This is a genomic window from Sporosarcina sp. Y838, from assembly GCF_056786515.1.
Genome location: NZ_JBXCJD010000001.1, coordinates 1 through 115343, shown reverse-complemented (window position 1 = coordinate 115343; position 115343 = coordinate 1). Strand labels below are relative to the sequence as shown.

111 protein-coding genes, 2 pseudogenes and 1 other annotated feature (1 of these 114 running past the window's edge) are annotated in these 115343 nt (G+C 42.3%); of the genes and pseudogenes, 34 read left to right on the top strand and 79 right to left on the bottom strand.

All coding sequences use genetic code 11. The annotated features are described in order from the left end of the window. The 12 genes from fliW to AC1TO4_RS00510 form a co-directional block, all read right to left on the bottom strand. Nucleotides 1-201, bottom strand: the 5' portion of a protein-coding gene (gene fliW, locus AC1TO4_RS00565; protein ID WP_482103720.1) for a flagellar assembly protein FliW. 243 nt of this gene lie to the left of the window's left edge; the window shows 201 of its 444 coding nt (coding positions 1-201); the start codon lies at nt 199-201; its stop codon lies beyond the left edge, outside the window. 53 nt (nt 202-254) lie between these two features. Beyond that, a complete protein-coding gene (locus tag AC1TO4_RS00560) occupies nt 255-809 on the bottom strand; it encodes a DUF6470 family protein (protein WP_482103719.1) in 555 nt (184 codons plus the stop codon). A 157-nt stretch (nt 810-966) separates the two neighbouring features. Then, nucleotides 967-1830 carry a flagellar hook-associated protein FlgL gene (flgL, locus tag AC1TO4_RS00555; protein ID WP_482103718.1) on the bottom strand — a complete coding sequence of 288 codons (864 nt, stop codon included), beginning with the start codon at nt 1828-1830 and terminating at the stop codon, nt 967-969. An 18-nt stretch (nt 1831-1848) separates the two neighbouring features. Continuing rightward, nucleotides 1849-3369, bottom strand: coding sequence for a flagellar hook-associated protein FlgK (gene flgK / locus AC1TO4_RS00550; protein WP_482103717.1), 1521 nt, complete (start codon nt 3367-3369; stop codon nt 1849-1851). 12 nt (nt 3370-3381) lie between these two features. Then, nucleotides 3382-3879 carry a flagellar protein FlgN gene (locus AC1TO4_RS00545; protein ID WP_482103716.1) on the bottom strand — a complete coding sequence of 166 codons (498 nt, stop codon included), beginning with the start codon at nt 3877-3879 and terminating at the stop codon, nt 3382-3384. A 30-nt stretch (nt 3880-3909) separates the two neighbouring features. Next, the gene (gene flgM, locus AC1TO4_RS00540; protein ID WP_482103715.1) at nt 3910-4173 is read right to left on the bottom strand and encodes a flagellar biosynthesis anti-sigma factor FlgM; all 264 of its coding nucleotides are present in this window, start codon (nt 4171-4173) and stop codon (nt 3910-3912) included. A gap of 133 nt (nt 4174-4306) precedes the next feature. Next, nucleotides 4307-4723 carry a TIGR03826 family flagellar region protein gene (locus AC1TO4_RS00535; RefSeq protein ID WP_482103714.1) on the bottom strand — a complete coding sequence of 139 codons (417 nt, stop codon included), beginning with the start codon at nt 4721-4723 and terminating at the stop codon, nt 4307-4309. Between the two features lie 20 nt (nt 4724-4743). Then, nucleotides 4744-5352 carry a ComF family protein gene (locus AC1TO4_RS00530; protein WP_482103713.1) on the bottom strand — a complete coding sequence of 203 codons (609 nt, stop codon included), beginning with the start codon at nt 5350-5352 and terminating at the stop codon, nt 4744-4746. Beyond that, nucleotides 5349-6728: an ATP-dependent helicase ComFA gene (locus AC1TO4_RS00525; protein WP_482103712.1), complete on the bottom strand. Its 1380-nt coding sequence runs from the start codon at nt 6726-6728 to the stop codon at nt 5349-5351. The genes AC1TO4_RS00530 and AC1TO4_RS00525 overlap by 4 nt, the downstream gene beginning before the upstream one ends. A gap of 67 nt (nt 6729-6795) precedes the next feature. After that, on the bottom strand, nt 6796-7644 hold the full coding sequence (locus AC1TO4_RS00520; protein ID WP_482103711.1) for a DegV family protein: 849 nt from the start codon (nt 7642-7644) through the stop codon (nt 6796-6798). A 647-nt stretch (nt 7645-8291) separates the two neighbouring features. Beyond that, a complete protein-coding gene (locus tag AC1TO4_RS00515) occupies nt 8292-9527 on the bottom strand; it encodes an EAL and HDOD domain-containing protein (protein WP_482103710.1) in 1236 nt (411 codons plus the stop codon). Between the two features lie 157 nt (nt 9528-9684). Beyond that, nucleotides 9685-11133, bottom strand: a complete 1449-nt coding sequence (locus AC1TO4_RS00510; protein ID WP_482103709.1) for an RNA-guided endonuclease InsQ/TnpB family protein — start codon at nt 11131-11133, stop codon at nt 9685-9687. A gap of 163 nt (nt 11134-11296) precedes the next feature. On the opposite strand from AC1TO4_RS00510, the gene AC1TO4_RS00505 reads away from it, so the two are divergent. Beyond that, nucleotides 11297-12073: an enoyl-CoA hydratase-related protein gene (locus tag AC1TO4_RS00505; protein WP_482103708.1), complete on the top strand. Its 777-nt coding sequence runs from the start codon at nt 11297-11299 to the stop codon at nt 12071-12073. A gap of 31 nt (nt 12074-12104) precedes the next feature. On the opposite strand, the gene AC1TO4_RS00500 is transcribed toward AC1TO4_RS00505, so the two are convergent. From AC1TO4_RS00500 to AC1TO4_RS00475, 6 genes are all read right to left on the bottom strand, one after another. Beyond that, nucleotides 12105-12518, bottom strand: coding sequence for a DUF1761 domain-containing protein (locus AC1TO4_RS00500; RefSeq protein ID WP_482103707.1), 414 nt, complete (start codon nt 12516-12518; stop codon nt 12105-12107). Between the two features lie 44 nt (nt 12519-12562). Continuing rightward, a complete protein-coding gene (locus AC1TO4_RS00495) occupies nt 12563-12907 on the bottom strand; it encodes a late competence development ComFB family protein (RefSeq protein ID WP_482103706.1) in 345 nt (114 codons plus the stop codon). A gap of 118 nt (nt 12908-13025) precedes the next feature. Next, nucleotides 13026-13157, bottom strand: a complete 132-nt coding sequence (locus AC1TO4_RS00490) for a hypothetical protein (RefSeq protein WP_482103705.1) — start codon at nt 13155-13157, stop codon at nt 13026-13028. Nucleotides 13158-13161: 4 nt separating this feature from the next. Then, nucleotides 13162-13722: a GNAT family N-acetyltransferase gene (locus AC1TO4_RS00485; protein WP_482103704.1), complete on the bottom strand. Its 561-nt coding sequence runs from the start codon at nt 13720-13722 to the stop codon at nt 13162-13164. 19 nt (nt 13723-13741) lie between these two features. Continuing rightward, nucleotides 13742-15718, bottom strand: coding sequence for a S9 family peptidase (locus AC1TO4_RS00480; protein ID WP_482103703.1), 1977 nt, complete (start codon nt 15716-15718; stop codon nt 13742-13744). 594 nt (nt 15719-16312) lie between these two features. Further along, on the bottom strand, nt 16313-17404 hold the full coding sequence (locus tag AC1TO4_RS00475) for a CotH kinase family protein (protein ID WP_482103702.1): 1092 nt from the start codon (nt 17402-17404) through the stop codon (nt 16313-16315). 163 nt (nt 17405-17567) lie between these two features. Between AC1TO4_RS00475 and AC1TO4_RS00470 the strand changes: the two are divergent. Further along, nucleotides 17568-17687, top strand: a pseudogene (locus tag AC1TO4_RS00470) (hypothetical protein); the annotation flags it as partial. A 7-nt stretch (nt 17688-17694) separates the two neighbouring features. Continuing rightward, complete coding sequence (locus AC1TO4_RS00465; protein WP_482104046.1) at nt 17695-17907, top strand: hypothetical protein; 213 nt, start codon at nt 17695-17697, stop codon at nt 17905-17907. An 810-nt stretch (nt 17908-18717) separates the two neighbouring features. Here AC1TO4_RS00465 and AC1TO4_RS00460 read toward each other — a convergent pair. Beyond that, on the bottom strand, nt 18718-19875 hold the full coding sequence (locus AC1TO4_RS00460; RefSeq protein ID WP_482103701.1) for a DHH family phosphoesterase: 1158 nt from the start codon (nt 19873-19875) through the stop codon (nt 18718-18720). Nucleotides 19876-20109: 234 nt separating this feature from the next. On the opposite strand from AC1TO4_RS00460, the gene AC1TO4_RS00455 reads away from it, so the two are divergent. Next, on the top strand, nt 20110-20307 hold the full coding sequence (locus tag AC1TO4_RS00455) for a hypothetical protein (RefSeq protein WP_482103700.1): 198 nt from the start codon (nt 20110-20112) through the stop codon (nt 20305-20307). A gap of 620 nt (nt 20308-20927) precedes the next feature. On the opposite strand, the gene AC1TO4_RS00450 is transcribed toward AC1TO4_RS00455, so the two are convergent. The 6 genes from AC1TO4_RS00450 to lplA all read right to left on the bottom strand — a co-directional run bounded on the left by AC1TO4_RS00450 (nt 20928) and on the right by lplA (nt 28509). Next, the gene (locus tag AC1TO4_RS00450) at nt 20928-22481 is read right to left on the bottom strand and encodes a fatty acid--CoA ligase family protein (RefSeq protein ID WP_482103699.1); all 1554 of its coding nucleotides are present in this window, start codon (nt 22479-22481) and stop codon (nt 20928-20930) included. Nucleotides 22482-22869: 388 nt separating this feature from the next. Further along, on the bottom strand, nt 22870-24807 hold the full coding sequence (locus AC1TO4_RS00445) for an FtsX-like permease family protein (RefSeq protein WP_482103698.1): 1938 nt from the start codon (nt 24805-24807) through the stop codon (nt 22870-22872). Continuing rightward, nucleotides 24779-25561, bottom strand: a complete 783-nt coding sequence (locus tag AC1TO4_RS00440; RefSeq protein ID WP_482103697.1) for an ABC transporter ATP-binding protein — start codon at nt 25559-25561, stop codon at nt 24779-24781. The genes AC1TO4_RS00445 and AC1TO4_RS00440 overlap by 29 nt, the downstream gene beginning before the upstream one ends. Next, complete coding sequence (locus AC1TO4_RS00435) at nt 25512-26564, bottom strand: sensor histidine kinase (RefSeq protein WP_482103696.1); 1053 nt, start codon at nt 26562-26564, stop codon at nt 25512-25514. Before AC1TO4_RS00435 ends, AC1TO4_RS00440 begins: the two co-directional genes overlap by 50 nt. After that, nucleotides 26561-27265 carry a winged helix-turn-helix domain-containing protein gene (locus AC1TO4_RS00430; protein WP_482102057.1) on the bottom strand — a complete coding sequence of 235 codons (705 nt, stop codon included), beginning with the start codon at nt 27263-27265 and terminating at the stop codon, nt 26561-26563. The genes AC1TO4_RS00435 and AC1TO4_RS00430 overlap by 4 nt, the downstream gene beginning before the upstream one ends. 251 nt (nt 27266-27516) lie before the next feature. Continuing rightward, nucleotides 27517-28509: a lipoate--protein ligase gene (gene lplA / locus AC1TO4_RS00425; protein WP_482102058.1), complete on the bottom strand. Its 993-nt coding sequence runs from the start codon at nt 28507-28509 to the stop codon at nt 27517-27519. Between the two features lie 176 nt (nt 28510-28685). Here lplA and yhfH (AC1TO4_RS00420) point away from each other — a divergent pair, with 176 nt between their 5' ends. The 3 genes from yhfH (AC1TO4_RS00420) (at nt 28686) to yhfH (AC1TO4_RS00410) (ending at nt 29222) form a co-directional block, all read left to right on the top strand. Further along, nucleotides 28686-28811 carry a protein YhfH gene (gene yhfH / locus AC1TO4_RS00420; protein ID WP_482103695.1) on the top strand — a complete coding sequence of 42 codons (126 nt, stop codon included), beginning with the start codon at nt 28686-28688 and terminating at the stop codon, nt 28809-28811. 81 nt (nt 28812-28892) lie between these two features. Then, nucleotides 28893-29018: a protein YhfH gene (gene yhfH / locus AC1TO4_RS00415; protein WP_482102060.1), complete on the top strand. Its 126-nt coding sequence runs from the start codon at nt 28893-28895 to the stop codon at nt 29016-29018. 78 nt (nt 29019-29096) lie between these two features. Further along, entirely contained in the window at nt 29097-29222 is a 126-nt protein-coding gene (gene yhfH, locus AC1TO4_RS00410; protein WP_482102191.1) for a protein YhfH, read from the top strand. 43 nt (nt 29223-29265) lie between these two features. On the opposite strand, the gene AC1TO4_RS00405 is transcribed toward yhfH (AC1TO4_RS00410), so the two are convergent. From AC1TO4_RS00405 to hemE, 4 genes are all read right to left on the bottom strand, one after another. Next, entirely contained in the window at nt 29266-30132 is an 867-nt protein-coding gene (locus AC1TO4_RS00405) for a glycerophosphodiester phosphodiesterase (protein ID WP_482103694.1), read from the bottom strand. Between the two features lie 87 nt (nt 30133-30219). Further along, entirely contained in the window at nt 30220-31647 is a 1428-nt protein-coding gene (hemY, locus tag AC1TO4_RS00400; RefSeq protein WP_482103693.1) for a protoporphyrinogen oxidase, read from the bottom strand. A 27-nt stretch (nt 31648-31674) separates the two neighbouring features. Beyond that, nucleotides 31675-32607 carry a ferrochelatase gene (hemH, locus tag AC1TO4_RS00395; RefSeq protein WP_482103692.1) on the bottom strand — a complete coding sequence of 311 codons (933 nt, stop codon included), beginning with the start codon at nt 32605-32607 and terminating at the stop codon, nt 31675-31677. A gap of 30 nt (nt 32608-32637) precedes the next feature. Then, nucleotides 32638-33678 (bottom strand): uroporphyrinogen decarboxylase, encoded by a 1041-nt coding sequence (gene hemE / locus AC1TO4_RS00390; RefSeq protein ID WP_482103691.1) that lies wholly within the window; start codon nt 33676-33678, stop codon nt 32638-32640. A gap of 216 nt (nt 33679-33894) precedes the next feature. Between hemE and AC1TO4_RS00385 the strand changes: the two genes are divergently transcribed. The 3 genes from AC1TO4_RS00385 to AC1TO4_RS00375 all read left to right on the top strand — a co-directional run bounded on the left by AC1TO4_RS00385 (nt 33895) and on the right by AC1TO4_RS00375 (nt 36642). Further along, a complete protein-coding gene (locus tag AC1TO4_RS00385; RefSeq protein ID WP_482103690.1) occupies nt 33895-34398 on the top strand; it encodes an antibiotic biosynthesis monooxygenase family protein in 504 nt (167 codons plus the stop codon). 123 nt (nt 34399-34521) lie between these two features. After that, nucleotides 34522-35685 carry a M20 family metallopeptidase gene (locus AC1TO4_RS00380; RefSeq protein ID WP_482103689.1) on the top strand — a complete coding sequence of 388 codons (1164 nt, stop codon included), beginning with the start codon at nt 34522-34524 and terminating at the stop codon, nt 35683-35685. A gap of 411 nt (nt 35686-36096) precedes the next feature. After that, nucleotides 36097-36642 carry a competence protein ComK gene (locus AC1TO4_RS00375; protein WP_482103688.1) on the top strand — a complete coding sequence of 182 codons (546 nt, stop codon included), beginning with the start codon at nt 36097-36099 and terminating at the stop codon, nt 36640-36642. Here the strand turns inward: AC1TO4_RS00375 and AC1TO4_RS00370 are convergent. The 4 genes from AC1TO4_RS00370 to AC1TO4_RS00355 all read right to left on the bottom strand — a co-directional run bounded on the left by AC1TO4_RS00370 (nt 36631) and on the right by AC1TO4_RS00355 (nt 39758). Beyond that, nucleotides 36631-36990, bottom strand: a complete 360-nt coding sequence (locus AC1TO4_RS00370; protein ID WP_482103687.1) for a YhjD family protein — start codon at nt 36988-36990, stop codon at nt 36631-36633. The genes AC1TO4_RS00375 and AC1TO4_RS00370 overlap by 12 nt on opposite strands. 270 nt (nt 36991-37260) lie before the next feature. Further along, nucleotides 37261-37830 (bottom strand): DUF3225 domain-containing protein, encoded by a 570-nt coding sequence (locus tag AC1TO4_RS00365; protein WP_482103686.1) that lies wholly within the window; start codon nt 37828-37830, stop codon nt 37261-37263. 74 nt (nt 37831-37904) lie between these two features. Next, nucleotides 37905-38579, bottom strand: a complete 675-nt coding sequence (locus tag AC1TO4_RS00360; RefSeq protein WP_482102072.1) for a response regulator — start codon at nt 38577-38579, stop codon at nt 37905-37907. Between the two features lie 21 nt (nt 38580-38600). Then, nucleotides 38601-39758, bottom strand: coding sequence for a sensor histidine kinase (locus tag AC1TO4_RS00355; protein ID WP_482103685.1), 1158 nt, complete (start codon nt 39756-39758; stop codon nt 38601-38603). 152 nt (nt 39759-39910) lie between these two features. Between AC1TO4_RS00355 and AC1TO4_RS00350 the strand changes: the two genes are divergently transcribed. After that, complete coding sequence (locus AC1TO4_RS00350) at nt 39911-40543, top strand: YigZ family protein (RefSeq protein ID WP_482103684.1); 633 nt, start codon at nt 39911-39913, stop codon at nt 40541-40543. Nucleotides 40544-40715: 172 nt separating this feature from the next. Then, nucleotides 40716-41771: an LCP family protein gene (locus AC1TO4_RS00345; RefSeq protein WP_482103683.1), complete on the top strand. Its 1056-nt coding sequence runs from the start codon at nt 40716-40718 to the stop codon at nt 41769-41771. A 196-nt stretch (nt 41772-41967) separates the two neighbouring features. On the opposite strand, the gene AC1TO4_RS00340 is transcribed toward AC1TO4_RS00345, so the two are convergent. Beyond that, a complete protein-coding gene (locus AC1TO4_RS00340) occupies nt 41968-43011 on the bottom strand; it encodes a glycosyltransferase family 4 protein (protein WP_482102076.1) in 1044 nt (347 codons plus the stop codon). A 261-nt stretch (nt 43012-43272) separates the two neighbouring features. On the opposite strand from AC1TO4_RS00340, the gene secA2 reads away from it, so the two are divergent. Beyond that, nucleotides 43273-45633 (top strand): accessory Sec system translocase SecA2, encoded by a 2361-nt coding sequence (gene secA2, locus AC1TO4_RS00335; RefSeq protein WP_482103682.1) that lies wholly within the window; start codon nt 43273-43275, stop codon nt 45631-45633. Then, a complete protein-coding gene (locus AC1TO4_RS00330) occupies nt 45630-46532 on the top strand; it encodes an accessory Sec system S-layer assembly protein (protein ID WP_482103681.1) in 903 nt (300 codons plus the stop codon). Before secA2 ends, AC1TO4_RS00330 begins: the two co-directional genes overlap by 4 nt. A gap of 719 nt (nt 46533-47251) precedes the next feature. Here the strand turns inward: AC1TO4_RS00330 and AC1TO4_RS00325 are convergent. Next, nucleotides 47252-47743 (bottom strand): C40 family peptidase, encoded by a 492-nt coding sequence (locus AC1TO4_RS00325; RefSeq protein WP_482103680.1) that lies wholly within the window; start codon nt 47741-47743, stop codon nt 47252-47254. 212 nt (nt 47744-47955) lie between these two features. Here AC1TO4_RS00325 and AC1TO4_RS00320 point away from each other — a divergent pair, with 212 nt between their 5' ends. Beyond that, nucleotides 47956-48309, top strand: coding sequence for a hypothetical protein (locus AC1TO4_RS00320; protein WP_482103679.1), 354 nt, complete (start codon nt 47956-47958; stop codon nt 48307-48309). A gap of 72 nt (nt 48310-48381) precedes the next feature. On the opposite strand, the gene AC1TO4_RS00315 is transcribed toward AC1TO4_RS00320, so the two are convergent. Continuing rightward, a complete protein-coding gene (locus tag AC1TO4_RS00315; protein WP_482103678.1) occupies nt 48382-49083 on the bottom strand; it encodes a glucosamine-6-phosphate deaminase in 702 nt (233 codons plus the stop codon). Between the two features lie 324 nt (nt 49084-49407). Here AC1TO4_RS00315 and AC1TO4_RS00310 point away from each other — a divergent pair, with 324 nt between their 5' ends. From AC1TO4_RS00310 to AC1TO4_RS00280, 7 genes are all read left to right on the top strand, one after another. Beyond that, nucleotides 49408-49536, top strand: coding sequence for a cytochrome c oxidase subunit 2A (locus tag AC1TO4_RS00310; protein ID WP_482102082.1), 129 nt, complete (start codon nt 49408-49410; stop codon nt 49534-49536). A gap of 24 nt (nt 49537-49560) precedes the next feature. Next, nucleotides 49561-50064: a cytochrome c oxidase subunit II gene (locus tag AC1TO4_RS00305; protein WP_482102083.1), complete on the top strand. Its 504-nt coding sequence runs from the start codon at nt 49561-49563 to the stop codon at nt 50062-50064. After that, the gene (locus tag AC1TO4_RS00300) at nt 50064-51722 is read left to right on the top strand and encodes a b(o/a)3-type cytochrome-c oxidase subunit 1 (RefSeq protein WP_482103677.1); all 1659 of its coding nucleotides are present in this window, start codon (nt 50064-50066) and stop codon (nt 51720-51722) included. The genes AC1TO4_RS00305 and AC1TO4_RS00300 overlap by 1 nt, the downstream gene beginning before the upstream one ends. Nucleotides 51723-51955: 233 nt before the next feature. Continuing rightward, the gene (gene brnQ, locus AC1TO4_RS00295) at nt 51956-53266 is read left to right on the top strand and encodes a branched-chain amino acid transport system II carrier protein (RefSeq protein WP_482103676.1); all 1311 of its coding nucleotides are present in this window, start codon (nt 51956-51958) and stop codon (nt 53264-53266) included. A 93-nt stretch (nt 53267-53359) separates the two neighbouring features. Further along, nucleotides 53360-53581: a hypothetical protein gene (locus AC1TO4_RS00290; RefSeq protein ID WP_482103675.1), complete on the top strand. Its 222-nt coding sequence runs from the start codon at nt 53360-53362 to the stop codon at nt 53579-53581. After that, nucleotides 53562-53687, top strand: a complete 126-nt coding sequence (locus tag AC1TO4_RS00285) for an NlpC/P60 family protein (RefSeq protein WP_482102192.1) — start codon at nt 53562-53564, stop codon at nt 53685-53687. Before AC1TO4_RS00290 ends, AC1TO4_RS00285 begins: the two co-directional genes overlap by 20 nt. Nucleotides 53688-54815: 1128 nt before the next feature. Beyond that, nucleotides 54816-56402, top strand: a complete 1587-nt coding sequence (locus AC1TO4_RS00280; RefSeq protein WP_482103674.1) for a SulP family inorganic anion transporter — start codon at nt 54816-54818, stop codon at nt 56400-56402. A 240-nt stretch (nt 56403-56642) separates the two neighbouring features. Here AC1TO4_RS00280 and AC1TO4_RS00275 read toward each other — a convergent pair whose 3' ends face one another. Both AC1TO4_RS00275 and AC1TO4_RS00270 read right to left on the bottom strand, forming a co-directional pair. After that, nucleotides 56643-56837, bottom strand: coding sequence for a hypothetical protein (locus AC1TO4_RS00275; RefSeq protein ID WP_482103673.1), 195 nt, complete (start codon nt 56835-56837; stop codon nt 56643-56645). A gap of 25 nt (nt 56838-56862) precedes the next feature. Next, a complete protein-coding gene (locus AC1TO4_RS00270) occupies nt 56863-57966 on the bottom strand; it encodes a glycosyltransferase (protein WP_482103672.1) in 1104 nt (367 codons plus the stop codon). A 221-nt stretch (nt 57967-58187) separates the two neighbouring features. Here AC1TO4_RS00270 and AC1TO4_RS00265 point away from each other — a divergent pair, with 221 nt between their 5' ends. The 3 genes from AC1TO4_RS00265 to AC1TO4_RS00255 all read left to right on the top strand — a co-directional run bounded on the left by AC1TO4_RS00265 (nt 58188) and on the right by AC1TO4_RS00255 (nt 58851). Beyond that, the gene (locus AC1TO4_RS00265) at nt 58188-58331 is read left to right on the top strand and encodes a hypothetical protein (protein ID WP_482103671.1); all 144 of its coding nucleotides are present in this window, start codon (nt 58188-58190) and stop codon (nt 58329-58331) included. Nucleotides 58332-58474: 143 nt separating this feature from the next. Continuing rightward, the gene (locus AC1TO4_RS00260; protein ID WP_482103670.1) at nt 58475-58681 is read left to right on the top strand and encodes a hypothetical protein; all 207 of its coding nucleotides are present in this window, start codon (nt 58475-58477) and stop codon (nt 58679-58681) included. After that, the gene (locus AC1TO4_RS00255) at nt 58678-58851 is read left to right on the top strand and encodes a hypothetical protein (RefSeq protein ID WP_482103669.1); all 174 of its coding nucleotides are present in this window, start codon (nt 58678-58680) and stop codon (nt 58849-58851) included. The genes AC1TO4_RS00260 and AC1TO4_RS00255 overlap by 4 nt, the downstream gene beginning before the upstream one ends. On the opposite strand, the gene AC1TO4_RS00250 is transcribed toward AC1TO4_RS00255, so the two are convergent. The 8 genes from AC1TO4_RS00250 to AC1TO4_RS00215 all read right to left on the bottom strand — a co-directional run bounded on the left by AC1TO4_RS00250 (nt 58823) and on the right by AC1TO4_RS00215 (nt 65951). Continuing rightward, complete coding sequence (locus AC1TO4_RS00250) at nt 58823-58990, bottom strand: hypothetical protein (RefSeq protein ID WP_482103668.1); 168 nt, start codon at nt 58988-58990, stop codon at nt 58823-58825. The two genes, AC1TO4_RS00255 and AC1TO4_RS00250, sit on opposite strands and share 29 nt — an antisense overlap. 48 nt (nt 58991-59038) lie before the next feature. Continuing rightward, nucleotides 59039-59200: a hypothetical protein gene (locus AC1TO4_RS00245; RefSeq protein WP_482102090.1), complete on the bottom strand. Its 162-nt coding sequence runs from the start codon at nt 59198-59200 to the stop codon at nt 59039-59041. 259 nt (nt 59201-59459) lie between these two features. Further along, the gene (locus AC1TO4_RS00240; RefSeq protein WP_482102091.1) at nt 59460-59642 is read right to left on the bottom strand and encodes a hypothetical protein; all 183 of its coding nucleotides are present in this window, start codon (nt 59640-59642) and stop codon (nt 59460-59462) included. 183 nt (nt 59643-59825) lie between these two features. Then, nucleotides 59826-61514, bottom strand: a complete 1689-nt coding sequence (locus AC1TO4_RS00235) for a methyl-accepting chemotaxis protein (protein WP_482103667.1) — start codon at nt 61512-61514, stop codon at nt 59826-59828. 184 nt (nt 61515-61698) lie between these two features. Continuing rightward, nucleotides 61699-63060, bottom strand: coding sequence for an ABC transporter substrate-binding protein (locus AC1TO4_RS00230; protein ID WP_482104030.1), 1362 nt, complete (start codon nt 63058-63060; stop codon nt 61699-61701). A 43-nt stretch (nt 63061-63103) separates the two neighbouring features. Then, on the bottom strand, nt 63104-63922 hold the full coding sequence (locus tag AC1TO4_RS00225; RefSeq protein ID WP_482103666.1) for a carbohydrate ABC transporter permease: 819 nt from the start codon (nt 63920-63922) through the stop codon (nt 63104-63106). Beyond that, the gene (locus AC1TO4_RS00220; RefSeq protein ID WP_482103665.1) at nt 63919-64821 is read right to left on the bottom strand and encodes a carbohydrate ABC transporter permease; all 903 of its coding nucleotides are present in this window, start codon (nt 64819-64821) and stop codon (nt 63919-63921) included. Before AC1TO4_RS00220 ends, AC1TO4_RS00225 begins: the two co-directional genes overlap by 4 nt. After that, nucleotides 64818-65951 (bottom strand): ABC transporter ATP-binding protein, encoded by a 1134-nt coding sequence (locus tag AC1TO4_RS00215; RefSeq protein WP_482103664.1) that lies wholly within the window; start codon nt 65949-65951, stop codon nt 64818-64820. The genes AC1TO4_RS00220 and AC1TO4_RS00215 overlap by 4 nt, the downstream gene beginning before the upstream one ends. Nucleotides 65952-66103: 152 nt before the next feature. Between AC1TO4_RS00215 and AC1TO4_RS00210 the strand changes: the two genes are divergently transcribed. Beyond that, nucleotides 66104-66982, top strand: coding sequence for a glycerophosphodiester phosphodiesterase family protein (locus tag AC1TO4_RS00210; RefSeq protein WP_482103663.1), 879 nt, complete (start codon nt 66104-66106; stop codon nt 66980-66982). Nucleotides 66983-67129: 147 nt separating this feature from the next. Here AC1TO4_RS00210 and AC1TO4_RS00205 read toward each other — a convergent pair whose 3' ends face one another. The 4 genes from AC1TO4_RS00205 to aceA all read right to left on the bottom strand — a co-directional run bounded on the left by AC1TO4_RS00205 (nt 67130) and on the right by aceA (nt 71544). Further along, the gene (locus tag AC1TO4_RS00205; protein ID WP_482103662.1) at nt 67130-68296 is read right to left on the bottom strand and encodes a pyridoxal-phosphate-dependent aminotransferase family protein; all 1167 of its coding nucleotides are present in this window, start codon (nt 68294-68296) and stop codon (nt 67130-67132) included. Between the two features lie 154 nt (nt 68297-68450). Next, a complete protein-coding gene (locus tag AC1TO4_RS00200; protein WP_482102098.1) occupies nt 68451-68579 on the bottom strand; it encodes a protein YhfH in 129 nt (42 codons plus the stop codon). Nucleotides 68580-68623: 44 nt separating this feature from the next. Further along, on the bottom strand, nt 68624-70234 hold the full coding sequence (gene aceB / locus AC1TO4_RS00195) for a malate synthase A (protein ID WP_482103661.1): 1611 nt from the start codon (nt 70232-70234) through the stop codon (nt 68624-68626). A 23-nt stretch (nt 70235-70257) separates the two neighbouring features. Further along, a complete protein-coding gene (aceA, locus tag AC1TO4_RS00190; RefSeq protein ID WP_482103660.1) occupies nt 70258-71544 on the bottom strand; it encodes an isocitrate lyase in 1287 nt (428 codons plus the stop codon). 227 nt (nt 71545-71771) lie between these two features. Between aceA and AC1TO4_RS00185 the strand changes: the two genes are divergently transcribed. Continuing rightward, nucleotides 71772-72443, top strand: a complete 672-nt coding sequence (locus AC1TO4_RS00185) for a LytTR family DNA-binding domain-containing protein (protein ID WP_482103659.1) — start codon at nt 71772-71774, stop codon at nt 72441-72443. A gap of 811 nt (nt 72444-73254) precedes the next feature. After that, complete coding sequence (locus tag AC1TO4_RS00180) at nt 73255-74709, top strand: carbon starvation CstA family protein (RefSeq protein WP_482103658.1); 1455 nt, start codon at nt 73255-73257, stop codon at nt 74707-74709. Nucleotides 74710-74821: 112 nt separating this feature from the next. Here the strand turns inward: AC1TO4_RS00180 and ilvA are convergent, their stop codons facing one another. From ilvA to AC1TO4_RS00065, 23 genes and pseudogenes are all read right to left on the bottom strand, one after another. Then, nucleotides 74822-75814: a threonine ammonia-lyase gene (gene ilvA / locus AC1TO4_RS00175; protein WP_482103657.1), complete on the bottom strand. Its 993-nt coding sequence runs from the start codon at nt 75812-75814 to the stop codon at nt 74822-74824. Between the two features lie 24 nt (nt 75815-75838). Continuing rightward, the gene (gene leuD, locus AC1TO4_RS00170; RefSeq protein WP_482102106.1) at nt 75839-76429 is read right to left on the bottom strand and encodes a 3-isopropylmalate dehydratase small subunit; all 591 of its coding nucleotides are present in this window, start codon (nt 76427-76429) and stop codon (nt 75839-75841) included. A 19-nt stretch (nt 76430-76448) separates the two neighbouring features. Further along, the gene (leuC, locus tag AC1TO4_RS00165) at nt 76449-77858 is read right to left on the bottom strand and encodes a 3-isopropylmalate dehydratase large subunit (protein ID WP_482103656.1); all 1410 of its coding nucleotides are present in this window, start codon (nt 77856-77858) and stop codon (nt 76449-76451) included. 170 nt (nt 77859-78028) lie between these two features. Beyond that, nucleotides 78029-79129: a 3-isopropylmalate dehydrogenase gene (gene leuB, locus AC1TO4_RS00160; protein ID WP_482103655.1), complete on the bottom strand. Its 1101-nt coding sequence runs from the start codon at nt 79127-79129 to the stop codon at nt 78029-78031. Between the two features lie 120 nt (nt 79130-79249). After that, complete coding sequence (locus tag AC1TO4_RS00155) at nt 79250-80797, bottom strand: 2-isopropylmalate synthase (protein ID WP_482102109.1); 1548 nt, start codon at nt 80795-80797, stop codon at nt 79250-79252. Then, a complete protein-coding gene (ilvC, locus tag AC1TO4_RS00150; RefSeq protein ID WP_482102110.1) occupies nt 80784-81818 on the bottom strand; it encodes a ketol-acid reductoisomerase in 1035 nt (344 codons plus the stop codon). Before ilvC ends, AC1TO4_RS00155 begins: the two co-directional genes overlap by 14 nt. Before the next feature lie 78 nt (nt 81819-81896). Continuing rightward, complete coding sequence (ilvN, locus tag AC1TO4_RS00145) at nt 81897-82412, bottom strand: acetolactate synthase small subunit (protein ID WP_482102111.1); 516 nt, start codon at nt 82410-82412, stop codon at nt 81897-81899. Further along, the gene (ilvB, locus tag AC1TO4_RS00140) at nt 82409-84175 is read right to left on the bottom strand and encodes an acetolactate synthase large subunit (RefSeq protein WP_482103654.1); all 1767 of its coding nucleotides are present in this window, start codon (nt 84173-84175) and stop codon (nt 82409-82411) included. Before ilvB ends, ilvN begins: the two co-directional genes overlap by 4 nt. A 135-nt stretch (nt 84176-84310) precedes the next feature. Next, nucleotides 84311-84553: a binding site (T-box leader), on the bottom strand. 4 nt (nt 84554-84557) lie between these two features. Continuing rightward, nucleotides 84558-86225 (bottom strand): dihydroxy-acid dehydratase, encoded by a 1668-nt coding sequence (gene ilvD, locus AC1TO4_RS00135; protein ID WP_482102195.1) that lies wholly within the window; start codon nt 86223-86225, stop codon nt 84558-84560. A 1226-nt stretch (nt 86226-87451) separates the two neighbouring features. Next, a pseudogene (locus AC1TO4_RS00130) lies at nt 87452-87955 on the bottom strand (ABC transporter ATP-binding protein); the annotation flags it as partial. A 139-nt stretch (nt 87956-88094) separates the two neighbouring features. Then, on the bottom strand, nt 88095-89027 hold the full coding sequence (locus AC1TO4_RS00125; RefSeq protein ID WP_482103653.1) for an N-acetylglucosamine kinase: 933 nt from the start codon (nt 89025-89027) through the stop codon (nt 88095-88097). Next, on the bottom strand, nt 89027-90544 hold the full coding sequence (argH, locus tag AC1TO4_RS00120; protein ID WP_482103652.1) for an argininosuccinate lyase: 1518 nt from the start codon (nt 90542-90544) through the stop codon (nt 89027-89029). The genes AC1TO4_RS00125 and argH overlap by 1 nt, the downstream gene beginning before the upstream one ends. 59 nt (nt 90545-90603) lie before the next feature. After that, on the bottom strand, nt 90604-92325 hold the full coding sequence (locus tag AC1TO4_RS00115; RefSeq protein ID WP_482103651.1) for an ABC transporter permease: 1722 nt from the start codon (nt 92323-92325) through the stop codon (nt 90604-90606). A 12-nt stretch (nt 92326-92337) separates the two neighbouring features. Beyond that, nucleotides 92338-93408 carry an ABC transporter ATP-binding protein gene (locus AC1TO4_RS00110; protein WP_482103650.1) on the bottom strand — a complete coding sequence of 357 codons (1071 nt, stop codon included), beginning with the start codon at nt 93406-93408 and terminating at the stop codon, nt 92338-92340. 96 nt (nt 93409-93504) lie between these two features. Further along, nucleotides 93505-94581, bottom strand: a complete 1077-nt coding sequence (locus tag AC1TO4_RS00105; RefSeq protein WP_482103649.1) for an extracellular solute-binding protein — start codon at nt 94579-94581, stop codon at nt 93505-93507. An 871-nt stretch (nt 94582-95452) separates the two neighbouring features. Beyond that, nucleotides 95453-96526, bottom strand: a complete 1074-nt coding sequence (locus AC1TO4_RS00100) for a sulfate/molybdate ABC transporter ATP-binding protein (RefSeq protein WP_482103648.1) — start codon at nt 96524-96526, stop codon at nt 95453-95455. Between the two features lie 16 nt (nt 96527-96542). Further along, nucleotides 96543-97406 carry a sulfate ABC transporter permease subunit CysW gene (gene cysW / locus AC1TO4_RS00095; protein ID WP_482103647.1) on the bottom strand — a complete coding sequence of 288 codons (864 nt, stop codon included), beginning with the start codon at nt 97404-97406 and terminating at the stop codon, nt 96543-96545. A gap of 11 nt (nt 97407-97417) precedes the next feature. Further along, complete coding sequence (cysT, locus tag AC1TO4_RS00090) at nt 97418-98251, bottom strand: sulfate ABC transporter permease subunit CysT (RefSeq protein WP_482103646.1); 834 nt, start codon at nt 98249-98251, stop codon at nt 97418-97420. Nucleotides 98252-98327: 76 nt separating this feature from the next. Next, nucleotides 98328-99377, bottom strand: coding sequence for a sulfate ABC transporter substrate-binding protein (locus AC1TO4_RS00085; protein ID WP_482103645.1), 1050 nt, complete (start codon nt 99375-99377; stop codon nt 98328-98330). Between the two features lie 980 nt (nt 99378-100357). Continuing rightward, nucleotides 100358-101356, bottom strand: a complete 999-nt coding sequence (locus AC1TO4_RS00080; protein WP_482104029.1) for a DmpA family aminopeptidase — start codon at nt 101354-101356, stop codon at nt 100358-100360. A gap of 685 nt (nt 101357-102041) precedes the next feature. Next, complete coding sequence (locus AC1TO4_RS00075; protein WP_482103644.1) at nt 102042-102593, bottom strand: DL-endopeptidase inhibitor IseA family protein; 552 nt, start codon at nt 102591-102593, stop codon at nt 102042-102044. Between the two features lie 251 nt (nt 102594-102844). Then, the gene (locus AC1TO4_RS00070; protein ID WP_482103643.1) at nt 102845-103273 is read right to left on the bottom strand and encodes a VOC family protein; all 429 of its coding nucleotides are present in this window, start codon (nt 103271-103273) and stop codon (nt 102845-102847) included. 294 nt (nt 103274-103567) lie between these two features. After that, nucleotides 103568-103732: a hypothetical protein gene (locus AC1TO4_RS00065; RefSeq protein ID WP_482103642.1), complete on the bottom strand. Its 165-nt coding sequence runs from the start codon at nt 103730-103732 to the stop codon at nt 103568-103570. 354 nt (nt 103733-104086) lie between these two features. Here AC1TO4_RS00065 and AC1TO4_RS00060 point away from each other — a divergent pair, with 354 nt between their 5' ends. Both AC1TO4_RS00060 and AC1TO4_RS00055 read left to right on the top strand, forming a co-directional pair. After that, nucleotides 104087-105382 carry a tetratricopeptide repeat protein gene (locus AC1TO4_RS00060; RefSeq protein ID WP_482103641.1) on the top strand — a complete coding sequence of 432 codons (1296 nt, stop codon included), beginning with the start codon at nt 104087-104089 and terminating at the stop codon, nt 105380-105382. Beyond that, nucleotides 105382-105516, top strand: a complete 135-nt coding sequence (locus AC1TO4_RS00055; protein WP_482103640.1) for a hypothetical protein — start codon at nt 105382-105384, stop codon at nt 105514-105516. The genes AC1TO4_RS00060 and AC1TO4_RS00055 overlap by 1 nt, the downstream gene beginning before the upstream one ends. 52 nt (nt 105517-105568) lie before the next feature. On the opposite strand, the gene AC1TO4_RS00050 is transcribed toward AC1TO4_RS00055, so the two are convergent. Continuing rightward, entirely contained in the window at nt 105569-106342 is a 774-nt protein-coding gene (locus AC1TO4_RS00050) for a hypothetical protein (protein WP_482103639.1), read from the bottom strand. Nucleotides 106343-106821: 479 nt separating this feature from the next. Here AC1TO4_RS00050 and sda point away from each other — a divergent pair, with 479 nt between their 5' ends. The 3 genes from sda to AC1TO4_RS00035 all read left to right on the top strand — a co-directional run bounded on the left by sda (nt 106822) and on the right by AC1TO4_RS00035 (nt 109798). Then, nucleotides 106822-106944, top strand: a complete 123-nt coding sequence (gene sda, locus AC1TO4_RS00045) for a sporulation histidine kinase inhibitor Sda (protein WP_482103638.1) — start codon at nt 106822-106824, stop codon at nt 106942-106944. A 283-nt stretch (nt 106945-107227) separates the two neighbouring features. Beyond that, on the top strand, nt 107228-108220 hold the full coding sequence (locus AC1TO4_RS00040) for a dipeptidase (RefSeq protein ID WP_482103637.1): 993 nt from the start codon (nt 107228-107230) through the stop codon (nt 108218-108220). 522 nt (nt 108221-108742) lie between these two features. Then, entirely contained in the window at nt 108743-109798 is a 1056-nt protein-coding gene (locus AC1TO4_RS00035; protein ID WP_482103636.1) for an acyltransferase family protein, read from the top strand. A 161-nt stretch (nt 109799-109959) separates the two neighbouring features. Here the strand turns inward: AC1TO4_RS00035 and AC1TO4_RS00030 are convergent, their stop codons facing one another. Together AC1TO4_RS00030 and AC1TO4_RS00025 are read right to left on the bottom strand one after the other, a co-directional pair. After that, on the bottom strand, nt 109960-110832 hold the full coding sequence (locus tag AC1TO4_RS00030) for a hypothetical protein (RefSeq protein WP_482103635.1): 873 nt from the start codon (nt 110830-110832) through the stop codon (nt 109960-109962). Nucleotides 110833-110962: 130 nt separating this feature from the next. Next, nucleotides 110963-111310 (bottom strand): VOC family protein, encoded by a 348-nt coding sequence (locus AC1TO4_RS00025; protein ID WP_482103634.1) that lies wholly within the window; start codon nt 111308-111310, stop codon nt 110963-110965. Nucleotides 111311-111602: 292 nt separating this feature from the next. Here AC1TO4_RS00025 and AC1TO4_RS00020 point away from each other — a divergent pair, with 292 nt between their 5' ends. Continuing rightward, nucleotides 111603-112247 carry a hypothetical protein gene (locus tag AC1TO4_RS00020; protein ID WP_482103633.1) on the top strand — a complete coding sequence of 215 codons (645 nt, stop codon included), beginning with the start codon at nt 111603-111605 and terminating at the stop codon, nt 112245-112247. Nucleotides 112248-112347: 100 nt separating this feature from the next. Here the strand turns inward: AC1TO4_RS00020 and AC1TO4_RS00015 are convergent, their stop codons facing one another. The 3 genes from AC1TO4_RS00015 to AC1TO4_RS00005 form a co-directional block, all read right to left on the bottom strand. Next, nucleotides 112348-113067 carry an SGNH/GDSL hydrolase family protein gene (locus AC1TO4_RS00015; protein WP_482103632.1) on the bottom strand — a complete coding sequence of 240 codons (720 nt, stop codon included), beginning with the start codon at nt 113065-113067 and terminating at the stop codon, nt 112348-112350. A gap of 260 nt (nt 113068-113327) precedes the next feature. Then, on the bottom strand, nt 113328-114053 hold the full coding sequence (locus tag AC1TO4_RS00010) for a 3D domain-containing protein (protein WP_482103631.1): 726 nt from the start codon (nt 114051-114053) through the stop codon (nt 113328-113330). Nucleotides 114054-114673: 620 nt separating this feature from the next. Further along, on the bottom strand, nt 114674-115343 hold a 670-nt coding region (locus tag AC1TO4_RS00005; RefSeq protein ID WP_482103630.1), incomplete at its 5' end, for an IS3 family transposase.

Genomic DNA, 115343 nt, shown 5'->3' with positions numbered 1-115343 from the left:
TGTGAATAAGTAGGGATTTGCTGTTACGAAACCTACTTCTTTGGAATTGATCGACTGGAGGATTTGATAGACTTCATTTCCTTCTATAGAAAGTAGTATAAATTTTTTTTCATTTTCGAAGCCTGGTAAGCCGTTTTCGAATGTAAGGATTTCGGATTCGGATGCTTCAACTTGTCCTAGGATTGTGGATTGGATTTTCATAGTTATTTCTCCTTTGTGGGGTGGCAGAGACTGGCACCCAGATATGCTGGCAGTTAAACCTTCCATTCAATTTGAATGGATGGTTTTTGGAGTAACTCTGTTGTTACTTTTCCTGGTGAGTATGTATGGATGGGTTTATTCGCTGTACTATTATTGATCACTTTTTGTGGTTCCACTCGAATATCCACGCTGCCGGGTTCGAACGAAACTTTGACACTGCCATAGGACGGGATGAACTTGACGTTTAAACTGCTATAGGGTTGTCTGAGTGCTCTTTCGGCAAATGTCTGAATTGGGTTTCCGCCGTTTTCAATTCTCATCAATTCATTGCCGTCTTGAGCGCGGCGAGCGATTCCATTGGAGACTTCTGAACGGGCGTACTGCGCGACTTCTTCTGTTCGGCGAGCGGCACTTTTTAAGTCCATGTCGGCGCGGGCTTGTGTGGTATCAATGGATAGTCTCGACTTTGTTTTGTTGATTGTCAATTCGGCTTTTGGTTGTCGAATGTCCAAGGTTGCTTTTGGTTGTTCAATTTGTTGTGTTGGTTTTTGGGTGGTCAAGCCTAGTTGTCCTTTTGTTGTTGTTACTTGCAGTTGTGGGATGTTCAATAAGTCACCTTCTAAAGAAAGCGTTTGGAGAGTGTCCAAACGCTTTCAGGGATTTGTATTGGGTGCCAGGCGCTGCCACAATTCGCTGTAGGGCGCGAATGAATGTCAGCGTCTGGCACCCGGTGTGACTCTCACATGGAAAGATCGTTTTTCTATTTTATCGTAAAAAGTCTACAAGTGATGGCTGGATAATACGTGAACCAACTGAAAGTGCTGCTCGATGGATTGATTCTAGTGTTAGCATTTCAGTGATTGCTTTTTCATAGTCAATGTCTTCGTTTTCGCTCATTTGTTTTTTTGCAGCGGCTTCTTGAGAATCTAGACGATTGCTCATCATTTCGACACGATTTTGGCGTGCACCGATGTCGGCGCGTGTGGTTAGTACTTTGTCCATGTTGGCATCGACATCTGCAAGTGCTGCGCTGAAGTCTGGGTCTCCTTTAAATCCTTCGAATATAGCATTTATTCCTTGAAAAAGAGTTACTACATTTGCATTTACATTCATGGTGACACCGTCAAAAACTTCTACATCGACACTTTTTTCAAAAGCTGTTGTGTCATCAGGGAATCCAGTTCCTTGTTTATCATAGAGAGGATTAGCAGTCTTTGTACCACTAAAAATATACTTATCCCCGACTTTTGTATTTGCCATGTCTTGAATATGCATTTGTAGCTGTTCTAGTTCACTTTGCACCTTCGCTTTATCTTCTGTTGTCATTGTTCCGTTCGCTGCACTTGTAACGAGTTCCCTTGCACGATGCATGGCTTGTCCGACTTTATCGAGTGCATCGTCCGAGCTGTCGAGGTAATTGTGCACTTCCCCTAAGTTACGTTGAAATTGGGCAACTTTGTCGACTTGCATACGGTAGCCCATTCCTTTCATGGCGACGACGGGGTCATCTGATGGACGGTTTACTTTTTTGCCCGTATTAATTTGTTCTTGTATCTTGCCCATATTATTGTAGCTCGTGGAGAGATTCCGGAGCATATTATTGGATAGCATTGATTGTGTTACGCGCATTTAGGTGTTGCTCCTTTCTTACATTCCTACTCGGCCCATGCCGTTGATGATTTTGTCGAGGGTTTCATCGACAACAGTAATCATGCGGGCGGATGCGTTGTAGGCTTGTTGGAATCTGATCATGTCTGTCATTTCTTCGTCGAGTGAGACGGAGCTGATGGATGCACGACGGTGTTCGACTGCGCCAAGCAATGTTGTCGTATTGAACGTCATTCGTTCAGCTTGTTGGCCGTCTACGCCGAGTTGCCCGATAACGCCTTGGAAGTAGGTTTGGATGGTTGAGTTATCAAGGGTATCCAATTTCTCAAAAAGAACATCGCCAAGATTCTTCGCGTTCTTTCCGTTACCTTCTTCAGTTCCTGTAGAATCTGATGCTGCGAGCTTGCTAGGATCTTTCGCGAGAGCATCAGACACAAAAATATTTCCAGCAGTAAATGGTCCAGGACCTTTTGTATCAAAGAAATTTCCACCATTGTTGCCATTGATGTCTGTTCCGCCTGTATGGATGATGTTCATTTGATTTCCAAAGGCTGCCGCCATTTTGTTTAACTCAGCAATCATTTCCGGGTACATGCCTTTGCTGTCATCTGTTCCATATGAATTCATCAACGATTTCATATTTCCTAGATTTAGTAATTTTGCATGTCCAACTAGCTCTTCATTTCCATCAATCTTCGTGATTTTCATTCCAATAATCGGCAGATTACTCTTGGTAGTATCCTCAATTAGTGGTTTTGGGTTCGTTTCTACAGTTGCAAAATTGTCACCTTTAACAAGCTCAACAGATACCCCGTTAACTTTCATGGAAACAGTCACTGAACCTTCAGCTATCGCCAAAGCACGTCCACCTGATTCCTCGTATTTCGTTTCAATCGGGAAGTAGCTTGATAATTCATCCAAAAGTGCATCTCGTGCATCGTATAAGTCATTTGGTAAATAGCCGTTCGGTTCGACTTGCTTAATTTGCGTATTTAGCTCTGATACTTGTTTAAGGATGGAGTTGACTTGGCCTGTTGACACACTGATATCATTTCCTAGGTTTGTCTGGATTTCTGTCAATGATTTGTGCATGTGGTTGAATGAGTCTGCAACTGCTTCACCACGCTGTACGACGACTGCACGTGCTCCGCCGTTTTCAGGGTTTACGGCGAGGTCTTGCAGGGATTGCCAGAATTCACTGAGTGATTTCTGGAGTCCGTATGCGGAAGGTTCGTTCATGACGTCTTCCATTTGAGAAATCGCTTTTGTTTGGGAATCCCAATAGCCTAGCTTGTTGGATTCCTGTCTGAATTGATCGTCGACGAAGCCGTCACGAATACGTTGAATAGAACCTGCTTGAACGCCTGTTCCAAGGAAACCAGGCATCGCGCCTGCGCTTAGACCGACGCCTGGGAATCCGCCTGTTGCTTCCATATTGACGCGTTGACGTGAGTAACCAGGTGTGTTGGCGTTACTGATGTTGTGTCCTGTTGTATAGAGCGCGGATTGCTGTGTGAACAAGCCGCGTTTACTTGTCTCAAGTCCCATAAATGTAGACATTCATTTACCTCCTCAGGCATTTGTATCGAAAGTTGGTTGTTCTTTCGATACTTTTCTTCCGTTAATTTCGGGTTTTGAGTAGTTGACCGCTCCTAGGCGCGGCCGGACCATGTCCAGCGACAGATTCACGAACTGAAGTGATTGGTACGTCAACTTCTGGTTAAGGTCGTTTTGCCATTTCAAGTCATGAATCGCATGCAGGAGACGTTCCCTCGCCTCCTCAAGGCTTTTCTTGTCCGCTTCCGGTGCAGCGTCGAGTAAATCGGCAACCGTCGGATTTTGCGGCACTGATCGTCCTTGATCAGTTAGGTATTTTACAACATTCAGTTGCCTCTGATTGTCCATTTGAACAATGGCAGCTAAGTGGGCTTGCTCGTCTTTTAACAATTGGTCGAGCTTATCCATGTCCCCGTTCTTGATATGAACAGTTTTGTCGTATGCAAGCCTTAGCAGACTTCTATGAAGTTTTTCCAGGCTGTCAAGTGACGCCAAAATTAGTGTGATAGACATGTATGTTCCTGCTTTCATTTACATAGTTTTTTACGGTTTGAAGTATTTCACCAGATTAGTCGCAAGCTGTTCGGGTTTAACTTCGTACGTTCCCGCTTGGACTTGAGCTTTTAGTTGCTGCACGCGTTCGTTACGTCCGGTGGTGAATGAAGAAACTTCCGACAGTTGTTTTGCTTCAGATGAAATTTCGAGTTTATCCGTTTTCATCTTCGCTTTCTGCTCGGTTTGTTCCGCTTTTAACTGGTTTGTTTTGTACGGATTAATGACAGGTGGCGTGAACTTTTGAATTTTCATCGGCTATCGTCCCTTTCGTTTAGTTTTTATATCGTGTATGGAACTCTTCTCTCTTTATTTCGGCATAAATTTGTGAACGTTTAGGGTCATTCGTATGAAAAATCCGGTCAGTTCAAAACTGCCGGACTTTTACCTATTTCCGATCACGGTTTATATGGTACGTTGCATCGTCATTTGCTTCGACGGCTTCTCTGAATTCAACCGCAGCATCGAACGTTTTTAGGTCATTTTTAAGGTCTGCTGTACAGCTCGCGCATAATTTCCCTGCGCTTGTCAGCTTGCCGCAATTATCGCATGGATACCCGAGATTCGGAAATAATGCGGGTTGGAGTCGGCCTTTTCGTACCCATTGGTGAAGCAAAGTTTCCGTCACGCCAGTCACTTCGACGATGCGCTCGATGGTTGCCGCCCGGTTTTCACGTCTTCTTAAAAAGCGGTATACTTCCTCATACATTTTCTCTTCGCTCGCGGCGCACTTGGCGCAAACGTCACGTAGGCCCGTATAGTTGAAAAAGCCGCCGCATTTAGGACAATCTCGTAGTTCTGCCATATAGTCTATCTCCTATCTTTTCATCGTTCAGCACGGATGAGTGTTAACGCTTCGACACGCGTTGCACCTGCCTCTTTTAAGACGGTTGCCGCATGATGGAGCGTTGTGCCGGTCGTATAAATATCATCCACTACTATATACATACCTGGTTGAACTGTAATTTCAGGTCTTAGTTTGAATAAAGGGTCCATCGCAAGGCGCTGTTCTTTCGATTTCTTTCCCATTGCCTCTGTATTCGTTTTTTCTAAAAGATGCGTAAACGGAATGCGTGCGCTTTTTAGCAGTTCATCGACATGAGCGAATGTCCGTTGAATCTTTTTTTCGGGATGCATCGGGATTGGAACGACTGTTGCTACACCTTTTAAATGGGTGCGCAGTTCATTCGCAAAGACGGTTGATAGTGCAATGTCTTGAAGGAATTTGTATTGGTGCAGGTATTCTCGCATCGCTTCGTTATAGGTATAGAGCGATGTGATTTGACTTAGTAAATTGTCTACTTCCTTTATGTCGGCACGTTTGAACTTTTTTGAACAGTTTTGGCAGATATCTGATTGTTTTTGCAGTCCGACAAGCGCTTTCCAGGATGGTGCTATCGCAATTGGTGTTTGACAGAGAAGGCATTCGTTCACGTGCGGACCTCTCCTTTATTGAGCAAGTTAATTTCATTTTTCGCTTCGTCCATTGCGTACGTAACGCCGTGGTGAAATAATACAAAATCGCCTGATGGATGATTTACGGAACGTCCGACGCGACCACCGATTTGAATCAGCGCGCCTTTGTTGAAGATCAGCTGTTCTGCCCCGACGACTGCGACTTGGACGTTTGGAATGGTAATGCCCCGTTCAAGAATCGTTGTTGTGAGAAGTCCCGGAGCTTTTTTATCGCGCAGTGCTTGGACATGCTCCTTCCGATCGGGATGCGACGCGTGGACCGCATGAATGCGTGCATCCAGCATTTGGAATAAAGGCTCCGCCTCTTCCATGAGTCCGATGTGATGAAAGAAAATGAGAAAGGGTTCATTCTTACGAAGTCGCTCTTCTGTCCAGTTTGAGAGTTTCTTCGGCAAGTTCCCTTTTTGAATGTGTTTTGTGTAATTCCACAGGGAGTCATACCGTGGCGTGGGTAGCGGATGTCCGTGGTATCTTCGGTTGATGGTTGAAACAGCCCCGGTTCGTTTGATGTCCGCAAGCAATTTATCGGACGGTGTCGCTGTGACGAAATGAACGGGTGCATCTGGTTTCGCCGCTTTTCGAACGGCTCGTCGTAAGGTTTCTTCAGCTGTATAGGGAAAGGCATCGGCTTCATCGACGAAAATGGCATCGAAGGCATGACGGAATCGATATAGCTGATGGGTTGTCGCAAGGATCAGTTGTGCGGAATCGGTCTTTGCTTCAGCGCCGCCATATAATGCTTCGATTGCGGTACGTGGAAAGGCTGTGCGCAAACGCGGTTCGAGTTCCAATATGACGTCGACGCGCGGTGCTGCGATGCATACTCGTTTGCCTTCTGTAAGCAGTTTGTGAATTGGTTCAAAGAGAATTTCAGTTTTTCCTGATCCGCAGACGGCATGGATGAGATGCGGAATTCGTTCTGTTGTGCTTTTTGTTAGTTCTAGGGAGGCTTTCTGTTGTGGGGGTGTTAAAGTTCCAAGCCATGCGAGCGTATGGTTTGTCGGATAAATCGGTGGTTCTGCGTTCCAGACAACGAGTTCTGTGCATGTTGAAACACGTCCCATTTTCAGACAGTGCCTGCAATACGTGCACGGACCAACGCATTTGGCGCAGTCAAATGTTGTGAAGCGAGATTGAGTGGTATTTTCGCAGCGATTGCAGAAGTGATGCGTAAAATGCTTGTATGTCTTGGTGGTTTTGATGCCTTGGATGGTTTTAAGATGCCCTGATTTGATGTGTGCGTCAATTAATTCAATAGAAAAAGGAGTGTGCAAACGGAGCCAAATACGGCCAGCTAGGAAATCCCTAACTGACGAATCGAATGTATTTGTCATCCGCAACACCTCCCTTATTTTGGACTATCTTTTTGCTTCGGCACTTTTAGATGTGCCTGAATCAAGCTTAACTCGTTCGTCGTTTGACCCATCCGAGTCCCATGGATGCTTCCCCTAAATGTGTCCCGATCACAGGTCCAAAATGACTGATTGTGAACTCAACATTCGGTAACCGCTGCGAAAGTTCAGCTAGCCACATTTCAGCGTCTTCTGGACGATTGGCATGGATGATTGCCGCCTCGAGTGGCATAATTGCCGCGTCTTCCGCTAGAATATCAACAATACGTTTCATCGCTTTTTTACGAGTACGTATTTTCTCAAATGGAACAATCACATTTTCTTGGAAATGAAGCAGTGGTTTTACTTGAAGAAGTCCGCCAATCAATGCTTGCGCAGCAGACAATCTGCCCCCGCGTTGCAGATGCGTTAGGTCGTCCACCATGAAATAAGCGCGCATTGTCTGTTTCATGTCATTGAGCTCGGAGATGATGTCTTCCGGTGATGCACCATCTTGCGCAAGTTCCGCGGCGCGAATAACGTAGAACCCTTGCATGTAGGTCGAAATTTCCGAGTCGAATGTATATATATCTATGCCTTCCACCATGTCACCGGCTTGTCCCGCACCTGCGTATGTTCCGCTAATTCCGCTGGATAAATGGATGGAAATAACCGCGTCATGTGTGTCTTTTAGCGATTCGAATAGTTCTACGAATTTGCCGATGGGCGGCTGTGATGTCTTTGGCAGCGGCCCATCCCCGCGCACTTTATCGTAAAAATCGGTTGAGCTGATGTCGATTTCTTCATCGAACACAGTACCGCCCAGTGTGACTGTCAGCGGGATCATCCGAATGTCCAGTTCTTCCATTAAACTTGCAGGTAAATATGCCGTACTATCTGTAACAATTGCTGTTTTCAAATTCCGCTCAACTCCTGCTTCTATTCTACCTAAATTGAGGTGAAATGGGAATGAGTATATGGAGAAAGCTAGAATAATTGAGGGTGAGGTTTCCATGGAGGCCGCTTGCGTTGGGGTGTTCATTATTGAGAGAGTTTTAAGTTCAGAGTGTACATATATCGCTTGGCGCTTTGGGGATGCCTCTGGCCATGAGCCTGGATTAACGCTTACGCATCCAGTCTCAGGGCTTCGGCTACCCCTTTGCCGCGCCTGCGCTGGGGTTCCCCATTATTGATAGTGATTTGGAATTGTATGGACTGAGATTATAATGTTATTCCTATTTGATATTAATCTCATTCAAGAAAGATGCATTACAGATTGCAGGTATAACCCCTGAATGAAATGCGATTTCTAAAATAGATTCTCCAGCGCAGGCGCGACTTAGTGGTAGCCGGAGCGATAAGACCAAAAGTGGTCTTATCGCGGGAGGCATCCGCAAAGCGCAGAAGCGGTATTAGTAGGATTTCTGATTCATTCTATATATAGTGATTGTCGTTAAAAACATTCACTCGATTTCCATATGTATTGATAAGATCAAAATATACAGCTAGATTCTAGGAGTAACAAATAACGTCATCTCCTTTTTTATTAAAGAAAGCGAACCTGTTTCATTCGATTTGTTGTACCCAGCGATGTGCCTCTAGAGTGATTCTGCTCAATTCCGTTTGCGAAATCTTCATGTTCTTCGACAAATATTCAATTGTGTCCCAGTCGAACTTTTCAACCGCGATGGTTAGTTCAAGATAAGGTGTAATTTCCGTTGGTTCTCCCCTTAAAGTAGACACTACTTTGTCGGACAGTGGAATGAGTTGGAAGATTGCGTCCCAGCTCCGTTTCAAAATGACATCAATTAAGGAAAACATGCCTGTCAGGAAATACTGTTCAGGGTTTTTCTGCCCATTCTGTTTAGCTAGAAGTTCGGCCATTTTAGCCCGTGTCAGTGAGTATTCAGCAAGTGCTTTTGCTCTGCCATTCCCTTCACCTTCCCCTATCTCACGCATAGCAAGAACTTGTATCCATCTATTTGTTTCACGAAGACCTATCAGAACAATGGCTTGTTTGATAGAAGCAATCTGTTTTGGGACGCCAAATGCGTATGTATTAATTATCCTTAGCAGTTTGTAGGAAAGTGAAATATCATGCATGATCAGTTCAGTTATTTCATTCACGTCAGGGGTTTGCTGATAAAGGCGCTCCATAATTTGAAAATGCAATGTAGCGTTTGACGGGATTTCAACACCTGTAATAATTTCAGGTTTGGCGAAGAAATAGCCTTGAAAAAGCGCATAGCCTGTCGCTTTTGCAGTTGCAAACTGTTCTTCGGTTTCAATTTTTTCGGCAATCAGCACGATTTCAGGATATTTTAAGATGAAATCCGCTATTTCCTTCCTTTCAATTAGGGTTGTTGCCAAGTAATCCACTTTGATGAAATCAACTATCTTGAATAGATCACGATGTACGCGATATTGAGGTTGTAATATAAAGTCGTCCAGGGCAATCTTAAAACCATCCTCTTTCAACGATCGAAGTCTAGATAAAAGTGATGGAGTAATTGCTACGTTTTCCAAGACTTCGATAACGACATTGTCCGGATTTAAAGATAAAAAAATATCCTGGGCGAGTAATTCACCCGTAAAATTGATAAATGACAAACTATTCTCCGAAACTTTTTTGACACCGATTGTCAGGAATGTATTGACGAGTAATCCAATTGTCGCTTTTTTAGGATCTACATCAGGATAAAAATTATTATAGCTGTTTCGATATAGCAGTTCATATGCATAAATATCCCCATTTCGATCCAATATTGGTTGTCTGCCAACAAATACATTCGAGCCTGTCATTTTACCCACCCCTTTTGCACTAGTATAGCAAAATTCCATAATCATACCAATACATTTACTAATTAGTGAATTTTATTCACATTCGCCACACCTTATGGATAATGGTATATTCTAGTTATGAACCTCCCACGACTGATCATGGGTTTCAGGGTTGATGCTATCGCACATTGACCACTTGAGGCTGGGAACACACAGCCGCTATACCGTTAGCGAATGCTTTCGGCACTACTTTTCTTAAGATGTTCGCTGCACCATTCACATCTGCATTTATTAATGTTTTATTTTTTGTACAATAAAGACCACGTTTTATACGTTTTCCACTGAAAATGTGATATGTGTTATTCCCCAATTTGTAGGTCGGAATAACATCTTCATCTAGAAAACTAGCTTGTGATGTGTAACTTTCTTCAGTTACGATAACTGTAATACCCTTGGCATTCGCTTTGTAAGTGATTAATTCTATTAGCAATGAGTGTGGCACTTGAACAAAGTTTTGATTATTTCTTTTCCCTAATTCTATTTTTTGTTTCCAACCCACATTCTTGCCAATAACAATTGTATCAATGTTTCTTTCCACGGCTGCTTTCACGATATTGAAACTAACTTTATGGAAAAAGTCTTTGATTTGTCTGTGCCTTATGGAATCTAACTTCATCAATTTCTTCGAATGAAAATGACCTTCTTTTGACTTTTTTCCATTGCGAAGAGCCGCATAGTAGTAAGCACGCATTTTGTTGTACCACTGATTGATAGATTTAATTTTACCGCCTTTAAAAAGGACTGGGACGTGCTCTGTACTAAAAACTAGTGCTGCAACGTTATCAAGTCCTAAATCAATGCTCATGCATCGTTCCATTTTGGGGGATACTTGTTTTTTCGTCTCGATTAAAAACACTAATTCAACAGTAAAACAATTGTGCTTGGGTATGATTCTCACTTGTTGAAACTTACCATTGAAATTTGCTAACTTACCGATATTTATTTTTCTTTTGATTTTTGGAAAGCTCAGATATTTACCTTCTTTAATTTTGCAAGTTTGATTCGAAAGAGTTGATTCTTTCCTGCCTCCTTTAGGTAGGTAACCAGGAATAGAAGGTCTTCCTGTATATTTTCCTGGATTCTTTTTGAAGTCTTTCAAACTTGCGAAAAAACTAGTCCAATTTTGCACGACATTTTTAAGAACTTGTTGATTTATCTGACCTGGCAACGAATAATAGTCTTTTTGTTTAATTGTCTTAAAAAGACAATCAAGAAAATTGTAACCTAAGAAGGGCTTTTCTTTTGAAGGTAACTCAAATAGAATTTCCTTTATTTCTTTTTGTTCGTCTTTTGGTTTCATTTGTTCTTTTTCTAATTTCTTGCTATATGCTCTTTGTTGATTTGCATTCATTTTATCTATATTGTCACGAATTGTGTTCATTACTTCTATTTGTAGAGGTTGTAACACACCTTCATTGTTTGAAGCAGTATATACTTGCCTGATAATGAAATTTGTTGTGTTATACAGGTTATTACTATTTAGACAAAGTTCATCGAAATAAGAATATATTCTATGTCCTTTTTTAATGTTGATTTGATACGTTCGGTAATCTTTTTTCAGTTCCATATTTTCTCACCACCCTTAGTAAGAATATTATACCAAATAGAACGTCAGTTCTTCACGCGATATCACTTTATAACGAAAAAAGGAAAGCCAATTCATCCCACGACTGAAGTCACGGGTGTTCTCGGCTTAATCATAGAATGTTAAAGTCAAAGGGGATATTTATATGGAAGCAATCCGTTATGAGCAAAAAGGTAATCTTGCTTTTGTGACGCTCGATCGTCCAGGCGAGTTGAATGCATTTAATTACGACATGCTAATTGAACTTGGTCAAGTTACAGAATCGATTCGCATTAATCCGGACATCCGCGTTGTTGTATTTACGGGTGCGGGCGACCGTTCTTTCAGTGTGGGGGCTGATTTGAAGGAGAGAAAAACACTTCCAGATCTGCATGTAAAACGTAACCTCTACAAAATTGGCGAGGTATTTTCGGCAATTGAAAACTTGCCGCAACCTACCATTGCGATGATGAACGGCTTTGCATTTGGAGGCGGAATGGAACTTGCGCTTGCCTGTGATTTCCGAATTGCAGCTGATACTGCGCTTATGGGGCTGACGGAAACGAGTCTAGCGATTATTCCTGGTGCAGGTGGAACGCAGCGTCTGCCAAGGTTAATAGGTGAATCAAAAGCGCTCGAACTTATTTTAACGGCTCGAAGACTAACGGCTGGAGAAGCTCTTGGTTATGGAATGCTTACTCGCATTACAACACCGGAAAATCTTGTCCAAGAAACCGCTGACTTTGCAGATTCAATTCTAGCAAATGGTCCGATTGCGTTGCAACAAGCCAAATTCGCGGTGAAGAACGGCATGAATGTGGATTTACAGACCGGACTTGCTCTTGAGCGCAAGGCGTATGAACTTACGATTCCAACAGAAGATCGGGTTGAAGCGCTGAATGCATTTGGGGAGAAACGAAAACCTCAATTTAAAGGTAAATGAAAAAGGAGAAGGCAAACACGCCTTCTCCTTTTTATTTCATAAAAAGCGCGATTATCATGCCCATCACTGTTAACGATACAATATGATAACCTGCACTAATGAGAAAGAGTGTATACTTTCTTCCTTCAAAGAATGTAGGTGACAATTCTCGTGCACTTGCGATTCCAGCTCCCGCTAAAAATCCAATTAAAGCTCCTCCGCCAACTGTAACCGTCTCAAGCATCGAGATGAAAAGAGATAGGATGATTGCAGTAATAATGCCGGCAAGTGTGGTCAGTCCGTATCCGATATTTGGGTTACTCGCTGATAATTCCTCACGCGTTTTCCCAAGCGTCTTCAACCATATATTTGAAAAGAGTAATGGTGAATACCATAAAGCCCCGATTATCATATTTGCCACGACAGCAAGTATGATTGCTAGAATACTAATTTGTGAAATGTCCATTCGCCTTCCCCTCCAATCGACGATGTGTAATATAGACTATCCCATTAAGCGATAGTCGGTGGAATAACGGGTTTCATCGTCGGACAGCGCGGATCTTTTGACACTTGTGCAGCCGCTTTGGTGACAATGAGTATAATATTTGTAGCCCCTTGGCGATCTGCAACATGCTCAGCTCTGACGTAGGGCCCATAATCCCCGTTTGCAATATAGCGCGGCGGCAATTCGTTAAGCGCGATTGCCATAATATCATCCAAGCACCGTTCGCACTGACATACCAGTTGCAGTTGGTCTTTATACTGCATCAGCACATCGTGTACGACTTGTTCCATAACATTATATAAAGCCATTTTTTCACGCTCCAGTAGCAGATTAATATGTTTCGCCAACATACTTTTGCCCACTATTTTCCATCAATCATACCATTCCTTTGCTTTCTTATCGCCTGCTAAACGACCTACAATTGAAACTCCCTTTTACTTCTTAGGTGCCGACGCGAGCGCTCGTATATCACGGTTGACCGCCCGTTAACCCTTCCAAACCGACCAATAAACTACGACGACCGACCATTAACCCTCCCACACTGCTCAACAAAACAGCCACCCCGCAACTACGGAATGGCTGTTTTAACACTATAATCATTATTTCACTCGTCACTAACCACCGATAATCTCCGAGTCTCCCATTCTTCACGGAGAATGCCCATCCGAATGGAATCATAATACGTACCATTCCAATAACGAACTTTCCGTATACGTGCTTCCATCATCATGCCGAGTTTCGCGCCGACTTGAATCATCCGTACGTTGCCTGACCACGTTGTATATCCCACACGAACCAGCGGCATTTCATGGAATAAATGCTCAATCCAAAGCGTTAGTGCTGTCGTGCCATAGCCCCCGCTCCAATATTTTGGTTCGTAGATGAGGATTCCCATCTCTAGCCAAAGGGAAGGCTTATGCTCCCAGTAATAGCTAACCATGCCGATTAATTCGCCATTAACTTCGATGCCCCAGCAATCATCCTGGTCCACAATTTCGTCGCTACCTTTCAGAAATGCCTCATATGTCATAGTCTTATGTTCGTAATAAGGCGCGTCCCACTTTTTCCATTCGGGGTTTTCCTCTTTAAAACTGAGTTTCCACATGCGCTGTAAATCTTGTTTTTTCATGGGTCGTATTGTAACTCCATCTTTTGTGTAACTCAAACAGATTCCTCCGGCTCTATTATAAATATTTCGCGAACCAGCCTTTGATTTCATCCAACCTCGCAATGCGCAAGTTCGGTGTGCCGGTGCGCGATAAGTTATGATCAGCATCTGGGAAACGGACGAATTCCGTTTCTTTCCCCATGCTTTTCAATGTAATGTATAGCTGCTCCGCCTGTTCAATTGGGCAACGGAAATCTTTTTCAGAATGTAGGATTAACAATGGTGTCTCAATGTTTTTAGCATATTTCAGCGGCGAATGCTCCCACAGTTTTTCAACTTTAGTCATATCTGCGCCAATTTGCCAATCACACAAGTAGTAACCGACATCGGAGACGCCGAAGAAACTGATCCAGTTCGAAATCGAGCGTTGTGTAACCGCCGCCTTGAATCGATCTGAATGACCAACAATCCAGTTTGTCATGAAGCCGCCGTAGCTGCCGCCTGTTACGCCAAGTCTGTCTGTATCAATCCATTGATTCTCCTGAATGGCATAATCGACTCCAGCCATAATATCCTCGTAATCTCCGCCTCCATAATCACCACGTACCGCGTCCACAAACTCTTGGTTGTAGCCATGACTGCCGCGCGGATTTACGTATAGGACGCCGTACCCCTGTGCTGCTAACAGTTGCATCTCATGGAAAAACGTATTCCCAAACATTACGTGCGGACCGCCATGAATTTCAACGATGAGAGGATATTTTTCACCTTCGACGTAGCCCGCCGGTTTCATGAGCCAGCCATGCACATCCCAATTTGTCACGCTATTGTAGACGATTGCCTCAGGTTCAACAAGTTCAACTTCCTTCAAATACGCACTGTTAAATGAAGTGAGTTCTTCACGTTCACCTGATACAATCGTCTGCTTGTACAGTTCTCCCGGATTGATGGCATTACTGACAGCAACGAGCGCAAACTCACCGTCTGCCGATAAATCATAGCCGTAAATATGTTCATTTTCAGTTGTTGCTGGATACAATTCCCCTTCAAGCGTTGCAAAATACAAACGGACATCGCCCATCGTCGACAATTGGAAATACAGCTGGTTGTGTTTCGTCCAAACTACCGCCGGTGCGCCAGTGCCTTGCTGATGATCCGCAGCTACAGCATCTCCGATTGGTGCGTCAAGACTCTCCGTGTAATTCATTCGCGTGCCATCTTCCGTGTCATAAATGAAAAGATCTGAATGGGTCGCATTATAGAATTTGTTATCCGCGCCTATGAATGCGATATAACGGTCGTCGTGTGAAAACGCCGCCCCGCCAAAAAAGCCTTCTTCATCCACCAGAACCGTTTCTTCTTTCGTTTCAACATCGACAAGTAATAGAGGTTGTCGGAAATCAAAATCCTGATTCTCTGTTCGATTGACACCGATGACGAGTTTCTTGCCGTCATGCGATACGGCTTGGAGGCCATACTGATGATTGCCTTCCGTGAACTGAGTCACTTCTTGCGTCTCGATATCGACGACGCCGATTTGCTTGAACGAATCCTGCGGCAGAAGACCTGCTCCGTCCATCTGGTATTTCATCTTCGTGACACGGTATGGTTCTGGCCTTTTCTTTTCGGCCTTCTCTTCTTTATCCGTAAATGACTTGCCCTCTTTAACAGCTGCATTGACCCATATTTTTTTCCCACAAGGCGACCATAGGAAACTAGAAACCCCATTTTCAAAAGACGTCAGTTTCTGCGCTTCCCCGCCTCGTGCCTGTAGAATAAACACTTGGTTCTTCTCTTCGCGGTCCGATAAAAAAGCAATTTGTTTTCCATCGGCAGACCATTCTGGCGATGAAATACTTTCTTTTCCGTGCGTCCACTTCGTTACTTCATTTGAAGTAAGATTGACGTGAAATAAATTCGATATATATTTATTATCCGCGACGTCAATATGCGTTTTCACGAATACCGCTTCCTTACCATCCGGCGCGATCCGCGGATTCGTGACAGAGTGCAATTTGAACAAATCATCCACTTGTAATCTACGTTTCTCCATTGCAATTCCCCCTTATGTAATCTATAACTACTTATTTCGACATCCGTAACAGGTTTCCTTTTATTCGGCAGATTAAATCTAGACAAATAGGCGAATTCCCGTTAGAAATTAAACGGAAACTCGCCTTTTGTGATAAATGCAGGAGGCCAACAAGTGATTGAATTGGAAATCCCGTTAATACCGCTTCGACGCTTTGTGGATGCCTCCCGCGATAAGCCGGAAAGGAGATCACTTTCAGTCTTATCGCTCCGGCTACCACTAAGTCGCGCCTTCGCTGGAGAATCTACTTTTGAAAGCGCATTTCATTATTAGGGGTTATACCTGCAATCTGTAATGCATCTTTCTAGAATGAGATCAGTATCAAATAGTAATCACATTATAATCTCAGCAAATACATCTCAAAGTCACACTTCTATCGATAATGAATATTCCAGCGCAGGCGCGGCAATGGGGTAGCCGAAGCCCTGAGACTGGATGCGAAGCGTTAATCCAGGCTCAGGGCGAAAGGCATCCCCAAAGCGCCAAGCGATCTACAATCCACACTCCGAATTTACAACTCTCCCTCAATAATGTGCAGCGTAAAACACTACCTGCCTACTTGAATCCCGCCAATTGACCCTTAATATATGCTGCCCGTGCTTCTATAAAATCGATGATATACGCAGGCTCCTTATCAAAAATAGCGATACTGTCTTTCTTATATGGATCCTTCAATAGATACGGCCTAATTAAAGCATGCATACTTTCTATTTTCGGCTTCAAGTTTTCCACAGTAAACTGGTTGCTCAAAATCTCTTCCAATTTCTCTTTATAGCGATTTCGAAATGTTTTCACATCGAGAATCCGCGCGGTTAGTGTATTGAATCCTTCTATTCTTAAATAATCTTCCTCCATCACTTCCCCGTTAACATCCCTGCCCCATGTTGCATCGTAATCCCAAGGAATGACTTCAAATAACCCTGTTTCTCCGTTTTGATAAAGTGCATAGTTATGAACAAAACCATCAAAGTTTTGGGTAAATACGACGCCAGCTAACCAGCAAAGGTACTTCTCAACATTCACATAGTTAACTATTTCACTTTCAAATTCTTCCCTCGGAATCGTATTAATCTTCAATATCATATCGTGTATTGTTTGTTCATCCTGCGCTGTTCCCCATTTTAATTCATAACCAAACGCAAGTGATTTTTTCACTTCTTTATCAAGATCACTCATTAATGAAAAATTGGCATCCCCATTCACTGCATAAAAAATAGGCCCTAAAGGTAATTTCCGATTCGAGAGGAAGTGTTCATCCACGGACTCTAATTCCAGATAGAGCCCTTCGTTTTTACCATTTATCTTCAAAAACACAAATTGAGACTTTGGAGAGAGACAACCAATTTCATTGAAAAAATCAAAAGACAATTTATTTCTTAGCAGTGATGGATCCTTATATTCTGCGTTTAAATGAATGGTCTTTGTATTTCGATACAGAACCGGTTTATAAAAAGTGACTTGATATGATTTTTTGGGAAATCCACGAATATGGGATCCACGGTATGCAATATCAATATCTAACTTTTTCTCGTTAATCGTGAGCTTTGCTTGAACTGGATCATCTATCCAAATGTCTTTACGAATTTCACTTAATTCGAGAGGGTGAATAAAAAGCCTGTATTCAGGTAGTTTCATATCCTTCTTCATGCGAATCCTTTCCCTTCATCGTTACCCTATTCCTATGAAGGGATATCAAAGATGTTTCCTATGTAATAAATAATTATTTTAACATTATACGCACTTGACTCTATCCCTTTCGATTCACCGACGTACCTTGAGGGGAGAGGAAGGAAATTACTACAAATCCGAAATGTTTCAATCAAAGGCCATTTCGCTTCCCTTTCTCAAAACAAAGAAGAAGGGAGGTATAGATATGTCAATATTTTATTCGAATGAAATAGAAAGAGCGGTTGAAAAAGCTGATCGCTTGGGGTTAGATGATTTCATGTATCAAGATCCTCGTAGCAACAAACATCGAACTGTCAGAGACACGCGCGATACTAGGAAACAACGGCGAACTAGCAGAAAACGATGCACGTCTCGCAGGCGAACTGTCAGAGGCACGCGCGATACTAGGAACCAAAACCGTACTAGCAGAAAACGATGCACATCTCGCAGACGAACTGTCAGAGGCACGCGCGATAAAATGAACCAAAACCGCACTAGCAGAAAACGATGCACATCTCGCAGACGAACTGTCAGAGGCACGCACGATAAAATGAACCAAAACCGTACTAGCAGAAAACGATGCACATCTCGCAGACGAACTGTCAGAGGCACGCGCGATAAAATGAACCAAAACCGTACTAGCAGAAAACGATGCACATCTCGCAGGCAAACTGTCAGAGGCACGCGCGATACTAGGAAACAAAATCGTACTGGCAGAAAACGGTGCACGTCTCGCAGGCGAACCGTCAGAGGCACGCGCGATACTAGGAACCAAAATCGTACTAGCAGAAAACGATGCACGTCTCGCAGACGAACTGTCAGAGGCACGCGCGATACTAGGAACCAAAATCGCACTAGCAGAAAACGGTGCACGTCTCGCAGACGCACTGTCAGAGGCACGCGCGATACTAGGAACCAAAATCGCACTAGCAGAAAACGGTGCACGTCTCGCAGACGCACTGTCAGAAACATGCGTACTTTTGCAGATGAAAAGATCTTGGCTGCACAAAGAGGCAAACGTATGAACCAACGATTTACTGGTCGAAGACGATGTACTTCTAGAAATCAAGGACTTACTGATAGAAAACGACGCACTTCTAGGAATCAAGGACTGACTGGTAGAAGACGACACACTTCTAGGAATCAGGGACTGACTGGTAGAAGAAAACGTAATTGCTGCAATTAAGGAATCGCAAGTAGGAAACACTTATTAACTTAGTTATGAAGTGATCCACCGAATACGTACAAACGTAAAACCCTTTCCATTTGCGGAAAGGGTTTAATGTTGGATTTCATTTTCCTGCTCGTTCCATTAGATAGCTGACGAACACATCATCTTGAACAAGCCAAGCTTCTTGGTTCCTTTTCAAGTAACTTTCTCCTTCATCAAAACTAGAAAAAGTTGTCTCTTCAATCGCCCAATCTGTCTCATTGATTGGATACAGAAGAAAGAGTTCTTTCTGCCTATTTTGATAAAGTGAGCCGTACGATGACCTCTTCAGGTTATGGCGATTCCCTTTCGAATCCTCACGTAATCTTTCCAAGTGAAATGTTTCTGCTACAAAAAGTTGATAAGCTTCTTTGGTTAAAGAGCAGCCGGATGCTTTTGCGTGCCCGCCGCCTCCAAAAGAACCTGCTACCTCAGACACGTCAACATGGTTATGGATTGTTCGGAAACTTACTCGTTTTCCGCCAACATTTAATATCGCGATATAATCCAGATGCGGATATTCTTTGCCTAGTTCATTGCCAAGCTCAGAGTGATACGATTCCGCGTAAACGATGCCTGCATAAAGGCCATCCGTTTGCGTCTGAACGAGTTCTCGGCGTTTTCGACGGATGTATCGTTCTATTTTATTGTCTTCCATATCCAATAATTTAGTTTCAAACGCGTCAAACTGGAATTGTTCACTAGTTGTTAGCCGTTCTATCATTTTCTCTTCAAATTCCTCAATCGTTATTAGATAGAAAAGAGCATTCAGTCGCTGCGCTTGATGGTTTTCATTTTTCTCCCATTCCCACGTATCGTACTGCCTAACGAGCTCAACAAATTCAGCGATGACGTTTGTGGGATCTAATAGTTGTTGCGTCACCAGGTAATCGTAATACAAAGATGTCGCAGATGTTAATTTTCCATCCGCATCCTCAACAATCACTCGTCCCCACTCATACTCGTTAAAAGACAGAGCCGTTTTGTGGTGGTCTAACAGGAGTACTTTCCCGCCATTTTTGTAAAAGACATCTAGCTTTTTTTCATTTTCTTCGTTAACGGATAAATCCGTAATGAACAAACCCATTTCTAAATCATTGTTTTCAAGAAACCCCTCAACTTCACGATCGAGCCCAGAAACGGAATTGTAGCGAACTTTTACTTGCTTACCAAAAGCAAGCTTTGCTAAAATACCGCATCCGACGCCATCTAGGTCATTATGTGTTAACAATTTATACATCTTCTTCACCTCTTCATTCAGTATTGTAATTGATAATAATTTTCATTGCCAATTAAGAGCACGTTCGAACAACAATCCAAAATAATATTTACTTTAAAAGTATACGCATTCGTCTCTACTCATGTTGGTACAACCACGTACTGTAAGAAGAGAGGAGAACGCAAGAAGTTTAAGGTGCAAATTGACCATTGCCTCTATCTCCTTTCACTCAATAAGCATGAAAGGAGGGTGGACATGTCACTATTTTTTGAAGATGAAATACAAAAAGTGAAGCGTAAAATAGATCGCGTGGGGTTAGATAACTTAATGGCGCAGGATCCTCGTGATAAACAAAGAAACGTAGACAAATATCGCCGGAATTCACGCTATCAAACCACTTCTAGCAAGGATACCAGAAACCGCAGGAATTATAGGAGCAAGAACAAACACTAAGAACAGTGTAGTGAGACTTAGCTGGTTACTTATAAGACTCCGATTTAATACAAATCCGTTTACTCTCTCCACGCATAAGTATTTTTTGAGTGTACGCATTTGTCTCCTCCCCCTTTGGTACAACAGCGTACGTTAAGGTAAGAGAAGGATTTTGCAATAAGCCATAATCGATTAAACCTCCTTTCTCTACTACCCAGAAAGGAGGTTTACTCATGTCACATTTTCATGAAGAGGATGACAACTCTATGTATCAACAGGCGTATCGCGACAGAAAGCGCAAGTTGAATAACCGACGCCCTGCCTGCGGTCGACAACGTCTGGGCGATACCCGCACGGATTCAAAACAGAACCGTTCAGGGCGAAATCGCTGTAAATCATGTAATGAGCGAAGCGATGACAGAAGCAACTACTGAAAAAGTCTTGATACATGGAATGAATAAGATTTCCTGCTAATAGCACTTCAGCGCTTTATGGTCTATTTAAGAAGGCGTATTATCAAACTTCTACAAGAAAGAAAGCGACGACATTTCGTTCAAAATCGAACGCAATGTCGTCGCTTTAATTTAGGTAAATGTACGTTTTTAAGTGGCTCCCATGTAACCTTGAGAAGGCTCCAGCATTTACAGTCTCACTTGGTCTTTCAGTGATCGTCTTAGTATTTTACCTGTTGTGTTTTTCGGCAGTTCATCTAAAAATTCAATTTGTTTCGGTATTTTATACTTCGCTAGACGGGCCGCGCAGAATGCAATTAGCGATGCTTGGTCAGGTTTGACGCCTTCTTTTAATACAACAAACGCATGAACTGCTTCGCCGAAATCTGGATCTGGCAAGCCAATCACTGCCGCCTCTACGATATCACGGTGAGTGAATAATACTTCTTCGACTTCACGTGGATAGACGTTGTATCCGCCTACGATAACGAGGTCCTTCTTACGGTCAACGATGTAGAAGTAGCCATTGGCATCACGTTTAGCCATATCGCCTGTATATAACCAGCCGTCGCGAATAGCAGACTCTGTTTCTTCGGGCATTTTATAATAGCCTTTCATAACGTTTGGTCCGCGCACAATTAGTTCGCCGACTTCGCCATCCGGGACTTCATTGCCTAGCTCATCGACCACTTTGTTTTCAACGTTGACGATATTTGTCCCAATTGAGCCTGGAATACGCTCGCGGTCATGCGGGTTAAAACATGTCACGGGTGATGCTTCAGATAATCCGTATCCTTCTGAAATCCTCACATTGAATTTCTCTTCAAAATTGTGAAGCAATGCAACCGGCAACGCGGAACCACCGGAAATTGTCGTCCGTACGGTCTCGAAATCGGACGGATTGCCTTCCGGATACTGATAAAGGAAATTGTACATTGTCGGTACAGCCGCAAAGATTGTAGCTTTTTGTTCCTTCACGATATTGAAGATTTCCGCTGGATTGAAGCGCGGAACTAGCAAAATTGTAGCACCCTTCACAAGTGGCGCATTGACGACAACTGTCAGTGCAAACACGTGGAATACCGGAAGCGTAGCGACAACGCGGTCGTTTTCCGAGAAATCGAGGTAATCCGCAACGTCGCGTGCGTTCGAGTACAAGTTTCCATGTGTCAGCATCGCGCCTTTCGGGTGACCTGTTGTACCTGATGTATATAGGATGATAGCGGTTTCATTTTCATCGAAAGAAACGGGCTCAAGGTTTGGTGTCCCTGTTGCAATGAGCTGTGAGAATGAACGAACTTTAGACTTCACCTCTTCCAGCAATAATGCAATTTTCGCTGGTGTTTCCGGAACCGTTTCACAGATTACATAATGCTCAACATTCGGGAATGCACCAGCCGCCTGCTCAACAAGTGGAAGCAGAAGGTCAAGCGCGATAACCGCTTTGGCGTCACTATTGTGTAAGATATAAGAAATTTCGTCTGGCGTGTAAATCGGATTGATGGGAATCGCCGTAGCACCGATTCGCATTGTTGCGTAGAGCGAAATTAGGAAATGTGGTGTATTGCCTAGAAGAAATGCAACATGATCCCCTTTTTCGATGCCAAGTCCTTGAAGCGCAGATGCGAACATGGACACGGATTGATCGAATTCTGCATATGAAGTATCTTTCCCCATGAAGTGATATGCCGCTTTTTCAGGCTGTGTCATTGCAGTTTCGCGCACACGTGTAACTAAATTCATACTTTCATCCCCTTTTAATTAAATGAATGACCATTCATTCCCCTGTCATAATCATTATATAAGAAAAGTTCAGACAAATCAATACACGAAAAGCGGAAGCGGCCGTTTAGATGCGACAGGTAGGAGGGATGTAGTTCAATCCCTCCCTGCTGGAGGGCTTGAAGAGAATGGCGCTCTTTGCCATTCACTTCAAGACCGAAGCGACCCGAGCATCTGGCCGCTGAAGCTAGACACGAAAAGCGGAAGCAGCCGAATAAAGGAATGCAGCCTAAGTACGCCGCGTCCTGCGGCAATAAAGAGGGATGAAATTCAATCCCTCTCCGCTGCATGACCTGCATAAGACAGGCTGGTGAAGCTAGACAAAACAATACATCAATAAAACTCAATTTCATCCCTGTGCTTTTATATGTGCCAAGTAGCGCCAGCGAATTAAATAGAAATAGGTCAGTTGCATTAGTGTGAAGCCTACCAGAACGAGAACCAATTCTTTTACAATGGAAATTTCGGCAAGCGCATCCCAGATCACCTGTAGGGTTAGAAATGCGAACGAACTATGGACCAACGCGACACCCCATGGGAAGAAAAACTGTGGGATTAATTGTCGGTTGACGATTTTCTTAATTTCGCGATCTGTGATTCCCATGCGCCGCAGCACGTCGAATTGTTTACGATCACGTTCAAGTGAAGTATACAGCCTGAAATAAATGAAGCTTCCGGCGGCCAGGAAGAAAACGGCTGCAAGCAATAATCCGATGAACAGCAGCAGTGAAAATGTCGTGCGAATCCCCGAATAGTTCAAGCCAGGATTTTCAAATGAATACAACAAGTCCGAATCCCCCAACAGGAATGATTCCGTAACTTTCGCATTAATTGATAACCCAATTTCCTTTGTATTTTGCCAATCAGGGACGTTAAAAGCGTAGTAAGAAAATGGCTCTAACCCCTTCATATATCCACTATCCGACACATATTCATAATCGGTGTCATTCAATATGATGGCATTCGTTGCAATGGAATAAGAGGAAAACAATTGATGTGGATATGCTCCGATAATTCTGACATCTACATTACTATTCTTGAGAAGGGTCTCTACTTTACGGTCTTTCAGCTGATCATAAGATGAAACGGAGGGTGGAAGGAAAACAGCCTCTCCTTCATCCAACTCAATCGCCGAATAACCGAACGAAGCGGCAAGCATATTGACATTGGATAACTTCAATATCGCAACGGTATTCTCCGTGAATGTCGACAACTGATGGATAACTTGGAAACGGATAAGCGAATAGTCGATTTGGTTCGTATTCAATTCGTCGACAAGTTGTTCAATATGCTTACTTTCAAGATCGTTCCCTTGCTGACTCTTATACACAAGCCCCAGTGGATGCATTTCCCGGTACTGAGAAGCAAACGAAGTGAGCGATGCAAGTGCGCCGACCGACATGAACGCTATCGTGGAAACCATTGTTACGATGAAAAACATGCGCGCATTTTCACGCAGCCGAACGACACCTTCTGAAATGGACAATAGCCAGTAATGATGCCAATATAGTTTTTTTCGATTGCGAAGCTTATGTAGCAATAATGGCAAAGAATCCGTGAAAAAGTAGAACGTTCCAATTGTCGCGAGTGGCGGCAGGAAAAAAATCAATCCAATTATAACAGAATTCGCTGTTGAGGCAGCCATTGCATATGACATCGCTAGAAACAGTAACCCCAAATAGCCACGAGTTTTCGAATAACCGTAAACGCTTTTATTTCCCGAAGTTGGAACTTCCTGTATAAGATCTGCAATTTCTCCAGCCCGGATGAAAACAGGTGCAACGTACGAAATGATAACAAATAGACTTAAGAAAGCACCAATCGTCAGTGCAAATGGCTCCCATGAGAAGTATAGAGGTAAAGCTGGCAAGAGAACGATTTCTCGTATAATCATAAAGAAAAATTTAGAAAACATATACCCAAGAATTGTTCCTGCCACAATGGAAGCAACACCAATGATCATCGTTTCAGTAAAAATCAGACGATGCAATTGCCGCTTTGCCATGCCTAAATGGAGCAGTATGCCGAACTCCTTTGACCTCGCTTGTAAAAATGCCCGCATCGAATAAAACAAGAAAAATACTGTAAAAATATACAATACAATTTCAGCTATACTCATCCCCATGACAGCGATTTCCTGCACAAATCGGTCCTCTATGGATGGATGAAACAACAGCATTGAGTACAAGAAAAAGACCATAACGGAAAATACACTTGCCATGAAAAATGCAGCGTAAATACGCCTATTCCGAACGACATTACGGTAAGCGAACTGACGAAAGGTCATGGACATTCCCTCCGAGAAGAGACAAGACGTTCAAGATTCGTTGGAAAAATGTTTGACGTCTTTCATCTTTATAGATTTCATTGAAAAATTCGCCGTCTTTGATGAATAGCACTCGATCACAAAAACTGGCGGCAATGGGATCATGCGTTACCATAATAACTGTCGTCTGTTCCATTTTATTGATATGACTCAGCAATTCGAGCACATCTTTCGCAGACTTCGAATCTAAATTCCCCGTAGGCTCATCTGCCAGAATGATTTTCGGCTTATGAATAAGCGCTCGGCCAATTGCCGTTCGCTGTGACTGTCCTCCCGACAACTCATCAGGTCTGCGGTTTAAGATGTCTTTCAAACCGAGCGATTCCGCAACTCCAGCGATGCGTCTTTCCATTTCTGAAACAGGTAAACCATCGAGCGTTAGCGGTAACACAAGGTTTTCTTCCACCGTCAACGTTTGGAGCAGATTGATATCCTGGAAGACAAACCCCAGATTGCGCCTTCTGAATAAAGCCAAGTCATTTTGCTTTAAAGCCTCTGGTTCGATTCCATTGATTATCAGACTTCCGTATGTCGGCAACGTAATTGTAGAAATCAAGTTCAACAACGTCGTTTTCCCACTTCCAGAAGGCCCCATCACTGCAACGAATTCCCCTTCTTCCACTTCAAAATCGAGACGGTTCAATGCCCGGTGCATTACTTTTCCTTCATAAATTTTCGTCACTTCCGCCATTTCCACGATTGCCTTCCGCTTCATCCGTCTCCCCCGCCTCTCCATTTTCAAATAACACCGTCACTGTTGTTCCGATTCCTTTCTCCGATTCGATGGACAGCGGATGACCAAGTCGATTGCAAACTTCCAACGCAATATAAAGCCCCATACCCGTCGATTCACCCGTCAGCCGCCCGTTTTCACCTGTGAAGAAAGCTTTCGTCACGCGGTTCAAGTCTGAAGAAGGGATTCCGATTCCTTCATCCCGGATTGTCAATTTCAGTCCATGGCCCGTACATGCTGCGGTAAAATGAACTTTCTTACCTTCATCAAATGTATATTTCACCGCATTGGTAATGAACTGACCAATAACGATTTTCATCCACTTCACATCTGTGGCGACCAGAAATTGATCATCTATTGAAATAACCGGAAATACACCGTTCGCAATGAACAACCGCTTATGTTCCGTTACGATTTCCTGCACTATTTTTTTCAAACCAACCCGTTCAATTTGCATATCTTGCTCAAATGTTTCAAGTCGTGCATTCACTAGAACTGAATCGAGTCCGCGTCGAATTTTCTCAACTTCTTCAGCAATGCTGTTTCGGTCTAGGTTATCCTTCTCCTCTAGTAGGAGACCCATGACCGATATCGGTGTTTTCATCTGATGCACCCATTGGTTCATAAAATGAAGTTGCCGATGTTGTGCCGCATATAGCTGTTGTACTTCGTTTTGATACAACTTGTACAATTCACGCGTGAATTCGGTTGTTTGCCTGTTTTCGGGTGCATGCGCATGACGGATTAGTGCGTCTTCCATTTTTGTCGGTTTCCGCGTGATTGCATCGTAAAAGGAACGTCTCATAATGAATTTGCTCAACAAATAACCGCTGGTCAATAACATACTCATGCTGATTGAATAGACTGCCGTGTTGAAATTGCGGAAGCCGTCAAGCCAATAAAGCAGCATAATGAACAGCATCAGAATCCCTTGAAAAATAAGGAACGATACATGTTCTTTCAGGAATAATTTCAGTTTCTTCATGATTCTTCAGGATCCAACAAGAAGCGATAGCCTGCTCCACGTACCGTTTCGATGGAGGATTTAACGCCATAATCCGCCAGTTTTTTCCGTACCCGCGTCATATTGACATTCAATGTGTTTTCATCGACAAAAGACTGGTCGTCCCATAATTCTTCGAGTAAATTTTCCCGTGACACTACTTTAGGAGAGGCATCTATCAGCATTTCGAGAATGACGCACTCTTTTTTCTGTAGCGGAACGACATTTTCTCGAACATGCAATTCCATCCGTTCAATATAAACTGTCAGCAATCCCGCTTTCACGGTACGCTCAGATTGATTCGGTGCATATTCGCCAAACGTTCTGCGCAGATGACTCCGTATTTTGGCAAGGACGATTTCATAATGGAAAGGTTTCGTGATGAAATCATCCCCGCCATTTTCCAATGCAAATACCTGATCCATGTCACCAGATCGCGCTGAAATGAATAGTATAGGACACGTAGTTTGTTGGCGAAGTTGGCGACACCAATAATAGCCGTCATAGGATGGCAGATTAATGTCAAGTAGAATAAGATGCGGCTCAAACGCTAGACTTTCTTCGGTGACTCGGTCGAAATCTTCGACAATTGCTACTTCGTATTGGTATTTCCTTAATGTATCTGCTAGTAGTTGCGAAATTTTCTTATCGTCTTCCACGATGAATATACGGTGTTTTTCCATCGACCCATCCCCTTTCATTGTTCCCTATATTATAGCGCAAAAATAGCTATGGTGGTTGGAAGGCTAATGGGAATTGGATATTTTTCGGTGGTTGGGGGTGTGGTTCGGGCGGTCACACGCGCGGATTGAGCGGTCAAGGACACGAGTCGGGCGGTCACCGGCGCAGGTCGGGCAGCCGCACGCGAGAGATCTGGTTATCAAGAATTTATCCCACAAAAAAAGCCTGACTGTGTGTCAGGCTTGTGAATGTATCAATAAATTAATTGGAGAAACTCTTCTTTCGTTATGCCCCCGAGGTATGTGGGAATGTCAATCGGCGCAAGTGCTTCGCTGATTGCTTGTCTTTCATACTGGACGCCTTTCAAGCTTTCTTCGATGACCTTCACTTCTCCGACACCGAAAAAGTCGCCGAAAATGTGGATGTCTTCCATGATACCTTTCTTCACTTGGATGCGGACATCGATGCCGCCTACCGGGAAACGGTGTGAATGCTGCATGTTGAACTTCGGTGATTTACCGTAGTTCCAATCCCAGTTCGCATAGCGTTCCTCAGAAAGTTTTCGAATGTTGTCCCAATCCTCGTCCGTTAGCTCCAAATACTGGATTTTTTCTTCGCCGCCGAAAATCGATTTTAGGATTTCCAGTCGGAACTGTTCAATCGTCATAGGTTCCTCGAGGAATTCAGAAATATTTGCGACACGGCTGCGAATTGATTTGATGCCTTTTGATTCGATTTTATCTTTTCGTACCTTCAGCGCTGAAACAACCCGCTCAATTTCTGTATCAAACATCAACGTTCCATGGCTGAACATACGGCCATTCGTTGAAAACTGTGCGTTACCGGAAACTTTACGCCCCTCCACAAGAATGTCATTGCGTCCGAGAAGTTCGGCTTTGACACCCATTTCTGCTAGTGCATGAACGATTGGTTCTGTAACTTTCTTAAAGTTGCGGAATGATTCCCCGTCGTCTTTTGTGAGGAAGCTATAATTCAAGTTGCCTAAATCATGGTAAACTGCGCCCCCGCCTGATAGACGGCGAACAACATGAATCCCATTTGCCTCCACGTATTCCGTGTCAATCTCTTCAACCGTATTCTGGTTTTTACCGACGATGATGGACGGCTCGTTGATATAGAACAGCAAAAATGAATCTTTTTCAATATCCATATTCTTAAGCACATACTCTTCTATTGCCAAGTTGATATGTGGATCTGTAATCCCTTTATTATCAATGAAATGCATAGTTATCGCTCCCTATAAATAGCTTCCTATCTATTTTATCATTTTCACGCCGAGATGACCTCATCTAGAACTTTTCAGAATTAAATAAAAAATGCCTTGACATTCTAACCACTGTTATAATACACTACTAATAACAGATTTAGTTCTAGTACAAATTTGGAAGGGAGAATGAAAATATGATTCAGAATGTAATCGAGTTTTTCAAAAATCTACCTGCTAAAGTTTGTACGACATGCGGGAATGAAATTGAAGAACAACACGAGTGCTACAGTAACCAATGCGACAATTGCAATATACTGTAACTTTTTTTTGCAACGCCTGTACTATCACACTTCAATTAATTAATTTCAAACTAATACAGTTAGAAATGGAGGAAATTAGCTATGATTGAAAATGTTATCGAGTTTTTCAAGAACCTACCTGCTAAAGTTTGTACATCTTGCGGAAATGAAATCGAAGAGCAGCACGAATGCTACGGCAACAAATGTGATTCTTGTAATATCCTTTAATTTTTTTATACAACCTGTACTATTACAAATATAAAAAATAAATTAGTACTAATACAATAGAGGGAGGAGAGAATCAATATGCTTGAAAATGTCATCGAATTTTTTAAAAACTTGCCTGCTAAGATTTGTACAACATGCGGAAATGAAATCGAAGAGCAACATGAATGCTACGGTAACAAATGTAATGATTGTAATATCCTTTAAAACGTGAAAACAGCCGTGGAGCTCAACCTCTATTGCTGTTTTTTTATTTTTCGAGTATGTCAGGACGATCTGTGTGAATTCCATTTGCACCGATTGCTTTCATTTTCAATGCGGTTTCAGCATCAATGATGGTGTATGCGTAAACGGCCAGTCCTTCGTCATGCATTTCTTTAATGAATGGCGCGCTTAACGCTTCATAAGTAATGCCTATCCCTGAAGCGTAGGACAGCAGTTTTTCCACTTCTTTTTTCGATAACTTTGCTTCTTCATCTTCATCAAACGAAATGAGTTGTAGGAGAGGAATGTCCTGATTTAGTTCATAAATTTGCTTTAATCCTTTTTCACTAAATGACTGAATCGCCACTTTCGTGCGCCCGTCTTCCCTAACCCCGACCATGTCATATTCTTTCAAGACATCGATTAGCTTTTGTTCAATTCCGGGATAGTCTTTCGGGTCTTTCAATTCAATAATGAAACCCATGTTTTCCCCGAATTGCCCAAACACTTCGCCGAGTGTTGGTACAGCGTATTCATCGGATGGACCATCTACAGCCCGCATCTTCTTATCATCGCGTCGGAAGTTCGCAGACAGCTCTTTTAGCTCTGCAAGCGTCAATTCAGCAACCTCACCGCTACCTTCTGTCGTTCCGGTAACGTCTGCGTCATGCATAACAGCTAGCTGGCCGTCTTGTGTCAGATGAATATCAAGTTCAATATAGTCTGCATCCAGGTCCTCCGCCAACTCATAAGATGCCAGTGTGTTTTCCGCTACGTAAGCCGAGGCCCCGCGATGCGCGATAATGAGGAAATCCCCATTTGACGTCAGACCCACTTCTGCTTTCCCTTTTCCACAACCACCCAACAACAGCACAGTAAGTATTAATCCTACTCCCCATGTACGTTTCTTCATTCTCTTTCCTACTTTCACTCGTTTTCTATGTACCTATTCCTATACCCTTTTTCCACAAAAAAAAGTCCACCCGAGGGCAGACTTTTTTTATGTAAACAAATCTTCGAGTACTTCTTTCATTGCAGCTTTTCCTTGATCAATACAGTCAGGCAGTCCAACGCCATCATAAGATGCGCCGGCTAGTTTGACTTGCGGGAATGTCGACTTTAGTTCAGCACGCGCTTTCGCAATTCGCTCTTTATGGCCAACCCGGTATTGCGGCCGGTCTTCTTTCCAGCGCGTAATAACGGTAAAGTCTGGTTTCCCTTTTATATTCATGATTTTACCGAGATCGGAAAGAACAATTTTTTCAATTTCAGCATCAGGCAAGTCAACAATCGCTTCATCGCCTACTCTGCCTACAAATGCACGGATCAATACTTTACCTTTAGGCGTTGTGGTCGGCCATTTCCGATGCGTCCATGTGCATGCTGTAATTGAATAATCGCTACTTCTAGAGACGAGGAAGCCCGTTCCTTCTTTGTCTTGAACGACAAGTTCTTCCGGAAAGGCCAAGGCAATTGTTGCAACGGATGTTGTCGGAATTTCTCTCAAATCCTGCAGCAAACCGTGAGGAGCGAATAAGCGGCCTGCCATTTCGTGTCCAGTTGTAAGGATAACTGCGTCCGCCTCGATTTTTCTGCCGTCATTCAGTGCAAGAGTCGTTCTTTCTCCGACCGTTTTCGGCTCTACAATTGCATCAATCCTGACGCCTTTCATGACGGTTCCTGGATTTAGCTGCTTCTCAATTGCTTCGACCACTGTTTCAAGACCATTGCGAAATGTATGGAAGACGCCCTCTTTTTTCGCGCCGTGTCCATCTTTCTGCGGAACTTGTTTCGGGGTTGTCTTTTTCATCCCAAGAATGAGGCTCCTATGTTTCTTTTCTACCGCGTAGAATTGTGGGAATGTCGATTCCAAACTCATATGATCGATATCGCCTGCGTAAACGCCTGACAACAACGGTTCAATGAGGTTTTCGACAACTTCTCCACCAAAACGCCTGCGGAAAAACGCGCCGAGTGACTGATCCCCTTGAATGCTGGAACGCGGGAGCACAAAGTCTCCGGCTGCACGCAGTTTTCCAGCCCAAGAAAACAAACCTGTTTTCATGAATGGACCGAGTTCCGTTGGGACGCCCATGACAGAGCCCCCCGGAATCGGATGCAATTCACCGCCTACGAGTACGTAAGCTTGTCCTGTCGCATTTTTTACAAGTTCCCCTTCAATTCCGAGATCTTCTGCAAGGATACCCATGCTCTTTTTTCGAATTAAGAATGAATCGGGACCACGCTCGATGATAAAACCGTTACGCCGGACTGTCCGAATTTTTCCACCCAGCCGATTGGATGCTTCGACTAAGATGACATCTAAAGGGAGTCCTTTTTCTCGCGCTACTTTCTGCATATAAAATGCCGCGGAGAGACCAGTAATTCCTCCACCGACAATGACGACTTTCTTGTTTTGTTCGCTCATGTCCATCATCACTTTCTTTCATTCGTATTAGACCATTTCCATTTTTCCGAATACCGCGTCCACCATTGCATCAATGAATAGTGGGTCAATATTCGGCATTTCCGGACGGTAATAAGAAGCTCCGATGTCATCACAAACAACTTTACACTCGTAATCGTTGTCAAACAGCACTTCTAGATGATCGGAAACGAAGCCTACCGGGGTATAGACAAACGTCTTATAGCCTTTTTCGTTATGCAAGTCGCGCGTCAAGTCTTGAACATCAGGGCCGAGCCATGGTTCAGGCGTTTGCCCTGCACTTTGCCAACCCAGTTCATAATTTTTTACGCCTGCAGCTGATGCGATCAAGTCTGCAGTCTCTTTCAATTGTTCTGGATACGGATCCCCGCTTGCGATGATTTTTTCAGGCAACGAATGCGCTGAAACAATCAAACAAGCTGAAGCTCTCTCTTCGTCGCTCATACTTTCAAATGTACCACGTACTTTATCGGTCCAGAATTCAATGAATTTCGGCTGTGTGTACCAGCTTTCCACTGACGTAATAGCGATTCCATGCTTGTCTGCCTCTTCTTTCGCACGTCCGTTATACGACTTGACGGAAAACGTCGAGAAGTGTGGCGCAAGTACGATTGAGACAGCTTCTGTAATGCCATCTTGATGCATTTTCTCTACTGCTTCTTCAATGAATGGTGTAATATGTTTTAATCCGATATAAACCTTGAATTCGATGTCGTTTTGCACTTCATTCAGACGATTGCAAAGTGCGTTTGCTTGGTCTTCCGTAATTTTGGCGAGTGGTGAAATTCCTCCAATTGCCTCGTAACGGTTTCGAAGGTCCTCCAATTGCTCAGGTGCGGGCGGACGACCACGACGGATATGTGTGTAATACGATTCAATATCTTCTTCTTTGTTCGGTGTTCCGTACGCCATTACTAATAATCCCATTTTTTTCCTTGTCATTATGTTCACCTCATCGTTCGGATTAGTACGTTATTTACGTAGCTGTGTACTGTATTCATGAACAAATTCTGTCAGTCTTTTCAATGTTGCAGGTTTCACATCTGGGAAAACACCATGTCCTAGATTAAATATGTGATTACCGTGTTCTACACCTTGCTCGATGATTACTTTTGCACGTTCTTCTATAATTGACCAGTCCGCCAACAGCAATGATGGGTCAAGATTACCTTGCACTGGTTTTGTCAGACCCCGTTCTCCTGCTTCTTTAATGGACAGGCGCCAGTCAAGACCAACAACATCTACAGGCAGATCGTGCCATTCGTTCGCTAAGTGACTTGCGCCAACTCCGAACGTGATTAGTGGAACATTCAATTTACGCAATTCCGTGAAAATCCGTGTCATAACGGGCTTAATGAAAATTCGGTAATCGGAAACGTTCAATGCGCCCACCCACGAATCAAAGATTTGGATTGCTTTCGCACCTGCATTTACTTGTGCAGTAATATAAGTAATCGTCATATCCGCAAGTTTGTCCATTAGCGCGAACCATGCTTCTGGCTCAGACACCATAAATGATTTTGTTAAGTTATAACTTTTCGAAGGACCGCCTTCAATCATATAACTTGCAAGCGTAAATGGCGCACCTGCAAAACCGATAAGCGGAACATTCAATTGCTCCTTCGTTAATATTTTAATCGTTTCAAGAACGAAAGGAATGTCTTCCTCCGGTGATAAATCGCCAAGATTATGGACATCTTGTACGGTACGAATCGGATTTGAAATAACTGGACCAATACCTGGTTTGATTTTCACGTCAATACCAATACCTGGCAGTGGCGTAACGATATCTTTGTAAAGGATTGCTCCGTCGACATTGTACTGATCGACTGGAAGCTTGGTAACGTATGCACATAGTTCCGGTTGCTGTGTAATTTCTTCTAGGGAATATTTTTCTTTAATTTTCATATATTCAGGTTGTGAACGTCCCGCTTGCCTCATGTACCAAGCCGGTGTGTGGTCAATCTTTTCGCCTCTTGCAGCACGTAAAAGTGTATCGTTGAATTTAGTCATTTGGCTTCATCCCACTTTCTTTTATGAATCATTTATTTGTTTCATATAGGTCTCAATATAGATGTTTTTCCTTGCAAAGTATAGTGTTTAGCCCCTTTTGTCATCAATTTGTGCGTCATTTCATGTTTTTTCGCCATCATTTCGTCATTGTTTGTTTTAAGTACGGAATTAGGGGAAAATAGAGGTATAGGAACTACTTTGAGGAGGTTTTTAATAATGAATATCTTTATGACATCCGGCACACCGGAATTCATGGAAGACTTAAAAGAAAAACACGCGGATAAAGGATTGATTGCCATGCATGGGCAAGGTAACTCTTTATTGTTGCATGAAACGACAGGTAAAACAATATTTCAAACACCACGCCGTTACGAAGTGATTGGTTCTTCCGGCACACTTCAAGAAAAAGGCTATTTCGTCTTCAACAATATTCCGGTCACAGATGAAGGGCGCCCCATTTTCGAACTTCGGTTTAAAGACCGCGCAGGTAACATCGAATCAGAACTTGGATTCATCGCTTTTCGTTTACTTCGTCCACTTGATTCTGATACATACATTGTCATGACGGAATGGACGGATAATACTTATTATGCAAGATGGAAAAACTCATCTTCATTCGCACAAGCTCATTCGAAAGATCGTGCAGAAGCGGGCTCTGATAAAACACTTCATATCTTCTCGAGCGCCCCTTACATTACGGAGTATGCCACAAAAAAATAATTTCTTACACGCGACCTCATTCCGGTCGCGTTTTTTGTACGCCCTTTATAGTTTCATATGGAATGTTTGCTATAATGGAGACAGTAACATTCAAACTAGTGTAATTTTGGGAGGGGTAGTCCATTGAAAGAACAACTGTTAGAAAAACTTGATTGTGCTTATGAAGATATGGTCGCTATACGTCGCTACCTTCACATGAATCCCGAGTTGTCCTTTAAGGAAGAGAAAACCGCGCAATATATAGCTGACTTTTATGCTAATCTTGGGGTTGAAGTGCGTAAAGATGTAGGCGGCAATGGCGTTGTTGCACGTGTCAAAGGGGCAAGACCCGGAAAGACAGTTGCACTACGTGCCGACTTTGATGCACTTCCGATTCAGGATGAAAAGGATGTACCCTACAAATCAACGGTCCCCGGCGTCATGCATGCTTGCGGACACGATGGACATACCGCTACACTGCTTCAGCTTGCGAAAGCGATACATGAATTACGGGAAGACCTTGTTGGTGAATATGTCTTCATCCATCAACACGCGGAAGAATTTGCTCCTGGTGGTGCAATTTCGATGATTGAAGACGGTTGCCTTGATGGAGTTGACGTTATTTTCGGAACGCATCTGTGGTCGTTGACACCTTTCGGCACAGTCGAATATTTAACGGGTCCTGTTATGGCGGCAGCTGATCGTTTTGATATTACGATTCAAGGAGCCGGCGGGCATGGTGCAGCTCCCCATCAAACGAAAGATGCCATCGTCATTGGCGCGCAGCTTGTCATGAATTTACAACAACTTGTCTCCCGTCGCGTCAATCCGGTTGAATCGGCTGTACTCTCCATAGGCTCATTCGTTTCGCAAAATGCATTTAATGTCATTGCAGACTCCGCAAAACTGGGTGGGACGGTACGAACATTCAATCCAGACATTCGTGACTTGATGGAACTCGAGATGAAACGTGTCGTCGATGGAACTGCACTTGCAAACAACTGTACCATCGATTTCGAATTCGTAAGGGGCTATCCGGCCGTTGTGAATCATGCTAACGAAACGGAATTTTTGAAAACTGTGGCTGAAACGATTTCGGGCTTGGAAGTGGTTGAATCTACGCCGCAAATGGGTGGCGAAGATTTTGCTTATTACCTAGAAAAAGTACCAGGTACATTTTTCTTCACGGGTGCTAAACCTGAGATTCCATTTCCGCATCACCATCCAAAATTCGACATCGATGAAAATGCGATGCTTCTTGCGGCGAAGACACTTGGTGCCGCCGCTGTTGAATATCAAAATTCGTAATAGGAAGACTTTCTAACCATTAGTAATATTTCATGATTTGATAATTAGTGAGCCTTCCTTCGAATTTTATGAGGAAGGCTCACTGTTTTTACATGGAGCTTAAAAAGTTCAATACATAGGGGATGAACCTGAAATCCTGCTAATACCGCTTTGGTGCTTTGTGGATGCCTCCCGCGATAAGCCGGAAAGAATGGCGTTATTCCGTTCAACATCATACGGAATAACGCTTTCTTTTTCACTTTTCTCCTTTTGTCCCAATAACGTCTGTTTCCCCAAGAGAAACCGTCGTTATCTCCTAGAGAAACAGCCTGTTTCTCTCTTCCAAAAGAACAGAATGCCCAATTGCGTTTGGAATTCCTGGATTTATAATCTACTTATAATACAAATATGAATTATGAGGAGTGCATTAATTTGAAAAATAAGAAACGTAGTGCGCAATACATTATTTCCTTTGACACATTCATGTTACGTCCGATGATTCAAGACAATAAAATTTTTACCCATGTTAATGAGCGCAACGGTGATTTAAGCGTTCCCAGACGCCCTATCCATATCGTCAGGAATTCCTGTGACTATTATGGCAATTCTCTTCACAACTCGACTAATTCAGCAAAAATGGTACTTGGTAAACGCCATAAAACGCCGATTATCCTGGCTCATGATTTTGGAATACCATACATTTTCCTGCCTACTATGTCACCATCTTCCGAACAGAATGTCTGGATTTCCTATAATGCGATTGAAAAAATAGAAGAAGACAATTTGGGTTCTATAATTACACTAGAAAATAGCCGATCCTTCAAGTTAAATGTTTCCCCTACAACATTGTATCGTCAATATGCGTTCGCCACTCTTTTAGAGAAGAACTTTTTGAAAAACCAGAGACAACTGAACAGGCCTTCTACTTTTAACTTTTTTGACGATGATGACAACGATGATGATGATTCAGCTCTCTGACATCGCAATGTATTTGGCCAATAGTTCTTCAGTTCGATTACGCAGGCGGACATTCAAATAGCGTCTATGATCTTCATAACCTCCGTGCATGAATACATACTCGGTGAATTTGCTATCCGTTTTGTTACGTATCACCTTCATATTGCGCCGCCGCAAGTAGATTGTCGTTTCCTTTAGTTCTGCACGTGCAATTTTCGTCGCCTCGTCGACGAGTTTAACGTAAGGTCCTTTCAATTTGAAAGGACCTTTTTCGAATGATTCCCGATCTCTCTCCAAGATAATTAGGAGCATCGGTAAGTAAATCATATTCTCAAAATAAGGTAATGCCTCCGGGGGTATTAAAGGCACTACAATCACTCCTTCCGTTCAAATGAGAACAATTGTTCGTACTTATATTGTATGCCCATACCCTCGGAAAATCAACCTACAAATCATTGGAATTCTTAAGCAAATCTGGAGACACACGGAATGCTGAAGTTTATCGATAATACGACACTTCATAATTTCTTTCCCCACAAAGAATACCCAACGGCGAATCAAGTCGAGATACCATACACTCTGGTTAACCGTAAAAAAAACTTCCAGCCATAATCGCTGAAAGTCTTGCATATCTTACACTTATTTTTTCTCTATATCACCGATATAATGAACCGAAGCCACTTTCCAATCCCCATCACTTTTTTTAAGGACGGTTACTTGTCTACCACTCGGACTTGTTTCAAGACCCGTCTCTAATTGCTTGAAAGATGTCTTTAGGTTTGAAAATACCTGGGCTTCCTCTTCTGAATACTTCACAATCGTTACATTCGAAACTTCACGACTTAATTCATACTCACTAAAAAGATCTTTCGTAATAGAACGTTCCTCTTCAAGGTCATAATCCTTCGCTGACAATGTATCTAAATAGCCATCGATATCTTGTTTGTTTAGCGTTTCCAAATTTAGGTTGTATACGTCAAGAATCTGTTCTTTTTCGTCTGCTGGGACGCCAGAAGCTTCTTCTACAGTGTCTCCTGTCAAGCTAAATCCCACTTTACTTTCATCCACTCCATGATCAATTGTGCCATATTCATTCGTTGCTTCGCCGTCATCGACGGAACCATTCTCAACAGGCTCTTCCTTGTCACCACTACAAGCTCCTAGCAGTAAAATGAAAGACAGACTAAAAAGCACGACTACTTTTTTCATTTTTTCCCTCCTGAACAGGTAAAAGGGCTCCTCCAAAAGCAGAAAGCCCTTTTCCTTTTATTCAATACATCAAATTACTTTACTTCAACCCAACCATTTTTAATCGCTGTTACGACCGCTTGAGTGCGATCATTTACTGCCATTTTTTGTAGAATACTAGACACGTGGTTTTTGACGGTCTTCTCGGAGATGAAAAGCGTCTCCCCGATTGTCCGGTTACTTTGTCCATCCGTCAACAGTTGTAATACTTCACACTCACGTTTAGTAAGTAAATGGAACGGGCGACGGATATCATTTTGCTGGAAGGATCCCTTATGCTCACGTTCGCTCAATCTTCGATATTCTGTAACAAGGTTATGCGTCACTTTTGGATGAAGGTACGAACCACCTAGCGCAACGACTTTAATCGCTTGGATGATTGCATCCGCATCCATCTCTTTTAACATATAACCGAGTGCACCTGTTTTAAGTGCATGTGATACATATGATTCATCGTCGTGAATTGACAACATAATTACTTTCGCTTTGGGATATTCTTTGATGAGGTTTTCAGTTGCATCGACACCATTCATATGAGGCATGTTAATGTCCATAAGAACCACGTCCGGTTCGCACTGTTGATAAAGCTCATTCACTTCGCTACCATCGCCGCCCTCAGCCACAACTTCAAAAGAATCTTCAAAATCAAGGATTCTCTTTACCCCTTCACGGAATAGTTGGTGATCATCTACAATTAATATTTTCGTCATAGTCATTTCCTCCCCTAACATCTAGTCGTCGATTATTTCACTCTGGAGTGGAATCTGGATATAAATTATCGTACCATTTCCAGGCGTTGAGGTGATTGTTATATCCCCTTTTAACAAATCAATTCGTTCACGCATTCCTATTAAACCGAATGACTTATCTCTTACTTCATTTTGATTGAATCCTTGTCCATCATCTTTTATGATAATATTCATTATATCGCGATGCCATTCAGTTTTCACCCAAACGTCCTTCGCCTTTGCATGTTTTAAGGCATTTGAAACGGATTCTTGCACTAGCCGAAAGACTGATACTTCAAAATCCGTTTTAAAACGTTGCTCGTTTCCACTATTTTGAAAGTGAATGGTGGTCCCCTTTTCATACTCTCCTATTGTCGACAAGTACTTTTTCAATGTTGGAATTAAACCCAAATCGTCAAGTGCCATAGGACGCAAATTATATATGATACGGCGAACTTCATAAAGTGCATTTCTTACCATCTCTTTAAGATCTTTAAGTTCATTAAATGCAGGTACAGGGCCTTGTTCTTCATATACCTTCTCAATCAACCCAGAACGGATTAACACATTTGCTAGCATTTGTGCTGGTCCATCGTGGATATCACGGGAAAGCCTTTTTCGCTCCTCTTCCTGTGCCTGGATAATTCTGATGCCAAACCCCTGTTTGTGTCTGGCCGTTTCCAGCGCTTCGCCTACGTTTTTTAAATCAGATGTCAAATAATTAATAACGGTTGCGACTTGATTGACAAGATGATCGGCTCTTTCAATGGTATCAAGCAGCGCAAGAAGACGTCGATCCAAATCGTCCCGACGAGCACGCAGCTGTTTCTCCTCCATCCGGTTGACCGATAGCCGAACGAGTAAATCATTCGCAACTTCGTAAGATTCCTTCACCTGCTCTTCTGAAAACTTCATGAAGTCCTTCGACACATCAGCAAGACGCCGGCGTGAATGGCGGGTCATACCTTCCAAATAATCACCTTCAGTTATTACCCGGGAAATATCACTCTTGACCGCTGTGAGCTCACTTTGCATATCTTCAAAGCTTTGACGGCTTTGTTCACTTATAATGAAGATATCATTCTTTGAGTGATCCATTGCACGCACCATATTATCAAAAATAGCTTCGAGCGTTTTGATATCGATTATATTCTCCTTCAAAAAGTTCCCTCCCGCTTTCAGCTTAGAAAATTACATATATACTAAAGTGGAGTGTTGTAGAATTGATATTTCCCAAACATCTCTCACTTATTATAGCATCATAAGACCCAGTGAATATTAAGATTGTATTACAAGTGATGGAGGTGCCGCAAATGCGAGCAGATTATTACACAGTTAAAAACTACGGAGAGAGTGAATTATTGATTCAAAAGTCAAAGTTTATTACCTATGTGAAACGTGTGGAAACAGAGGATGAGGCCTTAGACTTCATTCAAGAAATTAAACGTACACATCATAATGCCTCCCATAATTGTTCAGCGTATATGATTGGTGAACACAATAATGTACAAAAGGCGAATGACGACGGCGAACCGTCTGGAACAGCGGGAGTACCCATTCTTGAAGTGTTGAAAAAGCAAGGTCTTCAAGATACCGTTATTGTCGTGACACGCTATTTCGGGGGTATCAAGTTAGGTGGAGGTGGATTGATACGCGCTTATGGCCGCGCAACAACAGAAGGCATTACAGCAACAGGTACGGTCGAAAGGAAACTCCATTCTGTCATGAAAGTTACAATCGATTATACCTGGCTAGGAAAAGTTGAGCATGAAGTAAGGCAATCGACATATCCCTTAAATGAAGTTTCTTACGATGAATCTGTGAATCTCTTCATACACGTTCCAGCTATGGAAACGGAGACATTCACTTTCTGGATGACTGAATTGACGAACGGACAGGCAGAAATCGTGTCGACCTCTAGCGTTTTTGTAGAATTCGACATTTGATATAGTATACCTTTGGCAGAAAAGATAGTATAATAGGATGGATTGAAGTGATTTATATACTGAACTCTTTTATCCTGTCGTACCGTCTGTATCCATTGACAGCAATTCGTCACTTAAATGATCAGCTATGACGAAGGATATTTTCACATAGCCGATGCCGGAGGAACTTTGAATGAAAAGAAAAGACTATAAAAAACAGAAGAAATCGTCACGCAAAAGCCTTGCCTTAAAAGTTTCTCTCCTTCTTACACTTTCTATTTTCCTAGTTGTTGCAGCATATGCCGTTTCACTGCAAAAAAAGGCTGTTGACGCTGCGGATCGTGCATATGAAGTCATTCCTGACCGTCCCAAATCCGATATACGTGAAGCGAAAGTTGAACCAGCAACCGACAATGTTTCCGTTTTATTCATTGGAGTCGATGATAGTGAAGCTCGCGACCAAGGCGACAGCAACAGCCGTTCAGATGCTCTTCTGTTCGCTACGTTGAATCCAAAGAAAAAATCTATGAAACTCGTTAGTATACCACGAGATTCATACGTTTATATCCCTGAAGTCGGATACAGGGATAAAATCACTCATGCCCATGCATTTGGCGGAACTCGTGCAACGATTGAATCGGTTGAAGAACTGTTCGAAGCACCTGTCGATTACTACGTGAAAATGAATTTCAATGCATTCATTGATGTCGTTGATGCGATTGGCGGAATCGAAGCAGAAGTTCCCTATGACCGAATTGAAAAAGATGAAAACGATAATAATACGATTCAACTTGTCAAAGGACTTCAACACTTAGATGGCAAGCACGCCCTTGCACTTGCCCGGACACGTAAACTCGATTCTGATGTCGAACGTGGAAAACGGCAGCAAATGATTTTACAAGCCATTATGGAAAAAGCGACTTCTGTCAAATCAGTTACGAAGTACGGTGATGTGATTGACGCGGTAGGCGACAATATGAAAACGGACATGACCTTTGATGAAATGAAATCGTTCCTGGAATACGTTAAAGGCGGTATGCCACAAGTGGACACGCTCAGCTTAACAGGCTATGACGACATGTCGACAGGTATCTATTACTGGAAGCTTGATGAGATGGATTTATCAGATGTGAAAGGCATCTTACAATCACATCTTGGAATCATTCCAGACTCTTCCAACCTGACCGACGGCAGTTCTACCCTGACCGGCAAGAAAAATGAAGCATTAGGAGATACGCTTTCTAATTGATCGCAATCCAGACGCAAATCACTTACACAATTTCACAAGTTCCAAAGATACAAAAAGAGCTGGGCTGCAAATGCGCCCGGCTCTTTCTCATGTCTATACATAATTTATAAACAGAAGACCATACTACCCTAGTAAAAAAGGGGATGGCCTATTTACCTTTTGATTGTTTCGTTTTAACTGCCTAGATGTTTCGTCGTTACTTCCCAATCATCCGTACAAGATTCAACAATGGACGGTAATTTGAACCGGCAAGTCCGATAATTTCAACTAACAATTCAATCGCGATAAGCATAACGACGATGAGCATGATTGCTCCCCATACGGTTGCTTGCGAGAACAACACAGCAGCAACTCCGAAAAGAATCGCTAGTGCGTAAATAATCAACACTGTCTGCCTGTGTGAAAAACCTGAACGCAATAGGCAATGATGTAAATGTGATTTATCCGGGGCTGTAATCGACTGTTTCATTCGTATCCGTCTGACAATCGCAAAGAATGTATCAGAGATTGGAATGCCCAGTATAATAACTGGAATAATCAACGCAACAACAGCTACGTTTTTGAAACCTAGCAAGGCAAGAACCGAAATCATAAATCCTAGGAATAAAGATCCGGTGTCTCCCATAAATATTTTTGCTGGATGGAAATTATAAAATAGGAAACCTAATGAGCTTGCTGCAAGAATTGCAGCTGTTGCAACAACAAATACATTTCCCATTATCATTGCCATAACCGCAATTGCAATAAGTGCAATGGTTGAGACGCCTGCTGCAAGTCCGTCCAATCCATCTATCAGGTTAATGGCATTTGTAATACCTATGATCCATATAATTGTAATCGGAATGCTCAAGTAGCCAAAATCGAATTGGCCGATGAATGGTAAATTGACAAATTCAATTTGGAGACCGCCCCAAGCGACTACAACAATGGCCGCAGCCAGTTGCCCCGCAAGTTTTGCCTTCGCGGTAATTTCAAGCATATCGTCAAGAAATCCCACCACGATAATTATAAGGGCACCAATAAGAATTCCGGTGGCATGTTCATCTTTTGGAAGCAATATGGCATAACCAATTAAGAAGGCACCAAATATCGCAAGTCCGCCGATACGCGGCATAACGGATGCGTGTACTTTGCGATAGTTCGGGCGATCGACTGCACCGATACGGAATGCCAATTTAATGACGAGCGGAGTAAGTATGATGGATGCTATAAGAGCAGCAGCCATTGCAAGGAATAACATGTCCTTCCTCCCTAAGTAAATCAATAGTTTATCAAATCAAGAGTATTATAGCATATTAAAATAAGTAAAGCACTTTCCTAGAGAACTCTTTGCATTCTGCACTTTCTGTTTCTCACTTATCATACCCTCTTCAACCTTGCCTATCCCAAGATTCTCTTCCTTATATATGTAGATTTTAGCTTAAGGTAGTTATTTACCTTTCTATTTGTTAAAATAGGGATGGGTCTTATAAAGGGACCAAGATAAAGGAGCGTTCATTTCATGCTATCAATATTTAAACGTTCAAATCAAACGAACGATCGACAACTTCGCAAATACAGGAAAATTGTCCAGCAAATAAATAAATTAGAAGCTACATATGAAACGATGTCAGATGAACAACTGGCATCTATGTCAGATAAATTCAAAGAACGTATCCAATCAGGTGAGAAAATCCCTACTATCATACCGGATGCATTTGCTGTTGTCCGTGAAGCATCGAAACGGGTTCTTGGTATGCGTCATTTCGACGTACAGCTTATCGGAGGACTTGTACTCACTGAAGGTAATATCGCAGAAATGCCAACGGGCGAAGGTAAAACACTTGTCGCTTCCCTACCATCGTATGTTCGCGCACTTGAAGGAAAAGGCGTTCACGTTATTACAGTGAATGATTACCTTGCAAAACGTGACTACGATCAAATTGGTCAAATTCATAGGTTTCTCGGACTTTCTGTCGGTCTCAATGTCCCGATGATGCAAGGCCCTGCAAAACAGGCAGCTTATAACGCAGACATCACGTATGGTGTCGGAACTGAATTCGGTTTTGATTACCTACGTGATAATATGGCGCAGCAAGTATCACAGCAAGTTCAACGTCCATATCATTTCGCCATCATTGACGAAGTGGACAGCATCCTTGTTGATGAAGCAAAAACACCGCTTATTGTTGCTGGTAAAATGCAGGCTGATGCAGATCTTCATTACATAGCAGCACGTCTTGCCAAACGCTTTGAGAAAGGCGTAGACTTTGATTTTGACGATGAAACAAAAGCAAGTTCCCTAACCGAAGATGGAATCACTAAAGTTGAAAAAGCGTTCGGTGTCGATAATTTATACGAACTGGAGCACCAAACCCTTTATCATTACATGATTCAAGCATTACGCGCACGCGTGATTTTCAATCGCGATGTGGATTATATCGTGCGGGATCAAAAAATTGAGCTTGTTGATATGTTCACAGGGCGAATTATGGAAGGGCGAACTCTTTCCGATGGTCTCCATCAGGCAATCGAGGCGAAAGAAGGATTGCCCGTTACTGAGGAAAATAAAGCACAAGCCCAAATTACAATTCAAAACTATTTCCGTATGTACAATGAGCTTTGCGGCATGACCGGTACAGCGAAAACACAAGAAAAAGAATTCCGTGAAGTGTACGGCATGGACGTCATTCAGATTCCGACAAACCGCCCGCGCGCACGTATTGATTCACCTGACCAAGTATATGAAACTATTGATCATAAATATAAAGCAATGGCAAAAGAAGTATCCGAACGCAATAAAAAAGGACAACCTGTTCTCGTAGGTACAACTTCTATTTTACAATCGGAAAAAGTTGTCCAATATTTGGACGAATATAAACTTAAATACAACTTACTGAACGCCAAAAGTGTTGAGCAGGAAGTGGATCTCATTTCCAAAGCGGGCCAACTCAACCAAATTACAGTCGCGACAAATATGGCGGGTCGCGGTACTGATATCGTACTTGGCGAAGGTGTCGAAGAAATCGGCGGACTTTTCGTACTAGGCACAGAAAAGCATGAAAGCCGTCGTATCGACAATCAGCTTCGCGGTCGTTCCGGGCGACAAGGAGACCATGGCGAAAGCCGTTTCTTCCTATCTCTTGAAGACGATATGTTTAAGCGATTCGCAAAAGAAGAGCTTGAGAAGTTTACTAAGAAGGTAACAACGGATGCTGATGGCCTTGTACAGAATTCTGAAGTCAATGAATTGACAGAGAGAACACAACGCATCGTGGAAGGCGCACATTATTCAATGCGTGAATACAACTTAAAACTCGACGATGTCATTAATGACCAACGTGAAGTCGTTTATACCTTACGTCATAATGTTCTGATAGGGAAAGACATTCAAGAACAATTGAAAACGATGCTTAAAGAAACTGTAGAATTTGTTGTCTTGGATAGTTGCCCAGACCAAGAAACTTCGAACAACTGGGATTACAAGCGGATTGAACGTACGATGGACAGCCTATTATTGGAATCTGTATCGATTCCACGTAAGCTTGAAAAAACATCAGATATTCTGAATCATTATGAAGTGCCACTAGCTGACTTGCTCAGCTTCATCGATTCATTCGAAGATAATGAACGAATCAATCAGATGATTCCGCAAGTAATGCTTTCACATATTGACACAATGTGGGTTAAACACTTAGAAGTTATGACACGTTTAAAAGAAGGTATCGGACTTCGCTCATACGGACAAGAAGACCCTATGCGTATCTACCAACGTGAAGGTCTTGAGCTTTTCGGACGTCATTATCAGAAACTACGTCGCAGCATTGCATCTGAAGTTATTAGCTTTATGAAACTCATTAAAGAACAGGAGGCACAACAATGAAGCTTTTCACTTTTTTCAAGAAAACTGAAAAAACGGGTAAGGATAGCACAATTGGATCCGAAGAAATCATTGACGGTGTCAATGCAACAGTAAATACAGATTTAGTCGAAACAACGCTATCCCTTCACCCTGAATGGAATGTGCCACAGGAGCAGGAATACGTATTCCGTTTTCTATCGAACGAACTTGAACCACTCAAACCGAACCAGATCTCCCTATCAGGAATCGACATCGACGTCGAACCTGCTAACGGCAGCTGGCTCGTTAAAGCCTTCTTCCGTTCTTCCCTGGATCAGCAAATTGCTGTCGGATCAGTTGAATTAATGCTGCTTGATGAAGAAGGAAAAACACTCGCTTCGGACGAATTCGATTTGAAGGAACTCGGCGACATTCCAGCACGCAGTGCAAGACCATGGGTGTTTGTCTTCACAAAAGACAATACATTTACAGAACTTCCACCTAGTGAAAACTGGAAACTGGCATTCAATGTTCAATCGATGGTGCCTCATAAACTAGAGTTGGAACAAGCTTGGGAAGACGGTTTAACGGCAGAACAAAAAGACGGACTTGCAAAAGTCGTTGAAGGGCTTCCAAAACTGAAACCACGCGAAGTGAATATTAGTGGATTCCAAGTGAAGCAACAGGATGATGGCGGTATTGCTGCATCCGTATTTATTCGTAATGGCCACTCAAAGCAAATCAACATTGAGAAACTACCACTAGAATTAATTGATGCAACTGGCGATTTGATTGCCAGCGGTTCATTCGCACTTGACCCACTCTCGGTAAAAGCGAACACTTCAAAACCATGGACGTTCATTTATCCAAAAGAACTAATCCAAAAAGGCGAGCCCGATTTGTCGCGCTGGACGGTTCGCGTACCACAGCAAAACGCGTAAGGTAGCACCTGACACTTAGATATTATTCAGTGTGAAAATATTAAAGTCGACATTTCATTTTCAAACGAAATGTCGGCTTTTTCTATGGTGATTTTTTTACTCGGCTACCCTTTTCAGAGTGCGGATTGTAGAACGCTTGGCGCTTTGGGGATGCCTCTCGCCATGAGCCTAGATTAACGCTTCGCATCTAGTCTCACGGCTTCGGCTACCCCTTTGCCGCGCCTGCGCTGGTGTGTACATTATTGACGGAGTTGTGGTTCGGAGTTCGGAGTGTGGAATGTAGACCGCTTAGCGCTCTGGGGATGCCTCTCGCCATGAGCCTGGATTAGCGCTTCGCATCCAGTCTCAGGGCTTCGCTGGTGTGTTCATTATCGAGAGAGTTTTGATTTTGAGATGTATGGACTGAAATTATAATGTGATTCCTTTTTGATACTAATTTCATTGAAGAAAGACGCACTCCAGGCTGCAGGTCTTATCCCCGATAATGAAATGCGCTTTCCTATATAGAGATCATCTAGCGAAGGCGCGTCTTCGTGGTAGCCGGAGCGATAAGACTGAAAGTGCTCTTCTTTCCGGCTTATCGCGGGAGGCATCCACAAAGCGCAGAAGCGGTATTAGCAGGATTTCTAATTCATTCCCATATTCCCACTCCTTACTCACAATAAAAGACAGCACCAAGCGTCCCCTTTTCAGGTCGCTTGGTGCTGTCTTTTTAGATTTTATTTAACTGAAGCAACTGAATTCACGCCATTGATACGTTTTGCACCAACATAGCGTTTTCCCCAGTAATGAGGATCGTTCAACTTATCAACACGTACCCCTTTTGAACTGGAAGCATGTGAAAATTTACCATTACCTATGTATATACCTACATGTGAAACCCCTTTACCTGACGTATTAAAAAACACTAGGTCTCCAGCAGCTAAATTTGTTTTTTTAACAGTAGTTCCTGATGCGTGCATGCTAGCCGCAGTACGCGAAAGTTTAATATTGTTTTTCTTAAAAACGTACGAAACGTAGCCCGAGCAGTCAAACCCTCTTGTTGTTGTACCGCCGTAGCTGTACTTAACTCCCAAAAGACTTGTAGCCGTTTTTGAAATTGCAGCTGGTTTAGATGAAGCTTCAGCTTGTCCAGCGAAAGGTGCGACGAGTAACAGTAATGACATTGCAATGATTGAAAATGTCTTTTTCATAGTAACTATAAGATTCATATGTTCCCCCAATGAATTAATTTATCTGAAAATACTCTCTAGAACAAGATTACCACGCTTTAAACACTGCTTACATTACAGTTGTGTGACAACAATATTACATAAATCGCAATATAGGACAATATTGAAACATAATAACCTATTATTAGTGTTTATAGGTTTATAAAGAGGGAATTTAGATTAGTAACACTATTCATTAGGAGGCGAGCGCTATGAAACATGAAGATGACTTATCGGATAATCTTAAACACCCCTCACATGAAAATGGAAACGGTTGGTTGGATAATGATCATATTGAAAAGAAAAACTCCGGCAGAAGCTTTATACGCGATCCCTATTTAGACCACGCAGCTGGAGATTACGAACCTCTTCAAGATGATAGTCGTTACCGTCACACCGATAATGTAGAACAAATACCCAAAGAGCGAATAAAGTTTTCCTCTTTACAGCCACACGATAGCCAGATGGAAGAAGACGAACGTTTGCTATCTGAACAAGATAACCGTACAGAGATAATTGAAGAGATTAGGGCTTCTTTCGGCGCATTGGATCATGATCGTCCTTAACATCTTTTCACAATAATAAAACAAAAAGGTGAGTCCCTACTATCTGTAGGGACTCACCTTTTAATTTTCCTCTTATATGTCAAGATCAGTTATAACAATTACATCATCATGACTCAAAAGTTCCGTTATCGGCCACTCAGATGTTCTATTACCTTCAAGCAACTTGCCAATTGCAGCACGTTTCTTTTCGCCGAAAGCGAGCAAAATCAATTTTTTCGCATTTGTAATTGATTTGATACCCATCGTCAATGCTGTTTCAGGAATTTTTTCATCATTTTCAAAGTACTGGCTGTTCACGCCTAATGTCGATTCAGTTAAATGTGCTACATGTGTGACTGAATCAGAAGAAGTTCCGGGTTCATTGAATGCAATATGGCCATTCTCCCCTACGCCAAGCAATTGAATATCAAGCGGATACTTTGTAAATAGAGCTTCGTAGTCTGCGGATTCTTTATCCAAGTCCTCCGCCATTCCATTCGGTATATTTGTTTCTTTGAATTTCTTTTTACTGAAGAGATGTTCATTCATAAAATAAGCATAGCTATTAGGGCTAGATGCTGGGATACCAATATACTCATCCAAATTAAAAGAAACCACATCTGTAAAATCAAGGTCTGATTCCGTCCATTTATCATACACAGGAACCATCGTGCTACCTGTAGCAAGACCGAGTACAGCTAACCGTCCACTGTCAAGTTCCTCTTTAATAATCTTGAAGACATGCTCCGCACCCTGTCCCGGACTATCAACTTTTATGAGTTTTAAATTTTCCATATAGATCATCCAACTTTCGTTATGATTTAGTCCACGCTTAATTGTAATTTCCTTACACATTTAGGTCAACTTTTATGACATGAATAATTCATGAAGTCGACTGCTTTCTATACCCTCACACATTAGCTAGTAAACCATTTATCTAGCCATTACCGCTTATGAATTCATATGAGAATTACGACACATTTATGAATGAAATGTGAAGACTTTGTGAAATAGCAACTATATCGAAAGTCATAGGGTTTTCCCTAATTCCGCTATTAGTAGATTTGACTATGATAAAGGTAAGACGAATTCACTTCGCCGAAAAAGGAGGTGTCACCATTGGGGAAAAGAAATTCAACTCACCAATCCACTACTAGTTTAAAAGGTACATTCATTGCAGTCATGTTGCTGGGTATCTTCATTTTGGTAGCCTGGTTCGGGTTTTATGCACTATTTATGTCTAGATAATTACTTAATTTGGGAGGGTTACATATGCATTTGCATAAATATGAAAAGATTTGGCTCATTTTTGGAATGGCTTCACTTGTTTTATTCTTACTTATTATCGGCTTTGCTGCATTCTGGAAAGGAACGCACCCGCAAAGTCATATCGAAACCATTGATCCACAAAATGTTGAAGCACACGAAGCATTCAAACCTGAAAATCTTGGTATTCGCGAAGTTGCTGATGGAAAATATATCGTTAATATTGTTGCGTCTGCATTCAACTACGATGTTGGCAAAGACAAAGACGGTAACGCTATTAAAACGATTCGCGTACCAAAAGGTTCCACGGTCCTTTATCAAGTTACCACAAAAGACGTTGTCCATGGCTTCCAAGTAGCCGGAACGAATGTCAATATGATGGTTGAACCTGGCCATATAAGCCGGTATGAAACGGTTATGAAAAATACAGGCGAATTCACGGTTGTCTGTAACGAATACTGCGGCATCGGTCACCACCAGATGTTCGGAACTGTGGAGGTGTATGAATAATGGCTAACAATCAATTACTACTTTCTAAAAAAGACTCTCGATTATACATGGCATTCATGTACGTGACGTATATTTCCCTTTTTGTCGGCGGTTTAATGGGATTGCTACAAACACTCGCCCGATCAGGTAAATATAAATTACCTTTCAATATCGATTATTATACAATCCTTACCGTCCATGGCGTCATTCTTGGGCTCGTCCTCACTACATTTTTCATCATCGGATTCCAATTCTCACTAATGGGAAAAACGGTCGGACTTTCGGAAAAGCAGAGGAAATTTGCATGGCTCTCTTTCTGGGTAATGCTAATCGGGACTGTTGTGACAGCAATTACGATTCTAGTTGGTGAAGCATCTGTATTGTATACGTTCTATGCACCACTCAGAGCCCATCCAGCGTTCTATTTCGGTCTTACATTCGTCATTATCGGCAGCTGGATTGCAGCATTCGTCAACTTCCGTCAATTGTATGTCTGGAAAAAAGCGCATAAAGGCGAGAAATCACCATTGCTTGCATTCATGGTTACCATCAACATGCTTATGTGGTTCATCGCTACAATCGGGGTGGCAACATCTGTTATCATCCAGTTCATACCTTGGTCACTCGGTTACGCTGAAACCATCAACGTATTGCTCAGCCGTACTTTGTTCTGGTATTTCGGTCACCCGCTCGTTTATTTCTGGTTGCTTCCTGCTTACATGGCATGGTATGTCATCATTCCCAAAATTATCGGCGGAAAACTATTCAGTGATTCCCTTGCACGACTTGCTTTCATCTTATTACTCATGTTTTCAATTCCAGTAGGCTTCCATCACCAGCTGACAGAGCCAGGTATTGACCCTACATGGAAATTCATTCAAGTTGTACTTACATTCATGGTAGTTATCCCATCACTGATGACAGCTTTCTCGATATTCGCTACATTTGAAATTACAGGTAGGAAGAAAGGCCATAAGAGCCTATTCGGCTGGTTCAAAAAGTTACCTTGGAAAGATGTCCGTTTCCTAGCACCATTCATTGGGATGGCCGCCTTCATACCAGGAGGAGCCGGCGGTATCGTTAACGCTTCTCACCAAATGAATGCACTCGTCCATAATACGATTTGGATTACAGGTCATTTCCATTTAACTGCTGCGACAACAGTCATCCTAACGTTTTTCGGAATTACGTATTGGCTTGTCCCTCATTTAACGGGTAGAAGACTTACACCTAGATTGAACAAACTTGGGATTATCCAAACATTCATCTGGACAATTGGTATGACAATCATGTCAGGTGCTATGCATATTCAAGGATTACTTGGCGGACCTCGCCGTTCAAACTTCTCAGAATATGCAGGTGGCGAACAAATCGCAACTTGGATTAATTACCAAATTGCGCAGGCAGTCGGCGGAACGATTCTTTTCATCGGTATCCTCTTGATGGTTTACATTTTCATCCAGCTTACTTTCTTTGCACCGCGCGGCGTAGAAGAATTCCCGATTGCAGTAGAAGAAGATAATGCGGAGCCTACACCAAAAATTCTTGAAAACTGGTATTTATGGATTGCGATTACAATCGCACTCATCCTTTTCGCTTATACGATTCCAGTCATCGATATTCTAAAACATTCACCACCAGGATCACCGCCATTCGATTGGCCAATCGGCAGAGGTTAATATAAAAACAGCTTTGATATCTGGTTATGTCCAGAATATCAAGGCTGTTTTTTAACATGTATCATGACAATTTACGGGATCCATTCTAGAAGTATAGTTATTCTCTCGTTTTCAAATATAGCTATAGCTTACTTTAGTGTAATGTTCTATTTAATAGACGATTGTCCGATTTCTCAGCTATAATGTTAGACGGTCAGCTATGTACATAATTTCATCAAGGAGTTGCAAATTACTTGTCTCTACAAAAGAATTTCGTAATCGGCCTGATGCTTTTTGCATTGTTTTTGGGCGCCGGTAATATAATCTTCCCCCCTCTTCTCGGACAAATGGCGGGCGATGAACTTTTCATTGCAATGATTGGTTTCCTAATTACAGGAGTCGGATTGCCGCTCATCGCAATTCTTGCAATCGCCAATGCTGGAGGCGGCTTAGAAACCATTGCAAGCCGGGTACATCCATACTTTGGAATCACTTTCACAATGATTGTTTATATGGCGATTGGTCCATTTTTCGGTATTCCTAGAACTGCAACTGTGTCCTATGAAATCGGGATTGTTCCATTTTTGCCCGATAGCATTTCAAATGCACAGTGGCCACTCGCTTTGTTTACAATTGTATTCTTTGCCATCACTGTGTCGCTTGCATTGAATCCTGCAAAACTTGTCGATCGTATCGGAAAAGTGCTAACGCCTATCCTCTTCTTAGTCATTGGTGCGCTTGCCGTGAAAAGTATTGTTTCCCCTATGGGTGAAATTAAGCAGCCGCAAGGCGATTACGCATCGCATCCATTTTTCCGCAGCTTTGTTGAAGGGTATTTGACGATGGATGTCATCGCGGCTCTCGTATTTGGTATCGTTGTGATAAATGCACTTAAAGCTGAAGGTGTAACATCAAGACAGGCCGTTATGAAAGCGATGGTTTTCGCAGGACTTGTTGCAGCAATCGGACTTGCAGTCGTCTACATTTCACTAGGGTTTATCGGTGCAACTAGCGTAAGTGTTGTCGGGATACAGAATAATGGAGGCGCAGTTCTTGCTCTCGCATCGACTGTTTTGTACGGATCCTTTGGAACAACTGTCCTCGCATTGACAATCATTTTTGCCTGTTTAACAACATCAATTGGCCTCGTTTCAGCATGTGCACAATATTTTGAACAGGCATTTCCGCGTAATTCTTATAAAACTTATGTTTTCATTTTCGCGGGATTCAGTACGATTATCTCAAACTTCGGCTTGACACAGCTGATTTCAATTTCAATTCCAGTCTTGCTAATGATTTACCCGTTAGCTATCGTTCTTATGCTCATGTCATTCGTCGACAAATCATTCGGTAGAAAGCCGATTGTTTATATATTAGCGTTAATCGCAACCGCTGGTGTCAGTATCTTCGATGGATTGAAAGGTGCTGGGATAGATATTAAACCAGTCAATGATATTCTCGCCTATCTCCCGCTTTATGAACAGCAGATTGGTTGGCTTGTACCCGCGATTGTCGGAGCACTTATTGGAGTCGTATTCAGTTCGTTGTTTAAAAAACGCATTTAGTTGTCAGAAATTTCAACGTTCCTTTTCAAATGTTGATGCAATCAATCGATATTCATCAACACTGAATTCTGATGAGATGCCGATGGTGGCTATTTGGCAAAAGTCGGCGAGCGATTAAATGATGAACCGGGCCCTATTGATGACTTGAATAACACTTATTCATTTACTCTTTCGGGTGATGATGGCGGACTATTCGGTTGGAAGTCCCTAGCAACTTTTATCTTCGTAGGGAATGCGGATGTAGCCACCAAATCATACACAGTCAAACCCGGCGATACGACTCGACACAATCGGCATGCATACCAATTCATTTAATGTGGACAAACCCGTACCAAGAGATATAGTATTTTTCGGGAGCGGTATCTCACATGCGGGGATTTATTTGGGCGATGGGAACTTTATCCACGCTGCTTCGCAATAGGTTGAGATTTCTTCAATTGATTCGGGCTACTGGAAAGCTAAATTCACCGGTTTCAAACGTTTTAATCAGCTTAATTAACACATACAGCCATCCCTACTTCGGGCTGGCCACTTCTGAAATAGCATCCCATTTTTCTATTTTATTGTTTATCCCTGCTCCTATCTTCATCAAGACTGAGTGGGAATGAAGCTACATGTGTGCCTATCCAGCGATGGAGTGTCTATCATTGATAGAGTTGCAATTCGGAATGTGGATTAAAGATCGCTTGACGCTCTGGGGATGCCTCTCGCCATGAGCCTGGATTAACGCTACGCATCCAGTCTCATGGCTTCGGCTACCCCTTTGCCGCGCCTGCGCTGGAGTGTTCCATTATTGAAAGTTTTTTTGAGATGTATGCACTGAGATTATAATGTGATTACTATTTGATACTAATTTCATTGAAGAAGGGCACACTAAAGGATGCAGGGCTAATCCACAATAATGAAGTGAGCTTTCTTAAATAGACCATCCAGCGAAAGCGCGACTTCGTGATAGCCGGAGCGATAAGACGGAAAGTGGTCTTCTTTCTGGCTTATCGCGGGAGGCATCCACAAAGCGCTGAAGCGGTACTAGTAGGAATACTTATTCATTCCATCTATTGATACTGTTGTTAAATATATTCTCCCTATTTATGGAACTGCAGATTGCAGATTTTATCCATGACAATGAAATGCGCTCTCTTAAATAGACCATCCAGCGAAAGCGCGACTTCGTGGTAGCCGGGGCGATAAGACGGAAAGTGGTCTTCTTTCTGGCTTATCGCGGGAGGCATCCACAAAGCGCTGAAGCGGTATTAGCACAACCTCTGATTTATTCTATATATTGATAGTTTTGTTAAAAACATTCTCTCGATTTATCACACTATAGGTTAATCTCATACCCGAATAACGAAATGTGCTTTCTAAAATAGACCATCCAGCGAAAGCACGTCTTCGTGGTAGCCAAAGCGGACCAGCACGATCTCTAATTCATCCTTCCCTCCTTATTAAAACGCACCAACATCCGGGACACCCCCTTGTAACTGCACGATTTGTAATATATAGTTAAATAGGAAGCTATTCTACTAAGTCACTGAAAGAAGTGATTCGAATGTTTAAAGACAACCGATATCTTGATTACAGCGGAGCTGGATTCCGCAAAGACTTAATTGCAGGTATCACTGTTGGTATTGTAGCCATTCCGCTCGGGATGGCTTTTGCAATTGCATCAGGTGTCAAACCGGAATACGGATTATATACAACCATTATTGCGGGTCTCCTCGTCGCATTATTAGGAGGATCACGTTTCCAAATTGCTGGACCTACAGGAGCTTTCATCCCAATACTGCTTGCAATTGTTCTCCAATATGGTTATGAGGATTTGCTTATCGCAGGATTTCTAGCAGGTATATTCCTCGTCATTATGAGTTTCATTGGAATCAGTAATCTAATCCACTTCGTCCCGCGGTCTGTCACAATCGGCTTCACCGCTGGAATCGCCGTTATCATCTTTACCGGTCAATTAGGTAATTTTTTCGGAATCACCGGGTTGGAAAAAAGAGAGTTTTTCCATGAAAACATGATTGACCTCTTCAATCAGTTTTACACGGTTAACATCTTCAGTATAGTTACAGCCATAATCGGACTTATCATAATCTTCATCTTGCCAAAAGTAGCCCCTCGTGTTCCGTTACTGCTTATCGCATTACTAATTCCGACCCTCATTTCTATCTTCTTGTTCCCTGGTAAAGTTGAAACCATCGGGACTGCATTTGGCGGTATTTCGCGTGCGCTACCTAGCTTCAATTTTCCGCAAATCACACTAACAAAATTAGTAAACCTGTGGCAGCCTGCCCTCATTATTGCGGCACTTGGTGCAATTGAGTCATTATTGTCTGCTGTCGTTGCGGATGGAATGAAACCAGGAGTAAAACATGATTCGAAACGCGAGTTATTCGGTCAGGGAATCGCCAATATCATTACACCCTTGTTCGGAGGTATCCCGGCAACAGGAGCCATTGCCCGCACAGCCACGAACATTCGATCAGGAGCAGTCAGTCCAATATCAGGTGTCGTACAAAGTGTTTTCGTCCTAGTATTCCTACTCCTCCTTGCGCCGTATGCATCCTACATTCCGCTAGCGGCAATGGCACCGATTCTTATGTATGTCGCTTGGAATATGAGCGCACGCAAATCATTCGTCCATATTTTGTCTATACGTACAGGAGATTCAATCGTTTTACTAACAACGTTTCTTCTGACGATTTTCATCGAATTGACAGTTGCAGTTCAGGTTGGTATTTTGCTTGCTGCTCTTTCATTCTTACGTAAAATGAGTGGTAAACTCGACATGAAGGAAGCGAAACCATCTGAAGTAGAAATGATTAAGTTTGGCGACGAGGATACTGTTACATTAGCAAAATATATTGTGGATGGCCCTATTTTCTTCGGTACTGCAAAAGTATTTGAAGACAAATACCCCGCTATCTTGCTAACGGGTGCTAAGAAAATCATTCTCGATGTGGAACACCTCTCTGTCATAGACGCGACAGGAGAAGCAGCCCTCTTTGCACTGCTGGATCATGCAGAAAAAGCAGGTATCCAAATAATTATCAAACGGTTGCCTAAAGAGAAATTATCTCTTTTCAAAAAGAGCGGACTGTATGAGAAGATTGGCGAAGATAATTTTTTCATGTAGAATAATCAACCCGTAAAATGCAATTTTTTAAAACCTGTACATCTACCTACATTAAAAAGACGACATTTCAAACTGAAATGTCGTCTTTTTTTCCTTATTCTATCCAATTATAATTCCGCTTCACCCTTGCATACACAGCAAGCAATACGAATCAATCATCAGGGAAATAACGCCAAGATTGCTAACAAAGACACCTCGGCTTTTATATCTGTCTATCATTCGACAATTTCGGATAAAGCCCTATGTGTCCGTAAATTTTTTACAAGTCAAAGCCCCTCCAACAACAAGGTATATGAAATTCGGTATCGTATAGGCTGTAATAATCGCATCCGCAGGCTTCGAAGTACCGTATTGATTGCCAATCGCTACTTCCCGAAGAAAACCAAACAATCTATCGAAGATGTTAATGATTGCGACAGCGCCGATAATTTTCATTAATTTACTCATTGAACTTTTCTAGTTACTTCCCAGACGTTCGGTAAATCGACAGTAATTGCTCTACAATCGTTTCAAAGGAGTGTGCTGAAATTCTTGACTGCACGACCGCTTCATTAATCACATCCGAATCACCATCCAGTGCTTTCCACAGACCTTCTGCTAGGGAATCCGCATTTTTTGGTTCTACTAAAATTCCAGCTTGATCTGACAAGAGAGATGTAAGTCCACCGACATTTGTTCCGACTACTTTTGTTCCTGCAGACATCGCTTCCAGTGCAACCAAGCCAAAGCCTTCATGATACGAAGGCAGTACCAGCGCGTCTGAAGCCGACATCCAGATTGCTAAATCCGCTTGACTTAGCGGTTCTTTAAAGTGGATATCTTCAACGTCTTTTTCACGGATGAATGAACGTAACTCTTCAAAAAAACGAGCATCTTTCTGCGACCCTATTATATATAATTTACTATTTGAAAATGACATTTTTAGTGAATCGAATGCCTCGACGATCTCTAGAAGCCCTTTTTCTCGAATCACATTTCCGACGAATAACAGTACTTTCTCTTCTATAGGAAGAGATAACTTTTCTCGCGCCTCTTCTTTCGACATATAACTAAAAACGGATGTGTCAATCCCCATACTCATGACATGTACATTTTCCTCTGGAACCTCGAAGCGATTTGTCACATCCTCACGAAGTTTGTCTCCTACAACGATGACCGCTTCTGCTTGCTGCAAGATATTTTTTGTCATGTCAGCAATACGCTGACTTTTTGCAGCCATCTTGTCAATATCTCCACCGTGAACAGTCACTACGTAAGGAATACCAAACAACTTTTTCCCCATCAATGAAAGGAGTCCAGTTGGAAAAGCATAATGCGCATGTGTTAACGCCAAAGACTTGCGATTTTTTGTCAAATACAAAAATGAACGAGAAAACCATAAGGTATATTTTTTCAATGCATTTACTTTCCCACGACCAGGATTCTGATTTACGACCACATCGACATCAAGACCGGTTGACTGAAGAAGCCTAACCTGATTTTTCACGAACAAACCAAATGTCGGATGTTGCAGCGACGGGTACATATTGCTGAATACCACAATTTTTTTCGATTTATTTTTCATTTAAAATCTCATCCCATCTTTCAATAACCATACAAGCTGAGTCATTATTTTTCATTCAATGATTATACCATATCAGCCGACTTTCGACCTCCCAGCAGTAAATATAACAAAAAACATGATTACTTTACGAAAAAAAAAGCCAACTGATGGGTTTGAAACCCGTTTAGATGGCGTTTTTCATAGGTTTATAAGTTAATAGAGCGCTATTGGGTTACGAAGCTATGACAATCGGCAACCATGAATTCGACCTCGATGGATCCGCTGATGGACACAAAGCATTAGCGGATTTCATTATAGGTGTAGAATTCCCGTTCATTAGCGCAAACACTAATTTCTCGTCAGATTCACTTTTCGAAGGATTATAATCCAAAACAGCTGAAACGAATGCTGAAAACGGTAAAAATCTACAATGACATCATCAGAGAAGTGAATGCTGAAAAAGAATGTACCAGGCATCGATGTAATTGTAGGCGACCATACGCACGTTTAACTGTACGAGCCTTTTGTTGTGAATAAAGACATTGAACCTGTCCTAATCGTTCAGGCCAATGAGTACAACAAATTCTTAGCCCAACTTGACATTACATTCGATGAAAAAGGCGTTATTAAAGACTACAACGGTGTACTCCATGCTGTCGGTGGTGAAAATACCGCCATAGATGAAGGCGCAGCGACCATCCGTAAGCAATTCGCTGACAAAGTCAGAAGACGATGAAAAAACCGACTGGCGCGTCTGCAGGCGTATTCCTAAGAGGTCTGCCTGATCTCGGCGGTGTACGTGCGGGAGAAACGAACCTTGGCAATCTCATTACTGACGGGATGCTGGCAAAAGCAAAAGAAATTGATCCATCGACCGTTATCGCATTCCAAAACGGTGGTGTTTGATAAGTCCATTTTCGTAAGCCGCTGAAATTTCTGTTATTGTATCTGCAGCATAGTTATTAATATCACTGAACGTTACAGTACCAGTCGTTTTCAAATCGAGCGCGCGAACAATCCATGAAGCAGCTTGAGCACGTGTCATTATTTTTTCAGAACCGTACGTTGTGTTAGTGCCTTTTTAGATTCCTCGTTAATATAGATCAGATACGTACGGATATGCCCAGCTATCATAAGCAACATCGCTGTAAGGTACTTTAGTTAGAATACGTCCTTCAATTGTGGAATCGATTGTCCAAACAGACTTCATATGATCTGCGAACGTTTCAGCTTTTCCATCGAAAACAAGCTTCATGCCTGCTATATGTAGGAAACCGCCTGATTCTTTCGACTCGGGATTGTTAAAGGCACGGACGGCAAATTTATGGCTGGTCAGTCAACTACACGCGAACACGTTGCTAAAATCGTTTCGAACTTTATTAATAATAGTAAACAAGTGTAGAAAGAATAATAGCTATAAAAACACAATGCAATAAAAAGCGGTCTCTCTCCCCTTTCCTGTTGAGTGAGACCGCTTTTTTCATTTTTGAAAACCAAGAGACTCCGTAAATTCATTATTTTTCTGAGGAATCTGTTCGACCATTTTCGGAGGTTTCTTCAAATTGTTCAACGTGTTTTTCTTCGCTCATTTTTGGTTCGAAGTCCGGAAATGGCTTTTCACTTGGCATTCCTGTAAATCCATTGCTCGCATTTTGATCCTCTTCTTTTTTCGGATCTCGCTGATTTTTCTCCGTCAATGCATTCAGCTCCTTACTATTTATATACTATAGACATACCCCTAATCCCTGTTCTTCACTCTTTTCATTTAAAACGATTATTCTAATGAAGAATGCAAACAACAAAAAACTGCACTCTAATTGTTGGACATATCCAACAATTAGAGTGCATGTTCATTTATTATTCGCTTTAAAGATTGCTAATTACACACTAAAATGCTTCATTTCCGTTTTCAGGTCTTCAGCCAGTTGTGCAAGCGCTTGAGCGCTTGCGGCGATTTCTTGATTGACTGCTAACTGTTCTTCTGTAGCCGCGCTTGTATCACCTGCAGACGAAGCTGCTGTGCTGCTTAACTGTTCTATCTCATATGATCCACGGCTCACTTCTTCAGCCATCGCTTGAATTTCCTCGATTGCAGCTGAAACCGTTTCGACTTTAGTCGCAACGTCGCCGACTGCATCCTGAATCTCCCCAAAGACAAGACGTGATTGTTCAGTTGCAGCAATACCAACATCGACACGCTCACTACCTGAAGTAATGGAAGTCACAGCACGTTTTGAAGCATCTTGAATCATCGTTACCATCGATCCAATTTCCGAAGCAGACGTCTTTGACTGCTCCGCCAGTTTCCGAACTTCCTCCGCCACAACCGCAAAGCCTTTTCCATATTCCCCTGCACGCGCCGCTTCAATTGCAGCATTTAATGCAAGCAAGTTTGTTTGCTCCGCAATTGTGGTAATGAGTGTCGTTATCTTCTGAATTTCATTTGAATGCTGTGCCATTTCCACCATAATCTTAGTTGACTCTTGAATTGTCGAATGGATTGTCGACATTTGAAGCGAAACTTCCGCAGCCACCCCAGAACCGGTTATGACTAACTTTGATACAGATTCTGCAGCGTTTAACATTTCTTCGTTGTTGGTTGCAATCTCCGCAACGCCTAACGAAAGTTCTTCCATAGAAGTACTCGACTGCGAGATAATTCCTTGTTGTTGTCGACTGCCCATTAGCTGACTTTCAGCAGTTTTGGAAACCATTTCAGAGGTTGCTAGGCTTTCCTCGGAACTTGCCGATAACCCTTCTGATTGGAGCGCTAATTGTTCAGCGGAAACGTTAATTTTCCGCACCATATTCGCTATATCTGTCCCCATTTTATTGAAAGCAATTGCCATATCGCCAATTTCGTCCTTATTCTTAACTTCTAGCAGATCAATTGTTAGATCTCCTTTCGCAATCTCATTCAACCCCTCTGTCACAACCTTGACAGGACGCGAGATATTGCGACTAATAATTGTAGATATGACAAAACCTGCAATCACAGAAAACACAACCATACAAATGACAAATAATTTTAATCCTGCCACGAAACTTTCCAGTTCAGAGCGGGTTTTTTCCAACGCCTTAAATTGTTCCCCTTTGATACTCTCGGCATTTTCCAATACAACAACATCCACATTTATCGATGCTCTTCCTAGTTCAGTTGCTTTCCGGTCATTTCCAGCTTGAATATTTTCAACGATTGTATCTTGTAAGGTTAAAAACTTTGCTCGTGCCGCATTAAGTTCTTCCAATGACTGTCGATCTTTTTCTGAACGAAGCATGGTTGACAATTCATCGTATAATTCGTTATAGCGGTTAATCTGTTCTTGACGCGCATCCAGATGCACGTCATCCTTGAACAACATGAAACCTCGTACTTCATCTTGGATTTCATTGTGCTTTAGGATGAATTCATCTACTAAATTCACTTTTTTTACACGGTCATCCAGTAAATACTTGTAATCTGTATCCAGTCGTATGGAAGCCCATAAACTTACCCCACCCACAATGACGAGTAATGCCAAAATTGTTAAAAAACCAAACCATAGTTTTTTCGCTACTGTGAACTTCATTATTTCCCCTCACGATCTTTTAGCCTATCTAGATCTATTGATGGATAAAAGCATCACTCATATGTAATTAATGGATATTCAATAACGACTTCTTTGTTCAACTCGAAATCCACACAAATGTACAATTACAGCATACTAAACCCCTATTCGCTCTTACACGAATAGGGGCTTATCTTCTACTAGACTATTGTTTCGTTTTGTTAGCGATTTCCATTGCACGGTTCGTTCCTTCTGCTGCCTGATCAAGGACTTCCTGAGGATTTCCCCCTTGGTAAAGATCTTCCAAAGCAGTTACAATCTGTTGACGTGATTCCGGGAAGACTGAAATGAGCGCTCCTTGTGTCGCAAGACCTGGAACCGTATCTTGTAACTGATCGACTGTCACTTTGAATTGTGGGAATTCTGCCCACTTTTCAATTACGCTCTCTTCATCATATGCTTTCGGGTTAATGGCGAAATACCCTGTATCCAGATGCCATTTTGCCTGTACTTCCGGTGTCGTCATATATTTCATGAACTCCCATGCTGCTTCTTGGTCTTTTTCATCTATTCCTTTAGACATCCAAAGCGAAGCACCACCAATTACAACCCCGTTTCGTTTCACTTCATCCGCGTGGGGAATGTATGCAACGCCTACGTCAAATGGCGCAGTAGCAATAGCACCTGCAACGCCTGCTGATGAATCCATATACATCGCTACTTTTTCAGAAGCAAACGCTGCACGGATATCATCCCAGTTTGTTCCGAAGTTGCCGAATGTACCGGCTTTGTTCATCGTATCTAAGAAGTTGAAAGCGTTAAGTCCTTCTGGTCCGTTAAAGAGTGCTTCTGTCGCATCTCCCGCACGGCCATTTTCTTCATTGACATACAATCCGCCCTGTGTTGCAACGAGCTGTTCGAAAAACCATCCGTACGTCAGCATGGAGAATCCATACATCTCACCTTTTTTCAGTTTCTCTGCAGCACTGATTACTTCAGAGAATGTTTCGGGAGCTTTTTCAGGGTCTAGACCAGCCTCTTTGAAAGCTTCTTTGTTGTAGACAATAACTGGCGTCGATGAGTTGAATGGCATTGAATACAGCTCTCCATCGACTTTGTAGTAGTTTAAAATATTTTCCTCAAGTTGAGAAAGATCATAATTATCCTTATCAATGAATGATTGGATTGGCTCAATGTAGCCACTGTCAATCATATATTTCGTACCGACTTCAAATACTTGCGTAATGGCAGGTGCATCTTTTGTCCCGCCAACTCCACGCAGTTTTGTCAGAGATTCTTCATACGTTCCTTGGAATTCAGCGAGCACTTCGTATTTTTCTTGTGACTCGTTGAATCCTTCGACGATTGCATCAAGCGACTCCTGCCCAGAACCGGACATTGCGTGCCAAAATTCTATGGATACTTTTTCATCCTCTACAGTCGTTTCTTCACCCGTTTCAGGTTCAGGTGTTTCCGCCGCATCGTCTTGCGTATCGCTATCACTGTTCGTGCATGCCGCTAAAACTGCCAAACTCATTATAAGAATCCAAAATAGCGATGATTTCAACACTTTCTTCACACTAAGCACCCCTTTTTTATATTCGCCAAGATCATTTTAAAGCACCTTGAGATAAACCTTTCTGTAACTGCTTCTGACCAATAAATAACAATAATAATGTAGGAATGATTACTATAATCACGCCTGCCATGACCACCCCCCATTCTGTTCCCGTTTCTTGCGACTGTAGTTGTTTCAAGCCGATTTGGACAGTTCTCACGGACTTATTTGTCGTAATGAGCAATGGCCATAAGTACATATTCCATGTCGTCAGAAAGCCGTATGCACCTAACGTCACGAGACTTGTTTTTGACATAGGCAGGATAACACGTCTAAAAAATGCAAATCGACTTAAACCGGCGATTTGTGAAGCTTCGTGCATTTCTTTTGGTATCGTTTTGAAATGCTGACGCAGCAGGAATGTGCCAAATGCCAGTGCGAAGAAAGGCAGCGTCAACCCTTGATATGTATTGAGCCAATCCAGTTTTTGGATGGTGAATTTATTCGGAATCATCGTTGCTTCCCAAGGGATCATCATTGTCGAGATGAACAGGAAGAATATGAAATCACGCCCTCTGAATGGGATAAATACAAATGCATATGCAGCAAGACTACATACTGCAAGCTGTCCCATCATGACACTCACTGAAACTATGAAACTGTTCAATAGGTAATTCATCAAGGGCAACCTGTCAAACACTTTAAAATAGTTATCCAGGCTAAATGACTGCGGTAGAAACTTCCCTTGTAAAAGTTCAGGGCCCGTCATAAAGGAAATCAGAAAAGCATACATGACTGGGAAGAACACAAGAAATGATGTAACAATCAGCAGAAAATAAATCCAAATCTTTTTCGGAAGGCTTGTTGTCATTGGTAGTGCACCTTCCTTTCTCCTAGTTTAAATTGGAGAATCGTCACAATAAGGATAATGATGAATAGAACAACCGCCTGTGCACTTGCCGTTCCAAACTGATAGTTGACGAAAGCTTCGCGGTAAATGGAATAGACAATGAGATTTGTCGAAGTCGACGGACCGCCCTGTGTCAAAATATCAATTTGTCCAAATGACTGGAATGCATTGATGAGCGAAATGGTAATGATGAAAAATAATGTGGGCGATAGCATCGGAAGCGTAATACGCCTCAACCTATAATAGTAACCCGCCCCATCAATTCGGGAACTCTCATAAAGATGTTCATCTATATTTTGTAACCCTCCAAGTAGAATCAGGAAGGAGAATCCGATATTCATCCAAATCGTTGAAATGGAAACGGATAGAAGTGCCCACTCTGGATCTAGCAGCCACTGGATTTGCGGCAAATTCAACATGCTCAGTATCCGATTGAACATGCCCATACTCGGGTTGAACATGAACAACCAGATAACAGATGATGCAGCTACAGAAATCCCCATTGTCGATGAATACAATGTCCGAAAGAAACCAATGCCTTTCAGTTTTTCATTCGCCAATAATGCGAAAAATAAGGCTAAGAGAATGCCAATTGGTACCGTGTATAAGACAAATAAACCGGTTGCTTTCATGCTGTTGATAAATGCTGTCGACTCCATTAAATAGGCATAGTTCTCAAAACCGACTCCAATTGCAGCATTACCGTTTTGATCCGTTAGAAAGAAACTTAAATAGATTGTCCTGAACATCGGATAGAATACAAATACAGAAAAGAGAATGATAGATGGCAATAAATAAAGAAGTGCAGTTCTCACATTCGCTGTTTTTTTCCAAAACCCCGGTTTTTCTAGTGCGGTCATATCAGCACCTCTTTACCGAATACGACATTTCCAAGGTTCGTAGGCTTTTTAATCAAGTCGCCCGATGTAGCGTCAAAGAGGCATACCGCATCGTAATTAATAAGAATTGGAAGTCTATCTCCAATCTCGATTTGCCATTGTCCACTCCATTTTGCCATCCACTCATATGTACCTAGTGTAAAAGAAAACACGGTCTCATTGCCTAACACTTCAACGTTTGTAACGTCTACATAAAACTTGTCCTCTTCCGGCGTCTCTTTTAAAGCCGGGCGTAAGTGTTCGGGACGGATACCGGCAGTGAGCAGAGGCATGGGGAAATAACTCATTTTCAAAGGAGGCATGGGCAAACGTAATACATCACCGATTACGATTTCAGATGCCTTTTTGTCTATATCAGCGTTCGCCAGATTCATGGGTGGGGAACCGATAAACGTTGCAACAAAAGGATTGGCAGGATTGTTGTAAATCTCAATCGGTTTTCCGATTTGTTGAATTTCCCCCTCATGGAGAATCATAATACGATCCCCCATCGTCATCGCCTCAACTTGGTCATGAGTCACGTAAATCATGGTAATTCCAAGCTTTCGTTGAATCCTTCTAATTTCAGTACGCATATGTGCACGCAGTTTTGCATCGAGATTGGAAAGTGGTTCATCCATCAAACAAATTGGTGCTTCACTGACAATCGCACGGGCAAGTGCAACCCGTTGCCGCTGCCCGCCTGACAATTCACGGGGTTTTCTTTTTAAAAAATCGCTTAGCCCCAGCATTTGCGCCACTTCAGCTGCTCTTTCCTGTTGCTCCACTTTCTTCACTTTTTTCACATCAAGCCCAAATGTGATATTTTGCTGGACTGTCAAATGTGGATAGAGTGCATAGTTTTGAAACACCATCGAAAGGTCACGTTTATCGGGTGATAAATGATTCGCTACCTGATCGCCGATTTTCAGTGTTCCACTCGTACAACTTTCAAGTCCTGCAATCATCCGTAGCATCGTGCTTTTCCCGCATCCAGAAGGTCCGACGAGAACGAAAAACTCGCCAGGCTCGATTGTTACGTCTATATTGGAAATAACATTAGTTTGTTTATCATAAGATTTAGATAGATTAATAAGTTCTACTCTTTTCACAAATTCAATTCCTTTCTAATCATAATCCAATTACCTTTAGCGGTTTCTCCTATCTATATGTATAGCCTACAATAAGTAGACAACTTGCCATTCATTATTTACTGAATCTTTATAATTATTTACATTGCTAAAACAAAGAAGGAGCGATTGCGATGAAAAAAATGACGATGCTGCTACTCCTTTTAGCGTTATCCGGTTGCATGATATCCTCTGCAGAACGCGTATCTTTACCTGAAGATAGATTCCTTGTCATTGCGCATCGCGGAGCATCGGCCTATGCGCCCGGTCACACGTTAACTGCCTATGAAATGGCTGTTGAAATGGGTGCGGACTACATTGAACTTGATTTACAAATGACGAAGGATGGCACACTTGTCGCGTTCCACGATTCAATCGTGGCATTTCCCAATGCCGAACAAGCAGTTGCTGACGTTACGATGGATGAACTCGATCTTTATTCGCCTGGCGAGGATTTTAATGAAAAGAACCCCCGTTATGCCTCTCCGGGATATAAAGATTTACAAGTCCTTGAACTGGAGGATATATTGCTACATTTTGGCAGTAAAGTTAATTACTATATTGAGATGAAATCTCCTGTAAACAACATGGGCATTGAAAATGAACTGATCCAACAACTTCGTGCTCACGACCTCCTTGATCAAAATGAAATAATGCCAAAAGTGATCATTCAATCCTTCAGTGAGAAGAGCTTGAAAAAAGTGTCTGCCATGGAACCTTCTATTCCTCTAATCAAGTTATACACGTTCGATAAAGCTGCGCACCTTTCAAAAAAAGCGTTACGTAAACTTGAAGTGTATGCATCCGGTGTAGGTTTGAATGCTGACGCAGTAACAGAGGAATTTGTTGAAACACTGCACAAGGAAGGACTGGACGTTCATCCATTTACCGTTAATGATGAAGATACAATCCGAGCCCTTCTAAGGATGGGTGCGGATGGCGTATTTACAGATAAACCCGATATCGCCGTTAGGGTTAGGAATGAAGCAGGGTACTCCATGAATACATACTAGATTTGTAGGTGTTTTGGGCGGTTGCATAGGGGGATTCGGGCGGTTGATGAGCGTTTTCGGGCGGTCGCGAGGTGGATTCGTGCACTCGTACGATTTCCAGAACAAAAAAGGCTATCCCATTATAGGATAGCCCACATTAATTCTTAATCAAACGGCCACTTTCACTTCTTCTTTAAACCGTTCAACCGCTTTTTGGATATCTACAGAATGACCGATTTCATTCAACGTTTCCCCGATTAATTCGATTGCTTTTTCGAGCATTTGTTCCGTCGTATTGCCCATATGCCCGATGCGGAATGCTTTGCCTGCTAAATGAGCGAGCGAACCAGCGACAATGACGCCTTTTTTACCGAGTGCTGCGCGGAACTCGGCATCGTTAACGCCTTCCGGGTAAAGGATACAACTCAAAGTTGACGCTGCAACGTCTTCTTGTGCTAATGCTTTCATGCCGTATTCAGAAAGTGCTGCACGCACTGCCTTTCCGAATGCCGTGTGGCGTACAATTCTGTTCGACAACCCTTCTGCAAGGACGAGTCTCATTCCTTCATCATAGGCATAAATCAAGTTTACAGGCGGTGTTGCAAAATATTTCGATGGATCATTCATGATAGGAATCCAATTATAGATATCGCAATAATAAGCTGGAACGCGTTCGATTTGCGCTCTTGCGTCCAAAGCTGTTTTATTGAAAGCGGCAATTGCAAGTCCGGGTGGCACGCCAATTGCTTTTTGAGAACCTGTTAAAATCACGTCAATTTTATAGTCCGGTTGGCCATGCCCTTTGCTCATATCTTCTTCCATCGCAGCCGTTGCACAGACACCATCCAAAATGACAAGTGCCCCGTGTTTTTTTATAATGGGAACAAGCGCATCCAGATTAGCTGCGACACCTGTTGATGTATCGGCGTGTGTGATTGTAACAGCTTTATAGGTTCCTTCGGCCAGTTTCGCTTCCACTACTTCAGGAGTGACTTGCTTGCCCCACTCGGACTGCAGAACGTCTATTTCAATCCCGAAAGCTTGGCCTAGTTTTATGAACCTGTCACCAAAGAAGCCTTGACTAACGATTAATATCTTTTCGCCGGCAGCGACAGTATTGACGAGTGCCATTTCCATTGCAACCGTTCCAGATCCAGCAACGACGAATACTTCTCCGTCGGTTTTAAGTAATTCTCTTGTCTGCTCGATTGCATTTTTATAGATGGCAACAAATCTAGGATCTGTATGTCCTCTCGTTTCACTTGCCATCGCATCGTAAATGGAATCGACGACTGGCGTCGGTCCGGGTATCAAAAGCATTTCTTCGTTTCGCATTAAGTATCCCTCTCATTTCTTTAGATTGTTTAACGTCCACTAGTAGTACTTCTATATATGTTGTAAAAGTCCTCTATCCTTGTCGAAATTGTGTATACATTTTCCATAGTAATGGCGGCTCTATCCTATTTTAAGGAATTGAGCCGCCATTCTGTCATCCTTCGTTTAAACCAATGCATCGTTCACACTCGAACAATGGAGACTCGACCTTCTCTACAATTTCACAGCCACATTCCCGACAAATCTTTTTCGGCATTTCTTTCCTGTTTTTGTTTGTTTGCATATTAATCTCCTCCACTCTCATAATAGTTGGCCTTTATTTATACCTCATACTAATTTTTCATAACCTGGCAGTGTCAAAAACTCAACGAAGTCATCTTGCACGATCAATGAGGAAAACAGTTCAGCGGCTTCTTCATATCTACCGGAACGGAATGCTTCTTCTCCCACTTGCTGTTGAATTAATGCAACTTCTTCTTTCAATACTTCCATAACTAATTTCTCTGAAATGTCTTGGCCATCGGTAAGTTTTCCTTGCGGATGACGAATCCATTGCCAAACTTGGGATCTTGAGATTTCTGCTGTTGCCGCGTCTTCCATTAAGTTATTGATTGGAGCCGCCCCATTTCCTCTCAGCCAAGAGGCGATATATTGGACGCCCACACTGCAATTCATTCGCAGGCCTTCTTCTGTAATTGTTCCTTCTGGGACTTCGAGTAAGTTCGCTGCGGTTACATGAACGTCTTCCCGCTTACGGTCAATCTGATTCGGTGTTGGCATATGCGCATTGAACTGCTCCATCGCTACTGCGACAAGTCCTGGATGCGCCACCCACGTTCCATCATGCCCGTCAGTCGCTTCACGGCGTTTGTCTTCACTTACTTTGCCAAATGCCGCAGCGTTTGCTTCTGGATCATTTTTAATCGGGATTTGTGCCGCCATCCCCCCGACTGCCGGGGCATTCCGCTTGTGACAAGTTTGAATGCAGAGCGATGTGTATGCCCGCATGAATGGCGACGTCATCGTCACTTGGCCTCGATCCGGCAAAATGACATCCGGCTGATTGCGCAGCTTCTTAATATAGCTGAAAATGTAATCCCAGCGCCCGCAATTCAACCCTGCTGAATGGTCTCGAAGCTCGTAAAGTATTTCGTCCATCTCAAATGCCGCTATAATTGTTTCGATTAACACGGTTGCACGAATTGTTCCTTGGGGAATACCAAGTTGCTGCTGTGCAAAAATGAATACATCGTTCCACAATCTGGCTTCTAGATGACTTTCGAGCTTCGGTAGATAGAAGTAAGGTCCTGATCCACGTGCGATTAATTCCTTTGCGTTATGGAAGAAGTAAAGCCCAAAGTCGAAGAAACTTCCTGCAATCGGTTCATCGCCAACCAAGACGTTTTTCTCCAATAAATGTAATCCTCGCGGTCGAACCATCAAAACGGCAATTTCTTCATTCAATTTGTATGTTTTTCCATTGGATGGCTGTTCAAACTCTATCGTTCTGCGGACGGCATCTATCATATTGAGCTGGCCTTCCAACATGTTCGCCCAAGTTGGGGAAGTTGCGTCTTCAAAACAGGCCATGAATGTTTTTGCGCCTGAGTTTAATGCATTGATGACCATTTTCCGTCCAACAGGTCCCGTAATTTCTACCCGTCTGTCCTGTAAGTCGCTAGGAAGGGGCGCAATTGTCCATTCCCCATCCCGTATCGCTTTGGTTTCGGGTAAAAAATCAAGTTGTACCCCATTATCCACTTCCACTTGACGCTGTGCTCGTTTCGTTAAGAGTTCTTTCCGTCTTTCATCGAAATGAGTATGAAGAGATTGTAGGAATTCCAGTGCTTCCAGAGTCAATATCCCTTCACTTTCAGCGTCCAGTTCACCTATGACTTTTATCGTATGAGCTGTATTGGCTTTCGTTGACAGTTTCATCACCCTCTCCGATTTCCGATTGTTCACTGATTAACGAATTGTGCGGTTTCCGTCGAGCCTTTCATAGCTGTCGTAGATGATGTGCCGCCTGAAATGATCTGTGACACGTCGTCGAAGTAGCCCGTTCCAACTTCACGCTGATGCCTTGTTGCTGTGTAGCCTTTCTCTTCATTCGCAAATTCAGCTTGTTGCAGTTTCGAGTATGCCGCCATGCCATTGTCTTTGTAGTCATGCGCAAGGTTGAACATGCTGTGATTCAATGAATGGAAACCTGCAAGTGTGACGAATTGGAATTTGTAGCCCATCTTCCCGAGTTCCACTTGGTATTTAGCAATCGTTGCTTCGTCCAAATTCGCTTCCCAGTTGAATGAAGGTGAACAGTTGTAAGCAAGCATTTTCCCAGGGAATTTCGCATGGATTGCATCTGCAAACTGTTGCGCTTCTTCAAGGGACGGATGGGACGTTTCACACCAGACAAGGTCGGCATATGGCGCGTAAGCCAATCCACGTGCAATTGCTTGGTCGATACCAGGTTTTGTCCGGTAGAATCCTTCAGGTGTCCGTTCGCCAGTTAGGAATTTAGCATCTACTGGATCTATATCGCTTGTAACCATATCTGCTGCATCTGCATCTGTACGTGAGATAAGAACAGTTGGTACGCCGAGAACGTCTGCCGCAAGTCTTGCAGCCACTAAGTTACGAATCGCATTTTGTGTAGGAAGCAAAACTTTTCCACCTAGGTGTCCACATTTCTTTTCAGATGCAAGTTGGTCTTCCAGGTGAACGCCTGCTGCTCCGGCTTCAATCATACCTTTCATTAATTCGAATACATTAAGAGGTCCACCGAATCCTGCTTCAGCGTCCGCTATAATTGGTGCGAACCAGTCAAATCCATCGTCTCGCCCTTCTGAATGGTCGATTTGGTCAGCCCGTTGAAGTGCTTGGTTGATACGTTTGACAACAGAAGGTACACTGTTTGCGGGATATAAACTTTGGTCAGGATACATTTGGCCCGAAAGGTTTGCATCTGCTGCCACTTGCCAGCCGCTTAGATAGATTGCTTGAAGTCCAGCCTTTACTTGTTGTACAGCCTGGTTACCTGTCAGCGCACCAAGTGCGTTGACGTAATCTTCTTCATGCAATGAATCCCATAAACGTGTTGCACCCTTAGTTGCCAGTGTTTGTTCAATCAAAAAGGATCCACGAAGTTTCACAACTTCTTCCGCAGTATAAGGACGTTCAATCCCTTTCCACCTGCTATCCTCTGCCCAACTTTTTTCCAATTGCTCAATCTGCTTTTGTCTAGTCATATCAAACGTCACACCTTCCAATTTTTTTAACGGTCAGCTATTTATGAAATTAATGCTTTTGTACTGTTTCATAACAGCCGCAGTTGTTATACAGTAATATATAACAGTAACACCGAAGTTGTCTGTACTTTCCGACAAAATGATATTTTTTCGGGATGAACTTGATTTAGAGTCGACGAAATCCTCTGAATGTTTTAGATTAATAGATTATAAAGGGGGAAACAGATGTGGTGAAGGAAAATGTGGAGATTGCTAGAGATGTATTACAACAGTATGCTTCAATATTAGGTGACTGGGTCCCAAAAGACGCTGCCGTCGCGATTGCCATTGGCGGTCATTACATTTATTACGTTGAAGGCGTTCACGATATCCAGTTGAAAGAAGGTCAGCCCGTTATGCCTGGGAGCCTTGCAGATAAAGTGATTCATGACCGCATTAAAGTGGACACAATCATGGATAACTTGTCATTCGGAGTTCCCTACTATGGAATCGGCTATCCCATTGACCTGCTTGGTGAACCTGGTGCGCTAATCGTCATCTTGCCTCCGAATTATCATGTACACCGCCATGAACCCTTCCGTTTCCTGACAGGTAAACAGGATGAAGACTGGAGCCCTGTTCCGATCAATGAGATTGCCTATATAGAAAGCTTACAAAAGAAAACTTGGTTTTACGTGGACGGCGAACAGTACAGCACCAAGCATACATTGAAAGATTTACAATTAAGGCTTCCAAAAAACTTTATGCGAGTCCATCGCTCTTACATTGTGAACATTCCAGCCATCTTACGTATTTCCAAGGACATCACTTCGAATCTATTATTAACGTTGAGGGATGGCACAGAGTTACCCGTCAGCCAAACGTATGTGACGGAGGTGAGGAAGGCACTTGGGTTTTAGGTTGTTGGTGGGTGGTTGAGGGGTTTGGACGTTTGTATGCGAGCTTTGGGCGGTACGACGGCGATTTCGGGCGATCGACAGCGAGCTATGAGCCATACGACAACGGGTTCGGGCGGTTGACGGACAGATTTGGGCGGTACGACAGCGCATTCGGGCGGTCGCAGGCGAGTTTTGAGCGGTACGACAGCGCGTTTGGGCGGTCACCGGCGACATTCGGGCGGTTCTACGGGCGTTTGGCGCTCACCTGCAGGCATTGGACGGCCGGAAATGTTATATGGATAAACATGTCACTAATTTTGCTAAAACGTAACACACTTGCTATTGAAATACTGGGATTTTTCGCACCATCCCGAAAAGCAACCTATTATCCCCCACTCCCATCTTTTTATAATCGATTACACAACCTTTTCGAAGCAACCAAATAGTTATTCAATGAATTATGTCCCATTGAATAACAGCCCCTGCGTATTCATATAGTAATGAACCGAATCGAATAAAGTCCTGGAGGTATGAGGGGTTCTTACTTGAAAGTAGAGAATAATGTGAGCATTCATGTTGAATATTTTTATCCGACATCGATTAGAACGATTCGGTTTGTCCACAGCTCACTTGCAAATCATAAATTGTTCGAATACCAGTACAATCATCTCCCAAAGATGAACTATCACTGCATCAGGATTGATATTCGCGGATTCGGTAATTCAATAAATAGCTCGGACAATTTATTGGGTGACAGTCACCGCCATCGAACCTAAGTTCAACTACAATCTATCACTGCAACAACACGACCAACAAAAAAGGAGGAGTAGAATTGATTACATTTCTTGTGTCGATTGCACTGTTGATTGCCGCTTATTTCACGTATGGCAAGTACGTGGAGAAAGTATTCGGCATGCAGGAACGTCGTAAAACGCCAGCGTATACGCTAGCGGATGGGCAAGATTATGTACCAATGAGCAAACAGAAAAACGCGCTGATTCAATTATTAAACATTGCGGGTGTAGGTCCTATTTTCGGGCCAATTATGGGTGCACTTTACGGGCCGGTTGCTTTCTTATGGATTGTTTTCGGAGCCATTTTCGCAGGCGCTGTCCATGACTACTTAACCGGAATGATTTCACTACGAAATCGTGGTGCCCACTTGCCTGAACTTGCCGGTCAATTTCTTGGGAAAGTATTCAAACATGTCGTTAATGCGTTTGCCTTACTATTATTAATTCTGGTCGGAACGGTATTTGTAACAGCACCAGCCGCGTTACTAGGAGATTTAACACAAGGCTGGATGTCAGTTGGAATCTGGATCGTCATCATTTTTGCTTATTATTTGTTAGCTACACTACTTCCTATTGATAAAATCATTGGTAGGCTCTATCCGTTTTTAGGATTGATTCTATTAATCAGTACGGTCTGCATCGGGGGCGCCATTATTATTCAAGGTCACCCTATCCCTGAACTTACACTTGCAAATTTACATCCTGATAAACTACCGATTTTCCCGATTCTCTTCATTACCATTGCATGTGGTGCCTTATCAGGCTTTCACGCTACGCAGTCACCCATCATTTCTCGTACAACTCAAAATGAATCACAAGGACGTTATATTTTCTACGGAATGATGATTGCGGAAGCGATCATCGCGATGATTTGGGCAGCGGCAGCGATGTCCATTTTTCACGGAACCGATTTAAGTGCTTTGCTAGATACTGTCGGACCTGCTGGAATCGTCAAAGAAGTATCAATGACAACACTTGGCGCAGTCTTAGGAACAATTGCAGTTCTTGGCGTAATCGTCTTACCTATCACTTCCGGTGATACCGCATTCCGAAGTGCGCGCATGATTGTCGCAGATTACATTGGCATTGCACAAAGAAAGTTCAGTAGTCGCTTATGGATTGCACTGCCTATGTTTGCCATCTCCGTCGTTCTGACACAAATGGACTTCAATATACTATGGCGTTACTTCGCCTGGGCCAATCAAACCACGGCAATGATTGCACTGTGGATTGGTGCTATGTATCTCGCTCTGCAGAAGAAAAATTACTGGATTGCAGCGATCCCTGCGACATTCATAACCATGACAACTTTCACCTATATATTGAACGCTCAAATTGGTTTCCGTCTACCAATGGATATAGCCTATATAATCGCCGGAATCATTACCGTGATTATTATAATCGCATTCTTTATCGGTCTCAGAAGAAAGCTTGCGGCTGCTGAATCTGGGCTGAAACCAATCGTTTTTGAAGATGGACTCGGTAAAAAGTGACTGACACTCTACCGATAGAAAAAACAGGACTCCTTGATCGTCACTTCGACGACTGGAGTCCTGTTTCATTATTTTAAAAAATCCTTCAGCGTCGAAAGACACCAAAGGATTCTCAGTAAAAGTTAGTCACCATATCAGTCGTATTTGCAATACAGTCACCCAACTTACTAACATCGAAATTCCCACCCGAGACGATTATACCGACCCGATTAGATGAAACAGGTAACTTCTTGTTCAACACACTGGCAATTGCAGCCCCTGCGGCTCCTTCAACAAGGAGCTTCTCACGTTCGAGCATGAAAAGAATCGCTGATGAAATTTCCTGTTCCGTTACCGTGACCATATCGTCGACATAATTATGAATGATATCCATTGTCACTACACCTGGTTCACGAACGCAAATTCCTTCTGCAATTGTCGGTAAAAAATGCGTCGAGCTGTTTTTTCGTCCATGGAATGCTGTGAATATCGCAGATGCGTTGGCAGCCTGAACACCAATTACTTTTACACTTGGCCGTATCGCCTTCACAGCAAGTGCAGTCCCTGCAAGAAGCCCGCCGCCGCCTGCTGGCACAACAATCGTATCCAAGTCAGGTTGTTGTTGCAGCATTTCCATTGCAACTGTGGCCTGCCCTTCGATAACGGTTTGATCATCAAACGGATGAACAAATGTCGCACCCGTTGCCAGCTGTTCGGTACGTGCAGCTTTATAGGCTTCATCATAACTTTTCCCGATAAGTTTAACGGTCGCACCGTATTTGCGAGTAGCATCCACTTTTGCGATTGGCGTTGTTTCAGGCATGAAAATCGTAACGCGTGCGCCTGCTTTTCGTCCTGCCAGCGCAACTCCTTGTGCATGATTTCCCGCAGAAGCGGCAATTAGTCCTTTTGCACATTCTTCCGCGGACAGTGTCGAAATTTTATTATATGCGCCACGTATTTTAAATGACCCTGTCTTCTGCAAATTTTCAAGCTTTAAATAGACATTTGATTGTGTCCATTCATTTAACGTCTTCGATTGTTTAATAGGTGTTCTGTGCACAACTTGTGATATGCGTTCAAATGCTTCAAATAAACTTGCTGTGTCATACAAATTCAGATTCACTCCACGTCCTCTAGTCTTTCGCATTTACGTAAGTTGATGTAGTGCTTCATATTTGGCGATTTGTTCTTCATATTTAAAAGTTAAAGAAATTTCATCCCAGCCATTTAACAACATTTCTTTATAATACGGATCAATTGTGAACGAATAAGTCTTTCCGCCTTGCCCAGTTACCGTCTGTTCAACTAAATTGACTTCAACTGAATAGGGTTGCTGTTGGCCATTTGCAAGCAACTCTTCAACTTCATCCATTTTTAGCTTAATGGGCAATAAACCGTTTTTCATGCAATTATTATAGAAGATATCTGCAAAACTTGGTGCGATGACAACGTTGAATCCATAGTCTAAAATTGACCAAGGCGCATGTTCCCTCGAAGAGCCGCAACCGAAGTTTTCCTGAGCGACGAGGATTTTAGATCCTTTGAACCGCTCATCATTCAAGACAAAATCTTTCACTTCGGTTCCATCTGCATGATGACGCCAGTGGTAAAATAAATACTTTCCGAATCCAGTACGCTCGATTCGTTTCAAGAACTCTTTTGATATAATCTGGTCTGTATCAACGTTTTTACGATCTAGCGGTGTAATGACGCTAACGACTTCATTAATCGGTTCCATCTAATCATCCTCTCCTCAATTATGAATGAACAACTTCTAATTCGCGTACGTCTACGAAGTGACCTGCAATCGCAGAAGCTGCTGCCATAGCCGGACTCACAAGGTGTGTACGTGCCCCTGCTCCTTGACGACCTTCAAAGTTACGGTTTGATGTTGAAGCACATCTTTCACCTGCTGGAACAACATCATCGTTCATCGCAAGGCACATGCTGCAACCTGATTCCCGCCATTCAAAACCAGCTTCAAGAAATACTGAATCCAACCCTTCATCCTCTGCCTGCTTTTTAACGGTGCGTGATCCGGGTACAACGATTGCCGTGACAGAAGGATGTACTTTCTTCCCTTTAATCACTTTTGCAGCTGCGCGTAGATCACTCAATCTCGCGTTTGTACAAGAACCGATGAAAACGTGTTGGATGTCAATGGATTTCAGTGGCATTCCTTCTTTAAGGCCCATATACGCCAGTGCTTGTTTCAAAGCCTCTTTGTCTGACTCCACTGCATAGTCTTTTGCATAAGGTACTCGTGCGGAGATACCCGATCCCATTGAAGGATTTGTTCCCCATGTGACAAACGGTTCAATTTCATCCGCATTTATCTCAAGAATCGTATCGTAGGATGCACCTTCATCTGTTGCAAGGGACAGCCAATACGCCGCCGCTTCTTCAAAATCTTGGCCTTCAGGAACATATCTACGGTCTTTCAAGTAGGCGATTGTCGTTTCATCAGGGCTGATCAAACCGGCTTTCGCACCTGCTTCAATCGACATATTACAAACCGTCATACGTTCTTCCATCGTCAAATTCCGAATGGCTTCTCCCGTAAACTCAACAATATGTCCAGTTCCCATATCGATACCGAATTTGGCGATAATCGCTAAAATAACATCTTTTGCAGTAACACCGAAACCAAGTTTTCCGTTAATGCGGATCTCCATTGTTTTCGGTTTTGCTTGCCACAATGTTTGTGTTGAAAGTACGTGCTCTACCTCACTCGTGCCGATTCCAAAAGCAATTGCACCAAATGCGCCATGTGTAGATGTATGGCTATCGCCACAGACGATTGTTTTTCCAGGTTGTGTAAGTCCCAGTTCCGGCCCGATAATATGGACAATGCCTTGGTCGGGGTGATCCATATTTGCAAGAGGGATTCCGAATTCGTCGCAATTCGTTTGCAATGTGTTGATTTGTTTCCGTGCAATCGGATCTTTGATCGCATCACGGTTACGTGTTGGTACGTTATGATCCATCGTCGCAAAGCAAAGATCAGGTCTGCGCACAGTTCGATTGGCAAGTCTAAGTCCTTCAAACGCCTGCGGAGAAGTCACTTCATGTAATAAATGAAGATCGATATAGAGTAAATCTGGTTTCCCCTTTTCTTCATAGACGATATGCTGGTTCCAGATTTTTTCGATGATATTCTTAACCATATGACACCCCTTCCTCTCTCATTAATATTGCGTTGGGCTAATTAAATTCAATCACGCCTCGGTGTGATTGCGTCAAGATTTTGAATTGAGCTTGCTCAATTCAAAATCTGTGACATCCGCCGGAGGCATTAATTTCATCTAGCATGGGTTTGAACCCATGCTGGATGAAATTAAACATATGAGAACATTATGCTATTCGAGACGAATTGAGTATCCAGTTCGTCGATTACTTTTTCTGTCCATTCTTTTGTAGATAACACGCGTTGCCCCGAAGCCGCAAGATCAGCTGTGAAGAAACCATCTTCGAAAACCGAGTTAACCGCTTTTTCAATTTCTGATGCTTCCGTTTCCATCTTGAATGAATACCTCAACATCATTGCAGCAGATAGAATAGCCGCGGCAGGGTTTGCCATGTTAAGTCCTGCAATTTCTGGTGCAGAACCATGAACCGGTTCGTAAAGACCGAAACCATCCGAACGGATACTTGCTGACGGTAGAACGCCAAGTGAACCCGTAATGACAGATGCTTCATCACTTAGGATGTCACCAAACATATTCTCAGTTACGACAACGTCAAATGCTGCTGGATTTGTAATTAGTTTCATTGCTGTTGAATCGACTAACATATGCTCCACTTCGATATCGGGATATGCTTTTTTCTTCTCTTCAACAACTTCACGCCATAACTTACTCGTTTCAAGCACATTCGCTTTATCAACAGAAGCGACTTTCCCTCTGCGTAAGCGAGCGACTTCAAATGCTTTGACAACAATGCGCTCAATTTCTTCGCGTGTGTAAACCAGTGAATCCACTGCTGCTTCTGCTGTACGACGACTTGGTTCTCCGAAATACAAACCGCCAGTCAGTTCACGTACAATCATCATATCAACATCTTTTGCCACTTCTTCTTTTAGAGGAGAAGCATGGAGTAGGGATGGAATTGCTTTGACTGGACGTAAATTAGCAAACAAGTCAAAACGTTTACGAATGGCAAGCAAACCTTTTTCAGGGCGTAATGCTGAAGGGTTTTGGTCCCATTTAGGACCGCCTACCGCACCGAGAAGAATCGCGTCACTCGCTTCACAAAGAGCTATTGTTTCATCCGGAAGTGGATTTTGATGTTTATCGATTGCAGCGCCGCCGATTACACCGTATTCTACGTTAAATGTATGTTTAAAACGTCTTGCAATTACTTCAAGTACCTTCACTGCCGCTTCTGTCACTTCTGGACCAATTCCGTCACCTGGTAATACTGTTATTTTCTTCTCCATAGAACTTCTCCTCCTTATTGTTTTCAATCTGTTTACGAAGCTCACACTATTTGAAAATTCTTACTTACAACAACGCGCTTCCGCTGTCTATGAATTTATCTATGTCTTCGATATAGTTAGTTAATTAACATTAACTTTTGTTTTTGTTTTTGAATCCTGTTGAATCAATTGCCTGTTGATCGCATTAAAGTAGGCTTTTGCCGATGCGCCCAACACGTCCTGTGCAACATCACGCCCAATGGATACTTCACCATTGATACTTAGATTAACAACTGCTTCACCAAGTGCATCGCGTCCTTTTCCAATGGAGGTAACACGATAATCAAGAATATGAACTTTACCATCAACAAGCATTTCCAGCGTATTGAAAATAGCTTCAACTGATCCCGAACCCGTTGCCGTTGCCGTCACTGTTTCCCTTTTTGGGTTTACCGCTGTAACCGTAGCTGTTGGGACATTCGCAGTTGCATATTGCACTTGAACATCAACCAGTTTATAAACTGGTATATCATTATTTTGAATTTGCTGATCTGTAAACAATACAAATAGATCATCTTCTGTAATTTCCTTTTTACGATCCGCAAGCTTCTTGAATTCTACAAATGCTTCATTCAACTTATCAGCGTCTAGATCGAAGCCCATTGAAATGGCACGGTCGCTGAATGCATGTCTGCCGGAGTGTTTACCGAGTGCAAGTGGTTCAGTTTTACCGCCAATTAATTCTGGCGTAATAATTTCATAAGTCTCACGATTTTTCAAGTAACCATCCTGGTGAATGCCTGACTCATGCGCGAATGCGTTCTTACCGACAACCGCTTTGTTTGGCTGAATGACAACGCCTGTCAACTGGCTAACCAGCTGGCTCGTGCGTTTGATTTCTTGTAAATTAATGCCTGTTTCCAATCCATAAAAATCTTTGCGGATATGTAGAGCGACTGCAATTTCTTCAAGCGCTGCATTTCCTGCACGCTCTCCGATTCCATTGATTGTACCTTCAACTTGATCGGCACCATTTTCAATCGCTGCGATTGAGTTCGCAACTGCGAATCCTAAGTCATCGTGACAATGTGCGGAAAGCTTCACTTTATCGATACCTGTCACGTTTTCTTTCAAGTACTTGAACAACGCCCCGTATTCTTGAGGTGTAGCATAGCCGACTGTATCTGGGATATTAATAACTGTTGCACCCGCCGCAATTACTTGATTGATGATGCGGACTAGGAAATCGCGATCGGAGCGGGTTGCATCTTCCGCAGACCATTGAACACGAGGGAAAAACTTGCGTGCGTATTTCACAGCTTCTACTGCAATATCGACGACCTGGTCCGGTGTCTTCTGAAGTTTATATTCCATATGGATAGGTGAAGTTGCTAAAAATACATGAAGATTGGGTTCTTCTGCACCACGAAGTGCGTCCCAACATGTTTCAATATCGCTTTTCATTGCGCGGGCAAGACCAGTTACCGTTGATTTTTTCACTATGTTTGCAATACGTTGTACCGCTTCGAAATCACCCGGGGATGAAGCAGGAAACCCTGCTTCGATGATTGTTGCCCCGAATTTTTCAAGCTGTCGTGCAATTTGTAACTTCTCTGCGGTGTTTAGATTAATACCAGCAGATTGTTCACCGTCCCGAAGAGTTGTGTCGAATATGTCAATTTTTCGCACTACCCACCACTTCTTCCTCTTTTGATTTCGCACCTTCATTAACGAAAGGCATCATCGCACGAAGTTTTTTACCAACTACTTCAATTTCGTGCTGTGCTTCAGTTTCCTCAAACTTGTTAAAGTTCGGACGGCCGTTTTCGTTTTCTGCAATCCAATCTCTCGCGAATTTACCTGATTGAATATCAGTCAATACATCTTTCATGCGTGCTTTTGTATCTGCGTCAACAATACGTGGTCCTGAAACGAAATCTCCCCACTCAGCTGTATCTGAGATTGAGTAACGCATTCCTGCCATTCCGCCTTCATACATAAGGTCAACAATTAGTTTTGTTTCATGCAATGTTTCGAAGTAAGCAAGTTCTGGTTGGTAACCCGCTTCTACTAGTGTTTCAAATCCTGCTTTGACAAGTGAAGTCAATCCACCACAAAGTACCGCTTGTTCTCCGAATAGGTCTGTTTCAGTTTCTTCTTTGAATGTTGTTTCAAGAACTCCGCCGCGTGCAGAACCGATTGCTTTTGCATAAGCAAGAGCTACGTCTTTTGCTTGACCAGAAACGTCTTGGTACACTGCGAACAATGCTGGAACGCCTGCGCCTGCTTCGAATGTTCTACGAACGAGATGTCCAGGTCCTTTTGGTGCAACTAGGAATACGTCAACATCTGCTGGTGGAACGATTTGATCGAAATGTACGTTGAATCCGTGTGCGAAAACAAGTGATTTCCCTGCAGTAAGTGCTGGCTCGATTTCTGCATCATAGACTTGCTTCTGTCTTTCATCCGGAAGTAGGATCATGATAACGTCCGCTTTTTCAGCAGCTTCACGAACAGTCAACACGTTTAGTCCGTCTTGTTTAGCTTGATCAAATGATTTTCCTTCGCGAACGCCGACAACTACATTGAATCCAGAGTCATTCAAGTTTTGTGCATGTGCGTGACCTTGTGATCCGTATCCGATGATTGCAATAAGCTTATCTTTCAAAAGTCCTTCGTTGATATCTTGGTTATAATACATTTTAGCCATAATTGTTTTCCTCCTAATAGTGGGTTTATAGTTTTTAGTTTGTATTGCTGCCTACACTCCAACCGCCCTGCGCTTTTTTTACTTTAAAATAGATAGCTGGGGTGATTGGATTTTTTGTGTTTCACGAACAAATGCCGTGGCACCTGTTCGTGTTAATTCCTTAATGCCATAGGGCTTAAGGAGGTCGATAAATGCTTCAATTTTCTCCGGATTACCAGTCACTTGATACGTTACGACATTTTTCCCAGTGTCAATGACTGTCGCCCGGAATGGTTCAATGATGCTGTTCATTTCACTTCTGACATGTGGAGGTGAAATGACTTTCACCAGCGCCAGCTCTCGCATGACGATTGCTTTGTCTGTGATGTCATTGACTTTAAGGACATCAATCTGTTTTTGCAGTTGTTTGACAAGCTGTTCAATTTTCTGTTCATCTTCCACATTCACGATGAACGTCATTTTTGATCTGCCAGGAATTTCGGTGTGACCGACTGTCATGCTTTCAATATTGAACTGCCTTTTCATCAGCAAGCCAGTCACACGGTTTAACACGCCACTTTGGTTGATAACTGTTACAGTAATAACTCTTCTCATTTTTTTCTCACCCCGACCATCTCATGTAATCCTTTACCAGGTGCAACCATCGGATAGACGTTTTCCAGCTGTTTCACGCGGCAATCGATGAGGACGGGTTCATCAGAAAGCAGTGCTTCTTGGAATACCGCCTCTGCCTCTTCCAATGTGTCTATCCGATAGCCTTTAATGTCGTATGCTTCTGCTAATTTTACAAAGTTAGGTTGAACCGGCATCAATGACTGTGAATAGCGGCTTTCGTAAAACGTTTCTTGCCATTGACGTACCATTCCGAGACAGCCATTGTTGAGTATGATGATTTTGACCGGTATCCGCATTTCTTGTAACAAAGACAACTCCTGAGCCGTCATCTGGAAACCAGCGTCACCTACAATTGCAAGTACACGTGCATCCGGTTTGGCGATTTGTGCACCAATTGCAGCTGGGAAGCCGAAGCCCATTGTACCGAGACCACCAGATGTCACCCAATGATCCGGATTGTTCAGTGAATAGTATTGCGCCGTCCACATCTGATGCTGCCCGACGTCTGTTGTAACGATTGCATCCCCTTTTGTAACTCTGTGGATGATTTCAAGTGCTTGTTGTGGAAGAATAGCGCCTTCAACATCTTCTTCGTACCATAACGGATACTGTTCAGCTGAATCTTTCAAATATTTGAACCAGTTTTCTGTGTCTGGAGAATCAAACTCTTGTTTCAATAATGCTTGCAACGCTTCTTTTGCATCGGCTACGATTGGGATTTCTGTTGGTACATTTTTCCCGATTTCAGCAGGATCGATATCAATATGGATGATTCTTGCGTTCGGAGCGAATGTTTCAAGATTTCCTGTTAGTCGATCATCGAAACGTGCGCCGATATTGATCAGTACATCACACTGATTAATGGCCATATTGGATGTAACCGTTCCATGCATACCGGCCATTCCGAGGAATAGTTCATGGTCTCCTCGGATACCGCCAAGACCTAAAAGTGTATTTGTAACTGGAATTTGATGTTTTTCCACCAGTTCCACCAATTCATCCATCGCCTGAGCGTGTAGGATACCCGCACCTGCTAGGATAAGAGGTTTTTTCGCCTTGGAGATAGCTTCTGCCGCCTTTTGTATTTGTAAAAAGTTCGGAGTCGTTGTCGGCTGGTAACCCGGTAAATCCACTTCAATATTCATGTCATCGGTTGGGATGAAGAGTGCAGTTGCAATATTCTTGGGAACATCCACAAGTACTGGTCCCGGACGTCCTGTTGATGCAATATGGAAAGCTTCTTTGATAATTCTTGGGAAGTCGGCTACATCATTCACTTGATAATTATGCTTTGTGATTGGCTGTGTGATTCCGATAATATCCGCTTCTTGAAAAGCATCCGTCCCGATGACTGTATTTGCTACTTGACCCGTGAAGATGACGAGGGGCAATGAATCCATCATTGCATCCGTAATTCCTGTTACCAAGTTCGTCGCTCCCGGTCCGGATGTGGCGATGACAACTCCGGGTTTTCCTGAAACACGTGCATACCCTTCAGCCGCATGAATCGCGCCTTGTTCGTGACGTGCAAGCACGTGGGAAATGGGGTTTTGATACAATGCATCATAAATTGGGAGAACTGCCCCTCCAGGGTAGCCGAAAATCACTTCGACACCTTGGTCTATTAAGGCTTGAATAAGAACAGCTGACCCATCTTTCACTTTTTCTATCGGTTGTGGTTCAAATACAGTTTCTAGCTCCATTCCCTGTATTGCTTGCTTCGTTTGAACTTCAGCATTCATCTGTAAACTCCTCCTTACTTTTACTTTTGTTATCCAATCTACGAATGGCCGAATGCTCGGGCTTGCATCTATACGGCCGCTCTTTGTTTTCAATAAAAAAAGTCTTTTCATCCCACGCAAAGAAACTCTTCTTTACATAGGGATGAAAAAACTTTTCATGGTACCACCCTTGTTCACAGCAATCTAGCTGTCTCGTGAATAGACTAGGTCTATTCTTTATATAACGAGCACCGATTTCTCTGCGCCCGGGATTGCCTACTTAACTTTCAGCAATCCACTCCGGGGTGATGTCGCAATTAGGTGTATTGTCGGCTTCCAGCGGTACCGACTCTCTGGGAATACAGGTTCTAATTACTTTTGCCCCATCATTGATTTTAATCTATTAGATTTTCATGACGCCGCCTGTACTTGCAGATGTGACAAGCGCTGAATATCTGGCCAAATAGCCTTTTTTAATTTTAGGTTCGAATGGTTTTAAGTTTGCTCTACGTTTTTCTAGTTCTTCGTCAGAGACTTCGAGTTCAATTGTTCGGTTTGTTAAATCGATATTGATGATGTCACCATCTTCGACTAACGCGATTGGTCCACCTTCAGCCGCTTCCGGTGAAATATGGCCTATCGAGATACCACGGGACGCTCCTGAGAATCGTCCGTCTGTAATGAGTGCAACTTTGGTTGCCAGCCCACGTCCTGCAATCGCTGCAGTTGGTGCAAGCATTTCCGGCATTCCCGGTCCGCCTTTTGGACCTTCATAACGGATGACAACAACGTCGCCTTCTTTTACCGTTCCGTTGTCGATGCCTTCTTGCGTATCTTCCTGAGATTCAAACACAATGGCTTTACCTCGGAACTCTTTAATAGAAGGATCAACGGCTCCTACTTTGATGACACCGCCGTCTGGTGCGATATTGCCGAATAGGACGGACAAACCGCCTACAGGACTGTATGCATTATCATGACGTCGAATGACTTCATCGTTGAGAATATGTGAATCTTTTACGTTTTCATAAAGCGATTTACCAGTAATCGTCATCCGGTTTGGACTGACAGCTCCTTCGATTTCACAGAGCTCTTTAATAATTGCACTGACACCGCCTGCAAGATGAACATCATGCATTGTGTAGTCAGAAGATGGACTAATTTTGGATAAATACGGAATCCGTTCGGCAACTTTGTTGATATCACGAACATCGTATTCGATTTCTGCTTCATGTGCGATTGCCAGTGTATGGAGGACTGTGTTTGTAGAACCGCCCATTGCCATATCAAGTGCAAATGCATCATCGATTGTTTCTTTCGTTATAATGTCACGCGGTTTAACATCTTCTTTCACCATGCGAACTAGATGTTCCGCTGCTTCTTTAATGAGTCTATGTCGTTCATCCGAAGTGGCAACGATCGTTCCGTTACCCGGAACTGTCACTCCCAGCATTTCCATTAACGAGTTCATGGAATTCGCTGTGAACATTCCTGAACAAGATCCACATGTAGGACATGCACTCTGTTCAATGTCTAGCAGCTCTTCAGCTGTCATCGTACCTTGTTTGTAAGCACCAACACCCTCGAATACGGATACGAGTGAGAGAGGCTTACCATCTGATGATACGCCGCCTTCCATCGGTCCGCCTGAGACGAATACGGATGGGACGTTCGTTCGAACTGCTGCCATCAACATGCCTGGCGTAATTTTGTCGCAGTTTGGAATGTAGAACACGCCGTCGAACCAGTGAGCGTTGATAACCGTTTCTGCTGAGTCTGCGATGAGTTCACGGCTTGGCAATGAATAGCGCATTCCTATATGTCCCATTGCAATCCCATCGTCAACACCGATTGTGTTGAACTCGAACGGGATACCTCCTGCTTCACGAATTGCTTCTTTGACGACTTCTGCGAATTTGTTCAAATGCATATGGCCTGGAATAATATCAATATAGGAGTTACAAACACCGATGAAAGGTTTGTGCATATCTTTCATTCTAACGCCCGTAGCATAGAGTAGACTTCTATGTGGTGCACGATCTACACCTTTTTTAATCATGTCACTTCTCATTGGTTTTTCCATTTGTGTTCACTCCCTGTCAAATCACTTACATGTGGTACGTCTGTTTTTCTTGCTGTCTAGGTTATGTAGTTTGTGAAATGAATCACGAACTGAATTGGATTGATGTCATCATATAATGGATATCCACTGGAGTCAACAGTGTTTTTAAAATTATTAGCTAATTACAAATAATGAATTTTAATGTATCCGCTTTCACACCTGCTATAGCGCGATATATCGCATATAGCACATTTTTAAAACTTTTATTTTATTTTTCACGAATTCAGTTTTCAATGATTTCTTCCGCGATGGGTGCTTTTCTAGAAGTATAAAAACTCAAATGGACGGGATTGTAAATTATTGAGAGAGTTGTGATTTAGTGTGTGGATTGGAGACCGCTTGGTGCTTTGGGGATGCCTCTCGCGCCTTCGCCGGAGTGTACATTATCGGAAGTGTTGTGATTCGGAGTGTGGATTGGAGACCGCTTGGCGCTTTGGGGATGCCTCTGGCCATGAGCCTGGATTAACGCTTCGCATCCAGTCTCATGGCTTCGGCTACCCCTTGTCGCGCTTCCGCTGGATTGTTCCATTATTGTGGGAGTTGTAATTCGGAGTGTGGAATATAGAACGCTTGGCGCTTTGGGGATGCCTCTGGCCCTGAGCCTGGATTAACGCTTCGCATCCAGTCTCACGGCTTCGGCTACCCCTTGTCGCGCTTGCGCTGGTGTTTTCCATAATCGAGAGGGATATTGAGATGTATGGACTGAGATTATAATGTGATTACTATGAGATACTAATTTCATTGAAGAATGACGCACTACAGACTGCAGGTTTATCCCCGATAAAGAAATACGCTTTTCTACATAGAGACTACCCAGCGAAGGCGCGTCTACGTGGTAGCCGGAGCGATAAGACTGAAAGTGGTATTCTTTCTGGCTTATCGCGAGAGGCATCCACAAAGCGTCGAAGCGGTAATAGCAGGAATTCTAATTCATTCCATGTACCAGGATATTTGTTGATCAATATACTCTCATTTTATAGCACTCTAATTTCCAGATTTAATCCCCGATAACGAAACACCCCCTCTTACATAGACCATCCAGCGAAGGAGCAACTTCGTGGTAGCCTCATACCCACTTCATTTGAGGCTAGGCGCAGAAATCTAGACAATAAAATACCACTCCAGAAGTATTTCCTGGAATGGTTACTTTGGCGAGCAACAGTCGCCCATACAATTTAAATCCCTATAGGAATGATATACATCCCTGTTTCTTTATCATTCTTCACGACTACGTCAACACCGTAAATCTCTTTTACAGTTTGCACAGTAATGACTTCACTCGGTGTTCCTTTAGACACAATTTGTCCATCTTTCATCGCAATAATGATATCACTGTAACGGATCGCTTGATTGATGTCGTGTAAAACCATGACAATCGACATGTCGTGTTCACGATTCAAGCCCTTGATCAATTCCAATAACTCATATTGGTAATAAATATCAAGATAAGTAGTCGGTTCATCTAACAACAGAAATGGTGTTTTTTGCGCTAAGGCCATCGCAATCCAGACGCGTTGCATTTGGCTGCCATAAAATTCTTCAATCGGCACTGTTCGCTTTTCCGTTAGATTGGTACACGCGAGCGTCCACTCAATTGCCTGTTGGTCTTCGTCTGTCGCCGAAGTGAACAGACTCTTATATGGAATCCGCCCATAACTCGTTAGTTTTTCTACAGTCATATATAGAAGGAACTTATTCCAAAACGTAAAAATCATACAAATGCACCACAGATGAGAAAACCTTTTCTACTAGTGAAATGGCGTTCTTTACTATACTGATAAAAGCTTAAGTTCAATGCGATAACTGCTGTTGTAACCGTTACCCACTTAACCCCATCCAACCTCGCTCTACAATAAACTCAATCGGATCTTTTTCCGAAACTACAAGCGTACACCTGGGTAACGCTGCATCGACATGTTTTTTGATTTCATTGATGAGTCTATCAGAATGGATAAGCGCGCCGCCATTCAAATATACAGTGCATTCCATGTTTTCTAGGCCACTTTTGCGCACTACTGACAAAACCAATCTAGCAAGTTCCATTGCCGCTCCCTTCATGATTTCCACTGCCACATCGTCCCCTTGCTGTACACATTGAAAAAGAACACGTGAAAGCGATGCGACTCTATCCACAGTGTAATCTGGGTTAAATAGCCATCCGGCAACGTCTTGAACGGAATTTAACTTCAACTCTTTCAATACTTCCTCTTTCAATGAAGTAAACGAACCTCTTCCATCTTCCATTCTGAAAAGCGCACGCAATATTTCACGGCCAATCCAGTAGCCACTTCCTTCATCCCCCGCGCGGTGACCCCACCCCCCTGAGCGGACAATTTCACCTTTTCCGTTATGTGCAAACGCAATTGAGCCTGTCCCTGAAATGAGTAGGGCGCCGGGTTCTCCCTTTGTTGCTCCAAGCATCGTAGCTTGTGCATCATTTTCGACAATCAATTTCCCTACGCGCAGCCCCTGTGTTTGAATCACTTCCTCTACAATCCCCCGTACAATTTGCTCATCTGGTTTTGAATCAATACCGGCGATTGCAAAAACTGCGATTGTCACTTGCAAATCGGGGAGCACTTTTCGCACTTCTGCCAATAAACCCGTGAGAACTTCTCTCACTTTTTCCTCGCCCGACGTCTGGTAGTTAGTGCCTTCCCCTTTTAAATCGAGTAAAGTAGTCGTACTTTTTCGAACGGTTAACGCTGTTTTCGTAGCACCCCCATCGATTGCTACAATCACTTCATCCATCATGCCTCACTCCAGTCAGTTTTAAATGTCTCCAACTGAATTTCGGCATCAAGGATTGCTCGTTCTTTTTCGTTTAGCCATTGCATAGCATCTTTTGCAAATATCCTGGATTGTTCAAGGGAAGCTTTCATCGTTTCTGCAGAAGGTCCCCCGTAAATTGTCCGAATCGATATGAAATGCTGCGGCCGCAGTGTTGCATTGAAGTCTTCTACTGAGATTTTAAGGTTTTTATTTAATATAAGAAGCGCCTGGTCATTCGCTACTTGCCACGTTAAGCTCATTAACGATTCTTGGCCCGCATTCATCAATGCTTTCACGCAATTACTGACGATGTGATGTGATTGTCTGAACGTAATTCCTTCTGAACGAACGAGTGTATCCGCAAGCTCCGTCACATTCGCAAAACTGCCCTCCGCCCGTTCGAGCAATTTTTGCTTATTGACGTGCATCGTCAGTACAACACTGCCAAACAACTGGTAAATACCAATAAGGCGATCAATTGCTTTCCATAGAAATGGTTGCATATCATCTTCTGTATCAACAATATCTCCGAACGGCGTGTTATGAACCATCGTCAGAACCGTATTTGCATCTCCGACGACCGCTGACAGCAAAGAACGCATATGTTCAATCGAAACTGGGTTGCGCTTTTGCGGCATGATCGAGCTGATTTGAACATACGGATTCGCTAGAGTGAAAACGTTGAACTCCTGTGTTGCCCATGTCAGGAAATCTTGAACCGTGCGTCCCAAATTCAGTGCAGAAAGTTGGACCGCACTGGCGGACTCTGTAATGTAGTCTGCACCTGCAACGGCATCCCACGAATTTTCAATAATATCGTCAAAGGCAAGTAAATTTCGCATCCGTTCACGACTGATGTCAAATCCCGTGGTCGTCAACGCCGCCGCCCCCATACTGCTGCGGTTCACTGTTCCAAAAGCCGATTGAACGCGCTTAAAATCCCTGCCTAATTGATCAATGACCGCCTTCAAATAATGAGCGAGCGTCGTCGGCTGCGCTTGTTGCGTGTGTGTATAGCCAATCATGACCGTATCGATATGCTCTTCGCAAAACTCTATAAGCGCATCTTTTAAGGCAAGCATCTCACTCATTAGTTCAAGCAGTTTTTTACGCAACGTCATGCGATAAATCGCGATTCCCATATCATTCCGACTGCGGGCGATATGTAAATTACCCGCAATCTCCCCCGCATCCTCTATTAAATCGTGTTCAATGCGAAAAAATAAATCCTCAAACAATGGATTGTAATGATCCGTGCTGTAATAATTCACGTCCAGTGCATGGACCGCTTTTCCAATCACAATCGCTTCTTCCGGACTGACAATCCCTTGCTCTTCCAACATCTTTAAATGTGCGGCATGGATTTGGATCATAGAACGCAGAAAGTATTTCTTCGCTTCATCATAAGCCGGTTGCAGTACCATTTTCCGATAGGTCTTTGACGGGAACTCTTCTCCTTCAAGTTCGTTGATGCGATCTTTGAAGTTCCTGATCATTGACTACACCCCTCCATTTAAGATTAATTCCATTGAACCAAGTCAAGTTAGTCACCATGTTAAATTGCCGAACCCGCGGTCCCTTTCGACAACTTCTCAGAAATCGTCAATACAATAAGAATTAATACGATTTGTAACACGCCATACGCACAGGCCGTGCCGAATTTGAATGCATACATCTTCTGAAAAATCGCCACCGATAGAGGCATCGTCGATGTACTATAAATAAGAATCGACGCAACAAACTCCCCAATACTTTGAACAAAGGCGAGTAATGTACCCGCTAAAATCCCCGTCAACGTCAACGGCAGTACGATTTTGCGGAACGTCATCCACCAACCTGCGCCGAGACTCCTCGAAGCCTCTTCAATCGACTGATCCATCTGCATTAACGATGCTGAAGTCGAACGGAAAACGAGCGGCAAATGTCGAATGAAATAAGCGAGCGGCAATATCCAGAACGTCCCAATCAATACTTGATTGAAAGCGAAAATGTTTTCCTCACTGAATGCGGCAATCAAATTCACCGCAACAACTGTACCAGGGAGTGCCCAGGGAACCATTATTAAGATATCAAGCAATGTCTTTCCTTTAAAATTGAGCCGTACCATTGCGTAAGCTGCCGCAACACCGAACACAATGTTTCCGAGCGTAGCAACGAAGCCCATTTGCAAGGAGTTCCAAATTGGCCTCCATGTCCGTTCATCTGTAAATAATGCAATATAATGGTCAAATGTATATTCAGGCGGCAATACTTGAATTGTCCACGTACCGTCCACCGAAAACGAAATGAGAATTAACGTTAATATCGGCAACATTAAGATGACAACACCCGAGAATGATAGAAAGACTGCGATAATTTTCATGAACTTTGACTTTACTTCGGAACGATGGACACTGATCCCTTTACTTAGGTTTTGGTAATTCCGCCTGTTTTGATACCATCTCATGATGATTAAAAACGAAATCGATACGAACGATAAAATTGTCGATTGCGTCGCCGCCATATCTAGATTTCCATTGGTTCGCGATAAGTAAATTTGCATCGTCATCGTCCGCTCCACCCCGAAAATGAGCGGTGCTGTGTACGACGCCATTGAAATCATGAACACAAGTAGCGCTGCAGCAACAATCGATGGCGTCAGCATCGGCAAGATAACTTTCCGCCAAATCCGAAGTCTGCTTGCGCCAAGGTTTGTCGCCGCTTCTTCGAGTGACGGATCCAGCCCTTTAATTGCCGCAGAAGCGGTCAAATAGAAGTACGTATACATCGTAAACGTATGGACGACAATGACGCCCCATACCCCTTTCAGCGCAAACGGTACTTGCTCTAGGTTTAATATATGCTGGAGACCGCGGGGAATAATCCCGCTTTCCCCATATAAAAACGTAAACGATAACACACCAACAAGCGGCGGCAAAGCCATTGGTACCAGGACGAGAACGGACAATATACGCCTCCCCGGAAAGTTGTACCGTTCCAGTAAAAACGCCATCAAAACGCCGACAATCGCACACGTAATGACACTGATAACCGAAATATACACACTCGTCCAGAGCGCTTCCAGATTGGCTGTACTTTCAAAACTGAAAAAACGTTTGTAATTATTCAGTCCCGTTTCACTGCCGAAACTTTGGATGAACGTCTGGTAAAACGGATAGATAACGTAGCCGAACAAGATGAGGAACAATGGTGAAATAAGGACATAAATGAATGATGGCGACCGTGTAATGCGAGCCCACAAGCTATCTCGCGACGACTGGATTGTTTGCTTCTTCATTCGCTTAGCCTCCTATTCGCCAAGAAAGTAAAGGCTTCGGGCCGGAATGTTCAACTGGATCGAATCCCCGATTTCCAACAGTTTTCCGCCTGTATTGATGAACATCACTTTGAGCGTAATCCCTGGAATATCCACCATATAATTGACACTTAGCCCAGTGAATTCAACAAATGTAATTTTCCCAGTCAGCGTATTTTCTCCCTCGCCTTGACGAATGGATTCGGGACGAATTGACACATGGATTTTTCCCCCTTTATGCATAGGAGCCAGTGGAGAACTATTTTCCAAAAGTCCCGTTATCAAGACGCCGTATTCATTTTTCACGATGACTTTTTCGCCATCGATTGACATGATGGTCATTTCCATCGTATTCGATTCGCCGATGAAGGATGAAACAAACCTGTTCACGGGTCGATTGTAAATCTCTTGCGGCGTGCCGATTTGCTGCACATAGCCGTCCTCCATCACCATGATCCGGTCGGACATCGCCATCGCTTCCGTTTGATCATGTGTAACATAGACCGTCGTCACACCAAGTTCCGCCTGCAAACGTTTGATTTCAATCCGCGTCTCTTCACGTAGCTTCGCATCCAAGTTAGATAAAGGTTCATCGAGTAACAATATATCCGGTTTAATGACGAGCGCTCGAGCCAACGCGACTCGTTGTTGCTGACCTCCGGAAAGTTCATTAATTTTCCGATCACCGTACTGCCCAAGCCGAACAAGCCCCCTGACCTCGTCCACTTTCTCCTTTATTTCCACCTTGGAGAACTTCCTCACTTCCAAACCAAACGCAATATTTTCATTGACCGTCATATGCGGAAAAAGCGCGTAGTTTTGAAATACCATGCCGATGTCGCGCTTATTTGGTTGCAATCGTGTCACGTCACGCTCATCGAAATAGATTTTCCCTTCCGTCGGGTAATAAAACCCTGCAATCATACGAAGCGTCGTCGTCTTTCCACATCCGCTCGGACCAAGAAATGTGAAAAACTCGCCAGGCTGTATGTCGATATTCAACCCTTTCACGCCATGGACTTTACCGAATGTTTTCGTGATATCTGTTAGTCGAACACCCTTCATCCCGTCACCCCTTCCGAATTGATACAGTCTCTATGTAGAGGAAAGACCTCGAGATTAATTACCCGAGGTCTTGCTGGTTGAACTGTTAACGAACACTTATTTTCCTTTGCCTTTGATATTCGAATCCCAATGCTCCATCCATTCCGCTTCTTTTTCAGCCATTACTTCCCAGTCAATATCAAGTGCCTTCAAATCAAGATCCTGATACCAATCCGGCATATCTTCTTTGGCAATATCCGATCGTGTCGGAATCTGATACAATTCTTCCGCAAGTTCAGCACGAACCTCCGGATCAAAAAGGAACTCATAGAATAATTTCGCATTCGCTTCATTTTTCGCATTGTTGACGATACCAACCGCATCGACGAGAATCGGAGCGCCACTTTCCGGATAAATATAGTCGAACGGCTGGTTGTTCAACTTACTTTGCAGCAAAATATCTTGCAAGTTCCATAACGAAACCGTTCCTTCTTGACGTACCAACTTCAAATAGAGGTTCGTCGGATCTTGTGCATAATCTTTCGTATTTGCATCCAATTTACTAAGCCATTCATACCCCTTTTCAGGCGTATCCGCACCTTGGCGATAAATCATCGATGAGTAAATTGTACGCATCGTCCCGGATGCAAGAACCCCGCGGATGACGATTTTATCTTTCCACTCCGGCTTCAACAAATCATCCCAATCTTGCGGACCTGTTTCTTGCGTCAACACATCGCTGTTAATCATAATTACTTCTGGCAATAGCATTTCTCCATACCATCGACCTTCAGCATCTTTATATTCTGCTGCAATCGCATCGTCAAATGACGGCTTGAACGGCATAAGCAGATCTTCATCCGCAGCAACCATCATTGCGGATTGTGTACCACCCCACCAGAAATCCGCTTGCGGGTTCGCTTTCTCACCGCGGACCCGTTCAAGAATTTGTTGCGCCCCCATCGTCAAGTTGTCTACTTGGATATCAGGGTATTTTTCATTGAACATCCCGACAACCTTCTCAACTACGCTTTCATCACGCCCAGTGTAAATAACGAGATTTCCTGAACCGCCCTCGTCTTTCACCACTTCATCGTTCTCTTTTGTATCATCCTCCGTCGAATCTTTGCCGCATGCAGCCATGGTTAGGAGAAGCAGAACGAGAAACATGGAAAAGATGCTTTTTTTCTTCAATCAAAAAACCCCCTTTTGATTATCGTAAACTGTTGCACAGTGCCAAAGTGTCAAACTAAATCTGCTGTTCTACCACTATATGATTACGGAAAGAGAAAGATTTTCATTAAGTTTAAATTGGAAAAGCAGTACAGTCAAATATATTAGTCTATTGTGAATGTTTTGTTATAATAGGAGGTGTAAGAGGAATAACTATACAATTACCGTTTATTTGCATAAAAAGATAGCGAGAAGGGGTTGGAAACCGCTATTTTCACTGGACTATTTTCGGTCCGCTTTTGGCGAATTAATCACAACAGTTTTACCGAGGGGCAGGTGTGGCAAGAAGTGACTCCGTCACTTCTTGCCACACTCTTTTCGGTTATCCTGTTATGTTTATTAGCCTGCCGCGTTCCTACACTATTCAAGTGAAAAATGCAGTTATCTTGAAAGAAAAGAATAGATGATCTTCTATAAAGAGTGTAAGTGCCCGAAGATGAAATTTCGGGCACATGAGCACGTTGTGCATTTTGTTCTCTGCATACTTTGAGCAAAGATTAAGTGATGCTCTAATAAGAAGATGACACTTCCCTAAAATAAAAATAGAGAAACTATAGTAGAAGACTGGAGCGGTCAAAATTGTATCTTTGACCGCTTTTCTCCATGTGAGAAGCAATCTATTCTTTCATCCCAAAAAGCTTCGGCACTATTTGTAGCTGTACTTTTGGAGAGCGACGGATGAACAATCACCATACGATTACCGAAAATGATAAGTAGGGATGCGACTTCGTCGCATCCCTACTTATCAAGACATTGGATAATCGTATAGAAGTCGTTCAATCCAAAGCGATCCAAACATACTCTGCACATAGTGCCCAATCTGCGAGCAAACCTAAATCGAGAAGTCTTCCGGAATGAAAACACGCAGCTGATTCGGTTTGATATATACATCTTCACCGGCTTTCACATTAAGTTCCCGGTATCTCTCTTTCGTCAACTCGGCTTCGAGAAATTGATCGTTATCATGTCGTTTTAACTCAACTTGGACAGTGCGCCCCACGACATGTACATGGATAACTTTCGCTTTAACCGCTTCCGTATCTGTTCCCTCTCGCTCAATCGTCACATCATGTGGCCGAACATAACCAATAGCCAGCTTGTTTTCAGCACTATCTAGGTCAGCGGCACCCATATCGACATGGACATTGAGTAGCTTGCCATTTTGCAAGCGCCCGTGGAACAAGTTCACATTTCCTAGAAAATCATAGACAAATGGACTATTTGGATGATCATAAACTTCTTCTGGCGTGCCGATTTGTTCAATCTTCCCTTCATTCATAACCACTATCCGGTCCGCTACGTCAAGCGCCTCTTCCTGATCATGTGTCACAAAGATGCTCGTAATATTAAATTCATCATGCAATCTGCGCAACCAACGTCGCAGTTCTTTCCGTACTTTTGCATCGAGTGCGCCAAAGGGTTCATCGAGCAACAGTACTTTTGGTTCTACTGCTAGCGCTCGAGCTAATGCAACACGCTGTCTTTGCCCCCCCGACAATTGGGATGGATAACGCTTAGCAAATGCGTCTAACTTCACAAGCCCAAGCAATTCATTCACTTTCGCAGTAATCTCAGCTTTAGTCGGACGTTCTTTTTTGGGTCGCACTTTCAATCCGTATGCGACGTTGTCAAAAACCGTCATATGTTTAAACAGAGCATAATGCTGAAAAACGAAGCCAACCTTTCGTTCTGTCGTGCGAATATGGGTCATGTCTTCCTCACCGAATAACACGACACCATGATCCGCCTCCTCAAGGCCTGCAATTATGCGCAGTAGCGACGTTTTACCTGATCCGGATGGTCCAAGCAATGCCACGAGTTCTCCTGTTTTTATGTCGAGGTTAATATCTTTTAACGCATCAAACGAGCCAAACTTCTTCGACACTTCTTCTATTTTAATACTCATGTAGAGACCCCCTTTTCTATCCCTGCTTACTTGTTTTCCATTCAATGAAATTCTTCAAGACGAGCGTTAGAATTGCTAAAATGGACATCAGAGATGCAACAGCGAACGCCGCCGAAAATTGATATTCATTGTACAAAATTTCAATATGTAATGGCATCGTATTCGTAAGACCGCGAATATGCCCCGAAACAATCGAGACAGCACCAAATTCACCGACTGCACGCGCACTACAAAGTATGACGCCGTATAATAATCCCCATTTTATATTCGGTAACGTGACATGCCAGAATGTTTTCATCCCCCCCGCTCCCAGTGTTAAGGAGGCTTCTTCTTCTGCCGAGCCTTGCGCCTGCATAAGTGGGATTAGTTCACGTGCGACAAACGGAAATGTGACGAACAATGTGGCAAGCACAATGCCCGGAACGGCGAAAAGAATTTTAATATCATTTTGAAATAAAAATTCACCGAACAACCCATGCGCACTGAATAATAGAACGAAAACGAGACCTGCAATAACCGGTGAAATTGCAAACGGTAAGTCAATCAGTGTGATTAAAAGGCTTTTACCTTTAAATTCAAACTTAGTAATTGCCCATGCGGCCGCAAGTCCAAAAATCGCGTTCAGTGGCACCGTAAGTATGGCGACAAGCAACGTTAATTTGATTGCTGATAGGGCGTCAGGATCTGAAATTGCAGCTAAATAAACGCCTGCTCCCTTTTCAAAAGCTTTTATAAAGATGGCGACAAGCGGTAATACCAGAAATAACAATAAGAATCCAAGCGCAATCGCAATTAGTGGAATTCGAATCCAAGGCTGTTCTTCTGTAGTTCGTTTACTCACATTCTTACTACCCAACTGCATCTGAATTTGTTCTGCCATGGAATCCCCTCCTAATTATGAACTAATTTCCGATTTGTCCACCATTGCACTCCGTTAATAAATAGCAATAGCACAAATGAGAATACGAGCATGACTGCCCCAATTGCTGTCGCACCAGCATAATCATATTGTTCCAGTTTTGTCATAATAATGAGCGGTGTTATCTCAGTCTTCATCGGCATATTACCTGCTATGAAAACAACCGAACCGTACTCACCAATCGCACGGGCAAATGCCAAAGCAAAACCTGTCAACGCGGCTGGCAAAATTTCCGGAACAATCACTCTCGCAAATGTTTGAAAGCGATTCGCGCCTAAAATAGCAGATGCCTCTTCCATTTCGGCTTCAAGATTTTGTAGAACCGGCTGTACCATTCGTACGACGAATGGTAAGCCGATAAATGTTAATGCAATCGTAATACCGAGCGGCGTAAACGCTACTTTAAACGATAAAAACTGACCGATCCAGCCATCCTCTGTATACAGTGTTGTTAATGCGATCCCTGCAACAGCCGTAGGAAGCGCAAATGGTAAATCTACCAATCCATCAATGATGCGCTTGCCAGGAAACGAATATCGAACGAGTACCCAGGCAATTAACACACCGAATACCAGATTGATGCAGGCCGCTGCAAATGCGGTGCCAAAGCTTATTTTGTATGATGCAACGACGCGTGGTTCTGTTACCGTAGCCCAAAAATCTGTCCAGCCCATTGATGATGTATTAATGAAGACCATGGAGAGCGGAAGCAAAACGAGCAAGCTGAGATACAGCGTCGTGAATCCGAGAGACAGCCCGAATCCCGGCAATATACTATGTTTCTTAAATCTCCATTTCTTCGCCATTCCTTCACCTTCAATTCTGTAATTAAATGTTGTTCAATGCCTTTAATTTATTTGTTGGATTCATTATGCAGATTCACTACTGTAAGTAAATTTCATCGAAGGTGCCGCCGTCATTAAAGTGTTTTTCCTGGGCTTCTTTCCATCCGCCGAAATCATCGTCAATTGTAACGAGATTAATCTCTGGGAATACATCTGCATATTTTTTCAATACCTCTGGGTCACGTGGACGATAGTAGTTTTTCGCAGCAATTTCCTGTCCAGTTTCTGTATACAAGTATTCCAGATAGGCTTGTGCGACCTCTTCTGTGCCTTTTTTCTTGACGATTTTATCCACTACTGCAACTGGCGGCTCCGCTAAAATACTGAGTGACGGGACGACAATTTCAAATTCACCTTTTCCAAGTTCATTCAACGTTAGGAAGGCTTCATTCTCCCAAGCAAGTAATACATCTCCAATGCCTCGTTCAACAAAAGTTGTCGTAGAACCACGAGCTCCAGAATCTAGTACTTCAACGTTCTTATAGAGATCACCGACAAATTCTTTTACTTTCTTTTCATCTCCATTAAATTTCTTATCCGCATATGCCCAAGCCGCCAAGTAATTCCAACGTGCGCCGCCTGATGTTTTCGGATTTGGTGTTATGACCGATACGTCTTTTTTCGTTAAGTCATCCCAATCTTTAATCCCTTTTGGATTGTCTTTTCGAACTAGGAAAACAATCGTTGAGGTGTAGGGTGTTGAGTTATTTTCCAATCTAGTTTGCCAGTCTTCTGCTAGTAGGTCACGGGCGGCGGCGACTTCGTCAATATCGTAGGCAAGTGCCAGTGTGACAACATCTGCTTGTAGACCGTCAATTACCGCTCGACCTTGTTTTCCGGAACCACCATGCGACTGCTGAATAGTCACTTCCTGGCCGGTTTCATCTTTCCAATGTGCAGCAAATTCTTTATTAAACTCCTCATATAGCTCACGCGTTGGATCGTATGAGACGTTTAAAAGCTCAACTGAATTCTTTTGGGCAGAGGCTGTTTGATCCCCGCCTTCCTCCGTGCCACCACATCCTGTTAAAATACCTAACATTGCAGTGATGCCTACCATGAAACGGATTGTCGTCTTCTTCTTCATCCCAATAACCTCCTTTTTAAAAATCAATTACGCCTCCGCGTAATTGCGTCCAGATTTTGAATCGAGCTTGCTCGATTGACTCCTTTCAAAATCTGTGACATCCGCCGGAGGCTTTATCTTTCTTCAGTAGGTGTTTGGACACCTGCTGAAGAAAGATAAAAGGCTCCCAACTTTAATACTAGTTGAGAGCCTTCGGTTAACCGATTAGCCACTTTTGTTACCTATTCAATTCAGAAAGAGATACATATGCAGGCTGTTTAACCAATCCACATGGGCCGTTTTCAATAACCAAGTAACTTGATATGTTTTATTTGATTAACTGGATTATAGCGCATCATCTCTTTCCTGTCTAGCGGTTTTTAGAAAAAATAATTCTTTTGGTCTTTGTTTTCAGTTTTTCTTGTCAAACCTTGAAACTGACAATTCACTGGGTTATTTTCGGTCTGCTATCGGCGAATTAATCACGACAGTTTTACCGTGAGGGAAGGATGGCTAGAAGATGTAATTTCGGGCACTTTCGCACGTTGTACATAGTATTCTCTCCTTACATTTAGCTTAGATTATGTGATGCTCTATATGAAAGTGACAAATCCCTAAAATAAAAGTAGAGAAACTATTGAAGAAGGTTTGAGCGGTCAAAATTGTATCTTTGACCGCTTTTCTCCATGTGTGAAGAGAGTTATTCTATCGTCCCGAAAAGCTTCGGCACTACTTGTAGCTGTGTTTTTGGAAAGCGACGAATGAACAACTACCATACGATTATCGAAAAAAATAAGTAGGGATGCGACTTCGTCGCATCCCTACTTATTAAGACATCTCGATAATGCTATAGAAGTCGTTCAATCCAAAGCAAACATGTCCAATGTTTGATCAAGTTATCCACTGATTATTTTTAGTGAATCACCTAGTTAACGCAAAATGATAATACCTGAAAAAACTATATCCGCGGCATTTCATCCTTGGCAATCGCATCTTTATGTTCATTCAAATGGAAAAGCATAAACAGTATTCCCTTTCCGCCCGGTAGTTGTCACTGCCTGTGACAATGAATTCAGGATTGCTTCTTCTGTAACTTCAGCTGCACCCAGGAAAAAATCATTCATGATTGGATGATCGTCTCTCATTTGTTGTCTCGTTTCAACAGTTCCGGTTGAAAAATGCGGAATTTTATTAGCAGTTGAAAAGGCGATGACAATGTCGCCACTGCCATTACTGAAATGACTGCCCGTTCTTCCGAGCCCGATGCCACATCTTTTTGCTAGTCTGCGCAATTGTCTACTGCTGAGCGGTGCATCTGTAGCTAACACAATCATGATGGACCCGTCAGCTGGTTTCGGATAGCTAGGAAATTCCTGATTATCATTCAGTTTATATTTTTCATATTGAAAATCTTCTTTTCTGCCAAAGTTACTTAAAACTAAACAGCCGAGTATATAGGACTCCCCACTTTCGTCTTCATAGACAATTCGTGAAGACGAACCGATGCCACCTTTATATCCGAAACAAATCATGCCTTTTCCAGCGCCAACTGCCCCTTCCAATGAAGCATCAGTGGACGCTCCTTTGATAGATGCAATCGCGTGGCTTGGTTGTAGCGGCAGCTCGCGGATTGAGTTCAACCTGCTGTCATTACATTCCCCCACAACCAGATTAATGGTGCCAGTTGTATCCCCAATCTCCGAATTTTTATCTAACATATACTGTAGCGTCCCTTGTGAAACCGCGGGAACGCCAAACGTATTTGTCAGCATAATCGGTGACTCGATCTGGCCTAACTCATCTACTTGGACAAGCCCCGATGTTTTTCCAAAACCGTTCAGTACATAGCTTGCAGCCACTACTTTATGCATAAATAAATTGTCGCCATGCGGTAATATAGCAGTCACGCCCGTAGCTGCGTATTCATCTCCATCCAATGGATTATCCAGCGTTACATGTCCAACCTTTACACCTTCCACATCCGTAATACAATTCTTCATGCCGACTGGGAGACGACCAATCGGTATCCCTCTATCTCTGGCTTTTTTAGGTTTTTGTAGATTCAATTTACATCACTCCAAGTACGATTTTTTCTATTTCCCTCAAATATCTGTTGGGTCTTTTCAATCAGAATATACACATTATTATAAAGCCTATTTGTTGATAAGTGTTGAAGGTGAACAGCTTTATACCCACTTGAGTTAACGCAAAATACAGACACTTTTTCAAGCTTATATACGCTATTTCTCTCTGTGGATAAAGTTGTTAACAGCAAAAAAACCGTCTTTTCTATTTTTTCATGCATAATATGGTTGTTATGCACAATCTGTCCACTACAAATGTTGATAAGTCCAAGAGTTATAAGCCAGTAATAAAATCCAATTAGTCCTCGCTAGTTTCCGACTTTCTAACTATTATATAGAAAGAGAACAAAGACAAAAGGGGCATATTAACGATTGAAAAAATCCACTCTATTTTTATTACTCTTCATCGCAGCTTTTCCTTCATTCACAGAAGCTTCTACTACGAAATCGATAAAATTACCGAAGCTGCACCTGTGTTTGATCGATACCAAAAGGGTGCAGTTTTCGATAAAGGCACTTCACACACGGTAATGAATGAATCGGAACTTTTTTATCACACAGTACAGGCGCATAAAAGTGATAGCCGAAGCGTCTATCCTGGTTAATCCACATAATTCGGCAGTTTACTAATACGCCAACCGGACTTTTTCACGTATTCGTATGTGACTTCGAATTTATCGTAAGTACCCGTATAGCCTATCGGTACACTTAACTCAAATATATACTTGTTTTTTTTCGATTTCACCAACACTGCTGTTGCTACTTCCCACTCAAGAAGGGATCCTCCATCCGACTCGATTTGCGCCAACTTCTTATTTTGTTTAATAAAACCATGCTCTTTTATATAGCGTTTAGCAACTTTTTTTGTTAGCCACTTTTCAAGTTCAGCCCGTAATTCCTTCTTCGTGTCCAATTGACTGGCCATATATCGATACGTCTTCCCTTTATCATTGAACCTCTGATATTCCCCCTCTTCATAGACGCCGCCTGCCTGCACTAGACTTTCCGTCGCTGCCCATCCCGCCGCAATCTCCACCGCTTGTGCCGGAGGAACTTCAATTTTTGTGATTGTTTCATCACTCGTTTGTCGGCATGCAGTACACAAGAAAAGCAGAAGAGATATGCCAAGTATCCAACGTCTTTTCAACTTCATGAAACCACTCCTCTTTTTTTCATTCAATGAAATGGATGTACGGTTTTCCCAATGAAGTTGCAACACTTAGATTAAAGTCCTATGATGATAAACTTAGACGATTATATATATGCGGGACAGTAGCTAGGTAATTTCAAAATGATTCGAATGTAGCGGATAAATGGTGAAAATAAAAAAACGCAGTGCGCTTTATCTATGCGCATTGCGTTTTTACTCTCCAAAATGAAATAGCAATTCGTAAAAATGACGAATTACATGAAAGTTTCTCCATTGTCATAATTAACTTGCCATTCAATTCCAAACTTATCCGTTACCATACCGTAGCTTTTGCTCCAGAACGTTTCTTGAAGTTCCATGCCCACGTTCCCACCTTCTTTCAGTTTACCAAATATGGCGTTAATCTCATCCTGGTCTTTACTGACTACCGCAAGGCTTATATTGTTCCCCACAACAAAGGGCATATTGGGAAAAACATCTGAGAACATAACATTGCTCCCTTGAATATTTAAACGAGTGTGCATAACCATGTTTTTTGCTTCTTCTGGAAGGGGATATTCCGGATTAGGTGGTGCTTCTGCAAAAGTCATTATTTTGGGTTCTTCTGTTCCAAAAACCTCCGCGTAAAACAATACCGCTTCACGACAATTTCCGTTAAAATTTAGGTAAACATCAATAGCCATTCCATTCACTCCTTCAATTTACATTACATTTATTTGTCACACTATTATAACACTTCGATGATGTGGATGTCCTGTGGGTTGTCTAGAACTGGTGAGTGAGAGCTTCGCGGTTTATCTGGAGTGATTGGTCCTTAGGACTACATGAATCTGACTGAAGGTGGATGGTCAACCAAAGAAACTTAAACTGATTAAAGCGGTAGATTCTAATTCGGGTTTTGATTAATACATAATCATAAAAAGCAACATCCACAAACCGTCGATAAGTTTGTGGATGTTGCGCTTTCAATAAGAAAATTAGATTTGCTTGATGCCAAATGGACTATCCCGGAATTCGACTGATTCCAGGAATCCATTTGATTTCATTTTATCCAAAAATGCCATCAGTTCTATTTTCATTTCATATAAATCTATGTCTTTTAAGTCAACTTCAATTTGGTCATTTGGCGTTTCCATGGGCATAATCTCACTCCCTTCGAAAGAATGATAAGCAGGTAAATATGCGTTTCACTATACAGGAAATCACTTTTGGGCTGCGAACTCGTATTTCTTTATTCCTACTTTGGATAGTAGCTTTTTGTCTTTTATTTCGCATAACAGCTTCATCAAAATAAATGTCTTCAATTCGCATGCGTACTATCCCTCGCTCTCTTACTCAACAATATCATTTATATGGCTAGAATAATATTCAATTAAGTTGGGACATTTTTTTCGGAATTATGCATTTTTTGAGTGTTTATCTAATTTATTTCCCACATTAAAATGGTATGATTAATGCTACGTATGAACTATGATTTAAAAGAGAGGGATTCGCTAATGAAAGTTGGACATTTAATAAGGGCAGAACGAATCAGACAACAAATGAAACAATTAGTTTTAGCAAAAGGAATCTGCACGCCTTCTTACTTATCCAAAATCGAACGGAATTTGATATTCCCTAGTGAAGACGTCGTTACATTATTATTTAATCGATTAGGTATAGATCCTTCGAAGTTACAAAAAAATGATTTGCAAACTGAGCTAGATTTTGAAAGAATGCTCAATGAGACCTATAAAGAAGTAATTACGAGTCGAGACGTGAGCTTGACTAAACAGAAACTAGATTATCTACTGAATTGTAGTCCACTATTTGAAAACCAATCGCTCTACTACACTTACCTTCTAATCGTTTTACGGTTCCGAATCATTTCAGGTATGGATTTTGATGAACTAAAAAAAGAAATAAACTACTTAGAAGAATCATGTAAAGACTTTAATCCACGGCAAATTTACTTATTAACTGTAAATAAAGCAATCTATAATTATTCGATTGAAAATCGCAATAAATCGATTGAGTATTTCGAAAATGTGTTATTATTAATTGATGATATTTTACTAGAAGATTGGGAAAAAGCAGAAATGAATTTTATGTTTGGGGTAGTATTTACAGCGGATGGCCGAATTTTCACCTCCATTGAATATATTAGAAATGCACTCGAATACTTTAGAGAAAACTTTTTAATGAAGAGAGTATTAGAGTGCTATATACTAATTGGAATCACCAAAAAGAAAAATGAACAATTTCAAGAAGCATATGAATCCTATTTAAAGGCAATGCAAATATGTGATGAATTTAATTTGCACCACGAAAAAGGAATTGTTTACCACAATCTTGGTGCACTTTCCAGTATAATAGGCAATAGTGATGAAGCTATAAGTTACTATAAACAAAGTATTGAATATAAAAACAATGATGATGAACCACTAATTTCAATATTTTGTTTAGTAATTGAGTATTCAAAGCTAGATAATAAGAAGCTTGTTAATGAGTGGTGTAATGAAGGCATAGAATTGATTTCCCATTTAGAAGATAAATACGCCATTTCGTATTATCACCATTTCAATATATTCAAATCAATTTACAGTGAAAAAGGTTTGTCCGAAAAAATTGCCGAGGAAGCGATTGAGTACTTCAAAAAGATACAGGATTATCAATATGTTCATAAATACTGTATTGCACTCGCCGAATGGTATTACCGTAATCGAAAATATAAACTATCATCTATTTACTTTCAAGAAGCTAATAGATATGGATATTTATATAGAAAAATAAAAACATGGGAGGATTTATAATGAAGAAACTGTTATCTATTCTATTACTAGTTACAATTTTGAGTGGAGTTACTGTCAATCAAGCTTATGCTTCAAAAGATCGAGTTCCTGAGCTATTCAAAACATCAAGCTTCACAGTCGACCAAAGAGCATAAAAAAGAAGGAACAACTCTTAACGAGTTGTTCCTTCTTTTTTTATCGGCGGTACTAAAACAATACCAATCGACTCATCATGCTCCCTATTGCGTAGTCGCCTAAAAGGATATATAAAATGGAAAAAGCAATCCCAACAATGACGACATAAACGACTACACAGTAGAGTGGATCCACTGCCGATAAATCTTGTCGCACGAACTTGATAAGAATGTACAGTGGCACAATAAGAAATGCAATTAAAAGTGCGAAGGATAGCAATACGTTTCCGAACGCATACGCTTTTAACAGGAGGAAAATAAGTGCGATTAGAATGAGGAATGTCGATGGTATTAGCTGTGTTCCGTAAATGCCTGCAATGTTTTTTAAGGACTGATCGGGCCCAAGAAATTTAAGCGTGATAAACAATGAACCGATGGAAATTGCCGTACAACCCAAGCTAAGTAATAACGATTTAACCATAACCTCAACAAATGAAGCTTCGTAGGGAAACCCATAAATAAAAATTGGTATATTATTCATGAATGTGAACAAGAAAAGCCCTATTAATATTGATTGAATGACGATAGTAACAATGCCGTTTCTTAATACCTTTTCCCCCTGGTCCATGGCATCAGAAGGACGTTTCAAATGGTTTACAAAATAGACCCAGTACGCTTTCATGGCCACCTTGACCAATTCAACCTTTTCTATCGACTTTATGTCAGGTTTCGTTGCCGTTCTGCTCATTGTTTGCTGAACTTCGATGAATTCGATGCTTAATGCGTTTCCGCACGTTGCACAAAATTTCCCTTCACTTTGTTTATGTCCACAATTTATGCAGTGCAATCCGATTCCCCTTCACTTTTTACTTTCCCCCCTACTTGCTGCACTTTGCCTCCCCCTTCAGGCACACTATTTTCTAACTATCTTACACACGCATTACACCAATCTATTCTTCACCGCCCGCCTTATATGATTAACTAGCTAGCTCGATTCATATGTAGGCAAAAAAAAATTCCTTCAAGCCGCGGAATGGACTCAAAAGGATTTATTAACTAATTAAATCTTTCGACAAATTTCGCAATTCCAACAACTGTGGATAAGGTTATTAACCTTATACCCATGGCTAGCAATGCTTTGCCACTCATTACGAACATGTTTTGAACAGCTTATCCACCACCACCTGTGGATAAGAGAACGGTTGTTCTTAGTCCTAATCTTTGGTAGATTTAGTGTACAGCTTAGTTCTGCCCTATTCTCCAATCTATGTCTCAACATTTCAGTTTAGTACACATATGTTAAAAAAATCGGAGGTGTAATCCCAGTTGAAAAAATTACCTAATGACTTATTGATTAAATCTTACTTCAAAGCAAAAGACATTAAGTTAAATCCTCACTTTATCGAGTTGTTGGAAGAAGAAATTCATCGGCGTTCTTTAAAGATCTAATTTGACTTTTATCTGAATGAAAGAGGATAGCCCTCACAAAAAAGCACCAGGATTTCTACCATCTCATTGTTAAATGAGATTGCCGAAAACCCGGTGCTTACTTTTTTTTACTGAACGACTGTAATTGTTCTCTCATTTATATCCTCTACGAGTACGTCAATCTCTTCTCTACCCAGTTTGCACCCCTCTCCCCCTGTATATTGTTGTCGCTCGTATACTACTTTTAGACAGAGTCAGAGACGCGCCATTAAAATGGAAATCACTTAAGCGAGGAGAGATTGATATGAAAGTTTTCGACATCCATTCAGATCTTTTTACGGACATCGCATGGAGAAGGAGTAACGGAGAAACTGATGTATTCGACCGAATTCATTATCCGCAATTGAAAAAAGGCGGTGTCGATTCAATTTGTTGTGTAATTTGGGTTGAATCCGCTTTCCGTCAAGATCCTTTTACGCGTTTCCAGACGATTTTAAAGCATGTGTTGGATGATTTGCGTTCGTCTATACATGCTAATGTTTGCCTAATTACCGATGACATGAAAGACGCGACGCGTTCGGGGAAGATTAATCTCTTTTTAGGGATTGAAGGAATGCGTTTTCTTGAACACTGGGGACAAGATTCATTCGAAAGTAATATCAATGCCGCTTTCGATGAATTACATGCTAACAAATTCAGACAGTCCATTTTCGTATGGAATGAATGGAATCTTCTTGCAAGCGGTACGGGTTCAGCTGACGAACCTGCAAAGAGAGGACTGACAACTTTAGGTGAGCTCGCGGTACGGAAAGCGAATGAGCTCAATTGGATCCTCGATGCTTCCCATTTGGACGAAAAGTCTTTCTGGAATATGCATGCGATTTCCAATCAGCCAATCATTGCATCGCATAGCAATGCAATTGCCCTATGCCCGCATGAAAGGAATTTGACGGATGCTCAAATGAAAGCAATTGCCGAGGGCGGCGGAATCATTGGATTGAATGCGTTCAGTGGTTTTATCGACAAAGTGAATCCTACGCTGGACCGTTTTGTCGACCATGCGGTGTACATAGCGGACCTCGTTGGACCTCAACACATCGCGCTTGGTTTTGACTTTCTCGATTATTTGTCTGCGTATGATTTAGTATCCAAATCCCCGCGTACAGTCGGACTGGAGGACTGCACCAAAATTCCCGATTTGCTGGAACGCATGGCAGTGAGAGGTTTTTCCAAAAATGAGCTGGAGGGGATTAGCTTCGATAATGCTTTCAGCTTTATGAGTAAGAGGTTGAAATGAAGAGGTAATGTGTTGCGGACTTCTACTTGGCCACTTTCCTTTCGGTTCGCTTTAGACAACGTGACCGATACAGGATTATCGATAGACCAAGGGCTGAGAGTTGTGACTTCGTCACTACTCTTAGCCCTCTTTTCGGTAATCTTGTACCCGTTAGCTGTCCGTCGCTCCCTTAAAATGGGCTAGGTAAAAGGGTGGTTGCTTTTTAGAATGAAAGAATAGATGCTTCTCAATCTATTTTCAAAGCGCCCGAAGATATAATTTCGGGCGCTACCGCCACTTCTATGGTTTCTCCATCGCCAAGAAATAACCAGCGCAGGCGCGTAAAAGTGGTAGCCGAATCCTATTTTAACGGAATTTCTAACGTCTGGCTTTATTCCCCGAATTTAAAATCTACACTCCCCCTCCCTCTTTATGAAATTGCTTCCATCTTTCTTTCAATCCTGAGTCAATCGTGTTACATCACGTTTGACTCAGCGAATTGGTAGTATAATGGAATTAGGTCACTTTTAGAGGAGATTGATTATGAATAAGAAACGTTTATCCTGGGTGGATGTCACGAAAGGATTTTTAATGATTCTTGTCGTCATTGGTCATTATCCCGGTCAACTCGATTTTCCGCTCGCAAAATATATATATTGGTTCCACATGCCGGCTTTTTTCATTTTGAGTGGCTTGTTTTTCAAACCCGCGTTAGAAAAAGGGTTTATGAAGTTAACGATTCACAAACGCTTTATGCAATTAATCGTACCCTATTTGTTTTTCCTGTTAGCAATCACGACAATCCGTTATGGAATCGAAATTGGTTCAGGCAATATGGACCTGGCTTGGTATGCAAATGACTTTTGGACACTTGTAGTAGGCGGTCGTTTTGCACGTGGCGCATACGGTGTATTCTGGTTTGTAACTACACTATTCTTTACGTACCTTTTCTTCTTATGGATGACAAAATACTTTAACCGTACAAAACAGATCGTTATCTTATCGATTTTCTATATCGTTGCCCATTTTGAAAGCATTTTCGCCATGCAAGTCATAGGTGGTGCCCCAGATACAGCTTCTCAAGCGATTCCAATGATTTGGAACATTGATGTTGCGCTTATGGCGGTCGTCTATTTTGCACTTGGTTATTATTTGAAGTCGATTTGGATGAATGTCACGAAGTGGTGGTTACTCGCTGGATTGACTGTTAGTATATCAGCCTATTTTCTAGATGAATTCCATGTAATTGACTATCATTTGAGTATGAAATTTCTACGTTATGAACATTTCGTGTTAGATTTGATCATTCCATTGTCATTCACGCTCGTTCTGGTTGGCGTAGTTCAACTCATTGCTACTCGCTTGTCGCTCAACTGGCTACAATGGATTGAGAAACACTCACTGACGATTATGTACTTGCACATCTTTACAGATATTTTGTTAAATGATTACTTTACGTATGGAATTGTTGGATTCACAGCATTTGGATTAATCGTACCAATCGTTGTTTCCATCATTATTCAGAAATTGCTGCCGCACGGAAAACTGCTACTCGGTGGATTTTCACCGAAAAAGCGTACGCCTCCCGTTACAACTTAAATAGCTGAACCTCCGTTGACTAACTTGTTCAGTCGAGTAATACAAACTAAAGCACGAAAAAGACCGCTAATTCACATATGAATTAGCGGTCTTTAAAATGCCTATATATCACCATTTAAGCACAAATAACACCTTATTTCAACAATCAAATTGACACTCGTTTAATCAAACGTTCGGCATTGTTTTTCGCTTTCTTCTTGCGAAATATGTTTCTTTATTTTTACGTTTGTCACTTGTAACCCTGTTAGGTTAGAATCACTTACAGAAAAAGTAAGTTTATCATAATCTCCACCGTGTTGTCCTGAATAGTTTAAAGCACTAGCAAAAATGAGATGTCTCCTAGGATCCCCATCAATGGGTTCCATTCTGATTTTTGGACACATGAAAAATTCCGAATAAGATGGGCCCAACCGATATAAATAACGTGTAAACAATGCTTCTTCAAGTAACTCTTCTTTAGTAAGTCCGTCCACTTCTTTTCTCCACCCTACCATGAGCCAATCATAGAGAGATTGTGATTTTAATCGCACTTTTTGTCTATTTTCTGCAACGATTAATTCCCCTTCTTTAGCTGTGCAGGTTTTGCGTTTATTTTTAACTACACATGTATAAGCGGGTTCCATAGTGATCACTTCACCATTTGCCATTTTTAAAGTCAATTTATTGGATGGATTATCTACAGGTACCTCGGTTGTTCCTTTCACTCGGGCAGAGTTATTAAGCCAGTACACCACTTTTCTGAGTACACGTTCTTGAAAACCATCATTGATACTGAATACACGCTGAAGTCCGGAATTATTTTCAACTTTAATGTTTTCAATATCACTATGCTCTAATGAATGCGTCTTCAATTGTTCCAAAAAAGGTTGATTGGTATCCTTCTTTACTTCAGCCACTTGGCTAACCGAATTAATTAAATTGACATCAAAAAAATACTTATTAATATCTTGGTTAGGTGTAGCTTGCTTCGCAAAAACACCCGTATTATTTGCGAGAAATAGGATACAAAAAAGGACGTAGAGTGTTTTCTTCAATAGTGTCCACCTACCATTTCTTTAAAGGTATCTTTCCCGAATAATCTTCAACTATTCTGCCCATTAAAAATGCGCCTCTACTTGTTGTAGAAACGCACCCGTTTACTTAATAGCAAATGATCACAACCCGCTATTTCTCCCAAAGCTCGATAAGTCGACCTTCAGGATCTTTAATCCAAATAAACTTTCCGTATTCACTAACCTCTTTTTTCTTTTCAAGAAGTACACCAATATGTTCAAGATGCTTAATAGTCTCGTTTAGATCATGTACTTCGAAATTTAACATCACTTGTTGTTCTGTTGGAAAATAACTGTCATTCTCGGTAAAGAAAGAAAAGATAGTCTCATTTCCTAATTGAGGTTTAATCACAGTCCCATTCCAATTTTCTATTTCAATCTTCAACACTTCACTGTACCATTTTTTCACAACATCCATATTCTTAGTTCTCCAAAATATTCCTCCGAAACCTTTTATCATCGTATCTATCTCCTGTCTGTCTTTTAATCTATAGTTTTCGATTTAATGTAAAGTTTCTTCTCCTGCCACTAGGTTGGAACAAGAACAGTACTATGTTCTATATTCGGCCACAATAATACGAATACCTTTTTATTAAACAAAAGGAAATGGTTGAATCATTTCCTTTTAAAAGGGAAAGTCATGTCCATTGTCGAATAGATATTGATTGAGTAAATGAATGATTCCAACTTTTCTGAAATGAATGATGTGGTTATGTGAATTTCATACAAAATATGTTATTAGGGGTGCATGAATGATGAATAAACAAGTGAATGGAGCAAGTCTTAATGATGCTGTATACATCGGGATCACAGAAGCTGAAGCACTTACAGGCATACCAAACGCCACTCTGAAACGCTATATCCTAAATCACGCGCAATTCATCCACTTTAAGAAGATTGGAAGAGAATACAGAATCAGAATTACTGAAATAGAAAAGCTGAAGATTATCAGGAAGCTGTATAACGACGGTCATAAATTGGATGTGGTCAATGAGAGGCTCGAAACTGAAGGACTGCCCATCACCCTAACTTCCAATTCAGAAGAAGGTTTGAACCTGATTTCAGTTAATGAAGAAGTTGCCGAATTGAAATCTATGCTTGTATTACAGAATCAGCTACTTCAGCAAGTTGTTTTGAAGCTAGATGATGTTGAAAAAGAAAGGGTTGAAAGGGAACGGCTTTTGCTTCAGGAACTCCAAGAATCAAATCAGCTTTACCAGCAAAATATCGGGGAATTAAAGCTTTTGTTAAACCGTCACGAATCGGAAAGGGTTTCTAATTTACGATTAAGCATGGAAGAAGTTTCTGCAACTGTGGAAGGTATCAAAAAAGAAGTAGAATTGAAGGAGGAAGCAGCACGGAATAAAAGTTGGTGGCAAAAAATTTCAAGAAGGTAAAATAGGGAATTTCTTCACTTGTCAGTTACGATTCACCTAACGGATTTATGTAAAATTCCTTTTGCCCCTCTCAGCTGAACGCGTTATCCATTTACGACGTTCAGCTTTTCTGGTTTGAATTGATAAATTCTGCGATCCGTCTTCCTAAGATTGCGGAACCTTCTTTACCTGGATGTAACCCATCTGAAGTTAGTTGAAAAATCCCTTGCAAGTAGTCTGTCTCTAAATTCAAATCGCTCACTTCATGTAAATGAAAGCATGTAATCGCGTGTTCTTTACATCTATCCAAAATTGCATTGTTGTATTGGTCTATGGTGAGTGGATGGGTTTTCGTCGGTTTGGGTACGCGATTCAAAAGTGTACTGACGACGATAACTGCATTTGGAAATTTGGCTTTAAGGCCACTTAGTACAATGTTAAACGAGCCGTTAAAATCGGAAATCAACATACTGTCTCGGTCTCCAAGAGGAATTTGTGCTGCATAATCATTCGTTCCTATCAACATGAAAACAATATCCGCATCCGTATTCATCATTTGCCAACGCGACACAACAGGGGGTAATCTGTCATCCAGTCCCTCTCCCGGGTATAAATGATCCCGGCTTGCAATCGTTCCACCACTAATCCCATAGTTACGCGCAGTCCCAAGCTTTAAGGATTGATCGACAGTGGTCACATAAGTCACAAAGTTTCTTTTAGCGGTTCCGCTCGTAATGCTATCTCCTAGAAAGTTAACTTTCTTACCTGCCCAACGACTTTCGATAGGTTGTTGTTGTTGTTTTGTGAAGTGTTTTTTTATAATAGAACGAATGATTGGCATTCTTTTCAACCCCTCTGATAAATAAATGTCTAATGTCTAACGTCTAGTTTAACTTGAGCAAAAGAGGTCCGGCAACTTTCATCCGAACAAAGATCGTTTCTCCAATATCTTCACTGGATACGCACGTGGAAATGAACGCTGATTTATAAGTCATCGCACAAAAAACTCAGCCTTTTACTTACAAGGCTGAGTTCCATTTTTCACGCTGTTATTTCATTTGAAATATTACATACTATTATGTATGTATACCTACAATTTCATCAATTAAGCACTTTAATTTTAACCGTTTTACGTCCCCAGTTAAGGGCATCTTGCTCATTTTCCATAAAGACATCAATGGTATTTCCTTTAATCGCACTGCCTTTATCTCCAGCGATTGCTTCTCCATACCCTTCAACCCATACGCGCGTTCCAAGTGCAATTACGGAAGGGTCAACTGCGATGACCTTTTGGTTTGGATTTGAACGCAAATCAATTCCTGTCGCTGTTACGCCTGAGCATCCGTCGCAATAAGCTGTATACGCGGTCGCTGTCACAGTCATCTCTTTTGCTGCCGGTGAAGCTGCCGCTACTTTTGTTGTCTGTGCAACAGATTTAGATGAGGCAGGAGCTTTTGAACCCCCAAAGACTAACTTGTCGCCCGGATGGATTAAATCACTTGAAAGATTATTGCTCGTCATTAAAGCACCCACTGAGACGTTGTGAGCCCCTGCAATTTTGAACAATGTATCACCTTTTACGACGACGTATGTTTTTATCTTATCTTCTACTTTGTCTTCTATTTTAAGACGTTGCGACGGATAGATAAGAGTAGACTCTAATCCGTTCCAGGCCTGTAGTTTTTCGACACTGACATTCGCTTCTTGCGAAATAGACCATAATGTTTCTCCTGTTTCTACCGTATGAACGCTAGATGCAGATGCTTGACCTGCCGCCCCTATTGATAATCCTGCAATTGCCGCTAGTGCAATGATGTGTTTTTTCATTTATTGAACTTCCTCCTCTTCACTACCAAAACTTAGTATACCCCCCAAAGATTTCATTACCGTTGCAGGTATGTGTGTGGAAGATATCAATTGTGTGACACAATTCACCTCTTTGATTTATTTGAAACAATCTGTATAGTCGTCGGTAATTTTGCATATACTACTAGTCACAGAGACGCGGCACTTCTCTGTCCCGCGATAGGGGCACCTTCGACGGAAGCTGAAAAACAATACTACGCCAAATCCGACTGGGGATTACCCAGTAGTGCCGCAAACTATTATTGACCATTATAAGTTCGCTTTGTACTAAGCCAACCCTACACAATTAAAGACAAAATAAGCGCAAAGATAAGTGACTTCGCCACTTATCTTTGCGCTCTTTTCGGTCATCAAGTTACCGTTAATTGAGAGGTACCTGCGTCAGACACAAAGACAAACAATTCATATTTCCAAGTAATTATATTAAAAACAAGAAAAACCGCGTAGGTATTAATCTACTTTGTCTTATTATAGAATTGAGTTGTATTTACTGAATAGGTACTTAAAATTTAATAAGAAGCAAGAACAAACAATAAATAACAGACCAATATGTTGTGACCCCCTAAAGTTAGAGTTTTATATTATGCAGCTAATTGGCTGGTATGCAGACGGTATTGAACCGGACTCATGCCAGCTAATTTTTTCTTGATACGCTTGTTATTGTAATAAATGATGTAAGTCTCAATAACTCTTTTTAACTCCTCATATGTGCGAAGCACTACCCCATAATACATCTCCTGCTTCAAAAGACTAAAGAAGTTCTCCATAGGTGAATTATCTAGACAGTTCCCTTTACGGGACATACTTTGGAACACATGGTGAGTCTTAAGGGCCTTCACCCAATTTCTGTGCTGATAATGCCAGCCTTGATCAGAATGGATAGTGGTACGGTATTTTGAGTCTTTTACGATTTCAAGAGCGTCTTCTAACGGTTTTATCACAAATTCCAGAGTTGGATGCATATGGATGCCGTATGAAAGAATCTCTCCGTTATACATGTCCATAATTGGGCTGAGATAAAGTTTAAAGCCATCTGAACACTTGAATTCTGTAATGTCTGTTGTTAGCTTTTGATAAGCCGTATTTGTGTAGAAACGGCGATGAATAAGGTTTTTCGCAACAGCACCTACGGTGCCTTGATAGGAACTATAGCGACGAGATTTCCGAGTGAATTTCTCTACTTTGAGTCCGAGCTTCCTCATGATACGCTGAACTTTCTTGTGGTTCACTGATATACCTTTGTTTTTCAAC

Bases quoted from the DNA above. Each gene is read 5' to 3' on its own strand.
- flgL (WP_482103718.1), bottom strand. From the start codon at position 1,830: ATGCGCGTAACACAATCAATGCTATCCAATAATATGCTCCGGAATCTC.
- flgK (WP_482103717.1), bottom strand. From the start codon at position 3,369: ATGTCTACATTTATGGGACTTGAGACAAGTAAACGCGGCTTGTTCACA.
- AC1TO4_RS00545 (WP_482103716.1), bottom strand. From the start codon at position 3,879: ATGTCTATCACACTAATTTTGGCGTCACTTGACAGCCTGGAAAAACTT.
- flgM (WP_482103715.1), bottom strand. From the start codon at position 4,173: ATGAAAATTCAAAAGTTCACGCCACCTGTCATTAATCCGTACAAAACA.
- AC1TO4_RS00535 (WP_482103714.1), bottom strand. From the start codon at position 4,723: ATGGCAGAACTACGAGATTGTCCTAAATGCGGCGGCTTTTTCAACTAT.
- AC1TO4_RS00525 (WP_482103712.1), bottom strand. From the start codon at position 6,728: ATGACAAATACATTCGATTCGTCAGTTAGGGATTTCCTAGCTGGCCGT.
- AC1TO4_RS00515 (WP_482103710.1), bottom strand. From the start codon at position 9,527: ATGACAGGCTCGAATGTATTTGTTGGCAGACAACCAATATTGGATCGA.
- AC1TO4_RS00510 (WP_482103709.1), bottom strand. From the start codon at position 11,133: ATGGAACTGAAAAAAGATTACCGAACGTATCAAATCAACATTAAAAAA.
- AC1TO4_RS00505 (WP_482103708.1), top strand. From the start codon at position 11,297: ATGGAAGCAATCCGTTATGAGCAAAAAGGTAATCTTGCTTTTGTGACG.
- AC1TO4_RS00500 (WP_482103707.1), bottom strand. From the start codon at position 12,518: ATGGACATTTCACAAATTAGTATTCTAGCAATCATACTTGCTGTCGTG.
- AC1TO4_RS00495 (WP_482103706.1), bottom strand. From the start codon at position 12,907: ATGTTGGCGAAACATATTAATCTGCTACTGGAGCGTGAAAAAATGGCT.
- AC1TO4_RS00490 (WP_482103705.1), bottom strand. From the start codon at position 13,157: ATGATTATAGTGTTAAAACAGCCATTCCGTAGTTGCGGGGTGGCTGTT.
- AC1TO4_RS00480 (WP_482103703.1), bottom strand. From the start codon at position 15,718: ATGGAGAAACGTAGATTACAAGTGGATGATTTGTTCAAATTGCACTCT.
- AC1TO4_RS00475 (WP_482103702.1), bottom strand. From the start codon at position 17,404: ATGAAGAAGGATATGAAACTACCTGAATACAGGCTTTTTATTCACCCT.
- AC1TO4_RS00465 (WP_482104046.1), top strand. From the start codon at position 17,695: ATGATTTCATGTATCAAGATCCTCGTAGCAACAAACATCGAACTGTCA.
- AC1TO4_RS00460 (WP_482103701.1), bottom strand. From the start codon at position 19,875: ATGTATAAATTGTTAACACATAATGACCTAGATGGCGTCGGATGCGGT.
- AC1TO4_RS00455 (WP_482103700.1), top strand. From the start codon at position 20,110: ATGTCACTATTTTTTGAAGATGAAATACAAAAAGTGAAGCGTAAAATA.
- AC1TO4_RS00450 (WP_482103699.1), bottom strand. From the start codon at position 22,481: ATGAATTTAGTTACACGTGTGCGCGAAACTGCAATGACACAGCCTGAA.
- AC1TO4_RS00445 (WP_482103698.1), bottom strand. From the start codon at position 24,807: ATGACCTTTCGTCAGTTCGCTTACCGTAATGTCGTTCGGAATAGGCGT.
- AC1TO4_RS00440 (WP_482103697.1), bottom strand. From the start codon at position 25,561: ATGAAGCGGAAGGCAATCGTGGAAATGGCGGAAGTGACGAAAATTTAT.
- AC1TO4_RS00435 (WP_482103696.1), bottom strand. From the start codon at position 26,564: ATGAAGAAACTGAAATTATTCCTGAAAGAACATGTATCGTTCCTTATT.
- AC1TO4_RS00430 (WP_482102057.1), bottom strand. From the start codon at position 27,265: ATGGAAAAACACCGTATATTCATCGTGGAAGACGATAAGAAAATTTCG.
- lplA (WP_482102058.1), bottom strand. From the start codon at position 28,509: ATGCATTTCATTGATAATAAAGGGATTACAGATCCACATATCAACTTG.
- yhfH (WP_482103695.1), top strand. From the start codon at position 28,686: ATGATTCAGAATGTAATCGAGTTTTTCAAAAATCTACCTGCTAAAGTT.
- yhfH (WP_482102060.1), top strand. From the start codon at position 28,893: ATGATTGAAAATGTTATCGAGTTTTTCAAGAACCTACCTGCTAAAGTT.
- yhfH (WP_482102191.1), top strand. From the start codon at position 29,097: ATGCTTGAAAATGTCATCGAATTTTTTAAAAACTTGCCTGCTAAGATT.
- AC1TO4_RS00405 (WP_482103694.1), bottom strand. From the start codon at position 30,132: ATGAAGAAACGTACATGGGGAGTAGGATTAATACTTACTGTGCTGTTG.
- hemY (WP_482103693.1), bottom strand. From the start codon at position 31,647: ATGAGCGAACAAAACAAGAAAGTCGTCATTGTCGGTGGAGGAATTACT.
- hemH (WP_482103692.1), bottom strand. From the start codon at position 32,607: ATGACAAGGAAAAAAATGGGATTATTAGTAATGGCGTACGGAACACCG.
- hemE (WP_482103691.1), bottom strand. From the start codon at position 33,678: ATGACTAAATTCAACGATACACTTTTACGTGCTGCAAGAGGCGAAAAG.
- AC1TO4_RS00385 (WP_482103690.1), top strand. From the start codon at position 33,895: ATGAATATCTTTATGACATCCGGCACACCGGAATTCATGGAAGACTTA.
- AC1TO4_RS00365 (WP_482103686.1), bottom strand. From the start codon at position 37,830: ATGAAAAAAGTAGTCGTGCTTTTTAGTCTGTCTTTCATTTTACTGCTA.
- AC1TO4_RS00360 (WP_482102072.1), bottom strand. From the start codon at position 38,579: ATGACGAAAATATTAATTGTAGATGATCACCAACTATTCCGTGAAGGG.
- AC1TO4_RS00350 (WP_482103684.1), top strand. From the start codon at position 39,911: ATGCGAGCAGATTATTACACAGTTAAAAACTACGGAGAGAGTGAATTA.
- AC1TO4_RS00345 (WP_482103683.1), top strand. From the start codon at position 40,716: ATGAAAAGAAAAGACTATAAAAAACAGAAGAAATCGTCACGCAAAAGC.
- AC1TO4_RS00340 (WP_482102076.1), bottom strand. From the start codon at position 43,011: ATGTTATTCCTTGCAATGGCTGCTGCTCTTATAGCATCCATCATACTT.
- secA2 (WP_482103682.1), top strand. From the start codon at position 43,273: ATGCTATCAATATTTAAACGTTCAAATCAAACGAACGATCGACAACTT.
- AC1TO4_RS00330 (WP_482103681.1), top strand. From the start codon at position 45,630: ATGAAGCTTTTCACTTTTTTCAAGAAAACTGAAAAAACGGGTAAGGAT.
- AC1TO4_RS00325 (WP_482103680.1), bottom strand. From the start codon at position 47,743: ATGAATCTTATAGTTACTATGAAAAAGACATTTTCAATCATTGCAATG.
- AC1TO4_RS00320 (WP_482103679.1), top strand. From the start codon at position 47,956: ATGAAACATGAAGATGACTTATCGGATAATCTTAAACACCCCTCACAT.
- AC1TO4_RS00315 (WP_482103678.1), bottom strand. From the start codon at position 49,083: ATGGAAAATTTAAAACTCATAAAAGTTGATAGTCCGGGACAGGGTGCG.
- AC1TO4_RS00305 (WP_482102083.1), top strand. From the start codon at position 49,561: ATGCATTTGCATAAATATGAAAAGATTTGGCTCATTTTTGGAATGGCT.
- AC1TO4_RS00300 (WP_482103677.1), top strand. From the start codon at position 50,064: ATGGCTAACAATCAATTACTACTTTCTAAAAAAGACTCTCGATTATAC.
- AC1TO4_RS00285 (WP_482102192.1), top strand. From the start codon at position 53,562: ATGCATACCAATTCATTTAATGTGGACAAACCCGTACCAAGAGATATA.
- AC1TO4_RS00280 (WP_482103674.1), top strand. From the start codon at position 54,816: ATGTTTAAAGACAACCGATATCTTGATTACAGCGGAGCTGGATTCCGC.
- AC1TO4_RS00275 (WP_482103673.1), bottom strand. From the start codon at position 56,837: ATGAAAATTATCGGCGCTGTCGCAATCATTAACATCTTCGATAGATTG.
- AC1TO4_RS00270 (WP_482103672.1), bottom strand. From the start codon at position 57,966: ATGAAAAATAAATCGAAAAAAATTGTGGTATTCAGCAATATGTACCCG.
- AC1TO4_RS00265 (WP_482103671.1), top strand. From the start codon at position 58,188: ATGACAATCGGCAACCATGAATTCGACCTCGATGGATCCGCTGATGGA.
- AC1TO4_RS00255 (WP_482103669.1), top strand. From the start codon at position 58,678: ATGAAAAAACCGACTGGCGCGTCTGCAGGCGTATTCCTAAGAGGTCTG.
- AC1TO4_RS00250 (WP_482103668.1), bottom strand. From the start codon at position 58,990: ATGACACGTGCTCAAGCTGCTTCATGGATTGTTCGCGCGCTCGATTTG.
- AC1TO4_RS00245 (WP_482102090.1), bottom strand. From the start codon at position 59,200: ATGAAGCTTGTTTTCGATGGAAAAGCTGAAACGTTCGCAGATCATATG.
- AC1TO4_RS00235 (WP_482103667.1), bottom strand. From the start codon at position 61,514: ATGAAGTTCACAGTAGCGAAAAAACTATGGTTTGGTTTTTTAACAATT.
- AC1TO4_RS00225 (WP_482103666.1), bottom strand. From the start codon at position 63,922: ATGACAACAAGCCTTCCGAAAAAGATTTGGATTTATTTTCTGCTGATT.
- AC1TO4_RS00220 (WP_482103665.1), bottom strand. From the start codon at position 64,821: ATGACCGCACTAGAAAAACCGGGGTTTTGGAAAAAAACAGCGAATGTG.
- AC1TO4_RS00210 (WP_482103663.1), top strand. From the start codon at position 66,104: ATGAAAAAAATGACGATGCTGCTACTCCTTTTAGCGTTATCCGGTTGC.
- AC1TO4_RS00205 (WP_482103662.1), bottom strand. From the start codon at position 68,296: ATGCGAAACGAAGAAATGCTTTTGATACCCGGACCGACGCCAGTCGTC.
- AC1TO4_RS00200 (WP_482102098.1), bottom strand. From the start codon at position 68,579: ATGCAAACAAACAAAAACAGGAAAGAAATGCCGAAAAAGATTTGTCGG.
- aceB (WP_482103661.1), bottom strand. From the start codon at position 70,234: ATGAAACTGTCAACGAAAGCCAATACAGCTCATACGATAAAAGTCATA.
- aceA (WP_482103660.1), bottom strand. From the start codon at position 71,544: ATGACTAGACAAAAGCAGATTGAGCAATTGGAAAAAAGTTGGGCAGAG.
- leuD (WP_482102106.1), bottom strand. From the start codon at position 76,429: ATGGAACCGATTAATGAAGTCGTTAGCGTCATTACACCGCTAGATCGT.
- leuC (WP_482103656.1), bottom strand. From the start codon at position 77,858: ATGGTTAAGAATATCATCGAAAAAATCTGGAACCAGCATATCGTCTAT.
- leuB (WP_482103655.1), bottom strand. From the start codon at position 79,129: ATGGAGAAGAAAATAACAGTATTACCAGGTGACGGAATTGGTCCAGAA.
- ilvC (WP_482102110.1), bottom strand. From the start codon at position 81,818: ATGGCTAAAATGTATTATAACCAAGATATCAACGAAGGACTTTTGAAA.
- ilvN (WP_482102111.1), bottom strand. From the start codon at position 82,412: ATGAGAAGAGTTATTACTGTAACAGTTATCAACCAAAGTGGCGTGTTA.
- ilvB (WP_482103654.1), bottom strand. From the start codon at position 84,175: ATGAATGCTGAAGTTCAAACGAAGCAAGCAATACAGGGAATGGAGCTA.
- ilvD (WP_482102195.1), bottom strand. From the start codon at position 86,225: ATGAGAAGTGACATGATTAAAAAAGGTGTAGATCGTGCACCACATAGA.
- AC1TO4_RS00125 (WP_482103653.1), bottom strand. From the start codon at position 89,027: ATGGATGAAGTGATTGTAGCAATCGATGGGGGTGCTACGAAAACAGCG.
- argH (WP_482103652.1), bottom strand. From the start codon at position 90,544: ATGATCAGGAACTTCAAAGATCGCATCAACGAACTTGAAGGAGAAGAG.
- AC1TO4_RS00115 (WP_482103651.1), bottom strand. From the start codon at position 92,325: ATGAAGAAGCAAACAATCCAGTCGTCGCGAGATAGCTTGTGGGCTCGC.
- AC1TO4_RS00110 (WP_482103650.1), bottom strand. From the start codon at position 93,408: ATGAAGGGTGTTCGACTAACAGATATCACGAAAACATTCGGTAAAGTC.
- AC1TO4_RS00100 (WP_482103648.1), bottom strand. From the start codon at position 96,526: ATGAGTATTAAAATAGAAGAAGTGTCGAAGAAGTTTGGCTCGTTTGAT.
- cysW (WP_482103647.1), bottom strand. From the start codon at position 97,406: ATGGCAGAACAAATTCAGATGCAGTTGGGTAGTAAGAATGTGAGTAAA.
- cysT (WP_482103646.1), bottom strand. From the start codon at position 98,251: ATGGCGAAGAAATGGAGATTTAAGAAACATAGTATATTGCCGGGATTC.
- AC1TO4_RS00085 (WP_482103645.1), bottom strand. From the start codon at position 99,377: ATGAAGAAGAAGACGACAATCCGTTTCATGGTAGGCATCACTGCAATG.
- AC1TO4_RS00080 (WP_482104029.1), bottom strand. From the start codon at position 101,356: ATGAAGAATTGTATTACGGATGTGGAAGGTGTAAAGGTTGGACATGTA.
- AC1TO4_RS00075 (WP_482103644.1), bottom strand. From the start codon at position 102,593: ATGAAGTTGAAAAGACGTTGGATACTTGGCATATCTCTTCTGCTTTTC.
- AC1TO4_RS00070 (WP_482103643.1), bottom strand. From the start codon at position 103,273: ATGGCTATTGATGTTTACCTAAATTTTAACGGAAATTGTCGTGAAGCG.
- AC1TO4_RS00065 (WP_482103642.1), bottom strand. From the start codon at position 103,732: ATGCCCATGGAAACGCCAAATGACCAAATTGAAGTTGACTTAAAAGAC.
- AC1TO4_RS00060 (WP_482103641.1), top strand. From the start codon at position 104,087: ATGAAAGTTGGACATTTAATAAGGGCAGAACGAATCAGACAACAAATG.
- AC1TO4_RS00055 (WP_482103640.1), top strand. From the start codon at position 105,382: ATGAAGAAACTGTTATCTATTCTATTACTAGTTACAATTTTGAGTGGA.
- AC1TO4_RS00040 (WP_482103637.1), top strand. From the start codon at position 107,228: ATGAAAGTTTTCGACATCCATTCAGATCTTTTTACGGACATCGCATGG.
- AC1TO4_RS00035 (WP_482103636.1), top strand. From the start codon at position 108,743: ATGAATAAGAAACGTTTATCCTGGGTGGATGTCACGAAAGGATTTTTA.
- AC1TO4_RS00025 (WP_482103634.1), bottom strand. From the start codon at position 111,310: ATGATAAAAGGTTTCGGAGGAATATTTTGGAGAACTAAGAATATGGAT.
- AC1TO4_RS00020 (WP_482103633.1), top strand. From the start codon at position 111,603: ATGATGAATAAACAAGTGAATGGAGCAAGTCTTAATGATGCTGTATAC.
- AC1TO4_RS00015 (WP_482103632.1), bottom strand. From the start codon at position 113,067: ATGCCAATCATTCGTTCTATTATAAAAAAACACTTCACAAAACAACAA.
- AC1TO4_RS00010 (WP_482103631.1), bottom strand. From the start codon at position 114,053: ATGAAAAAACACATCATTGCACTAGCGGCAATTGCAGGATTATCAATA.